Genomic DNA, 111,877 nt, shown 5'->3' with positions numbered 1-111,877 from the left:
ACGGCGTCCAGCTCGTCGTAGGTGAAGGTGTCCTGCTTGCTGTCGAACACGGCGGCGACCCGCGGCCGTTCGACGACGGCGACCATCCCGCCGTGCACCACCAGCAGCTGCCCGTTCACGTGCGCGGCGGCGGGCGAGGCCAGATAGCCGACGAGCGGGGCGACGTGCTCGGGGGCGAGCGGGTCGGGTCCGCCCGCGGCGGGCCGTTCGACGCCCGCGAAGACGTCCTCGGTCATCCGGGTGCGGGCGCGCGGGCAGATGGCGTTGGCGGTCACCCCGTACTTGGCGAGGGCGAGGGCCGTGGAGGTGGTGAGGCCGACGATCCCGCCCTTGGCCGCCGCGTAGTTGGGCTGCCCGGCGGAACCGGCGAGGAACGCCTCGGAGGAGGTGTTGACGATCCGCCCGAACACCGGCCGCCCGGCCCGCTTGGACCGCTCCCGCCAGTGGGCGGCGGCGAAGCGGGTGGTGTTGAAGTGCCCCTTGAGGTGCACGCGGACGACCGAGTCCCATTCCTCCTCGCTCATCGAGAAGACCATCCGGTCGCGCAGGATGCCCGCGTTGTTGACCAGGACGTCGAGTCGGCCGTACGCGGCGACGGCCAGGCCGATCAGCTCCCGGGCCTGCTCGAAGTCGGAGACGTCACCGGTGTGGGCGACGGCGGTGCCGCCCGCGGCCCGGATCTCGGCGGCGACCTCCTCGGCGGGCCCGGCCGATGCCTCGCCGCTGCCGTCGCGGCCGGGCCTGCCGAGGTCGTTGACGACGACCGCGGCGCCCAGCCGGGCGAGTTCCAGCGCCTCGGCCCGGCCGAGCCCGCGGCCCGCCCCCGTGACGATCGCGGACAGTCCCCTCAGCGGCAGCGGCACGGCGTCCGTCCTCACAGCTCGATGCAGGTGCGTAGGGCGGTCCCGGTCCGCATCTGGTCCAGGGCCTCGTTGATCTCGGTGAACGGGACCCGGTGGGTGATCAGGCCGGCCAGGTCGACCCGTCCGGCCCGCCACAGGGCGATGGTGCGCGCGTAGGAGCGCAGGACGTCCCCGCCGCCGTACAGGGACGGCAGGATCCGCTTCTCGTCGAAGAACAACTCGAACATGTTGAGTTGCAGGACGTCGTCCATGGCGCCGGCGCCGACCACGACGAGGGTGCCGCCGCGCCGGGTGGTGTCGTACGCGGTGCGGGCCGTGGCGGCCTTGCCGACGACCTCGAAGACGTGGTCGAAGCCCTCGCCGCCGGTGATCTGCTGCTTGGCCTCGGGCAGTTCCCCGGGCGCGACGGCCCGGGTGGCGCCGAAGCGGACGGCCGCCTCGCGCCGGGAGGCGACCGGGTCGACGGCGACGATCTCGGCGGCGCCCCGCAGCCGGGCGCCCTGGATCACCGAGATGCCGACGCCCCCGCAGCCGATCACCGCCACCGACGCACCGGCCTCCAGATCGGCGGTGTTGAGCGCGGCCCCCAGGCCGGTCGTCACACCGCAGCCGATGAGGGCGGCGATGTCGAAGGGCACGTCGTCGGGGATCGGCACCGCGCAGCCGGCGTCGACGACGACCTCCTCGGCGAAGGTGCCGGTGCCGGCGAAACCGAAGACGTCGCCGCCGGGACGCCTGAAGTTGGGGGTGCCCGCGTTCATGAACCCCGCCAGGCACAGCTCGGTCTGGCCGCGTTCGCAGGCGGGGCAGGAGCCGCAGGCGGGCAGCCAGCACACGACGACCCGGTCACCGGCCTTCAGATGGCCCACACCCTCGCCGACTTCGAGGATCTCGCCCGCCCCTTCGTGCCCGGGCACGAACGGCGCGGGCTGCGGCAGCACGCCGCTCATGGCGGACAGGTCCGAGTGGCACAGCCCCGTGGCGCGCACCCGGATCCGCACCTTGCCAGGTCCGAAGCCCACCGCCTCGACGTCGTCGAGGACCTCCAGCTTGTCCTGGCCGATCTCGTGCAGTACGGCTGCGCGCATGGTGCGGCTCCCCTCGTACGGCGGTGTGGACTCACGGGTGTTCGACGATCGTGCCGGCCAGGACGGGCGCGTCGTCGCGCTCGACGGCGGTGACGGCGACCCGGGTGGACTCCGGCGCGTGCCACATGCGGATCCGCAGCGTCTCCCCCGGGTACACGACCCCGGCGAAGCGGGTGCCGTACGACCGGATGCGGGTGACGTCCCCGCCGAGCAGCGTGTCGACGACGGCCTTGAGCGTCATGCCGTAGGTGCACAGGCCGTGCAGGATGGGCCGCTCGAACCCGGCACGCTTGGCGAACTCGGGGTCCGCGTGCAGGGGGTTCCAGTCGCCGGAGAGCCGGTAGAGCAGGGCCTGGTCCTCGCGGACGGGGCGTTCGACGGTCCGGTCCGGGTCGCCGGCGGGGGGCTCCGGGCGGGTGGAGGGGCCGCGGTCGCCGCCCCAGCCGCCCTCGCCGCGGACGAAGATCTGGGCGTCGTTGGTCCACAGCGGGCCCTCGGCGTCGCCGACGTCGGTGCGCAGCACCAGGACGGCCGCCTTGCCCTTGTCGCACACGGCGGCGATCCGGTGGGTCGCGGTCGCGGTGCCCGTCGTGGGCAGGGGCCGGTGGACCACCAGGCTCTGGCCGCCGTGCAGCACGCGGGCGAGGTCGACGTCGACTCCGGGCATGGACAGTCCGCTGGTCACGCCGGGTTTCCCGCCGCCCGCGACGGTGGCGAAGCTGGGCAGGACGTGCAGCCGGGACTCCAGGGTGTAGCGCAGCTCGTCGGGGTCGGTGGCGGGGGTGCCGGCGCCGATGCCGAGGTGGTAGAGCTGCACGTCCCTGGCGTCCCAGGAGAGCTCGCCGGTCCGGGGCTCGGCGGCGAGCGCCTTGGCTGCGTCGATGGGCATGGGGCTCCTGATCGCCGTGGGAAGGACCTCGGCACGGCCGTCCGCACCGTCGGCCGCACCGAGGCCGTCTGGGGGCCGAACTGGAACGCGTTCCAGTCCCGCGCCCTCTGTATAGCCGAGCCCCCCGCACTTGTGAAGCCTCCTGACGTTGCGTCAGATCCGAGTGGGGTGCCGCCGGGCCGGTTGCCCCGGCCACGGCACCGGCGTGTACGTTGACCGGAGGTCCGCGCCGCACCGCGCCGGCGCCGGCAACGGCTGGGCGACCGGCCGTGAACAGCCGCGACCACCAGGGGAAACGGAGCACATGGCACGCGTCGCCGTCATCACCGCGCCGAACATCGGGTACCGCAACACCGGCATGCTGAGCGTCGACTTGGCGTTCGAGTCCCTGCGGCGGCGGACGGGCGGTGCCTTCGACGCCACCTGGTACACGCTGCACACGCCCGGGACCGTGCCCCTGCGGGCGTGCGCGCGCGGCACCGACGTCCCCCTGGTCTTCCAGCCGCTGGCCGAGCACCTCGACGCGCTGCGCGACCACGACGCGGTCGTCTTCTGGGGCGACTTCCTGCACACCCGGCACTACCTGGCGCAGGACGCGACGAACCGGCTGCTCGACTTCGGCATCGCCGCCGACCGGGACGCCGCCCGGGTCCTGCTGAACCGGACCCTGCTCCTCGCGGACCAGCCCGACGAACTCCTCGCCCGGACCCTCAGCTACGGCGGCACCATCCTGCACAACTCCCAGTCCGACTACGAGGACAAGGAGTACGGGCCGCTCTTCACCCGCCTGGTGCGGCGCAGCCACCGCGTGTGGGTCCGCGACCCGCTGTCGGCGGCGAAGATCGCGCACCTGCGCGGGGACCGCACGACCGACCACTTCGGCGCGGACGCGGCGCTGCTGTCCCGCCCCGGCGACCTCGACCACCTGCCGACCACGTCCTGGTCGCGGTCGGTGCCGCGGGGCGGCGCCATCGGCGTCTTCCTCGGCGCCCGCACCCCGGTCCCCGACTGGCTGCCCGCCCACTGCCAGGCCCTGTCCGACCGGCTGGGCGCCCCGCTGGAGTGGCTGCCCTGGTTCGACCGGGACGTCCCCGCCCCGGTCGCCCACATCCCGGCCCGCCCGGGCGACCACACCATCGGCGACCTGTTCGCGGTGCTGTCGCGCTACCGGATGGTCATCACCGACACCTACCACCTGGCGGTCAACGCATGGGGGGCCGGCACCCCGGCGGTGTGCGTCGGGGCGCCCGAGCCGACGCCCAAGACGCACGACGACTACCTGACGCTGAGCGACGTGAAGAAGCACGTCTTCCACATGGCGTACGACGCGACGGACTTCTACCTGTCCACCCAGGAAGGCCGGGAAGGACAGCAGGGCCGCGACCGGGACCTGGACCGGCTCGTGCGGCTGCTCGAGGGCGGTGGGGCCGCGGCCGTCGCCGCGCGCATCCGCGCGCACGCCGACCACTCGGCAGCGGCCTTCACCGAGACCCTGACCGCCCTGCTCGCCACGGCTCGCCCGCCCCGGAGCGCCTGACCGGCTACCGGGCCGGGGCCGGCTCGCGCCGGAACAGGGCGGTCCACAGGAAGGACTCGCCGAAGCGGTCCGACTCCTCCGGCTCGTCGCGCATCCGCCGCAGTTCGAGCGTGCTCAGGCCGGAGAAGATCTCGCGCAGCGCCTCGGGCGTGTAGGCGAGGCCGCCGCGCAGTCCGGCTCCCTCACGGTAGAAGTCCGCGTCGGGCACCTCCGAGCCCATGCCGCCCGGCCCTGCGGCGAAGCACGTGAGGCCGAACAGGCCCCCGGGAGCGAGGAGTTGTTCCAGCAGGGCCAGGTAGCTGATCCGCCGGTGCGGGGGGAGGTGGTGGAAACAGCCGGAGTCGTAGACGAGGTCGTAGGGGCCGGTCAGTTCCGCTCCGGCGAGGGCGAAGGCGTCCCCGCGATGGAACCGCACGCTCTCCACCCCGGTCTCGCGCGCCCGGTCCCGGGCCCAGTCCAGGGCCGCCGGGGAGAGGTCGACCGCGTCGACCTCGAAGCCCCGGGCCGCCAGGTAGAGCGCGTTGCGGCCCGGACCGCAGCCGAGGTCGAGCGCGCGCCCCGGGACGGCCGGCCCGTCCTCCACATGACGCACCAGGTTCTCGTCCGGCTTCGCCACGAAGAACGGCACCGGCCGGGACCGCTCGGCGTAGAACCCGTCCCACCAGTCGGCCCCCCGCTGCGACCACCGGTCGGCCTCGGGCGCGAACAACCCGTCGAGCAGGGCGAGTACGTCGTCGACAGTGCGCATGTTCCGGTCCATCCGGCCCCCTTCCGCGACTGCCGACCCTAGGCGAGGGCCTGACGAAAGACCAGGTCAGCACCCGTTTCGGGGTCGAGCGGAAGGCGTGCGACGGCCCCACCGCGCACCCGGGGCCCGCCCCTGCGACGGGACACCCTGCCCCTGCCGCGAAAGGCGTGCGGCGCACCGCCCAGGGGCCGCCGTGGGGCTGTTCCGGACCACGCGACGGGCTCTTTCTTCCCGGGACGTCCCGAGCGGCGGCCTAGGACTCCTCCGGCTTCGCGTCCCGTGGCAGCCAGATCCACATCAGTGCCACGCCGGCCGCCAGGACCCCGGCGCCCACCCGGAAGGAGAGCGCGTAGCCCTCCGTCAGTGCCTGGGGTGACGTGCTGCCGGCGGTGCGGGCCGCCGCCAGGGTGGACAGGACGGCCAGGCCGAGGGAACCGCCCATCGTGCGGGAGGTGTTGACGAGGCCGGAGACCAGTCCGGCCTCCTCGGGGGGCGCGCCGGACGTGGCCAGGGAGGCGAGCGGGGTCGCCGCCAGGCCCGCGCCGAGCATCATCAGCACGCCGGGGAAGAGGATGGCGGTCGCGTACGCCCCGTCGGGGGTCATCGCGGACTGCCAGGCGAATCCCACGACCGCGATCAGCGTGCCGAGCACCGCCACGTTGCGCGGGCCGACCGGCCGCATCAGCCGGGGCGCCAGCTTGGAGCCGAGGATGACGGCGAGGGAGCTGGGGACCAGGGCGAGCCCGGTCTCCAGCGGAGAGTAGCCGAGGACGTTCTGCGCGTAGAGCGTCATGAAGAACCACATGCAGAACATCGCGGAACCGCACAGGAACATGGCGACGTTGGACGAGGAGACCGCGCGCAGGCGCAGCAGGCCGAGCGGCATCAGCGGACTCGCGGTGCGGGCCTCGACGACGAGGAACAGCCCGATCAGCACCAGTCCGGCGAGCAGCGGCAGCAGCGTGGCCCGTGCCGTCCAGCCCTCCGCCTCCGTCTGGGAGATGCCGTAGGCGAGGGTGGCGAGCCCGGCCGTGACGAACACGGCGCCGGGCAGGTCCAGGCGCCGCCCGTCCCCGGCCCGGCCCTCGGTGAGGAACCAGGCGGCGGCGCACAGCACCACGGCACCGACGGGCACGTTGATCAGCAGCACCCATCGCCAGGACAGCGTCTCGATCAGCAGCCCGCCGACCAGACCGCCGGCCGCGCCCCCGCCCGCCCCGACCGCCGTCCAGGTCCCTATGGCCCGGGCCCGCGCAGCGCCCTCGGGCACGGAGGCGGTGAGGATGGTCAGCGTCGAGGGCGCCAGCACGGCCGCCCCGAGCCCCTGCACGGCCCGTGCGAGGAGCAGTTGCCACTCGGCCTGGGCCAGCCCGCCGCCGAGCGAGGCCAGCGTGAACAGGCCGAGCCCGACGAGGAACATCCGCTTGCGGCCGTAGAGGTCCCCGGCGCGGCCGCCGAGCAGCATGAACCCGGCGAAGGCGATCGCGTAGGCGTTCACCACCCACTGCAGGCCCTGCTCGCTCAGTCCGAGCCCGCTGCGCATGGACGGCAGCGCCACGTTGACGACGGAGACGTCCAGGACGACGAGGAACTGCCCGGCGCAGGTGAGCGCCACGACGAGCCAGGTGGGGGGCGAGGTGCGGCGGGGCGTACGGGTCATCTCGGCGGCTTCGACCATGGGTGTCATGCTCTCAACCACCTCACGCTCCTGGCATCGGGATTTCGACCTAGGGCCACGGCGGATCCGGCCTCCTGTCCCAAGAAAAGGTCAAGATTTCGTTAGAGTGCCAAAGCAACGGAATAGTTGCCTGCGCATACAAGTTCACACCCCACGTAACCCCGTACGCACCGACCCCCCGCCCGGAGGCCCCCCTCAATGACGCAGACGACGGCAGCACGTCCCGCCGGCACCGCGAGCAGGGCCGTGGTCCCGGTGCTCGCCTTCGCGGGCATCGTTGTCGCGGTGATGCAGACGCTGCTCGTCCCGGTGATCAAGGACCTGCCGCAGCTGTTGGACGCCGCCCCCAGCGACGCCACCTGGGTCCTGACCTCGACCCTTCTCTCGGGTGCGGTGGCCACCCCGATCATGGGCCGCCTCGGCGACCTCTACGGCAAGCGCCGCCTGCTGATCATCAGCCTCGCGGTGATGGTCGTGGGCGCACTCGTCAGCGCGCTCACCAGCGACCTGCTGCTCATGATCACCGGCCGCACGCTCCAGGGCTTCGCGATGGGCGCCATCCCGCTCGGCATCGGCCTGATGCGCGACATGCTGCCCCGCGAGAAGCTCGGCTCGGCGATGGCCCTGATGAGCTCCTCCATAGGCGTCGGCGGCGGCCTCGCCCTGCCCGCCGCCGCCCTGGTCGCCCAGCACAGCGACTGGCACGCCCTGTTCTACGGCGCCGCCGGACTCGGCGTGCTCTCCATCGTCCTCACCCTCCTCGTCGTGCCGGAGTCCCCGACCCGCGCCGAGGGCTCCTTCGACCTGCCGGGCGCGTTCGGCCTGTCCGCCGGGCTCGTGCTGTTCCTGCTGCCGATCACCAAGGGCAGCGACTGGGGCTGGGCCTCCGGCACCACGCTCGGCCTGTTCGCCGCGTCGGCGGTCGTGCTCGTGCTGTGGGGCGTGATGGAACTGCGCGTCAAGGCCCCGCTGGTCGACCTGCGCACCACGGCCCGCCCGGCCGTGCTCTTCACCAACCTCGCCTCGATCATGGTCGGCGTCTCGTTCTACGTCGTCTCCCTGGTCCTGCCCCAGCTGCTCCAGCTGCCGACGTCCACCGGTTACGGCCTCGGCCAGTCGATGGTCGTCGCGGGCCTGCTCGTGGCACCGCTCGGCCTGACGATGATGTTCACGGCGCCCGTCTACGCCCGGCTGTCCGCGAAGTACGGTCCCAAGGTCACCCTGATCCTCGGCCTGCTGATCATCGCGATCGGCTACGGCGCCGGCCTCGGCCTGATGAGTGCCGCCTGGCAGAGCCTGGTCATCTCGGTCCTGCTCGGCGCGGGCATCGGCCTCGCCTACTCCTCGCTGCCCGCGCTGATCGTGGGCGCGGTCCCGGCGTCGGAGACCGGCGCGGCCAACGGCCTCAACACGCTGATGCGTTCCATCGGCACCTCGGTGTCGAGCGCCGTGATCGGCATGGTGCTGGCGAACACCGCGAACACCGTCGGCGGCGTCGAGATCCCGACCATGCACGGCTTCCGGGTCTCCTTCCTCATCGCGACCGGCGCCGTCGCCGTGGGCCTGCTGCTGGCGCTGTTCCTGCCGGGCCGCCGCCCCTCGGGCAGGCCGCAGCTGCGCGCCAGCAGCGAGGAGGACGCCGCGCTGGAGCGGGCCGAGCAGGTGCTGCGCGGCTTCCGGGGCCGGGTGCTGGCCGCCGACGGCTCCCCGGTCGCCCGCGCCAACGTCACCCTGATCGACCGCCGCGGCCGGCAGGCCGGGGCCACCCTGTCCGCCGCCGACGGCAGCTACGCGCTCGCCGTCCCCGCGCAGGGCTCCTACGTCGTGGCCGCACGCGCCACCGGCCACGGTCCCCTCGCCTCGTCCGCGACCCACGCCGGCGACCGGCCGGTCGACCTGGATCTGTCGCTGCCCGGGGAGACGGTCTCCGCCTGACCCGCCGCCCGCCGTACCCCCTGTCGTCCCGCGGCAGGGGGTACGGCAGCATGGGCGCCGGGAGTGTCGTACGACCGAGAGGAACCCCATGCCCGCGGCCCCGAAGCCCGAGATCCTGGCCGCGTTCGAGGCGGCGAAGGGATTCATGCCCGTGCACGAGGGGCTGGCCGTGCACGCGGCGGCCGTGGAGGCCGGGCGGCTGGGGCTGCCGCTGCTGGAGGTCGGCACGTACTGCGGGCGGTCCACGATCCTGCTGGCCGACGCGGCCCGCGAGGCCGGGGTGAGCGCGCTCACCGTGGACCATCACCGCGGCAGCGAGGAGCAGCAGCCCGGCTGGGAGTACCACGACCCGGAGACGGTCGACCCCGAGCTCGGCGTGATGGACACGCTGCCCGCGTTCCGCCGCACCTTGTACCGGGCGGGCCTGGAGGACCACGTGGTGGCCCTGGTCGGCCGCTCCCCGCAGATCGCCGCGTTCTGGCGCACGCCGCTCGGCTTCGTCTTCATCGACGGCGGTCACACCGACGAGCACGCCACCGCCGACTACGAGGGCTGGGCCCCGCACGTCGCCGAAGGCGGGCTGCTCCTCATCCACGACGTCTTCCCGGACCCGCAGGACGAGTTCACGGGCCAGGCCCCGTACCGCGTCTACCTCCGGGCGCTCGCCTCGGGCGCCTTCGCGGAGGTCTCGGCGACGGACTCGCTGCGGGTGCTGCGGCGCACGGGGCCGGGCGTCTGAGGGAACGGCTGGGCGGGTGAACTGCGCCCCGTCCGCCCCCGCCCGGTCGGCCCACGGGCGGCGTGGCGCGTCGGCGGGCGCGTGCCGCTGCCCAAGGATCCGGGCGCGTGGCACACACCTTCGCAGAGCTCGTGGAGAAGCAGCGCGCGGCGGACGAGGCGTACGCCCGCGTGCGTCATCTGCAGGACGCCTACGGGCCGCCCACCCAGACCAAGTGGAGCGACCAGCAGACCACCACGTGGGAGACCGCCTGGCGCGCCTGGCGCGACCTCGCCCGGGACGTCCAGGCGGCGGTGACGGCGTACGCCAAGCAGGAACAGACCCCGCGCCAGGAGGTGGAGGCCCGGGTGAAGGAGGCGGTACGGCACGGGGAGGCGGGCGGGGCCCCGTCCTGACCGGCGGGCGCGCGGCCCGCCCGGGCCCGTTCCACCGCGGCCGGCGCCCCGCCGGCCGTACCGTCCGTCAGGGCACCTCGCACGCCCCGCCGGCCGCACACCCGACGCGGCACCTCGGGCGCCCCGTCGACGCCACCCCCGTCGGGGCACCTCGGGCGCCCCGTCGACGCCACCCCCGTCGGGGCGCCTCGGGCCGCCGGCCCCGGTGACGGCCGCTAGGGTGGCAGACGTGTCGTACGCAGGCCCGGACTTCGAACCTCCCCAGCCCCGCCGCAGCCGTCGCGGCCTCATGACCGTGGCGCTCGCCGCGCTCGTGCCGGGGGCGCTGCTCGGCTGGCTGGTCTACGAGACGGCCGGCGGCTCGGGGGACGGCGGCGGTACCGGCGGGGCGAGCGCGCGGGCGTCCGCGAGCGCCGCGCCCGTCTCCCCCACCGAGGACGGCAAGCGCCCGGAAACCCCACCGGCACCCACGGACTCCCGCAGCTCCGCGCCCGCCGCCTCCGGCCCGCTCAAGGGCAAGGTCGTCGTCATCGACCCGGGGCACAACCCGGGCAACTTCCGGCACACCGGCGAGATCAACCGCCAGGTGGACATCGGCACGAACCGCAAGGAGTGCGACACCACCGGCACCTCCACCGACGACGGGTACACCGAGGCGAAGTTCACCCTGGACGTGGCGCACCGGATGCGCGCGCTCCTGGAGGAGCAGGGCGCCACGGTGAAGCTGACACAGGACGCCGACCGGCCGTTCGGCCCGTGCGTGGACGAGCGGGCCCGGATCGGCAACGAGGCGAAGGCCGACGCGGTGGTGTCGGTCCACGCGGACGGCTCGGGCGCCGGCAACCGCGGCTTCCACGTCATCCTGCCCGGCTCGGTCCGGGCGGGCGCCGCGGACACCCGGGCGATCGTCGCCCCGTCCCGGGACCTCGGCGAGCGCGTGGCGGGCCGCTTCGTGGCCGTGACGGGCAGCGCGCCCTCCAACTACATCGGCGACGGCACCGGCCTCGTCACGCGTAAGGACCTGGGCGGTCTCAATCTGTCAACGGTTCCCAAGGTGTTCATCGAGTGCGGCAACATGCGCGATAGCAAGGACGCGGCGTTGCTCACCAGCGGCGCCTGGCGACAGAAGGCGGCGCAAGGGATCTCTGAGGGAATCGTGAGTTTCCTGCGCGGGTAGGTGCGGACCGGCAGATCCCGGCGGACACCCTGATGGGGCGGACGATAGGGTCCTCCTACGATGAGGGGCCACCCCCGCGCTTCACACCGCGTCCGGACGGCGACATGGTGACAGCGACGCCTCTACCGACGACGAGACGACCTACGAAGGACCTGAAGTGAATATCCGCTCCCTCACTCGGGGCGACGGCGTGGTGATCGGAGCAGCGGTGTTGCTGTTGATCGCGTCGTTCCTCGACACGTACGACAGCTCCGGCAGCGACATCCCTAACGCCTGGGACAACCTCGGCTTGGTGATGAGCATGTACGTCGGCGGCATCATCGGCGCGGCCCTGATCGTCCTTTCCCGCGCTCTTCCGGAGCGCAAGGTCATCGGACTCGACCTCGGCCAGCTCGGCGTCGCCCTTGCGCTGTTCGCCGCGTGGACCTCACTCTGGACCATCATCGACCCACTGGGCGCATTCAGTGACAATCTGGCTGGCGCGGAAGTCGGCGCCGGTTCGGGTCTCATCCTCGGCCTGATCGCTGCCCTGCTACTCGCCGCAGCGGCCCTCGCCACCCCCCTGGTCCCCGCCCTCAAGGGCGCCCTCGTCCCGGCTCCGCGCCCCGCCGCTCCGCAGCCCTACGGCGGCCAGCCGCAGGGCGGTTACGGCTACCCGGGTGCCCAGCAGCCCGGTGGCTACGGCCAGCCGCAGCCCGGGCAGCCGTTCGGCGGCCAGCCCCAGCCGCAGCAGGCCCAGGCCCCGCAGGCGCCGGCCGGGGACTTCTCCCCGTTCTGGTTCGCGGTGCCGGTGCCGCGTCCGCTGTTCGCGGAGGACGGCTCCCCGACGCCCATCGCCGAACTGGCGCCGGGCACCTGGTACCTGGCCGTCGAGCAGCGCGGCGCGGCCCTGGTCGCCCAGACGCAGGACGGCCGCCGAGGTGTCCTGCAGGACACCTCGGGCATCCAGCGCGGCTGAGCCCACCATCTCGCGCACGGCCCCTCGCCCTTCCGGGCGGGGGGCCGTTGCCGTACAGTCGTCGCCCCGTCGGCTGACGCACCGTCAGGAGGCAGGCATGCGGCTCGGACTCGCGCTCGGCTACTGGGGCCGCGGCCCCTCCCCCGGACATGTGCCCCTCGCGCGGGAGGCGGAGCGGCTCGGCTACGACTCCGTCTGGACCGCGGAGTCCTGGGGCTCGGACGCCTTCACCCCGCTCGCCTGGATCGCCGCGCACACCTCCCGCATCCGCCTCGGCACGGCGGTCGCGCAGATGGCGGCCCGGCCGCCGACCACCACCGCGATGCACGCCCTGACCCTGGACCACCTCTCCGGCGGCCGCCTGCTGCTGGGCCTCGGACTGTCCGGCCCGCAGGTGGTGGAGGGCTGGTACGGCCGCCCGTTCCCCGCCTCGCCGCTCACCGCGACCCGCGAGTACGTCGCCGTCCTGCGGCAGGTGCTGCGGCGCGAGGCCCCCGTCGAACTGCCCGGCCGCTTCCACGCGCATCCCTACCGGGGCCCGGACGCCACCGGCCTCGGCAGGCCACTGAAACCCATCACGCACCCGCTCCGCGCCGGCCTGCCGATCCTGCTCGGGGCGGAGGGCCCGAAGAACGTCGCGCAGACCACCCGGATCGCCGATGGCTGGCTGCCGCTGTACTGGGCGCCGACCCGGCCCGAGGTGTACGGCCCGGCCGTGGCCGCACTCCCCGAGGGCTTCCTGGTCGCTCCGATGGCACAGGCCCGGGTCTGCTCCGACGTCGCCGAGGGGCTGCTGCCGGTCAAGGCGATGCTCGGCTTCTACATCGGCGGGATGGGGCACGCGTCCCGGAACTTCCACGCCGACCTGATGGCCCGCATGGGGTACGAGGAGGAGGCGCGCAGGATCCAGCGGCTGTTCGCCGAGGGCCGCCGCGAGGAGGCCGTCCGGGCGGTCCCGGACGCCTTCGCCGACGAGATCTCCCTGGTCGGCCCGCGCCAACGCATCGCGGAGCGGCTGGAGTCGTGGCGCGCGGGGCCGGTGACGGACCTGCTGGTGCTGTCACCGGACCGGGAGACACTGCGGGTGCTCGCCGAGTTGAACTCCTGAGCGAATGCCGTGGTTTCATCCAGAGTTCAAGGGCAATCCGGAAGGTATGTCCCCTCGATATCGCAACGGCGCGAATCAAGCCGGCACGATCATCGCGGTCGTAGCCGACATCATGGCCCTCATCCTGGGCCTGTGGATCGTGATGTACCTGCTCGACGCGAACCGGGCGAACGACTTCGTCCAGTTCATCCACGACGCGGCCCGCTGGCTGGCCGGCTGGTCGCACGACCTGTTCACGTTCGACGAGGCCTGGGCCAGGGTCGTCGCCGGGTACGGCCTGGCGGCGGTGGTGTACCTGTTCGTGGGCCACGCCATCGCCAACCGGGTGCACCGGCACTGATGCCCTGGGGCGTGTCCGGCCCAGGGGCGCGGGGAACTGCGCGACTGCGCACAACCCGCGCCCCGCGCATCGGGCGAACCCCGAGCCCCTAGGCGCAGCAGTCCGACTCGAGCCCGGAAGGCAACTCGGCACCGCCGAACACCCGGCACGTCGCCTCGTGGCCTCCCAGCGCGGCGACGGCCAGCAGCAGCGACCCGGCCGTCCAGGTCGTGAGTTCACGCGGCCAGATCGCGTCGTCGTCGAAGACGTACCCGGTCCAGTAGAGCCCGCTGTCCGCGTCGCGCAGGTGCTGGATCGACTGCAGCACCTCCAGCGCGCGGTCGGACTCCCCCATCGCCCAGAGCGCCAGGGCGAGTTCGGCGGACTCGCCGCCCGTCACCCACGGGTTGGGCACCACACAGCGCACACCCAGTCCCGGGACGACGAACCGCTCCCAGTCCCGCTCGATCCTGGCCTTGGCCTCCGCCCCGGTCAGCGCACCGCCCAGCACCGGGTAGTACCAGTCCATCGAGTACCGGTTCTTGTCCAGGAACCGCTCGGGGTGGTGCCGTATCGCGTGCCGCAGGGCGCCAGCCGCCAGTTCCCAGTCGGGCTGCGGCTCCTCGCGCTGCTCGGCGACGGCCAGGGCACAGCGCAGCGCGTGGTGGATCGAGGAGGAGCCGGTCAGCAGGGCGTCGGCGGTCTCCGTGCCGTCGTCGTCGCGCCGCCAGCCGATCTGCCCGCCGGGCTGCTGCAGGCGGAGCACGAACTCCACCGCCGCGTACACCGCCGGCCACAGCCGCTCCAGGAACGTGTCGTCGCCGGTGGACAGGTAGTGGTGCCAGACGCCGACGGCTATGTAGGCGACGAAGTTGGTCTCGCGGCCGCGGTCGGTGACGTCGGCGAAGTCCCCGTCGGCGTAGGCCGCGTACCAGGAGCCGTCCTCGTTCTGGTGCCGGGCCAGCCACAGGTAGGCCCGCTCGGCGGCCTCGTGCTCACCGGCCGCGTCCAGGGCCATCGCGGCCTCGACGTGGTCCCACGGGTCGAGATGGTGGCCGCGGAACCAGGGGATCGCGCCGTCCTCGCGCTGCACGGCAAGGATGCCGGCGACGGTCTCGGCGGCCTGCCCGGCGGTGAGGACCCCGGGCAGGACCAGGTGTTCCGTCCGGGGCGTCGTCACGTGGCGTCCGCCCCGGTGCCGGCCGGACGCGGCAGGTGCGGCTTGGTCGCGTACGCCACGAAGCTCTTGCCGATGAGCGGGTTGAGCGCCTGCTCGGCCACCCGGGTGGCCAGGGGCTTCTTCATGATGTCCCAGACCAGCAGCTTGTGGTACGCCCGCACCGGCAGCGCCTTGTCGTTGTCGACGCCGAACGCGCACTTCAGCCACCAGTAGGGCGAGTGCAGCGCGTGGGCGTGGTGGGTGCCGTAGGGCTTGAGGCCGGCCTCGCGGATCTTCTCGAGCAGCTCGTCCGCGCGGTAGATGCGGATGTGGCCGCCCTCGACCTCGTGGTAGGCGTCGGACAGGGCCCAGCAGACCTTCTCGGGGCCGTAGCGCGGCACGGTGACGGCGATGCGTCCGCCGGGCTTCAGCACCCGCACCATCTCGGCGAGGACGCCCTTGTCGTTTGGGATGTGCTCCATCACCTCGGAGATGATGACGACGTCGAAGGACTCGTCCGGGAAGGGCAGGGCGAGCGCGTCGCCCTCCATGGCGGTGGCCGTGGCGCCCTCGGGCGCCTCCCCCGCCTCCTTCATCGCCGCGAACCACTTCGCGACCTCGCGGATCTCGTCGGCGTTCCGGTCCAGCGCCACGACCTGCGCGCCGCGCCGGTAGCACTCGAACGCGTGCCGTCCGGCACCGCAGCCGAGATCCAGGACACGGTCGCCCGGGGCGAGCGGGAACCGGGAGAAGTCGACGGTCAGCACGTGGCCCTGCTTTCGGAGTTGACGCCTGTTACATCTGCGGGGGCCGGGGACACGGGCCCCGTCGCGGCCGTGGGAGCCGGGGAGCCGGCCCCGGCCGAGGACGCGGACAGCGGGGAGCCGGCGCCCGCCGACCCGACGCGAGCCGACGGTCCGGCCCCGGCCGGCGCCGCGGAGGCCGGAGCCCCGGCAGCCGCCGGAACAGAGCCCGGCGCGGCACCACCCGTCGCCGCCGCCGGGCCGCCTGGAGCCGGAGAAGCCGCACCCGTCGTCGCCGCGGGGCCGCCTGGAGCCACAGAAGCCGCACCCGTCGCCGCGGGGCCGCCTGGAGCCACAGAAGCCGCACCCGTCGCCGCCGGGCCGCCTGGAGCCACAGAAGCCGCACCCGTCGCCGCCGGGTCGCCCGGAGCCGGAGAAGCCGTGCCCGTCGTCGTCGCGGGGCCGCCGGAGGCCGGACGCGTGGTTCGGTGGTCCGCGGTGTCGCGTCCGCCTCCCGCCCGTTCGATCGCCTCGCGGTAGCGGGCGACCGTGCCCTCCGCCGCCCGGGCCCACGTGAAGTGCCGCAGGACCCGTTCGCGGCCGGCCGCGCCGAGCCGGGCGCGCAGGTCCGGGTCGCCCAGCAGGCGGCCCAGGCCCGCGGCGAGGGCCCCGGAGTCCCCCGGCGGCACCGCGAGGCAGGTCTCGCCGTCCCGCCCGGCGACCTCGGGAATCGCGCCCCCGGTCGTCGCGAGCAGCGGCGTCCCCGTCGCCATGGCCTCCGCGGCCGGCAGGGAGAAGCCCTCGTAGAGGGACGGCACGCACGCGACCTGCGCCGAGCGCACCAGGTCGACGAGTTCCGCGTCCGAGATGCCCTTGACGAACTCCACGGCGCCTTCCAGCCCGTAGCGTTCCATCGCCTGGGCGACCGGCCCCTCCGCCGGGCGCTTGCCGACCACGACGAGGTGCGCCCCGGGGTGTTCGGCGCGCACCTTCGCCAGCGCCTCGACCAGGTACACCAGGCCCTTCAGCGGTACGTCCGCGCTGGACGTCGTCACGATGCGCCCGGGCACCACCGGCACCGAGGGGTCGGGCGAGAACAGGTCGGTGTCGGCGCCGATGTGGACGACGTGGATCCGGTCCTGCCGGACGCCGAGGTGGTCGACGATCTCCTGGCGGGACGTGCCGGAGACGGTGAGCACGGACGGCAGCCGCCGCGCGACCCGCTTCTGCATGCGCGTGAAGGCGTACCAGCGCCGCACCGACCAGCGCCGCTGCCGGCTGTCCGCCGCGTCCAGCTCCAACTGCCGGTCCACGGTGATGGGGTGGTGGATGGTCGTCACCAACGGCGCGCCGACGTCGCCCAGCAGGCCGTAGCCGAGGGTCTGGTTGTCGTGGACGACGTCGAACGCGCCGCGCCGGGCGCGCAGATGGCGGCGGGCGCGCAGCGAGAACGTCAGGGGCTCGGGGAAGCCGCCGGTCCACATCGTCGCCACTTCCAGCGCGTCGATCCAGTCGCGGTACTCGCCGCGCCCGGGCGTGCGGAAGGGGTCCGGCTGGCGGTACAGGTCGAGGCTGGGCAGCTCGGTGAGGCTCAGGCCGTCGTAGCCCTCGTCCAGGACGGGGTACGGCTGGGCGCCGATGACCTCGACCCGGTGGCCGAGGCGGGCCAGTTCACGGGAGAGGTGCCGGACGTAGACACCCTGACCGCCGCAGAACGGGTTCCCTTTATAGGTGAGGAGCGCGATGTCGAGCGGTCGCAAGCCGTCGGCAGCGGGGTCCTCCGGGGCCCCGGCCTCCCTGGCCTCAGCGGTCACTCCGGGCCCCCTTCTTCCTGCACTGTCCCGCGAGATTACGCCGGGACGCTAATCTAGAACAAGTTTCAGACTTGATCGTCCGGAGGCTCCGAATCTACCGGCAGGTAAGGGCGCTGTGACCAGTGGATCAGGTGATTCACGCCACGGCCGGTGCCGTGCCATGCTGTCTGATCACTCGTCCTCACGGACGGTCACGGAACGGGACCGAACCATGCCCGCGGAAGCCCAGGTGAACGCCAAGGTGAACAAGGTGGCCAAGCCGGCCCAGGGGGGAGCCGGAGCCGCAGTCCCCGCCTCCCCTCCGCTGACCGAGCGGCAGGAGGCCCGCCGGCGCCGCATCCTGCACGCGAGCGCGCAACTGGCCAGCCGGGGCGGTTTCGACGCCGTGCAGATGCGCGAGGTCGCGGAGTCCTCGCAGGTGGCGCTCGGCACGCTGTACCGCTATTTCCCCTCCAAGATCCATCTGCTGGTCGCGACGATGCAGGACCAGTTGCAGCACATGCACGGCACGCTCCGCAAGAAGCCGCCGCAGGGCGCCACGGCGGCCGAGCGGGTCGCCGAGACGCTGATGCGGGCCTTCCGCGCCCTGCAGCGCGAGCCGCACCTGGCCGACGCGATGGTCCGCGCGCTCACCTTCGCCGACCGCAGCGTGAGCCCGGAGGTCGACCAGGTCTCCCGGCAGACGACGGCGATCATCCTGGACGCGATGGGCCAGGAGCACCCCACCCCGGAGCAGTTGTCGGCGGTCCGGGTCATCGAGCACACCTGGCACTCGGCCCTGATCACCTGGCTCTCGGGCCGCGCCTCCATCGCCCAGGTCAAGATCGACATCGAGACGGTCTGCCGGCTGATCGACCTGACGGATCCGGACGCCCACGCGTGACCTACTCCTCCGGCGGGAACACCGGCTCCCCGCTGTCCCGCAGCGTGATCGTGATCGCCTCCACCGGACAGCTCTCCGCCGCCCGGAGCACCTGTTCGTCGGCGTCCGTGTCCGGGGCGACCGGACGGGACTGGCGGGCGGCGTCCAGGCGGAAGCCGCCGGGCGCGTGATGGAGGCACTGGGCGGAGCCGATGCACAGGGAGCGGTCGACCTCGACGTGCCAGCGGTCGCTCGTCCTCACGCGTCCGCCGGCAGGTGGATCATCTTGTGCTCCAGGTACTCGCCGTACCCCTCGGGCCCGAACTCCCGCCCCAGCCCGGAGTTCTTGTAGCCGCCGAAGGGGCCGAGCATGTCCAGGCTGAAGGTGTTGACGGAGTAGGTGCCCGTGCGGACCTGCCGGGCGATGTCGACGCCGTGCTCGACGTCCGCCGTCCAGACGCTGCCGCTCAGTCCGTAGTCGGAGTCGTTGGCGATCTTCACGGCGTCGGCCTCGTCGTCGTAGGGCAGCAGGCAGATCACCGGGCCGAAGATCTCCTCGCGGGCGATGCGCATGGAGTTGTCGACGTCGCCGAAGAGGGTGGGTTCGACGTACCAGCCGCGGTCCAGGCCGGCCGGGCGGCCACCGCCGGTGAGGATCTTGGCGCCCTCCTCCTGGCCGATGCGGATGTAGTCGAGGTTGCGCCGCTGCTGCCGCTCGGCCACCAGCGGGCCCACCTGGGTCGCCGGGTCCAGCGGGTCGCCGACCGTGAGGGCGCCGGCCGCGGCGGCCAGGGCGTCGGCGAACTCGTCGTAGCGGGAGCGCGGCAGAAGGATGCGGGTCTGGGCGACGCAGGCCTGGCCGTTGTTCATCCAGGCCGCGGGGGCGATGCCCGCGACGGCCGTCTCGACGTCCGCGTCGGGCAGCACGACGGCCGCCGACTTGCCGCCGAGTTCGAGGGTCACCCGCGTGAGGTTGCGGGCCGCGACCTCCATCACGCGCCGGCCGGCCGCGACCGAGCCGGTGAAGGACACCTTGTCGACGTCCGGGTGCCCGACCAGGTACTCGCTCACCTCCCGGTCGGCGGGCAGGATCGACAGCACGCCCTCCGGCAGCCCGGCCTCGCGGGCGATCCCGCCCAGCAGGTACGCGTCGAGCGGCGATTCGGGCGAGGGCTTGAGGACGGCCGTGCAGCCGGCGAGCAGAGCGGGGGCCAGCTTGGCGGCGGCGGTGAACTGCGGGACGTTCCAGGGCACGACGGCCGCGACGACCCCGACCGGCTCGCGCCGCACCAGGATCCGGCCGAGGACGCCGTCGCGCCGCTCCTCGTGGGTGAAGCCGCGGGCGACGGTGATCGCCGCGTCCCACACCATGACCGCGCCGAGGGCCTGGGCCAGGACGCTCCAGGAGTACGGCGAGCCGTTCTGCGCCGAGATCACGCGGGCGATCTCGTCGTGCCGGGCGGCGACGCCGTCCTTGATCCTGCCGACGACCTCGATCCGCTCGTCGAGACTCATCCGCGGCCAGGGCCCCTCGTCGAACGCCCGCCGCGCCGCCGCGACGGCGCGGTCCACGTCCGCCGTCGAGGCGTGCGGGACGCGCCCGACGGGCTCTTCCGTGTGCGGCGAGATGACCTCGATGACGTCCCGGCCCAGCGGGTCGGTCCACTCCCCGCCGATGAACAGCTGTCCGTGTTCCACGAGCTCGGCCATGGCCACTGCCCTCGTTTCTGACGGTGTTTCAGAACTGATACCAGTTCCCGTTATAGTGGGCAATGGCCGGGGAGCGGAGGGCGGATGACCGAGGCGTTCGAGCACGGCGGAGGGGTCCGTTCCCTCCGGGTCCCGATCCCGGACAACCCGCTCGGCCACACGCTGGTGTACGTCGTCGACACCGACCGCGGCCCGGTGCTGATCGACACCGGCTGGGACGACCCGGAGTCCTGGGACACCCTCGCGGAGGGCCTCACGGCCTGCGGCACCTCGGCCGCCGAGATCCACGGCGTGGTCGTCACCCACCACCACCCGGACCACCACGGCCTGTCCGGCCGGGTCCGGGAGGCGTCGGGCGCGTGGATCGCGATGCACGCGGCGGACACCGCGGTCGTCCGGCGCACCCGCGAGGCGCCTCCCGAGCGCTGGCTCGCGTACATGGCGGCCAAGCTCGCGGCCGCCGGGGCGCCCGAGGAGCACCTCGCCCCGCTGCGCACGGCCCGGAGTCGCGCCCTGCCCGGCCTCTCCCCCGCCCTGCCCGACCGTGACATCGCGCCCGGCGAGCTCCTGGACCTCCCGGGCCGCCGCCTGCGCGCGATCTGGACCCCGGGCCACACCCCGGGTCATGTCTGCCTCCACCTGGAAGAGGACCACCCGGCGCGGCTGCCGGGCCACGGCCGCCTGTTCTCCGGCGATCACCTGCTCCCGGAGATCAGCCCGCACATCGGCCTCTACGAGGACCCGGACGACACGACTGTCACCGACCCCCTCGGGGACTACCTCGACTCCCTCGAACGCGTCGGCCGCCTGACCCCCGCCGAGGTCCTCCCGGCCCACCAGCACGCCTTCTCCCACGCCGCCGACCGGGTACGGGAGTTGCTCGCCCACCACGAGAGCCGCCTCACCGGCCTGCTGGCCCTGCTCCGCGAACCCCTCACGCCGTGGCAGCTCGCCGAGCGCATGGAGTGGAACCGTCCCTGGCACCGCATCCCCCACGGCTCCCGCACCATCGCCGTCTCGGAGGCCGAGGCCCATCTGCGCCGCCTGGTGAAGCTGGGCCGTGCGGAGGCGGTGCCGGGCAGCGAGCCGGCCCGGTACGTGGCGGTGTAGGTCGGATCCGGTGAACCCGCCGACCGGACAAGGCACTTGATGGTGTGCTGCGCCCCCTAGGATGGTCCGACGCAACGCCAGCACCGGGAGAGATGCCCATGGGCACCGAAGAGGCCGCATCCGTCACGACCGGCAGCGGGGCCCTGGACGCCCGGTCGGCCGGACCCATGGTGCCGCGGCTGGTACTGGGGGCCCGGCTGCGCCGGCTGCGCGAGGAGCGGGGCATCGGCCGCGCGGACGCGGGAGGCGTCATCCGCTCCTCCTCGTCCAAGATCAGCCGGATGGAGGCCGGGCGGCACGGCTTCAAACTGCGGGACGTCGCCGATCTGCTCACCCTCTACGGCGTCACCGAGGAGGCCGAGCGCGCCACCCTGCTGGCCCTGGCCGAGCAGGCCAACACCCCGGCCTGGTGGCGTTACTACAGCGATGTCGTGCCCCCCTGGATGCAGACGTACCTCGGGGCCGAGCAGGCGGCGAGCCTGGTCCGCTGCTACCAGGTCCAGCGCGTGCCCGGCCTGCTGCAGACCCCCGACTACGCCCGCGCCTCCCTGCGGGTCGCGCACCCCGACGCGGGCCCGGCGGAGATCGAGCGCCGGGTCGCGCTGCGGATGACCCGCCGGCGCATCCTGTACCGGCAGCCGCCCACGCGGTTGTGGGCCGTGCTGGACGAGGCGGCGCTGCGCCGCCCGGTGGGCGGGATCCGGGTGATGCGCGCCCAGCTCAGGCAGCTCATCGAGGCCTGCCGGCTGCCGCAGGTCACGCTGCAGATCCTGCCGTTCTCCTCCGGCGGGATCGCGGCGGAGGGCGGCCCGGTGACCATCCTGCGCCTGCCCGGCGGGCAGCTGCCGGACATCGTCTACCTGGAGAAGCTGACCACCGCCCTGTACCCGGACAAGCCCGCGGAGATCGAGCGGCACTGGGACGCGATGAACCGGCTGGTGGTCGAAGCCGAGTCACCGGACGAGACTCCGACCATCCTGCACCGCGTGCTGCAGGAGACCTGACTCAGGCCTTGCGGGCCACTCCGCCGTACTGGTGCACCTCGGCGGGCAGCCCCAGGGCCGCCGCGTCGGGACGCCAGCGGGAGCAGGACGTCACCCCGGGTTCGAGCAGCTCCAGCCCGTCGAAGTAGCGGGCGATCTGCTCGGGGCTGCGCAGGATGTAGGGGATCGAGCCGCCCTCGTTGTACTGGCCGATGGCCCGGACGTAGTCCTCGCTGGTGTCGGTGGAGTCGTAGCTCACGAGGAAGCTGCCGGAGGGCAGGGCGTCCACCAGCTGCCGCACGATGGAGCGGGCCTCGTCGTGGTCCTCGATGTGACCGAGGATGCCCATGAGCATGAGCGCGACGGGCCGGTCGAAGTCCAGGGTCTTGCCGGCCTCCCGGATGATCGTCTCCGGCCGGCGCAGGTCGGCGTCGACGTAGTTGGTGACGCCTTCCGGGGTGCTGGTGAGCAGCGCGCGGGCGTGGGCCAGGACCAGCGGGTCGTTGTCGACGTAGACGATCCGGCTCTCCGGGGCCACGCGCTGGGCGATCTGGTGGGTGTTGTCCACGTTGGGCAGTCCGGTGCCGATGTCCAGGAACTGCCGGATGCCCTCCTCGGCGGCGAGGTGGCGGACGGCGCGGGCGAGGAAGTAGCGGGCGGCGCGGGCCCCGGTCTCGATCCCGGGGAAGATCTCCCGGAACGCGTCACCGGCGACGCGGTCGACCTCGTAGTTGTCCTTGCCGCCGAGCCAGTAGTTCCAGATCCGGGCCGAGTGCGGCACCGAGGTGTCGATCTTGTCGAACGGCTCCTGCTCGGAGTTCTCCGCCTGGTCGGTCATGGCCGCTCCTGCGTGTGGTCGGGGAGCCCCACGTTAGCCGGTCCGCGCCTCTCTGCGGATCAACTCCGCTGCTGTTCACAGGAGTTCGCTGCCCGGCGGCCCTGCCGCGGACGCCGCCCTCGGGCGGTTCCCTACGGGCGGGTACAGTGAGCGGGTCGTCATCACACCGTACGGGGGGAAGCCGGTGCAATTCCGGCGCTGACCCGCAACCGTGAACCGCCACCACCACGGCGGTGAGCCGGATCGCCGCGTACGGTTCGTGACCGGCTCACGTGCCCGGCAGCCCGCCGGCGCACGGCACCGTCGAGGTATACGGAGCCGAGCCGCCGGGGTGTCCCGCGCTGCCCGGCTCCCCCACAGGGAGAGGCACCCGCCGATCATGAACGTCCGCCGCAGCGCCGCGGTCCTGGCCGCCGTCGCCGTGATCGGCGCCGCCGCCCCGGCCGCCGCCGATCCGTCCCCGTCGCCGTCCCAGGCCCTGCCCTCCGCCCTGTACGGCGACTCCGACCCGAAGTACGACGGTGTCTGGCGTCAGTCGCTCGCGCTGCTCGCGCAGGACACGGCCGGTGTGAAGCCGGCCGCGAAGCCCGTCGAGTGGCTGGTGCGCCAGCAGTGCGCGGACGGCGGCTTCGCCTCCTACCGCCCCGACCCCACCGCCGCCTGCGACACCGAGACCCCGCTGGACACCAACGCCACGTCCGCCGCCGTGCAGGCCCTGGCCGCGCTCGGCGGGCACGACGAGGTCACGGGCAAGGCCGTCGCCTGGCTGAAGTCGGTCCAGAACAAGGACGGCAGCTGGGGCTACGCGCCCGGCGGCGCCGGCGACACCAACTCCACGTCGGTCGTCATCGGCGCCCTCGCCGCCGCGGGCGAGAAGCCGGAGCAGGTGAAGAAGGGCGGCAAGTCGCCCTACGACGCGCTGCTGAAGCTCGCCCTGCCCTGTGACGGGGACGGCGCCGGGGCGTTCGCCTTCCAGCCGGACAAGAAGGGCGAACTGACCGCCAACGCGGACGCCACGGCGGCCGGTGTCCTCGGCGCCCTGGGCCAGGGCATGGTGGTGCAGCCCGGCGCGAAGAAGTCCGGCGCGAGCTGCGCCGAGCCGCGCACGCCGGAGCAGGCGGCGGCGAACGGGGCCGCGTACCTCACGTCCGCACTCGGCAAGGACGACGACCACCTGATGTCGGCCCTGGCCGGTGCCGAGCCCCAGCCCGACTTCGGCAACACCGCCGACGCGGTCGTCGCGCTGGCCGCGCGGGGCGAGACCGGCCAGGCGGAGAAGTCCGTGCGGTGGCTGGAGAAGAACTCAGCGGCCTGGGCGGCGCAGAGCGGCCCGGCCGCCTACGCCCAGCTCATCCTCGCCGCGCACGCGACGGGCACGGACCCGCGCGACTTCGGCGGCGCCGACCTGGTGAAGCAGCTGAACGAGACCGGCCCGGCCCCGCAGGCCGCCGCGACATCCGACGCGAACGAGAAGGACGCGAAGGACGAGAAGAAGGACTCCGACTCGGTCTTCGGCGTGTGGTGGTACGTCGGTGTCTGCCTCGTCGCGGGCATCGGCATCGGGTTCCTCTTCACCGGCCGCCGGAAGCAGCAGCCGTGATCCGCCGGGCCGTTCTCCTCCTCCTGGCCTCGCTCCTGCTGGTCGCGGGCGCGGGCCAGGCGGCGCAGGCCGCCGGTTACCGCTACTGGTCGTTCTGGGAGCGCGACGGCGACCGCTGGGTCTACGCCACCCAGGGCCCGTCCACGGCCCGCCCCTCGGACGGCGACGTCCAGGGCCTGCGTTTCGCGGTGAGCGAGGACTCCTCGGACGCGGCGCGGCCGCGCGGGCCGGCCGCGTTCGGGACGATCTGCGCGAAGACACCGGCGAAGGAGGGCACGAAGCGCGTCGCCCTGGTCCTGGACTTCGGCACCCCGGCGGACGCCCCCGCGGGCGAGACCCCGCCCGCGGCCCGTACGGCCTGCGCCCGGGTCTCCCCCGACGCGACGACCGCCGAGGCCCTGGCCGCGGTGGCGAAACCGCTGCGTTACGACACCAACGCCCTGCTGTGCGCGATCTCGGGTTACCCGGAGCAGGGCTGCGGCGAGCAGGTCTCCGAGAAGGAGCGGAAGCCGGCGGCGGAGCCGCGGGGCCGGCCGGACGACGGCCCGTCGCTGGGTCTGGTGGCGGGCATCGGTCTGGTCGTCCTCCTGGGCGGAGCGGCGATCTGGCAGGTACGCCGGCGTGGGTAGGTCGCTCCACCCCGGCGCCTGGTGGCTGTGGGCCCTCGCCCTCGGCACCGCGGCCACCCGCACCACCAACCCCCTCCTGCTCGCCCTGCTCGTCGCCGTCTCCGCGTACGTCGTGGCCACCCGCCGCCCGGACACCCCCTGGTCCCGCTCCTACGGCGCCTTCGTGAAACTCGGTCTGGCCGTGCTGCTGATCCGGCTGATCTTCGCGGTGCTCCTCGGCTCCCCCATCCCGGGCACGCACACCCTGTTCACCCTCCCCGAGGTCGCGCTGCCCGCCTGGGCGCAGGGCATCCGCCTCGGCGGCCGGGTCACCGCGGAGGCCGTGACCTTCGCCCTGTACGACGGCCTGAAACTGGCCACCCTGCTGATCTGCGTGGGCGCCGCGAACGCCCTCGCCAACCCTTCCCGCCTGCTCAAGTCCCTGCCCGGCGCGCTGTACGAGATGGGCGTGGCGGTCGTCGTGGCCCTCACCTTCGCGCCGCACCTGATCGCCGACGTCCAGCGCCTGCGCGCCGCCCGGCGTCTGCGCGGCCGGCCCGACAAGGGCGTGCGGGGCCTGCTGCAGGTGGGCCTGCCGGTGCTGGAGGGCGCCCTGGAGCGCTCGGTCTCGCTCGCCGCCGCGATGGACGCCCGCGGCTACGGCCGTACGGCCCGGGTGCCCGCCGCGGTACGCCGTACCACCGCCGCCCTCACCCTCGGCGGTCTGCTCGGCGTGTGCGCGGGAACGTACGGGCTGCTCACGGCCGAGGGCGGCACGTACGGCGTCCCCGTGCTGCTGGTCGGTGTCACCGCGGCCCTCGCGGGCCTCAGGCTCGGCGGCCGCCGCTCCCTGCGCACCCGCTACCGCCCGGACCGCTGGGACGTGCGCGCCTGGCTGGTCGTCGCCTCGGGCGTGGCGGTCGCGGCCCTGCTCACGCTCGCCTCCGTGCGCGACCCCGCCGCCCTGCACCCCGGCGTGGTCCCGCTCGTGGCGCCGGTCCTTCCCCTCTGGCCGGCGGCGGCCGTCCTCCTCGGCCTGCTGCCCGCGTTCGTCGCCCCCGATCCCAAGGAGCCGTCGTGATCCGCTTCGAGGACGTGTCCGTCACATACGACGGGGCCGCCGGACCGACCGTCCGGGGCATCGACTTCGAGGTCCCCGAGGGCGAACTCGTCCTGCTGGCGGGCCCGTCCGGGGTGGGCAAGTCGACCGTCCTGGGCGCGGTCAGCGGTCTCGTCCCGCACTTCACCGGCGGCACCCTGCGCGGCCGGGTCACGGTCGCCGGCCGCGACACCCGCACCCACAAGCCGCGCGAACTGGCCGACGTGGTGGGCACGGTCGGCCAGGACCCGCTCGCCCACTTCGTCACCGACACCGTCGAGGACGAACTCGCCTACGGCATGGAGTCGCTGGGCCTCGCCCCGGACGTGATGCGCCGCCGCGTGGAGGAGACGCTCGATCTGCTCGGCCTCGCGGACCTGCGCCACCGGCCGATCGCCACGCTCTCGGGCGGCCAGCGGCAACGGGTCGCGATCGGCTCGGTCCTCACCCCCCACCCGGAGGTCCTGGTCCTGGACGAACCGACCTCCGCCCTCGACCCGGCGGCGGCCGAGGAGGTCCTGGCGGTGCTCCAGCGGCTCGTGCACGACCTCGGCACGACGGTCCTCATGGCCGAGCACCGGCTGGAACGCGTCATCCAGTACGCCGACCAGGTCGTCCTGCTGCCGGGCCCGGGCGCCGCCCCGGTGCTGGGCCCCCCGGCCGAGGTGATGGCCGTCTCGCCGGTGTACCCACCGGTGGTGGCCCTGGGCCGCCTGGCGGGCTGGACCCCGCTGCCGATGACGGTCCGCGACGCCAGGCGCAGGGCGGCAGACCTCAGACGCCGGCTGGAGGACCATGCCTCCGAGGGGCGCCGGGAACTGCGCGACAAGCCACAGCCCACCCGCACCGGCGAACGCTCCACGCCGCCCACCCCGGTAGGCGCACTCAAGGCCCTCTCGGTGACCCGCACCCGCATCCGGGCCCTCCGCGACGTCGACCTCACCATCACCCCCGGCGAGACCATCGCCCTCATGGGCCGCAACGGCGCCGGAAAGTCCACCCTGCTCAACTCCCTGGTCGGTTTGGTCACCCCCAGCTCGGGATCCGTCCGCCTGGGCGAAGCCGTCCCGCACCGCACCGCCCCGAAGGACCTCGTCCGCAAGGTCGGCCTGGTCCCGCAGGAACCCCGTGACCTGCTCTACGCCGACACCGTCGCGGCCGAGTGCGCGGCGGCCGACCACGACGCGGGCGCGGCCCCCGGCACCTGCCGGGCCCTGGTCACCGAGCTGCTCCCGGGCGTCACCGACGACACCCACCCCCGGGACCTGTCGGAGGGGCAGCGGCTCGCACTGGCCCTGGCCGTCGTGCTGACCGCCCGGCCTCCGCTGCTCCTGCTGGACGAGCCGACCCGGGGCCTGGACTACGCGGCGAAGGCCCGCCTGGTCGGGGTGTTGCGGGGCCTGGCCGCCGAGGGTCACGCCATCGTGCTGGCCACGCACGACGTGGAGCTGGCGGCGGAGCTCGCGCACCGGGTCGTGCTGCTCGCCGAGGGCGAGGTGATCGCGGACGGGCCGACGGCGGACGTCGTGGTCTCGTCCCCGTCCTTCGCCCCGCAGGTCACCAAGATCCTGGCCCCGCAGCAGTGGCTCACGGTCTCCCAGGTGCGGGCGGCCCTCGGCCCCGGGGACGCCGCGTGAGCGCCCGGCGGCAGGCGCGGGCCGTCCGCCTCGGTCCCCGGTCCCTCGCCGCCCTGGTCCTGGTCAGTGCCGTCGGGGTGGCCGGCTTCGGCTGGCCGTTCCTCGCGCCGCCGGCCTCGCACCTCAGCGCGCACGCGCAGGACGCGCCCTGGCTCTTCGCGGGCCTGCTGGTGCTGCTGGTGGCGGTCGTGGCCGCGGCGATCTCGGAGTCGGGGCTGGGCCCGAAGGCGGTGGCGATGCTCGGCGTGCTGGCCGCGGCGGGCGCCGCCCTGCGGCCGATCGGCGCCGGGACCGCCGGGATCGAGCCGATGTTCTTCCTGATGGTGCTGAGCGGCCGGGTGCTCGGGCCGGGCTTCGGCTTCGTGCTCGGCTCGGTGACGATGTTCGCGTCCGCGCTGCTCACGGGCGGCGTGGGGCCCTGGCTGCCGTTCCAGATGCTGGCGATGGGCTGGTTCGCGATGGCCGCGGGCCTGCTGCCCGGACCGGACCGGCTGCGCGGCCGGGCGGAGCTCGCGCTGCTCGCGGTGTACGGCTTCCTCGCGGCCTTCGCCTACGGCACGGTGATGAACCTGGCGGGCTGGCCCTTCATGAGCGCCCTCGCGTCGAACGTCGCCTTCGACCCGCACGCCGGCGTGGCCACGAACCTGGCCCGCTTCCTCGCGTACTGCCTGGCCACGTCGCTCGGCTGGGACCTGGGCCGGGCGGTCGTCACGGTCGTCCTGACCGTCACCCTGGGTCCGGCGGTCCTGCGGGCGCTGCGCCGGGCCACCCGGCGGGCGGCCTTCGAGACGCCGGTCACGTTCGAGGCGCCCGGAGGGAAGCCGGGCAGTGAAGCCCCCCACATGACCCACGTCACGTACGAAGCGGGGCCGTAACCACACCGCCCGGTCAGGCGCACCGGGCACCCGAGCCGTGCGGCCATGTCTAGTAAAAGGGTTCATTGCGGGCACCGGAGGGGCCTGCTTCTCTGGACGACCGCCCCAACCCCGACGAAAGGTCGCCCGTGCCCGCCGCTTCCGTCCTCCGCCGCGCCGCCACCCCGAGGAAGGCCCTCGCCGCTGCCGCCCTGGCCGCCGCCACCTGCGGCACCCTGATCGCCGCCGGGCCCGCCCAGGCCGCGGCCACCGGAGCCTCCTCGGCGCGGGCGGTCGCGCAGAAGATGATCGGCGACGACGCGCAGTACCAGTGCTTCTCGAAGATCGTCGAGCAGGAGAGCCACTGGGACGTGAACGCGCAGAACGCCTCCAGCGGCGCCTACGGCCTGGTCCAGGCCCTGCCGGGTTCCAAGATGGCCTCGGCCGGGTCCGACTGGAAGACCAACGCGGCCACGCAGATCGAGTGGGGCCTGGACTACATGAAGGACCGCTACGGCAGCGCCTGCGGCGCCTGGGACTTCTGGCAGACCAACCACTGGTACTGAGCCGGACGTTCCCCCCGGACCGAAGGCGGCGGCCCCCTGATCCCCGGGGCCGTCGCCTTCGCCCATGCCGGTCCGGCGGTCAGCCCGTGCTGACCGGCAGCTCCTTGACCCCGTTGATCCACGCCGACCGCAGTCGCCGGGGGTCCCCGGCCAGGGTCAGCCCGGGCATCGCGTCGGCGATCGCGGTGAAGATGAGGTCGATCTCCAGCACGGCGAGGGACTTGCCGAGGCAGTAGTGGGGTCCGCCCCCGCCGAAGCCGAGGTGCGGGTTGGGGTCGCGGGTGATGTCGAAGCTGTCCGGTTCCTCGAAGACCTCGGGGTCGTGGTTGGCGGAGGCGTAGAACAGCCCCAGCCGGTCGCCCGCGCGGATCCGCTTGCCGCCCAGTTCCGTGTCCCGGGTGGCGGTGCGCTGGAAGGCGGCCACCGGGGTCGCCCAGCGGACGATCTCCTCGGCCGTGGTCGCCGGGCGTTCCCTCTTGTACAGCTCCCACTGGCCGGGGTGGGTGAGGAAGGCGTGCATGCCGTGCGTGATGGCGTTGCGGGTGGTCTCGTTGCCCGCGACGGCCAGCATCAGCACGAAGAAGCCGAACTCGTCGGAGCTGAGGTTGCCCTCGTCCTCGGCCGCGACCAGCTGCGTGACGATGTCGTGGGCGGGGCACTGCTTGCGGTCGGCGGCCATGTTCATCGCGTAGGCGATGATCTCCGTGGCCGACTCGGCGCCGACCTCCTCGGTGATGGCGTACTCGGGGTCGTCGTACGCGATCATCTTGTTGGACCAGTCGAAGATCTTGTCCCGGTCCTCCTGCGGTACGCCGATGAGCTCGGCGATGGCCTGCAGGGGCAGTTCGCAGGCGACCTGGGTGACGAAGTCGAACGGCCCGTCGTGCGCGCGGGCGTGCTCCACGATGGCCCGGGCCCGGGCCCGCAGGCGCTCCTCCAGGGCCCGGATCGCCCGGGGCGTGAAGCCGCGCTGCACGATCTGCCGGACCCGGGTGTGCTCCGGCGGGTCCATGTTGAGCAGGATCAGCCGTTGCGCGTCGATGGCCTCGCGCTGGATGTGCTCGTTGAACCGGATGATCGCCGTGTTGAGGGTGGACGAGAACAACTCGGGGTGCGTGGAGACGTACTTGACGTCGGCGTGCCGGGTGACCGCCCAGTAGCCCTCGTCCTGGAAGCCGGCGAGACCAGCGGGCTGCGGCACCCAGCAGACCGGTTCGGCCCGGCGCAGCTCGGCGAACTCCGGCAGGGGCACGCGGCGGTGCAGCAGATCCGGATCGGTGAAGTCGAACCCCTCGGGCAGCGCGGGACAGGGCATGGGCGGCTCCCACCACTCGTACCGACTGGACACGCCGACGGCGCTCTGACGGCCTGTCAGCTGTGCGGAGTTGCGGTGACGGTAGTAACGGGTTCTACAAGTAGCAAGAGCCGTGGACGTCCCAATTGCCCGCACAACCCTTGCGGTCACGCAGCGAACCTCAGCACACTTCACCCAGAACTAGAACGCGTACTAGTTCCGCTGAGCCTCCCGGAGAGGACCCGCACCCATGGCTGCCGAACCCGTGATCGTCGAAGCCGTCCGCACCCCCATCGGCAAGCGCGGCGGCGCGCTCGCCCACCTGCACCCGGCCTACCTCCTGGGCGAGACCTACCGCGAGCTGCTGGGCCGCACCGGCATCCCCGCCGACTGCGTGGAGCAGGTCGTCGGCGGCACGGTCACGCACGCGGGCGAGCAGTCCATGAACCCGGCGCGCACGGCCTGGCTCACCATGGGGCTTCCGTACGAGACGGCGGCGACGACCGTGGACGCGCAGTGCGGGTCCTCCCAGCAGGCCTCGCACATGGTGGCCAACATGGTCGCGGCGGGCGTGATCGACGTCGGCATCTCCTGCGGGGTGGAGTCCATGTCGCGGGTGCCGCTCGGCTCGGGCTCCAAGCACGGGCCCGGCAAGCCGTTCCCCGACGAGTGGAACGTGGACCTGCCCAACCAGTTCGAGGCGGCCGAGCGCATCGCCCGCCACCGCGGCCTGACCCGCGCGGACGTCGACGCGCTGGGACTGGCCTCCCAGCAACGGGCCGCGCACGCCTGGGCGGAGGAGCGCTTCAAACGAGAGACGTTCGCGGTCCAGGTCCCCACGACGGAGGAGGAGCAGCACGCGGGGCAGGGCATGTGGCGCCTGGTCGACAAGGACGAGGGCCTGCGCGACACGTCCGCGGAGGCCCTTGCCTCGCTGAAGCCGATCATGCCGACGGCGGTCCACACGGCCGGCAACTCGTCGCAGATCTCCGACGGGGCGGCGGCGATCATGTGGGCGTCGAAGCGGATGGCCAGGGCCCTGAAGCTGCGGCCCCGGGCCCGGATCGTGGCGCAGGCCCTGGTGGGTTCCGACCCCCACTTCCACCTCGACGGCCCGATCGACGCGACCAACGCGGTGCTGGGCAAGGCCGGGATGTCCCTGCGGGACATCGACCTCGTCGAGATCAACGAGGCGTTCGCGTCGGTGGTGCTGAGCTGGGCGCGGGTCTTCGACCAGGACCTGGAGAAGGTGAACGTCAACGGCGGAGCGATCGCGCTCGGGCACCCGGTGGGGGCCACCGGGGCCCGGCTCATCACGACGGCACTGCACGAACTGGAGCGCGCGGACAAGGAGTTCGCGCTGATCACGATGTGCGCGGGCGGCGGCCTGGCCACCGGCACGATCATTCAGCGGTTGTAGCCGTCCAGTCGACGAAGGTGGCGAACGCGGCGGGGCGGAGCGTGAGCATCGGCCCCGCCGGGTTCTTGGAGTCGCGTATCGCGACGGTGGTGTGGGGGGTTTCGGCGACCTCCACACAATCACCGCCCTGGTCCCCGCTGTAGCTGGACTTACGCCACAGGGTTGTCTCGCTGGCCATAGCGTTCCTCCGTTACGCGCCGGATCAACTCCGCCGAGTCCTTGAGGGAAAGCGCGGCGGCCTGCAGATGATCGTAACGGAGCGAGCAGTCGCTGACGGTGTCCGGATTTGCGGCTGGATGCCCGCTGCCGTACCCCTCGGTATAGACAATGTCGGGGTCGCGTCGGAACCGGTAGAGGTTGAATGCGCCTTGAAGCCCGGCGTGCGCTCCGGCGGAGAACGGGAGCACCTGGACATTGACGCGGGGGTTGCACTCGAAGGACAACAGGTGGGCCAGTTGCCCCCGCATGGTCTCGGCCCCTCCGGTTTCCTGGTACAGCGCCGCCTCACTGATGACCATCCACAGGATCGGCGGCTCCTCCTTCTCCAAGATGCGCTGGCGAGCCAGTCGAACGGCGGTGCGGTCCTCCACATCGGTCTGATCCAGCACCCCGAGTACGGCACGCGCATACGCCCGCGTCTGAAGGAGCCCATGGATCACGTGCGTCTGGAACGTGCAGATCTCCAGCGCCCGCCCCTCCAGCTCCGCCACCTGCTGGAACCACGCCGGAAGCCGACTCCGCAGCACCAGCTCGACGAGACGGGAGAACATACCGTCCGTGCCCAGCGCCGCATCCACCCGTTCACTGAACTCCGGCGTCGGGAGCTTCCTGGCCGTCTCGATCTGGCCCACCAGCGAGCCGGTGTAGTTGACGATGTCCCCCAGCTGCCGCTGCGTCAGCCCGGCGGCCTCCCTGTGGCGGCGCAGCTCGTAGCCGTAGTAGTCGAGCGGGGAGGCACCCGGGTCAAGGGCGTTGATGTGGGTCACGGCAGAAGCCCCTCTCACGCAACTCGGCCCACCACGGGACCGGTTGTATCCGTTCCGTAGCCGAGGGTAGTCACCGCACGTCAGCCTCGTCCCGTGAACGAATACATTCCCGCCCGGTACACGATGCGCCTCACTGTCGGCTCGCACGCCCCCCGGCACATCCGCCGTATCGCCCGCTCGTTCCTGGCCGAATGGGGCATGCCCGAGCTGTCCGACGCCGTGGAGCTGGGCGTGACCGAGCTGCTCGCCAACGTCGTACGGCACGTCCCGGACCGGCGCTGCGTGCTGCTGTTGCTGCGGCAGCGGACCGGCGTACGGGTGGAGGTCACCGACGGCAGTGACGAACCGCCGCGCACCCCGGCCTCCTTGGACGACGAGTCCGAGGGCGGCCGGGGTCTGCTCCTGCTGGACGCCGTGGCCGGCAAGTGGGGCGTGTCGCTGGAGTCCGGCGGCGGGAAGACCGTCTGGTTCGAATGCGGGGCCGACTCCGTCCCTCTAGAGTGAAGGACCTTCAGGACGCGGGGGACGGATGTGATGGCGCGGATCGTCGGTGTGCACGGGGTGGGGAAGCAGCGGCTGGGCAGCAGAACGCTGCTGAAGGACTGGGAGCCGGCGCTCGCGGACGGGCTGGACCGGGCGGGCGGCCCGGAACTGGCACCCGGAGATCTGCGCATGGCGTTCTACGGCGACCTGTTCCGCCCCGCCGGGCACACCCTGGCCGTCGGCGACCCGATGTTCACCGCGGCCGATGTGGACGAACTGGAGACGGAGTTGCTGCTGGAGTGGTGGGCGGCCGCCGCCCGGGTCGACCCGGCCGTGCCGCCGCCGGGCGGGGACACCCTGGCCCGCTCGCCGCGCGCCGCGCAGACTGCCCTGCGCGTCCTGCAGCATTCGCGCCACTTCGCCGGCCTCACCCTGCGGGCGCTGGTGTTCGACCTGAAGCAGGTCCGCCGCTATCTGACCGACGAGACCCTGCGGGCGGCGGCCCGGAGCAGGGTCGAGGAGGCGATCGGCCCCGACACCCGGGTCGTGGTCGCCCATTCCCTGGGCTCGGTCGTCGCGTACGAGGCGCTGTGCGCCCGGCAGGGGCACGGCGTGCGCGCGCTGGTGACGCTGGGGTCGCCGCTGGGAATGAGGATGGTCGTGGACCGGCTGCGGCCCGGACCGGAGACCTGGCCGGGGACGTCGTCGTGGACGAACGTCGTCGACGAGGGCGATGTCGTCGCCGCGGTGAAGGACCTGTCGCTGTTCTACGGAACGGGCGTCGTGGGCAGGGTCGTCCACAACGGCTCGCACGCGCACGACGCGGCCCTTTACCTGACCGCGAAGGAGACCGGTGAGGCGGTGGCGGAGGGTCTGGCATGAGCGGGACCGAGCCCCGGCGTTACCTCGTCGCGACCGCCGTCAGCCACTACCCGAACGCTCCCGCGGAGCTGGAGTGGGACCGGCCGGGCCTGGTGGAGGCCCGGCGCGCGATCGTGGACCTGTTCACGGACCGGCTCGGCTACACGCACGTGTCCGACCTGGGCCTGAATCCGACGAAGCAGCAACTGCTGCGCGAGTTGCGCGCGTTCTGCCGGTCCCCGGAGCGTCGTCCGGACGACGTCGTCGCCGTGTACGTCGCCGGGCACGGGGAGGTCCTCGACAACGGCGACTACGTCCTGCTGACCACGGACACCGAGCCGGACGATCTGTACGACGCGTTGCTGCCCGGCACGCTGGCGCGCAAGATCCTCGCCGGGACGAAGGTGCGCCGCCTGCTGCTGATGCTGGACACCTGCTTCTCCGGCCAGGGCGGCAACGAACTGCTCTCCACCATGGCCCGGTTGAAGAACGACTGGCACGAGGACCAGTCCGGCCTGGCGGTCATCACCTCTGCGCAGCCGCGGGAACTGGCGCAGACCGGCGCGTTCCCACAGCTGCTGACGGAGGCCGTGAGCAGCCTCGCCACGGCCGGTTACGCACCCCCGCTGCTGGCGCTGGACGCGGTCGTCAACGCCACCCGCACCAACCCCAAGCGCCCCGACTTCCAGCACATCGGACTGGAGATCATCGGACTGACCGGCGAGGTCCCGCCGTTCCTGCCCAACGCCAAGCACAGCAACCGGCTCTCCCACACCGACATGGCGCTGCAGCAGGCCGCCGAGTGGGACGAGCAGGACAGGCGCCGGGACGCGGAGTTCCGCACGCGGCTGCTGCGGAGGGCCATGGGGCACAGCGATCCGAGCCGGGTGGGTTGGTGGTTCTCGGGCCGGCACGCGGCTCTGCACGACATCACCGAGTGGCTCACCGACCCGGGTCCCGCCGGTGCCCGCCCTTCCCTGGTGGTCACGGGCGCGCCCGGCTCCGGCAAGACGGCCGTACTGGGACTGCTCGCGGCGGTCAGCGACCCGGAGTACCGGCGTACCGTGCCGTTGGCGTCGATCGGCCTGCACGGCAGGCGGCTGCCGCCTCCCGCGGCGATCGGGACGACGGTGTACGCGCAGGGCCTCACCGACCAGCAGATCGTGCGGGCGATCACGGCGGCGCTGCGGCTGCCGCCGGCGGAGGCGGTGGCGGACCTCCTCAACCACCTCGGCACCCGCCCGGTCCCCGACCGTCCCCATGTGATCCTCGTCGACGGCCTGGACGAGGCGGCGACCCCGGCGAGCCTGTGCGCCCAGGTACTCCGCCCCTTGAGAGAACTGGCCGCCCCGTACCTGCGCTTCCTCCTGGGCACCCGCCCCCACCTGTTCACCGCGCTCGGACTCGACCCGGACGACCACATCGACCTCGACTCGCCCCGGTACGCCGACCCGGAGGCCGTGCTCGTCTACACCCTGCGCAATCTCCTCGACGCCCACCCCGACTCCCTGTACCTGGACTGCCCCAACGACATCCGCATGGGTGTCGCGAGCGCCGTCGCCACCGCCGCCGGGACCTGCTTCCTGGTCGCCCGCATCACGGCGGGCACCCTCGCCGCGACCCCGGTGCTGCCCGACCCGGACGACCCGGCCTGGCGCCGCGCCCTGCCCAGCGCGGCGGCCGACGCCATGCACCGCGACCTGCACCAGCGCTTCGGCGACGAAGCGTCCCGCGTCCTCGCGCTGCTGCGACCTCTGGCGTACGCCGAGGGCCAGGGCCTGCCCTGGGAGGACATCTGGGCACCGCTCGCCTCGGAGATCGCCGGGCGCCCGTACACCAACGACGACCTGTACCGGCTCCGGCGCGAGGCGGGCGCGTACGTCGTCGAGGCGGCGGAGGACGGCCGTTCGGTGTACCGGCTGTACCACGAGTCGATGGCGGAGTACCTGCGGCAGGGGCAGGACGTGGCGCGGGTGCAGCGGGCGTTCACGGAGGTGCTGCGGCGGGCCGTGCCGTACGCCGTGGACGGCGGCCGCGACTGGGCCCGGTCACACCCGTACGCCCTTCGCCACCTGGTCACCCACGCGGCCGCGGCGGGTCTGGTGGACGCCCTGCTCGCGGACGTCGAGTACCTCGTCCACGCGGACTACGACACGCTGATGCCCCGCCTGCTGGAGGCCGAGTCCGACGAGGCGCGGCTGAACACGGCGGTCTTCCGTTCCTGTCTCCACGTCCTGCGCCCCCTGGGTGCACCGGCACGCCGCCAGGTACTGGCGGTGGAAGCGGCCCGCTTCAACATCCCGCACCTGGTCGAGACGCTCAACCGCCGGGCGGACAAGCGGGCGTGGCGGCCGTTGGCGGCGTCCGGGGGCCAGTTGTCGAGCGGTCTGCGCAACGCGCTGACCGGACACACGGGTCTGGTGCACGGCCTCGCCTGCACAGAGATGGACGGCCGGCCGGTCGTCGTCACCGGCTCGGAGGACCTGACCGTCCGGGTGTGGGACCTGACCACCGGCGACCCGGTGGGCAGCCCCATGACCGGGCACACCGAGGAGATCGAGGCGGTGGCGTGTGCGGAGGTGGCGGGCCGTCCCGTCGCCGTGTCCGTCTCACGCGACGAGACCGCCCGGGTGTGGGACCTCGGCACCGGCCGGGCGCTCGGTGAGCCGATCCGCGGACACGGCAACTGGGTCATGGCGGTGGCCTGTACGGAACTCGACGGCCGGCCGGTCGCCGTCACCGGTGGCTGGGACGACTACGTCCGGGTGTACGACCTGGCAAGCGGCCGTCAGCTCGGCGAGCCGGTGTCGACCGGTGTCTGGGCCTCGGACCTGGCCTGTGCGGTGGTGGACGGCCGCTCCGTCGTCGTCGTGGCCTCGTCGAAGTCCCTCCTCCTCCTCGACCTGACCACTCGTCAACGGATCGGGCGTCTCGACCGCCGGATCCGCCGTCACACCTCGTACAAAACGGTGACGTGCACCGAACTGGAGGGCCGCCCGGTTGCCGTCAGCACGGACAGACGGGGCCTGGTGCGGGTCTGGGACCTCGCGAGACGCCGTATGGTCACCGAGTTGCCGGAATCGGACGACCAGGCATCAGCGGTGGCCTGTGCCCTGCTGAACGGCCGTCGGGTCGCCGTCGTCGGCTATCACGACGGGACCGCGCGTATCTGGGACCTCGCGGATCGCCGCCCCGTGGGGGCGCCGCTCGCCGGCCACTCCTTCCCACTGCTGGCGGTCGGCCACGCCGAGTTGGCCGGGCAGCCGGTCGTCGTGACCAGCGCCTTCGACACCTTGCGTGTCTGGGACCTGCCTCGGGGGTCCTTCGGCCGGCCGACCGTCGGGCACACCCAGCGTGTCCTCGCGGTGGACCACGCGGTGGTGGACGGTCGCCCTGTGGTCGTCACCGGTTCCGAGGACGCCACCGTGCGCATCTGGGACGTGACGCCGGACTTCCGCAGTCGCGCGTGGTCTTCCGGATACGACAGCGGCGTGTGGTGGCTGAGGTGCAGGCTGGTGAACGGCCGGCCGGCCGTCGTCTCCAGCACTCGACACGGCCCGGTGTCCGTGTGGGACCCGGCGAGCGGCCGGCCTCTGTACCCGCCGTTCGAAGGCGACGGTGAGTTCCGGGCCTGTACCGCGTGTACGGAACTGGACGGCCGCGAGGCCGTGGTGACCGGCACGAAAACGGGTGCGGTGGAGGTACGGGATGTGGCGACAGGCGAGACGATTCGGCATTTCCGTGTGGGTGACGTCGAGATGTACGCCGACTACTGCGTCGTCGACGGGCGTCCGGCCGTCGTGTCGACCTCCCGGTTCCACGAGCTGAACGTCAAGGACCTCGCCACCGGCCGGATGCTCGGCAAGGCGGCGGACCAGCAGCCCCACAGGTCCCTGACGGCCGGTCGGCTGCACGACCGCCCCATCGCCGTCACCACGTCCGAGGACGCGAGCGTCCAGGTGTGGGAACTCCCCGGCTGCCGCCCCCTCGGCGCCCCCCTGTCCGGCCACACCAGATCCGTCTGGACCGTCCGCCTCGCCGAGTGCGATGGCCGGCCCGTCGCCCTCACCGGCTCCGCCGACAACACCGTGCGCATCTGGGACCTCGACCACCGCACCACGATCGACGTCATCCACCTGCCCGGCCCCTGCAGCGCCGTCTCGCTCAGCGCCGACGGTAACCTGCTGGCCTGTGCCTTCGGGAACGACATCGCCGTCTTCAGCAGGAACTGACCCCCCGCCGTACGTACACCACCACCTGCGCCCCGTGCACCCGAACCCGCTCGCACTCCGCGAAGTGCTCCCTCAGGACCCGGCGTTTGAACTTCTCACCCGGGAAGGGGTCCCGTGGCCGGCCCGCCGGGTCCTGCAGGGCGATGAGGCGGTCGGAGGCCAGGATGGTGCGGCGCAGGGCGGACGGCGTGAGTTCCGTGCCGTGCAGGGTGTTCGACCGCTCCGGGGGCCGCGCCAGGGCGAGGTCGTGCACGCGGTCGTAGACCCCGGGGTACGACAGGAGCCACTCGCGGCGCCGGGACGGCATGAACAGCACCCCGTCCCCCGGGCGCGCCAGTCGCTCCACCGTGCGCGCCACTGCCACCACATCGTCCTTGCGGCTCTCGGGGGAGCGCACCCGCGACGACCACGGCAGCAGCACCGCGACCGCCAGAGTCGCCGCCACGCACGCCGTGACGAGCCTCAGTGGCGGAACGAGCCGGTGGCGTCGCCCGATCGCCCACGCCAGCGCCGCCCCGGCCGGCAGCGCCAGGCCCGTCATGCCGTACAGCACGTACCGGTCGACGTACCAGGGCCGCACGAGTGAGAGCGTCATCAGCAGACCGGCCGGGGTGATCAGCAGCGGCAGTGCGAGGCGGGTCACGGCGGCCGCCCCGGGGTGGCGGACCCGTACGAGGAGGCGGCACAGCAGCACCGAAGCGACCGATAGCCCCGCGAAGTGCAGCCACGCGCTCGCCCTGGGACGGCCCAGCCAGCCCAGCTGGGCCTCGGCCTGGCCCGCACTGATCACCATCAGGGGCAGCAGGCTCAGGGCGACGGCGGCGACCGCGACCGCCCATCGGCGCACCTCCCGCCGTCCCGCACCGGACCACCACAGGGTCACCCCGTGCGCGACCGGCGCCAGCGCGGCGAACTCGTGCAACCAGGAGGCGAGGACCAGGGCGACGGCGTACGCCGTCCACCAGCGGCGGCCGGAGCCGGCCGTGGCGCGCAGGAAGAAGTCCGTGGCCCAGGTGACGCCCGCCGTGACCAGGGCGTAGGAGCGTCCTTCCTGGGCGTACTGCTGGACGGTCGGCAACACCGCGAAGACCAGTCCGGCCAGGGTGCCCGCGCGAGGGCCCGACAGGCGCGCGCCGATCGCCCCGACCCCGGCCGCGGCCAGGGCGGTGCCGAGCACCGAGGGCAGCCTCAGGGCGACGAGACCACCGTCCCACACTGCGAAGACGGCGTGCATGAGGAGGTAATAGAGGCCGTGCACGGCGTCGATCTCGCCGAGCAGGCCCCACAGTTCACCGAGAGACCGGTGCGCGACCTGGTACGTGACGGACTCGTCGCGCCACATGCTGTCCTGCCGCTCGATTCCCCACAGGCCGAGGGCCAGCGCGGCCAGGGCCGGTGACGCGATCGGGGCCGCCCGTCTCCAGAGAGCCGCCGCCGGGTCCGTCGGGGGTGACGAGGGGTGCGGGCGGCGGGGGCCGGGGATCGTGCCCGTGGTGTCCAGATGCTGGGTGATGGCTTCCTCCACAGGCGCGGGGGGTCCGTGATCCGCTCGGTGAGACGCGCTCCGCGCCCACGGGGATGCCTGGGGAGAACCAACTCCTCATCGCTGTACGGGTTTTCGCTCCGGTTCCCGATCGTTTCCGGCCGCTGCGGCGGTGCCGGCCCGCGGCCCCTGCAGCACGTACGTCAGCCCGAAGCCCGCGGCCACGACCACCGCTCCCCCCACCGCGTCCAGCACCCAGTGGTTGGCCGTGGCGACGATCGCCGACGCCGTGAACAGGGGGTGCAGCAGGCCCAGGGCCTTCAGCCACCACCGTGGCGCCAGCACCGCGATCACCACCCCGCACCACAGCGACCAGCCGAAGTGCAGGGACGGCATGGCCGCGTACTGGTTGGTGAGGGCCGTGAGCGTGCCGTAGTCCGGCTGGGAGAAGTCCTGGACGCCGTGGACGGTGTCGATGAAGCCGAGCGTCGGCATCAGGCGGGGCGGGGCCAGCGGGTAGAGCCAGAAGCCGACCAGGGCGAGCAGGGTGGTGATGCCGAGGGCGGAGCGGGCCCAGCGGTAGTCGGCGGGGCGGCGCCAGTAGAGGACGCCGAGGACGGTCAGCGGGACGACGAAGTGGAAGGACGTGTAGTAGTAGTCGAAGAACTCGCGCAGCCGGTCGATGCCGGCGACCGTGTGGTTGGCCCAGTGCTCGATGTCGATGCGCAGGGCCCGTTCCAGGGCGTGGATCTGCGCGCCGTGCTCCTCGGCCTCCGCCCGCCCGGCCGAGTTGCTGCCTCCCGTGGCGGCGAGACGGACCTGCGAGTAGGCGGCGTAGGTGACCCGCAGGAGGAGCAGTTCCAGCAGGAGGTTGGGCCGGGTGAGGACCCGGCGCAGGAACGGCAGCAGCGGCACGCGCCGGAAGCGGGACGGGGCGGTGGGCGCGTACCGCGCCGGCAGGGGCGTGCGGTAGTACGACGAGGTGCGGGACAGGAACGGCACGGCGGTGGCGGCGGCGAGGGCGGCCAGCAGCACGACGTTGTCCCGCAGCGGCGCGAGGACCGACATGTTCGGCAGGATCATCTTCGTCGGCAGGGTCATGACCAGGACGACGGTCACCGGCCACACGTACCGGTCGGAGGCGCGCCGGCCCGCCCTGCCGACGACGGCGAGCAGCACCCACAGCAACTGGTGCTGCCAGGCCGTGGGCGAGACGACGATCGCGGCGCAGCCGGTGACCGCGACGGCGAGCAGCGGCTGGCCGTCGCGGAAGTGGCCCACGGCCCGGCGCAGGGCCAGGACGGCGACGGCCGCGCCGAGCACGAGGAAGAGGGCGATCTCCGGCGGGCCGTTCAGGCCGAGCCGCAGCAGGGCGCCGTGCAGGGACTGGTTGGCGAGGTCGTCGGCCGGCCCGCCGAGGCCGGCGCCCGCCATGTGGTGGACCCAGTAGCGGTGGGAGTCGTGCGGCATCGCCGCCCAGGCGATGCCGGTGCCCGCGGCGAAGGTGGCACCGGCGGCGACGGCGGCACGTCTGCGCCCGGTGCACCACAGCAGGGGGGTGAAGAGCAGCAGGGTGGGCTGGAGCGCCGCCGCGACGCCGATGAGCAGGCCGCTGAGCCGTTGCCCGCGGGCGACGAAGCAGCCCAGCAGGACGAGCAGGACCGGCACGATGCTGGTCTGGCCGAGCCACAGGGTGTTGCGGACCGGCAGGGAGAGCATGAGCAGGCTGATGGCGACGGGGGCGGCCAGCAGCGCCGTGCGGCGGCCGACAGGCCGGGGCAGGGCGCGGGCGGCGATCAGGCCGAGGGCCACGACCAGCAGCAGCGTGCCGAAGGTCCAGCCCCAGCCGAGGGCCTGTTCGGCCGAGCGGGTGAGGGGCTTGAGGACGAGACCGCCGAAGGGCGTGCCGGTGAAGCGGGTCGAGTCGTAGAGCGAGCCGGTCACGTGCAGGACGCCGTCCGGTCCGAGCCAGGTCTCCAGGTCCGTGAGCCGTTCGCCGCGCGGGGTGGCGAGGACGACGGCGACCTGCCGGGCCGCGAGGACGGCGGCGATCAGCCACAGGCCCAGCCGGGCGGCTCTCAGGCGCGGGTGGGCCCCTCCGACGGCTGTCGCCCCGAAGGTTTCCGCCGGTCGTCCGCCGTGATCCGCGCTCATCACGTCTCGTCGGCCTCCCGCCCCGGTTCATCCCGCATGTCCGAGATGCGGGAATTCCTCCGCGAACCCTAAGGGGCGTACGGCGCCCCCGGGGGGAAGACGCGAGCCGCCCCGGGTTCACCTGACGTATGTCGTCCTTTTTCCGGACGACGATAGTCCGGGCGGCTCGCACCCGCCTCCGCCGGACGCGAGAAGGATCACATCAAGATCTCGCGGGAACCGCGCACGTCCGGGCAGACGTACCAGCGCAACCACGTTTTACGTGCACCCTGCAACGATGGGCACACCGCCCGTGACGGGCTCAAATCCGCCTATCGTCGCTTTTCGGCCCGTACGACAGCGCCGCCGCGCGGGACCGCGTCCCTGTCCCCGTCGAAAGGTAGGCGAGCGAGTCTTGTCGACTGCCTCAGTCGTCACCCCCGCGTCCGTCCTGCAGACCCGTGCCGCGAAGGCCCCCGACGCCACCGTCACCGACCCCGCGCTCGTCCGGCGCGCGGTGAAGGCGGCCGCGCTGGGCAACGCGATGGAATGGTTCGACTTCGGTGTCTACAGCTACATCGCGGTCACGCTGGGCAAGGTCTTCTTCCCCTCGGGCAACCCCACGGCCCAGCTGCTCTCCACGTTCGGCGCCTTCGCCGCGGCCTTCCTGGTCCGCCCCCTGGGCGGCATGGTCTTCGGCCCGCTCGGCGACCGCGTGGGCCGCCAGAAGGTCCTCGCCCTGACCATGATCATGATGGCCGCGGGCACCTTCGCGATCGGTCTGATCCCGTCGTACGCGACGATCGGTGCCGGCGCGCCGGTCCTGCTCCTCGCGGCCCGTCTCGTGCAGGGCTTCTCCACCGGCGGCGAGTACGCCGGTGCCTCGACCTTCATCGCGGAGTACGCCCCCGACAAGCGGCGCGGCTTCCTCGGCAGCTGGCTGGAGTTCGGCACGCTCGCCGGCTACATCGGCGGCGCGGGCCTGGTCACGCTGATGACCGCGCTGCTCTCCGCCGACGACCTCACGTCCTGGGGCTGGCGCATCCCGTTCCTGATCGCGGGCCCGATGGGCCTCATCGGCCTCTACCTGCGGATGCGCCTGGAGGAGACCCCGGCGTTCGCCGCCGAGGTCGAGAAGGCCGAGAAGGACCGGCCCAAGGTGCCGCTGCGCGAGATGGTCACCGGCCAGTGGCGCGCACTGCTGCTCTGCGTCGGCCTGGTGCTGGTCTTCAACGTCACCGACTACATGCTGCTCTCGTACATGCCGAGCTACCTGACCAGCGAGCTCCACTACGACGAGACGCACGGTCTGCTCGTCGTGCTCGGCGTGATGACGCTGATGATGATCGTCCAGCCGTTCGCGGGAGCGCTCACCGACCGCGTCGGCCGCCGCCCGGTGATCGCCGCCGGCTGCGCGGGCTTCCTGCTGCTGTCCGTCCCGGCCCTGCTGCTGATCCGCGAGGGCAGCCTGCTCGCGGTCGCCCTCGGGATGGGCGCCCTGGGCCTGCTGCTGGTCTGCTTCACGGCCGCGATGCCCTCGGCCCTGCCGGCGCTGTTCCCGACGAAGGTCCGCTACGGCTCGCTGTCCATCGGCTTCAACGTCTCGGTGTCGCTGTTCGGCGGCACGACCCCACTGGTGGTCACCGCTCTGATCGGCGCGACCGGGGACATGATGATGCCCGCGTACTACATGATGGCCGCGGCCGTGATCGGCGGTTTCGCGGTGTGGCGCATGGCGGAGTCGGCGGGACGCCCGCTGCCCGGCTCGGCGCCCTCGGTGGCCGGCCGACACGCGGAGTGAGAGGCCCCTGACAGCGAAGGCCGCACCAACTATCGTCGTCAGCGCCAGTAGTTAGGCACGCTAACCATGCGCTGACGGACGAAAGGCAGGGGTGCATGAGCGAGTCGCACGTCTGGGACGAGGTCGACACCTACTTCACCGACCGGCTCGCCCCGGACGACGAAGCCCTGGCGGCCGCCCTGCGCGACAGCGACGCCGCCGGGCTGCCGCACATCAACGTGGCGGGGAACCAGGGCAAGCTCCTGCAGCTCCTGGCCCAGATCCAGGGCGCCCGCCACATCCTGGAGATCGGCACGCTCGGCGGGTACAGCACCATCTGGCTGGCCCGCGCCCTGCCCGCCGACGGGCGGCTGGTCTCCCTGGAGTACGACCCCCGGCACGCCGAGGTCGCCGTCCGCAACATCGCCCGCGCCGGGCTGGACCGGCTCGTCGAGGTACGGGTCGGGCCGGCCCTGGAGTCGCTGCCCCAGCTCGCCGACGAGAACCCACCGCCGTTCGACCTGGTCTTCATCGACGCCGACAAGGTCAACAACCCGCACTACGTGGAGTGGGCGCTCAAGCTCACCAGCACGGGCAGCCTGATCGTCCTCGACAACGTGGTGCGCGGCGGCCGGGTCGTCGACGCCGGCAGCACCGCCGCGGACGTGACGGGCACCCGCGCCGCGATCGATCTGATCGCCGAGCACCCGAGGCTGAGCGGCACGGCGATCCAGACGGTCGGCACGAAGGGCTACGACGGTTTCGCGCTGGCCCGGGTGGTGTGAGCCCCGCGGTCGGGTGCCGTGAGCCCCGCCGGCGGGTGCGGTGAGCCCCGGCCGCCGGGTGCCGTGAGTCCGGCCGTCACACCTCGTGGTAGAAGCCCACGTTGACGCTGCGCGGGGCGGTGCGGTCCTGCACGACGAGTTCGCCGCTGCCGCCCCGGGGCAGCGGGACGGTGCCGCCGTAGGCGAGGGGCTGGGTGTACTCGCCGATCGTCAGGCGGACTTCGGAGGACGGGTCGGGCTGGGAGCCGCGCAGCCAGGTGACCTGCCAGGTGCCCTCGGGCCCGCACAGGAACTCCAGGTGGACGCGGGAGACGAACAGCCAGTCGTCCGGGGTGCTGAGCCGGCACACCGACTTGTCGCGGCCCACCCGGAGCACGGCACCCGGCTCGCTGGGCGCGTCGGCCATGAGCATGCCGGCCGTGGCACCCTCCTCCGCCGCGGACACGGCGGCCATGGTGAGTTCGAGCACGTGCGCTCCTCCTGAGACGTCCCGGTGGGTCTGCAAGCCCGCCGAATGATAGAACGCCCAGTTGCGCCGTGTCCGGCACAATGGCCTCATGACCGAGCGAAAGCCACCCGGCGTGGACTTCGGGTCCTGGGTCGACAAGCAGATCCGCGACGCGGAGGCGCGTGGGGAGTTCGACCGGTTGCCGGGAGCGGGCCGCCCGCTCCCGCCCGACGTGGAGAGCACCTACGACGAACTGTGGTGGGTGAAGCGGAAGATGGCCCGCGAAGGGCTTTCCGTGCTCCCTCCGGCGCTGGCGCTGCGCAAGGAGGCGGAGGACGCGCTGGAGGCCGCGTACGCGGCGCCCTCCGAGCCGATGGTCCGGAGGATCATCGGCGAGATCAACGACAAGATCCGCGAGATGATGTTCAAGCCGCCGCCCGGCCCCCCGCTGGGAAAGAAGCCGTACGACGTCGAGGACGTCGTACGGCAGTGGCGGGAGCGCCGGGCGGGTCGTTAGCCGGGCCGTTCACCCGGGTCACACGTGCAACAGCCGTTCCGCGAGCTCCCGGTAGTCCTTCAGGGCCAGCCGGAGCTGCTCGGTGTCGGCGGAGGACACGGACCGGCCCTCGCCGCCGCCCTCCACCGACTGCCAGGAGTGGCGCAGGGTGCGGCGGCGCTCGGCCACGGCCTCGGTGAACCGGGCCGCGATCTCCTCCAGCACGTGATCGGCCTCCTCGACAGAGGCCCGGGGCCCGTCGACGAACCCCGCGACGGCGTGCTGCAACCGCGCGCCGAGCTTGTCGGAGTCGTCGTGCGGGAAGAGCCGGTCACGGGCGTCGGCACCGGTCCGGTGCCCGGGGGTGCCGGTGCCGCCGGTGCGGTCGGCGCCGGTGTGGTCGGCACCTATGTGGCCGGCGCCCGTGTGCTCTGCGCCCGTGTGGCCGGCGCCCGTGTGGCCGGTGCCCGTTGCGCCGGCGCCGTGCGCCTCGCCGCGGGTCGTGGCGGTGCCGGGCGCGGCGGTGCCGAGGGTGTCCCCGCGGGGCGCTTCGGTGCCGGGCGCGGTGGTGCCGTCGCCGGCGCCGTGCGGTGCCGCCGGGCCGGGCGTGCCCGTGCCGGGGGCCGTCGCGCGGTCCGCGTCGGTGCCCTGGTGCGTGCCGTGGCCCGTGCCCAGGGCGCTCTCGCCGCGGGCGTCGGGCGCGGTCGGCGTGTGGTCGCCGGGCGGTCGGGTCATGTCGGTCATCGCCTCAGCTCTCCTTCGCCTGACGTCGGTTCATCGCCCACGGCATGTGGCCACCGCGGGTCTCGGCCTTGCGGCCGCCGTTCCGTCCGGCACGGTGATGCCCCTCGTGCCGGTTTTCCTCGTGGCGGCCACCGTCGTGGCGGCCGGGCCGCACCAGTTCCTCGAACAGCGCGCGGGCCGCCACCATGGCCTCACGCATGTCTTCCGTACCCTGGCCGCCGTCGCGGGCGTCCTCCGCGCGCAGGTGCGCCGCGCGGTGCACGCGCCGGTAGCCGTCCACGTGGTGGGCATGGTGCACGGACAGCGCGGCGAGCTGCTCCTCGTACTGCCCGCCGTCCGGGAAGCCCCGGACACCGGCCAGCTCGGCGATCAGCCGGTCCGCCTCGGCGACCGCGTCCCGCGGCGAGTCGACGAACCGCTCCTGGGCGGCCGTCCAGCGCGCCTCGTACTGTTCGCGCTGGGCCGGCTCCAGCGGCCGTTCGCGCAGGTCACCGTGGCGTTGCACGCGCTCGGTCAGCTCGCGCTCGGCGGCCTTGGTGTCACCGTCGTGCCGGGCGACGACCCGCTCGTACTCGGGTCCGAAGCGCCGCTTCAGGCTCGGGCCACGCCGAGGCCCGCGGGCGCGCAGGGTCATGACGGCCGCGATGATGACGACGACCGCCGCGATCACGATCAGAGCAATGATCAGGCCAGTGGACATGAATGCCTTCCGGGTTCTCGGCCCAACCGGCCGTCCTCGCGAGCCGGTTCGCTGTTCGGGTTGCCCCAAAGCCCGCCGCCAAACGGCGCCCGGGCCGGCCGGGGACGCCCGGGCGTCCGCCCGTTAACCGGTTGCGTGACGGGTGGGACACATGTCGAGAATGCGGGTCATGACCTGGACCGTGCTGCCGGAACCGTACGACTCCGCGGTCGCCACCGCGCTCTGGCGGGCGTACTACACCGAGGTGAGCGACCGCTGGTACCTGCTGCACGAAGGGCGGCGCACCGACCCGGACGAGCTGGAGCGGGAGATCGCGAAGCAGCCGGGCGCGGACCTCGTGCCGCCGCGCGGGCAGCTGCTGGTCGCCCGGTACGGCGGAGAGCCGGCCGGCACCGCGGGCGTACGGCTTCTGGACGCCACGACGGCCGAACTCACGCGGGTCTTCGTGCACGGGCCGATGCGCGGCCAGGGCGGCGCGCCGCTGCTGGTCCGGGCCGCCGAGGACGCCGCCCGGGCGCTCGGCGCCGCGCGGATGGTCCTCGACACCCGCGGCGATCTCGTGGAGGCCCGCGCCCTGTACGCCCGGCTCGGCTACCGCGAGACCGCGCCGTACAACGACGCCCCGTACGCGGAGCACTGGTTCAGCAGACGGCTCGCCTGAGGTCAGACGGGCCGTTGCGCCGCCCGCGGGGCGTCCGGCCGCTCGCGCCGCGCCCCGCACAGCTCGCCGTTCAGCTCCCGCACGAGCCGCTCCAGGTCGGTCGGCCGGTCCGGCCCCCACCAGTCGCCGAGCAGCTCGGCGAGGGAGTCCTCACGCGCCTGGGCCAGCCGCTCGGCGACCTCGCGCCCCTGGTCGGTCAGTACGAGGTCGAGGCCCTGCCGCAGGGCGAGCCGCCGTTCCTCGACCTGCCGGGAGGCCTCCATGATCACGGGCAGGTCCACGGGCCCGCGCTCGGCCAGCACGCCCGGCTCCACCGAGCCGTACCGGCGGATGCGGAGCAGCAGCCAGCTCGCGGCGGGCAGCAGGTCGTAGCCCGCCCGGGCGGTGATCGTCCGGTAGATCTCGCGCCGGCCCTCCCGGGTGCCGAGCACCGACAGGGCGCGGCACACCTCGTCGTACGAGGACCGCTCGACGGGGTTGCTGGCCAGGGTCTGGGTGGCGTCGGGCGCGGTGACCGAGCCGCGCAGGCGGTCCTCCTTGAGGAACCAGGCCAGGACGAAGCCGAGGAGGGCGACGGGGGCGGCGTAGAGGAAGACGTCGGTGATGGCCGTGGCGTAGGCGTGCAGGGCCGGTGGGCGCAGGTCGGGCGGCAGGGCGGCGATGCCGCGCGGGTCGGCCTCCAGCGTGTCCACCGAGGCTCCGGGCGGCAGGGGGGCTCCCCGGAAGGCGTCCGTGAGCTGGTCGCCGAGCCGGCCCGCGAAGACCGTGCCGAAGACGGCGACGCCGAACGAGGCGCCGATGGAGCGGAAGAAGGTCGCGCCGGAGGTGGCCACGCCCAGGTCGGCGTACGGGACGGCGTTCTGCACGATGAGCACGAGGACCTGCATCACGAGCCCGAGCCCGAGCCCGAAGACGAAGAAGAAGCCGCTGAGTTCGGCGGTGGAGCTGTTCTCGTCGAGCTGGTGCAGCAGGAGCAGCCCGAGGGTGGTGATCCCGGTGCCGGCGATCGGGAACACCTTCCAGCGGCCGGTGCGGCTGACGATCTGCCCGGACGTGGTCGAGGCCAGCAGCAGCCCCAGCACCATCGGGAGCATGTGCACACCGGACATGGTGGGGCTCACGCCCTGCACGACCTGGAGGAACGTCGGCAGGTAGGTCATCGCGCCGAACATCGCGAAGCCGACGACGAAGCTGATCACGGCGGACAGCGTGAAGGTCCGCACGCGGAACAGCCGCAGCGGCAGCACCGGTTCGGCGGCCCGCCGCTCGACGGCCACGAAGGCGACGGCGAGGACGACGCCCAGGACCGCCAGACCGACGACCTGCGCGGACCCCCAGCCCCAGGTCGTGCCGCCGAGGGAGGCGACCAGCACCAGGCAGGTGGCGACGGCCGCGATGAGGAAGGTGCCCAGGTAGTCGATGACGTGCCGCCGCGCGGTGCGCGGGATGCGCAGGACCGCGGCGATCACGGCCAGCGCGACGACGCCGACGGGCAGATTGACGTAGAACACCCAGCGCCAGCTCGCGTGCTGGGTGAGCAGCCCGCCGAGCAGCGGCCCGAGCACACTGGTCGCGCCGAATACGGCCCCGAACAGCCCTTGGTAGCGGCCGCGTTCGCGCGGGGGCACGAGGTCGCCGACGATCGCCATCGACAGCACGATCAGCCCGCCGCCGCCGAGTCCCTGCACGGCCCGGAAGGCGATCAGCTGCGCCATGTCCTGCGCCGCGCCGCACAGCGCGGACCCGACCAGGAAGATCACGATCGCGGTCTGGAACAGCCGCTTGCGCCCGTACTGGTCGCCGAGCTTTCCCCACAGCGGGGTCGCGGCGGTGGCGGCCAGCAGGTATGCCGTGACCACCCAGGACAGGTGATCCAGCCCGCCGAGATCGCTGACGATCGTCGGCAGCGCGGTCGAGACGATGGTCTGGTCGAGGGCGGCGAGCAGCATCCCGAGCAGCAGGGCTCCGATGGAGACCAGCACGTTCCCGGGCACCTGCTCCGGGGCCGCGGCGCCCGCGGCCGACGGCTTCGTGGCGTGGGTGTCCCCGGCCATGAGACCTCCCGAGGTCCTGTGACTTTTTCCATCGTGACCGGTGTGCGGGGGTATGGCCCGCCGAGCCCTTTTGGAAGCCGTCCTTCCGGGGGCTCGCCCGCCGCGCTGTGGAGAAGATCTGGATAATCTCTGGAGTTCGCGAGGGGAGGGAGGAACGCGTGGAGCAGCCTGACGGCCACCCGTGCCCGGAGTGCGGCGCGCCCAGACAGCGGGACAACACCCCTTCCTGCGCCTGCACCCACCGCGCCGCCGAGGCCCTGCGCGACGCCCGCACGGCTCAGGCAGCGGCGGCGGAGGACTTCGATCCCCTGCGGATCCGCCCGTACGTGGAGATCACCGGCGCCACCGGGCCGGGCCGTGGCGCCCCGGCCGGGGAGAACGCCGCGCCGGAGAGGGCCGTGGGGCAGGAGAGGGCGGCAGAAGCGGTCGTCGCCCCGCCGGTGCCGTCCCCGGCGGGGCGTGCGACGGCCTCGGACGCGGCCGGTGGCGAGAAAGCGGGGACCACCCCCGCCACCCCCGCCTCCCACGCCCCACCGGCCTCCTCGGCGCCACCGGTCTCCCCCACCGAGGCCACCACCCGGCTCCACCCGGTCGACCCCGCCGGACCGGTCGACCCCGCAGGACCGGCCGGACCCGTCGACCCGGACGCGACCGCTCCGCTTCCCACGGCCGCGGACACCACGGCACTGCCCGCTCCCCTCGTACCGGGCGCGAGCGAGCCCAGCGTCACCGACCTGCGCCTCTTCGACGGCTCGGGAACGGAGCCCGGCGCTCCGGAAGCGGACGGCTCCGAAGCGGACCGGCCCCGGCGCCGGCGCCGTACGGTCCTGGTCGCCGCTGCCGCCGCGTGCGTGGGCGCCGTCGCCGCGGCCGGGTACGCGACCGGGCTGTTCACCTACGAGAGCCCCACCCGGAACACGGCCCTGCCGGACGACATCCGGGCTAGCGTGCCGGACGCCCCGGCGAGCAGCGCGGCGTCCGTGTCCCCGGAGGGCACGCCGTCGGCCGGCCCGTCGTCGCCCTCCCCGTCGCCCGCCTCACCGTCCCCCAGCGCGAGCGCGTCGCCCTCCCCGTCGCCGTCCGCGACCAGCGCCTCGCCGAGCCCCTCGCGGACGCCCGGACCGTCGGCCTCGGCGACGTCCGCCGCGCCGACGGGTCCGGGCGCACCGGAGAACGCGGGCCAGAACGGCGGTGCCACCGTCCTGCGCCGCGGCGACAGCGGCCCGGAGGTCACCGAACTCCAACTGCGACTGCGGCAGTTGCTCCTCTACAACGACGACGCCGACGGCTCCTACGGCCAGCGACTGGAGGACGCGGTCCGCACCTACCAGTGGTCCCGCGGCGTCCGGACCGACGACCTAGGCGTCTACGACCGGCAGACCCGGGAGAAGCTGGAGGCGGAAACCCGGGAGCCCTGACCGAACCGTCCGCCGTACGGTGACGCCGTGACCATGCGAGTGATCGTTCTCAACGGCGGTTCCAGCTCGGGCAAGTCCGGCATCGTCCGGTGCCTCCAGGAAGTGCTGCCCGACCCCTGGCTGGCCTTCTCGGTCGACGACTTCGTCGACGCGATGCCGGCGCGGCTGCGGGACTCGGAGGCCGGCATCACCTTCGCGCCGGACGGCGGTGTCAGCGTGGGCGCGGAGTTCCGCGCCCTGGACACGGCCTGGTCGCAGGGCATCGCGGCGATGGCCAGGGCGGGTGCCCGGGTGCTGGTCGACGACGTCTTCCTCGGCGGACCGGCGTCCCGGCAGCGGTGGGAGCGGGCCCTGGCCGGCCTGGACGTGCTGTGGGTCGGCGTCCGGTGCGACGGGGAGGTCGCGGCCGGGCGCGAGATCGCGCGCGGGGACCGGGTGCGGGGCATGGCGGCGGCCCAGGCCCGGATCGTGCACGAGGGCATGACGTACGACGTGGAGGTCGACACCACCCACGCGGAGTCCCTGGCGTGTGCACGCACCATCGCCGCGCATGTGCACTGAGCCGGGCCCGGTGCGCGGCACGATCGACCGAGGCGCGGCATCGACGGTGGCTCGGCACGATCGGCCGACGCACGGCATCCGCGGTGACTCGGCGCGATCGACCGACGCACGGCATCCGCGGTGACTCGGCACGATCGACCGACGCGCCGCGCCATCGTCGGACGCCCCGTGATCAACCGATGTGCAGCCGGACCGTCCCGTCCTCCGCGGCGCGCACCCGTACCTGCCTGAGGTCCTCGACCACCACGTCCGGCTCGTGGAACGCGGCCCGGGGTCCGACTCCGACGACCGTCATCCCGGCGGCGCGCCCGGCCGCGATCCCGGCTCCGGAGTCCTCGAAGACGACACAGTCCGCGGGATCGACGCCCAGCTCGGCGGCGCCCTTGAGAAAGCCCTCCGGGTCCGGCTTGCTGGCCCCGACGGACTCCGCGGTGACCCGTACCTCGGGCAGGCCGAGGCCGGCCGCGGCCATCCGCGCCGTGGACAGCGGCACGTCGGCGGAGGTCACCAGCGCGTGCGGCAGCCCCCGCAGGGAGGCCAGGAACTCCGGCGCCCCGGGAACCGGCACGACACCGTCCGTATCGGCCGTCTCCTCGGCGAGCATCCGGGCGTTGTCGGCGTGGTTCTGCTCCATCGGCCGGCCGGGCAGCAGCAGCGCCATGGAGGCGTAGCCCTGCCGCCCGTGGACGACCTTCATGACCTCGTCCCCGTCGAGCCCGTGCCGCTCGGCCCAGCGCCGCCAGACGCGTTCGACGGCGGCGTCGGAGTTGACCAGGGTGCCGTCCATGTCCAGCAGGAGGGCGCGGGCGGTGAGCACGGCGGTGGCCGTCATCGGCAGCTCCAAGGCTCGGGGCGCGTTCCAGCGCGGGAGGGGGGCGGACGGCGGGTCGCGTCCGTCGCACCCCGGAGGGACAAGGCGGCCCCGCCCGCCGGTCAGGGAAAACGGGCGGAGGCCACTTTGTTTCTCCACGGTACAAAACAATCCCGTGTTCGCGCCAGGGGCCCCTGCGGACGTTCACCCACTGTTCAGCTCAGCCGGTCACGGCCTCCCACAGGCTCCACACCCCGAGACCCAGCATCAGCAGCGCCGCGATCTGCGTGATGAGCCGCAGCGGCACCTTCTTCATCAGCGCCTTTCCGCCGACGATGCCGAGCCCGGCCACCGCCCACAGCGCCAGCACCGCGCCCAGGCCGACCGAGAGCGGGTCGTCGTAACGGGCGGCCAGGTTCGCGGTCATGATCTGCGTCAGGTCGCCGAACTCGGCGACCAGGATGAGCATGAAGCCCGCGCCCGAGACCTTCCAGAACGACTGGTTCTCCGGCTTGCGGACCTCCTCCTCGTCCTCGCCCTTCTTCAGCAGCAGCACCGCGGCGCCACCGAGGAAGAGCACGCCGGTCAGCGCGTGCACGATCTGCTGCGGCAGCAGGGTCAGCACACTGCCGGCCGCGACCGCGAGCGCGACGTGCAGCGCGAAGGCGGCGGCGACCCCGGCGAAGACGTAGGAGGCGCGATACCGGGTGCCGAGGACGAGACCGGCGAGGGCGGTCTTGTCCGGCAGTTCGGCGAGGAAGACGACGCCGAAGACGACGGCCGTCACGGTCAGGCTGATCAAGGGTTCCTCAATCGGTCGGGGCTGCCCCACCGAGAGCGCTGATCCTGTCGGGAACTCCCGACGCGACACCTCGGCACGGCAGCGCACTGGGCGCCCGTGCCGTACGGCACGGGCGTGCACTGCTTGCCGAAGGTCTCGCTGGCCGGTCCGGAAAAGGACCTGCCTCCGGGCGCCGGCTCAGGCGAGCTGAGCAGTATGTCGACGGTCCGGCGAAGAGCTACTCCCCTTCTGCGCCGTCCATGGTACGCGACGGCCCTGGAGTGAAAAGTTCCGTCTTGAATCTTGTCATGTCATGCACGCGTCACTAACTTCTCACCGGACGCACACCTGTGCGCAACACGGCACCGCGAGCATTCCCTCGCTCGCCCGCCAACACCCCCTCTCTCCCCAGGGAGTTCGCATGCCCAGGTTCTACGCGCGTCGACGGCTCGGCGTGGCCGCGGCGTTCACCGCTGTCATATCCTCCGCGGCCCTCTTCAGCGCCCCCACGGCCTCCGCCGCCCTCCCCACCCCGGTCAGCGGCGCCACCGCCCGCTCCTACCTCGCCACGCTCACCGTGACCACCGAGGACCGCACCGGCTACAACCGCGACCTCTTCCCGCACTGGATCACCCAGTCCGGCGCCTGCAACACCCGCGAGGTCGTCCTCAAGCGCGACGGCACCAACGTCGTCCAGGACTCCGCCTGCGCCGCCACCAGCGGCAGCTGGTACTCCCCCTACGACGGGGCCACCTGGTCCGCCGCCTCCGACGTCGACATCGACCACCTGGTCCCGCTGGCCGAGGCGTGGGACTCGGGGGCCGACTCCTGGACGACCTCCCGCCGCCAGGCCTTCGCCAACGACCTGACCCGCCCGCAGCTCATCGCGGTCACCGACAACGTCAACCAGGCCAAGGGCGACCAGGACCCCGCCACCTGGATGCCCTCCCGGACGGCGTACCGCTGCACCTACGTCCGCGCCTGGGTCCAGGTGAAGTACTACTACGGCCTCTCGGTCGACTCCGCCGAGACGTCCGCCCTGACGAACCACCTCGCGAGCTGCTGACACGCGCGGGGAATTCGTGTCGGAACCTCCCCGCTGACCTCCGTCGTTCCGTACCGTACGGGGCGACGGAGAGGGGAACACCATGGCCGGACTGCGCCTCGGACCGCTGCTGAGGTACACCGACGGCTCGTCCGCGACCGTATGGGTCGAGACGAGCCGCCCGTGCACGGCCGAGGTGCGCTGCGCCGACGGCGCCGGCGGCACGGCCCGCACCTTCCAGATCGCGGGCCACCACTACGCGCTCGTGCCGGTCAGCGGCCTCACGGCCGGGACGACCACGACGTACGAGGTCCTCCTCGACGACACCCGGGTGTGGCCGCTGCCCGGCTCGCCCTTCCCGCCCTCCGCGATCCACGCGCCGGGCCCGGGCGGCGCCCTGCGGGTCGCCTTCGGCTCCTGCCGCTGGGCCTCCCCGCCGGCGGGCGGGGACGACCCGGTCGGCCCGGACGCCCTGGACGCGCTCGCCACCCGCCTCGCGGCGGACCCGGAAGGCGAGCGGCCGCACGTGCTGCTGCTGCTCGGCGACCAGGTGTACGCCGACGAGACCTCCGACGCCACGCAGCGCTGGCTGGCCGCCCGCCGCGACCTGAAGGAGCCGCCGGGCAGCGGGGTCGCGGACTACGAGGAGTACACGCACCTCTACTACGAGTCCTGGCTCGACCCGCGCATCCGCTGGCTGCTGTCCACGGTCCCGAGTTTCATGATCTTCGACGACCACGACGTCATCGACGACTGGAACACCTCCGCCTCCTGGCTCGCCGACATGCGCTCCACCGGCTGGTGGCGGGAGCGGTTGCTGAGCGGCCTGATGTCGTACTGGGTCCACCAGCACCTGGGGAACCTCTCCCCGCAGGAGCTGGCCGCCGACCCGGTCTACGAGCAGGTCCGCTCCCTGCCCGACGGCACGGACGTGCTGCGCACCTTCACCGCCCGGGCCGACGCCGACCCGGCCACGGCCCGCTGGAGCTACCGGCGCGACTTCGGCCGCGTACGGCTGGTGATGGTGGACAGCCGGGCGGCACGCGTCCTCGGCGAGGAGGAGCGCTCGATGCTCGACCCGGGCGAGGAGGAGTGGCTGCGCGAGCAGGTCCTGGACTCCCCCGGCGCCTACGACCACCTGCTGATCGGCACCTCGCTGCCCTGGCTGCTGCCGCACCTGGTGCACGACGCGGAGGGGTGGAACGCGGCGCTCTGCGGGGGCGAGCGGGGCGCCCGCTGGGCCGGGCTGAGCGAGAAGGTGCGACGGGCCGCCGACCTGGAGCACTGGTCGGCGTTCCCGGAGTCCTTCGCCCGGCTGGCGGAGCTGATCGCCGAGGCCGGGTCGGGGACCGACGCGCCGGCGACGGTGTGCGTGCTGTCCGGGGACGTCCACCACGCCTACATCGCCGAGCCCTCGTGGCACTCCCGGCGGGAACCGGCGGCCCGGGTGGTGCAGCTGGTCTGCTCCCCCGTCCACAACTCGGTGCCGCTGTCGATGCGGCTGGCCTTCCGGGCCGGCTGGAGCGCGGCGGCGCGCGGCTTCGGCCGCCTCCTGGCCCGGCACGGCCGGCTGTCCCGTCCGCCGGTGGACTGGCGCAAGACGGGCGGACCCTGGTTCGGCAACCAGCTCATGACCCTGACCCTGCGCGGCCGTTCGGCCCGGCTCCGGCTGGAGCACGCCAAGGCGCGGCAGGGGACGGGCCCGCGGCTGACGACCCTGCTGGACTCCGAGCTTGCCCCGTAACCGGGGCCTATCGCCCGGTTGTTGACGCTGTGACCCATGCTGCTGGTGACGCATGTCACAGCACGCGCCCTTCCTCCCCCACGGCCTCCATCACCGCTCCCGGCGACGGCATGATGAGGCGGACCGTCCGCTTCCCCTCCGGCGGACCTCCGCCCACGCACCCCCACGCCCTGGAGCCCCACCCTTGTCTGCGTCGCCCGAGGAACCCGCACCGGCAGAGGCATCCGTACCGCTCGGGACGACGGGGTCGCTCTCCGTCGCCCTCGTCGGGGCCGGGCCCCGCGGGACCAGCGTCCTGGAACGCCTGTGCGCCTCCGCCCCGGAACTCCTCCCGTCCGGTGTCCGGCTGACGGTCCATGTGATCGACCCCGACCCGCCCGGCCCCGGCCGCGTCTGGCGCACCGCCCAGTCGCCCGAGCTGCTGATGAACACCGTGGCCTGCCAGGTCACCCTGTTCACCGACGACAGCGTGGACTGCTCGGGCCCGATCCGCCCGGGCCCGAGCCTGTACGAGTGGGCGGACGGCGCGCTGGGCCCGGACGCGTACCCGGCCCGGGCCGACTACGGGCGTTATCTGGAGTGGGTGTTCGCCGAGGTCGTGCGGCTGGCACCGCCCGCCGTCCGCATCGAGACGCACCGGGCCCGCGCCACCCGCCTCGACGACGCACCCGACGGCCGGCAGACCCTCACCCTCGACGACGGCCGCACCCTGACCGGCCTGTCCGCGGTGGTCCTGACCCAGGGCCACCTGCCGACGACCCCCGGCCCGGACGAGGAACGCCTCGCGGCCCACGCCGCCCGTCACGGACTGCGCCACGTCCCGCCCGCGAATCCGGCCGACGTCGACCTGTCCGGCCTCCTCCCGGGCGAACCCGTCCTGCTGCGCGGCCTCGGCCTGAACTTCTTCGACCACATGGCCCTGCTGACGACCGGCCGGGGCGGCCGCTTCGTACCCGGCGACCGGGGCCTGCGCTATCTCCCCTCCGGGCGGGAACCGCGGCTGTACGCCGGTTCGCGGCGCGGTGTGCCGTACCAGGCGCGCGGCGACAACGCCAAGGGCCCCTACGGCCGGCACGTGCCGCTCGTCCTCACGCCCGAGGTGATCGCGGGTTTCCGCAAGCGCGCCGACTCCGGGGAGGCGCCCGACTTCCTGGCGGAGATATGGCCGCTGGTGGCGAAGGAGGTGGAGACGGTCTACTACCGGGCCCTGCTGCGCGGAACGGGGAGCGCGGAGCGGGACTTCGCCGACCGCTTCCTCGCCGTCGCGCACGGGGACCCCCACGAGGCCCTGGTGCTCGCCGACTTCGGCGTGGCGGAGGCCGACCGGTGGTCCTGGGAGCGGATGGCCCGGCCGTACGCCGGGCGGGAGTTCACCGGTCCGGGCGCCTGGCGCGACTGGCTGCTGGCGCACCTGCGCGAGGACGCCGCGCAGGCCGCCCTGGGCAATGTGCGCGGCCCGCTGAAGGCGGCCCTCGACGTCCTGCGCGATCTGCGCAACGAACTCCGGCTGATCGTCGACCACGGCGGGCTCGCCGGCGCCTCCCGCCGGGACCACCTCGACCGCTGGTACACGCCGTTGAACGCCTTCCTCTCCATCGGCCCGCCCCGGCGCCGCATCGAGGAGCTCGCCGCCCTGGTGGAGGCGGGGGTGGTGGAGGTGCTCGGACCGCGCCTGCGGGTGACGGAGGCGGCCGGGGGCTGGACGGCGGAGTCACCCGACGTGCCGGGTTCGGCCGTCTCTGTGAGAACGCTCATAGAGGCCCGGCTGCCGGAACCCGACCTGCGCCGCACGGCCGACGCACTCCTCGCCGGGCTGCTCCGGGCGGGGCAGTGCCGCCCGCACACCGTGGACGGTTACGAGACAGGGGGGTTGGATGTGACGCCGCGCCCCTATCATCTGATAGATCGTCAAAATCGGGTGCACGGGCGGAGGTTCGCGTTCGGTGTACCGACGGAGGGTGTGCACTGGGTGACGGCGGCGGGTGCCCGCCCGGGGGTGGATTCGGTCACTCTTTCGGACGCGGACGCGGTGGCGAGAGGGGCCCTACGTGCGGCTGGGGCCGACACTGAGCCGCGGCCAGAGGTAAAGCAGTGGCCAAATGTTGAACTTGCAAGCATCTGTTAGGCAGACCTAACGTGGGGCGATCGGTTCTGTCCCCCGACCGGCCCTCCCCAGGCCGGCCGACCGAAGGAGACCCCCACATGACCGCTCGCCTCAACGGCGCCCAGCCCTACGCCCTGGCGCTGTTCAGGATCGTCATCGGCCTGTTGTTCGCCTGCCACGGCGCCGTCGCTCTCTTCGGCGTCCTCGGCGGCGCGGACGGCAAGGGCGGCACGGCCGCGACCGGCGCCTGGCCGAACTGGTACGCCGCCGTCATCGAACTCGTCGGCGGCACCCTGGTCCTGCTGGGCCTCGGCACGCGGATCGCGGCGTTCGTCTCCTCCGGCGCGATGGCCTACGCGTACTTCAAGGTCCACCAGCCGGAGGCGCTGTGGCCGATCCAGAACAACGGTGAGGGCGCGGCCATGTACTGCTGGGCCATGTTCCTGCTGATCTTCACGGGCTCCGGCGCGTTCGGCCTGGACCGGCTGCTGAAGCGGCGCACCGCCGAGCCGGGCCGGCGCACCGCGGAGCAGACGCCGGTGGCCGTCTGACCCCTCCGCGGCCGACGGACCCGACGGCGTCTTCCCGTACGCGGGGAGGCGCCGTTCTCCTTGTCCGGGTCCGGATGCGGCCCTCACCGGGTGCCCGTTCCCTTCGCCCCCTTACGCGCCCCGGGCCACCCGTCCGAAGGGCACCGTGAAGCAGGCCACCCGCGCACCCGCGCCGCCCGGCACGTCGTGGATCACCACCGAGGACGCCTCCCCCCGCCGGAAGCCCCACCGGTGCCGGGCGGTCGCCGCGCCCCTGCCGTACCGGTCGGCCGTGAAGTCCAGCCAGACCTCGTTGTGCGGTCCGACGTGGTGCGGATCGCCCGAGGGCCGGTGCTGGTAGTGCCCGCCGGCGGCCTGCGGGTCGGCACCGCAGGGCTCGGCGTGCACGTGGACGCCGTAGGCGTGCCCGGGCTTCATCCCGGTCACCCTCATCCGGACGGTCGTGGCACCGCCGCGAACCGTGCGCTGGCCGACCTCGATCCACGCGCCCACGGGTACGAGGGCGCGGTCGAAGGTGAGCGCCGCCGGCCGCTCGGCGGTGCCCGGCGGGGCGAACCGGGCGTCCGTCCGCATCACGTAGGCCCCGGTACCGCCCGGGCCGCTCACGAACACAGCGGCGGCGACGGCGCCCGCGCACATCCCAGCCAGCATCGTCTCCACCGTTCCTCACCCGGGGCGGGCCCCGGGGCACCGCGCGTCTTCTCCGTTGCTACGGGACGCCCGGACCCACCGCCCGCCGGGGCGCGGCAGCCGGGTGACAACGTGACGACCCGGGACGAGGTGAACACTCCGTACCGAACGTCCGAGCCCCCCGTGAACCACCCGTCACACCCCCGCGTACGCTGTATGGCTGTCATCGGCCACCCCTGCCGCTCCCCCCGCGCCATCGCGGCACGGTCTGGCCCACGGGGGATCACGGGGAGTCGCGGTGCTGGAGCAGGTGGGGTCGCTGATCGGCGGCCCATGGATCTACGCGGTCGTCACCCTGTCCGTGCTGCTGGACGTGTTCCTGCCGGTGCTGCCCAGCGGGGTGCTGGTGATCACGGCGGCCACGGCGGCGGCAGCGGGCACGGCGACCGACGTGCCCGACGTCCTGGTGCTGATCCTGTGTGCGGCCACCGCCTCCGTCCTCGGTGACCTGGTCGCCTACCGGCTCGCCTGGCGCGGCGGCGCCCGGCTGGAGCGGGCCATCTCGCGTTCCCGGCGGCTGACCACCGCGCAGGAACGTCTCGGCGCCGCCCTCGCCCGGGGCGGTGGTGCGCTCGTCGTCCTGGCCCGCTTCGCTCCCGCCGGCCGCTCGGTCGTCTCCCTCGGCGCGGGTGCCGCGCACCGCCGCGCCCGCGACTTCCTGCCCTGGTCCGCCCTGGCCGGCCTGACCTGGGCCTGCTACAGCGTCGCCCTCGGCTGGTTCGGCGCCCACTGGCTGGGCGCGAGCTGGCTGGGGACGGCGGTGTCGGTCGGGGCGCTGTTCGCGGCCGGGGCCGGGGCGGCGTATCTGATGCGGCGCGAGCCGAGGCCGTCGTAGCGCGGCGCGCACTCCTCACCACGATCGAACCAAGACCTGGAAGAGGCTGGGACATTGACGACAACGGCGTCGCGGGAAGCCTCGGAGAGCACACCCACGGAACGGGGGGCGCTCGCCGCGCCACAGCGCCGGCGCGCGGTGCTGTGGGCCACGGCGGGCGTGATCACCCTGGGCTTCCTTCTCGCGCTCCAGCTCGTCGCGCACCACCTGGGGATACCCGGGCCGATCACCCAGCAGGCGCGCGAGGTGATCCACGCCCCCAAGTCCGGCTTCCTGCTCTACGCCGCCATGGCGCTGACCATGGTGGTGCTCACCTGGCGGCAGCGGCTGATCGCCCTCGGGGCGGCGATCGGCATCGACCTGGTCTTCCTGGCGGTGCGGTGGGCGACCGGCTCCGGCCTGGCGGAGGACGGCCACCCCTTCGGCAACGGCGCCCTGTGGGTCGTCCTGGGCCTCGCCGTCATCGCCCTCACCCGCCGTACCGGAGCCGAACGCCTCCTGCTGCTGAAGGGCGTCGGGCTCGGTCTGCTGCTGGTCACCGGCCGCAAGACCGGCGACACCTGGCTGCTGATCACGTCGCAGACCCTGCCGGTCACCCTCGACCCGTACATCGCCATGGCCGACCACGCCCTGGGCAACCCGTCGTGGCTGGCGGGCCGGCTCCTGGAGGCCAGTGGCCCGGTCGGGGAGCACGCCCTCGACTACGTCTACGCGCAGCTCGCGGTGGCCGCGGTCGTCGTCGCGCTGTACCAGCTGCGCCACGTGGCGGCCGAGCGGCGCTTCCCGCGCCACCACCTGGTGCGCACCTTCCTGGTGATCGGCCTCGTCGGGCCGGCGATCTACATGATCTACCCCGTGGTCGGGCCGATGTTCGCCTACGGCCCCGACGGCGGGACGTGGGCGGCGGCCGACCTGTGGCCGCACACGCTGCCGCCGGTCACCGCGCCCTACCACCTGCCCTTCGACGAGATCACCCCGCGCAACTGCATGCCCAGTCTGCACACGGCGTGGGCCACCGCGATCTTCATCCACTCCCGCCAGGGGCCGCGCGCGCTGCGTGTGGCGGGCGCGTTCTGGCTGGTCGCCACCCTCGCCGCGACGCTGGGCTTCGGCTGGCACTACGGAGTGGACCTCGTCGCCGGTGTGGTGTTCGCCTACACCATCGAGGCGGGGCTGCGCACGTTCGACCGCGGCTGGGACCGGGCGGGGATCCTGCTCGTCGCCTACGGGACCGTGGTCTTCGCCGCGCTCCTGACGGCGTACCGCTTCGCGGCGCTGGAGATGGCCGCGTACCCGTGGCTCGCCGGGCCGCTCGTGCTGCTGGTGATGGCCTCGGTGGTCTACGGCTACCGGCGCCTGACCGGGCTGTGGGAGGGCGCCACCGTCCCGGCCCCGCGGGCGGAGCCCCAGCCGGAACCGGCGTGAGGGGTACCGGCCCGCGAGCGGGCCTGAAACGCCGGGCGGCCCCTGGCGCGCCCGGCGGCAGGCCGTAGCCCGCCCGGCGGCAAGTCCTCGCCCGCCCGGCGACAGGTCCTGGCCCGCCCGGCGGTCAGCCGTCGCGCGCCCGGGGAAAGGCCTCAGCCCGCCCGGCAGCCTCAGCCCGCCCGGCAGACCTCAGCCGGCCCTGCGGCCGGCGCCGGCGCCGCGGACCTCCAGGCCGTCGAGCAGTTCGGCCGTGGCCTGCGCGACGGCCTCCACGGCGCGGTCGAACACCTCCTGGTTGTGAGCGGCGGGGGCGCGGAAGCCCGAGACCTTCCGCACGTACTGCAACGCGGCAGCGCGAATGTCCGCCTCCGTGGCCTCTTCGGGCAGCGCGGGGGGACGAAGCGTCTTGATACTCCGGCACATGCCCCCAGTCTCACCTCTTCGCCCCTCCCGCGACAGCGTTTCCTGCCATGATCACGTCGAGGCGGCCACCGTCCCGGGGCCGACCGACGAGAGGAACCCCGTGGCAGATTCCACGAACGAACGCAACGAACTCACTGTGGCCGTCCTGGGCCCGGGTGGTGTGGGCGGCCTGCTCGCCGCCCTGCTCTCCCGCGCCGGCCACCGCGTGATCTGCCTGTCCGGCGAGGAGACGGCGAAGACCCTGCGCGCCGACGGCATCCGGGTCCGCAGCGCCCGGTTCGGCGACTTCACGGCCCGCGTCGAGGCCGTCAGCGAGCTGCGCGAACCGGTCGACGCCTGCCTGGTGACCGTCAAGCACACCGCCCTGGACACGGCCCTGCGGCGCGTGCCCGTCCCCGCCGTGGGCGACGGCCTGATCGTGCCGTTCCTCAACGGCGTCGAACATCCGGCGGCCCTGCGCGCCCGCTACCGGCCCGACCGGGTCGCCCCCGCCGTCATCCGCGTCGAGTCGACCCGTCTCGCCCCGGGCGTCATCGAGCACACCAGCCCCTTCGCGGAGATCGACCTGGCCGGTACGGACGTGCCGCGCGCCCGCCTGGACGCCCTGGCCGAGGCCCTCACCGCCGCCGGCTCCGCGACCGGTGTCCAGGACGACGAGACGGCGACCCTGTGGGCGAAGATGTCGTTCCTGGCACCCTTCGCCCTGCTGACCACCCGCTACGGCCTCCCCCTCGGGGAGGTGCGCACCCGGCACCGCGACGAACTGACGGCCCTGGTGGAGGAGACGGCGGCGATCAGCCGGGCGTGCGGCGGCCCGTCGGACCCGGCCCGGGCCCTGGCCCGCTACGAGGCGTTCCCGCCCGCGATGAAGTCGTCGATGCAGCGCGACGCGGAGGCCGGGCGGCCGCTCGAAGTGGACGCCATCGGCGGTGCGTTGCTCCGCGCGGCCGAGCGCCACGGGATCGCGGCCCCGGTGACGGACCGGGTGGTGGGCGACCTGCGGCTGGTACACCCGTTCGCATGAACCACAGGAAGGAACTCGCTCCACTAAATCGAACAGGCGTATCATTGGGTCGTGGCTACGACCTATGACTTTCCGGGTGACCTCCTCGCCGGTCAGGAGGAACTCCATCAGGTCCGGGCCGAGCTGTCGGCCCTTCTGAAGCGGCTTCCCTGGTCGGTGGAGCCGTTGGACGGCTTCAGCGACGACAACGGCTGGCGCAAGGTGGAACGCCCCGCCTCCCCCGGCTGGACCGCCGACGAACAGGCCGAGGTGGAGAAACTCCGGCAGCGGGAGCACGAACTCGCGGTGTTCGTCAGCACGCACCGCTACTGGTCCGAACTCACGGGCCCCGACCGGGTGTCGGCCCGCTCGGAGCTAAAACACGCCCACGAGCCCCCACCGGAGAACCCGGACGGGACACAGTGACGGGAGAGGCCCCCGGGGGATTCCCCCGGGGGCCTCTCGACTGCTCGGTGTCTGTGGGCGCGGACGGTTTCGAACCGCCGACATCCTGCTTGTAAGGCAGGCGCTCTACCCCTGAGCTACGCACCCGGCTCCCGGGTCACGTGCCCAGGACGAGTCGACAGCCTACATTGCCCGGGGCGCGGTCCCGCAAACCCGTATCGCCGGTGGCGGCGGGGGTTATCCCCACCCCGGATCCGGGAGGCGCCCGGATCCCCCGGCGAGCCCCTGATCCGTACGGTCGTAGAGCGCCCGAGAGCGCCCGTCGTCCGCCAGGGGGAGACCATCATGGCCCGCACCGCACGCACCACCGGCACTGTCGCCGGCACCAGCAACGGCACCGCCGCCCGCAGTACCCGCACGCCCCGCAGCACTCTCACCCGCACGGCCGCCGTCGCCGGTGCCGTCGTGGTGCTCGTCGCCGGGCTCGGCGCCTGCGGGGCCTCCGCCGGGGACGACAAGGAGCCCGAGCGCCGGTCCTTCGACCTCCAGGGCCGCACACTCACCGTCGACTCCGACGACTCGGCCCTGGAGATCGTCGCCGCGGACGGCCATCCGCGGGGGAGGATCGAGGTCACCCGCTGGTTCCGGGGCTCCGTCGTCCTCGGAAAGGACCCCGAGGTCAGCTGGACCATGAAGGACGACCGGCTGGTCCTGCGGCTGGAGTGCGCGGGCTTCGTAGCCGACTGCTCCGCCAAGCACCGCATCGAGGTGCCCCGCGGCATCACCGTGAACGTCCGGGACGGCGACGGCAGCGTCCGCGCCCGGGGCTTCCGCGACCCGCTGGACATCCGCACGGGCGACGGCTCCGTCCGCGTCACCGACACCACCGGCCCCGTGGAGCTGCGCACCGGCGACGGATCGATCCGCGTCTCCGACACCACCGGCCCGCTGCGGATGCGCACCGGCGACGGTTCCATCCGCGCGGACGTCTCCTCCCGTGACGTGCGCACCCACACCGGCGACGGCTCCGTCCGCCTCGAACTCGGCGTCGTGCCCGACCGCGTGGACTCCCGCAGCGGAGACGGCTCCGTGACCATCGCCCTGCCCCGGGCCGGCTACCGCGTGAGCACCGAGACCGGGGACGGCGGCGTCGACGTGACCGTGCCCCGCGACGAGAACAGCGCCCACGTGGTGTCCGCCCGCACCGGTGACGGCAAAGTGACGGTCCGAACGGCGAACTAACCGGCCCGTGTGTTCGTCCTTAACCGGTGGGAGAATGACACCGGGCAGGGTGGACCACAGCACGGGAGAGGGATGTGACGGCGACACCAGCGCAGCCGTACTCGCCGTCGGTGCCGCGCGCACGCCGTCCGCGCCGCCGCCTCACCCGCGGACCCGGCCCCCTCCGCGACACGCTCGCCCTGGTCACCCTGCCGCTGCTGGCCGCGCTGGCCCTGCCCGCCGCCTTCGCGGGCGGCGGCACCCGCCGCTGGTTCGGCGGCCGGGCCGAGAACCAGCGGGCCGAGGCCCAGGCCGCGAAGGACGCCGCCGCCGCGGCCTTCTACGAACTCGACACCGCCCAGCGCGACCTGCGCATCTCCATCGAGACGATCACCGCCGTCGACGACTCCCCGGCCGCCCGGCGCGCCGTCGGCGACTTCGACGCCCTCGGGCGGCGCATCGACGAGGCCAGCCACCGCTACATCGACGCCGTCGACGCCCACGACCTCGACCGCGACGACCTGGAGGCCTCGGCCGCCTCCCGCGCCCGCGGCGAGCTGACGGCGGCGAAGGAGGAGCTCGGCCGCGTCAAGCAGGAGCTGGACCGGTTCGCCGACGGCCTCGGCCCGCTGCTCGGCAAGGCCGAGACGCAGCTGGCCCGCCTCGCCCCCGCGGTGGAGCGGGCCCGCCAGGCCCTGCTCGCCGCCTCCAACGCCCTCGACTCCGTACGCGCCACGGGCCTGAAGGCGGACGACCTCGCCGCCCGGCTGGCCGCCCTCTCCCCCGAGCTCACCAAGCTCAACCAGGGCGCCGGCCAGCACGGCGTACCGCAGACCCTGGAGCGGGCCGAGCGCGTCACCCGCGAGGCGGAGGCGGTCCGGGTCGAGGCCGAGCGGCTGCCGGACCGCGCGGCCGAGATCGACCACCGGCTCGTCTCCCTGCGCACCCGCGCCCAGGCCCTCACCACCCGCTCCGAGCAGGTCGACCCGATCCTCAGCGAGCTGCGCCGCCGCTTCACCGTCGCCTGCTGGCAGGACCTGCAGAGCGTTCCCGACACGGCCGCCGAGAACGTCCGCCGGGCGGAGACGAAACTCGCCGAGGCCCGCGCCGCCCGCGACGAACAGCGCTGGGCCGACGCGACCGCCCTGCTGTCGACCGTCCGGGCCCTGCTGAACACCACCGACGAGGCCGTCTCGGCCGCCGGTGACCGCCTGCACCGGCTGAACGCCGTGCAGAAGGACCCGCAGCAGGAGATCGAGCGCACCCGTTTCGCCATCCGCGACGCCCAGCGCCTCGCCATGGCCGGCCGCAACACCCCCGATCCGCGCCACGCCCGCCCCCTGGACGAGGCGGTGGCCCGCCTGGAGCGTGCCGTCGCCACGCTGGAGGGCCGCCACCCCGACTACTGGCACTTCCTCACGGAGACGGAAGCGGTCCGCCGGTCCGTGGCGCACGTGGTCGCCCTGATCCGCGAGGAACGGGGCGCGGCGGGCCACTGACCGCGCCGGTTAACCTGTGCGCATGCCTCGCTACGAGTACCGCTGCCGTACCTGCGGCGACACCTTCGAACTCAGCCGTCCCATGGCCCAGTCCTCGGCCCCCGCGGCCTGCCCCGCGGGGCACGACGACACGGTGAAGCTCCTGTCCACGGTCTCCGTGGCCGGCTCGGCCGCCGCGCCCGCCCCGGCGCCCCGCGCGGGCGGTGGCGGAGGCGGCTGCTGCGGCGGCGGCTGCTGCGGCTGACGCCTTCCGCGGAGCGCCGAACACGGCTCCGCAGGCCCGGGTCCGGTGCCCCGAGAACCCGTTTCCCAGGCCCCGGGACCGGTTCCTCAGGATCCCTTCAGGTCCGTTTCCCTAGCGTGGCGGCATGACAGCCATCGCCGCGGACGCCGGACCGCAGTGGGTCAACGACCTCATGGACGCGCTGGGCGCGCCGGGTGCCGGTCTCGCCATCGCCCTGGAGAACCTGTTCCCGCCGCTGCCCAGCGAGGTGATCCTGCCCATGGCCGGGTTCGCCGCGAGCAGCGGACGGATGAGCCTGCTCGCCGTCCTGCTGTGGACGACGGCGGGCTCCGTGCTCGGCGCGCTCGCCCTGTACGGGGTCGGGGCGCTGCTCGGCCGTGACCGGACGGTGGCCGTCGCGGGCCGGCTCCCGCTGGTGAAGGTCTCGGACATCGAGAAGACCGAGGCGTGGTTCCTCAAGCACGGCACCAAGGCCGTGTTCTTCGGCCGGATGATCCCGATCTTCCGCAGCCTGATCTCGGTGCCGGCCGGTGTCGAGCGCATGCGTCTGCCGGTGTTCCTGGGCCTGACCACCCTGGGCAGCGCGATCTGGAACACCGTGTTCGTGCTGGCGGGCTACTTCCTCGGCGCGAACTGGCACACGGTGTCCGACATCGTCTCCACCTACTCCAAGGTGGTCCTGGCCGTGGCGGCCCTGGCCGTGGTGGCGTTCATCGTCATACGGCTGCTGCGACGGCGCCCTGAAGGGGCGCGGGACGGTTCTGACGAGCGCCTCCGCCGCGGGGCGCGGCAAGCCACCGCGCGGCCGCAGCCGCACGACGACCAGGACACCCGGGTTCTCAGGCGCCCCGCACTGCCCCCAGAAACTCCCGCAGGATCCGCTCCCCGGCGAGAACCCCCCGGTCGGGAAGCACCCTGATCGAGGGAGCCGTGAAGCCCGTGTCGGCCAGCTCCCCGTGGCCGGGCCGCCAGCCCTGGTCCGCCGCGAGGAGCAGGTCGGTGTCGAGCAGGGAGTCCCCCGCGGCGAGCGTGAGGCCGGCGCCGGTCCGCCGCGCGACCTCGCGCATCGCCGCGCTCTTGGTGAGCGGCTTCGGCACCGCGTAGATCTTGCGGCCCTGCAGAGACACCGTCCAGCCTCGGTTCTCCGCCCACACCCCGAGCTCCTTCACCCAGTCCTCGTGCAGCAGTTCCCGCTCGACGACGAGGTAGGCGAAGAGGTCGTCGGCGACGCGGTGCTTGCGCACCCACACCGGGTCCGCGGCCCTGAGCAGGTGTTCCTGCACCTCGGCCAGGGGCGCGCACTGGTCGGCCAGCCGCGCGGTCACCTGCGCGTGCCAGTCGGGGTCGGTGACACCGTCGACCAGGAGGTGGCCGCCGTTCGCGCAGATCGCGTACGTGGGCGCGGGGCCGGGCAGGTTGATGCGCTGGTACTGCTTGCGCGTCCGGGTCGTGGTCGGCACGAACACGGCCTCGTCGCCCAGTTCCCCCAGCAGCCGCGCCGCCGTCTCGGTCATGTACGACAGCGGCTTGCTCTCGTGCACCTCCACGCACAGCAGCCGGGGCGCCCGCGCGTCCGGCATGGTCAGCGCCAGCGCGGCGGCGGAGTAGATCAGGGTGCGGTCGAGGTCGCTCGCGACGATCACCGGCATCAGACCGTCACCGCCTTGCCGTCGGCACCGGTCGCGCCGCGGGTGTACTGGGGGTGGATCAGGCCGACGCAGGTGTAGGGCAGGTCGGCCACCTCCTCGACGGGCACGCCGCGTTGCTCGGCGAGCAGGCGCACGTGGTCGAGGTCGCTGCCCGCCCCGGCGCGTGCCAGGACCTTCCACGGCACGCGGCGCAGCATCACGCGGGTCGTCTCGCCGACGCCGGGCTTGACGAGGTTGACGTCGCGGATGCCGTACTCCTCACTGATGCGTTCGACGGCGGCCCAGCCCGCCCAGGTGGGCGAGCGGTCGGCGGCGAGCAGTTCCCCGGCCTGGGCGCGGGCGGCGTCCGCGACCTCGGGGAAGCGGGCCGAGACGGCGTCCAGGAACGCCACCGAGACGTCCGTGGCGGCGAGTTCGCGGTAGAACTTGGCGCCGTGGAAGTCGTGCGGTCCGACCAGGTCCGCGCGCAGCACGGTCCGCGAGATCAGGCCGGAGACGGTGGAGTTGAGGCAGGCGGAGGGGATGAGGAAGTCCTCACGGGTGCCGTAGGTGCGGACGCAGGAGCCGGGGTCGGCGAGGACGGCGATCTCCGGGTCGAAGCCGCTGACGCCGTCGGACTTCTCGAACTCCGTGAGCGCCTGGGCGAGTTCTCGGGTGATGGCGCCCTTGCCGGTCCAGCCGTCGACGAAGACGACGTCCCGGGGGTCGTGGTGCTCGGCGAGCCAGCGCAGCGCGTTGGCGTCGAGGCCGCGGCCCCGGACGATCGACACGGCGTAGTGCGGCAGGTCCAGGCCGTGCCGGTGCTGTGCCCAGCGGCGCATGAGGATGCCCACCGGGGTGCCGGCCCGGGCCAGGGAGACCAGGACCGGACGCGGCGACCGCTCGGCGAGGACGATCTCGGTGACGACGCCGACCGCCTGCGCGATCCGGGCCGCCGAGTCCTCCAGCGCGGCGTGGAAGAGGGCCTGGTACCGCTCGCTCGGCTGGTACTCCACCGGCAGCGACTCCGCGTAGTGGGCGCCGCCGCTCTGGATCGCCTCCTCGCGCTCCTCGGTCGGCGCCTCCAGCGTCACGTCCGAGAGGTCCTGGAGCAGCCAGCCGACCTCCTCGGGCGCGTACGAGGAGAAGGCGGGGCCGCGGAGGGGCTCGGGCAGCATGGAGGGCCTTTCGGGCGCGTGCGGGGTCTCGGGGACGTACGACGGTACGACGGCGAGGAGGACCTGCGGGGTGTGTGCCGCGAGGCAGGCCAGCAGCCCGTCGGGGGCGTGCAGCGCGGGGGTGTCCGCGGTGGAGTCGACGACGGCGACGACGGCGTCGAAGCCGGCACCGGCGACGTTGTAGGCGTACCGCTCCCCCGGGCCGTCGGCGGGGTCGTCGTGGGCGGGGAAGGCGAGGCGGGTGCGTATCGCGTAGCCCGGGTCGTCCACGGCGAGGACGGGCGAGCGGGTGGTGGTCGAGTAGCGCACCTCGGCGTCCGTGGCCCGCTCCAGGGCCTCGGCGAGCCGCAGCGGGGCGTACATGAGCTCCTCGAAGCCGAGCACGTGCACGCGCCGGGCCCCGGCGGGCAGTGCCTCGGCGATCCGGGCGGCCATACCGGGCAGGGCCGCCTCCAGGCGTTCCCGGTGGGCGGGGGTGAACCCGTGCCGGCCGCCGTCGGGGAGACCGGCGGGCCACTGCAGGTCGATGCGGGTGGCGTAGGGGGCGGCGCCCTCGTCGTCCGAGTGCGGGCCGCTGGGGGCTGGTCGCGCAGTTCCCCGCGCCCCTGAAAGGGGCGTGTCGGCAACGCCCTCAAGGGGCGCTGGGGACTGCGCGAGCGACCACGGCGGGGCCGCACCCGCCGGCGAACTCTCCGCCGCACTCCCGGACGCGTACCGCGCCACCAGCTCCTGCCCCTTCTCCAGCACCCCCTCCGGCAGCCGCACGGTCCCCGAGGCCGCTGCCACGAGATCCACCCGCGCGCCGATCTCCCGCGCGAACTCCTCCAGCCGGCCCGCATCGGCAGCGGACCGCATGTCCACCAACGCCACCACGACATACCTCCGCCGCGGATACCGCGCATGAAGATCGCGCACGGTGTTCAGCACCGTGTTCCCCGTGGAGAACTCGTCGTCGACCAGGACCAGCGGCCCGTCACCGGCGAGCAGCGCGGGGTCCTCCGGCAGCAGCAGGTGGGAGGTGGCGTGGGAGTGGGACTCCTCGAAGCCGCCCGCCGGGGTGAGCCCGGCGACCGGGCGGCGGGTGGAGTGCAGGCAGGGGGCGAGGCCGAGGCCGTCGGCGACGCTGTGGCCGAGGCCGGTCGCGGTCTCCGCGTAGCCCAGGACAACGGCCCTGCGGGCCTCGTCGTCGCCCAGCAGGTCCCGCACGCGGCGACCGAGCGCGACTCCGTGGCCGTGGACGACGGACGGCGACTGCGGCACGTGCTTGCCCAGCACGTTCGACACCAGCAGGTGGGCCCGCTTGGGGTTGCGGCGCAGCGCCAGCCCCAGCAGGTCGGTCAGCCCGTCGTCACCGGCCAGCTCGACGCCGAGCCGCTCGGCGACCCAGCTGCCCGACCAGACGCCGTCGCGCACCTCGTGGTGCGGCCCCTCGTTCACTGCCTTCTCCATGGATTCCCTGCGTCGTGTGCACCGGTGTGCCTGGTTCGGAAAGTCAGCTCGGCAAGCCCGCCGCGAGCAGTTCCACGAAGCCGATGTCCTCGTTGGCCACGCCGAACACCTCGGCGCGCAGCAGCGTCCGCTCCGCCCAGGCCCGGTGCGGCTTCACCTCGTTCATCTTGTTCGTGTACGCCGATCTCAGCACACCGCCGCCGCCGCGCTCGGGGCGCAGGATGTCCTGGGCGTCCGAGAACTCCTCGTGGCTGACGACCGACAGGGCGTGCACCGGCAGCACGTGGGAGGGGTGGATGCAGGTCTTGCCCAGCAGGCCGTTGGCCTGGTCCAGGGAGATCTCCCGCAGCAGCCCGTCCATGGCGTGCTCGATCAGCTTCTCGCGCAGCTCGGCGGCCTGCACCTCCAGGAAGGGGCTCTGCCGCAGCAACGGCTTGAACATGCGCTCCTGGACCCGGAAGTACTCCCACACCGGCCCCGTCACGGTGAAGCCCGTGCCGTCGGCGCGGCCCAGCATGTTCACCACGTCGGCGATCACGGAGGCGACGATCTGCACGTCGTAGGCGGTCATGTCGGGGCCCCGGCGCAGCCCGTAGGAGGAGCAGAAGTCCGTCACGCCGAGGCGCAGGGCGAGGACGCGGTCGCGGTACTTGTCGACCGCGCGGAAGATGCCCTCCAGGGTCTCGACCCGCGATTCGCGGTAGAGCAGCTCGGGAGACTCCAGGACCGGCATGGCGAAAAGGCGACGCCCGCTTTCGGCCTCGGCGGTCGCCAGGGCCTCCAGGAACGGCATGCCGCGCTCCGCGGTGAACTTCGGCAGGACGAACCCGGACAGCAGGCGGACGGCGGGGCCGAGGCGCCGTACGAGGTCGGGTATCTGCTCGGGGACGCGGACCCGGATGAACAGCAGCGGCAGGTCCGCGTCCGGCAGTTCGGCCAGGGCCGTGAACTGGCGGACGAGATTCTCCTCGCCGGGGCCCACGTCTGCGTCGTCGATGGAGTCCTCCAGGCAGAGCACCATCGAGACCACGCCGCGGCCGCCCTGCTTGAGGACGTCGTCGGCGAGGCGGGGCCGCGTGGCCGGGCTGTAGAGCGTGGCGCCCAGGGCCGCCGCAAGCAGCCGGGCCGGGGAGTCCGGCGTGAACACGCACGGCTCCCGGTGGAAGAGACGCTTCCGCACCTCAGGGGCGATGTGCCCGAAATGACGCATGGAACTCCCCCGTGGTGGTGGTGCGGCCTGCGATTCGACGAAAGGTGGCCGGTAATAGTACGTAGAAGTCCATGTCGGAGGTTCCCGTCAGGCATGAATTTCAGGTAACGCGGGCAATCACAGCCAGTACCCGGCCATGACGACGGTAGTCCCCGGCGGCCGTGCGCGCCGCTCGTGGCACCCGGCCCCCCGCGTTGTCGTGAGCAGGACCGAGAAGGCAGGATGACCGCATGACGCACGCCATGCTGAAGGGGTCGAACGTCCCGCTGGAGGCCACCACGGTGCGCGCCGTGCTGCGCTGGACACCCGGACAGGGGGTTCCGGACGTCGACGCCTCCGCGCTGCTCCTCGGCCCCGACGGCCGCGTGCGCTCCGACGAGGACTTCGTCTTCTACAACCAGCCCCGGCACCCCTCCGGGAAGGTGTGGCGGCTCGGCAAGAAGCGGGTCGCCGAGGGCCTGACCGACACGATCCAGACGGAGCTCACCGGTGTCGAGCCGGAGGTGAGCCGGATCCTGCTGGTCGCCTCGGCGGACGGGGTGACGTTCGACCGCGTACGGGAGCTGCGCATCCTGCTGTACGACGCGGCCGACGCCGGCACGGAGGCGCTGGCGCACTTCGACGTCAAGCCGGAGACGGGCGAGGAGACCGCGCTGATCTGCGGCGAGCTGTACCGGCGCGGGGAGGGCTGGAAGTTCCGGGCCCTGGGCGAGGGCTACTCGAACGGGCTGAAGGGCCTCGCGACCGACTTCGGCATCTCCGTGGACGAGTCGGAGGCGGCGCAGGAGCCGACCACGACCGTGCCCGCCCCTCCCACGACGGCCGGTTCCGCCCAGGCCACGGCCCCCGGGCCCGGGCAGCAGCCCGCAGCCGCGTCGCAGTCCTCCGCCGAGACGTCCCGGCCGCTGCCGCCGGAGCAGCCGACCGCGGTGCCCGCGCAGTCCGGGTACGGCTACCCGCCCCAGCAGCCCCCGGCGACGCAGCCGGCGTACGGCTACCCGCAGCCCGCGGGCCGGCCCGCGTACGGCTACCCGCAGGCACCGGCGGCGGGCGCCGCGGGCGCGCAGTCCGGCTACGGCTACCCGCAGCCGGTCACCGCGGCCCCCGACCCGGACTTCCGGCTGCCCCCGCAGGGCCCGCAGTTCATCGGACGCTGAGCCCACCGGGACCGCCGAGGCCACCGGCGGCACCGCGGAGGCCGCCGCAGCCGCCGGACCCGGGCCCACGGCGATCCCGCGGGCTCAGCGGTCGACCTTCGTCTTGTAGCCCCGGCCCCACTGCAGCCCCCACCCGTACAGCCGGTCCAGTTCCGCCTGGAAGCCGTAGACGAACCTGGCCTCGCGGCGGACGACGATCTCGTTCTTGACCTTCTCGATCATGACGACGGCGCAGGAGCGGGCCTGCGGCTGGCGTTCGTCGAGGTGGATCTCGATGCGGGGGCCGTTGCTCGGGTAGAGCGTGACGATGGCCTGGGCACGGTCGAAGGCGGGTGTCTGGTCGTAGATGTAGACGAAGACCAGAAGCCGCTTGATGCTGTCGCGGTGGTCCAGGTTGATGTACATCGTCTCGCCGGACCCGGAGCCGAAGCGGTCGTCGCCGCTGAGCTTGACGTACGGCGGGGCGTTGACGTCGCCGAAGTAGCCGCCGAGCGGCTGCACGACGCCCTTGGTGCCGTCCTGGAGCTCGTAGAGGCAGCCCAGGTCGAGGTCGACGTTGACCATGCTCTGGCTGTGGCCGACGACCTCCGGTGGCTTCAGAGCCCGGAAGGGGTGCCGCAGCAGGCTCTCGCGCTGGGAGCCGCCGATGTCGGAGGTGCGCATCCGCCAGCTGAGGTTGACCCGCAGATGGCCGGTGGCCGCGTCCTGCTTGGTGAGTGATATCTGCGCGCGCCGCTTGGTCAGCTCGATCGCGTTGGTCGACGCGTCGCCCGAGTCGAACTGCACAGTGCCGCGCCGGAGTCCGTCGAACAGGCCCATTCCGCCCCCACGTTCACTTGGAGACCGCGGGTCGTCGCCCTGCCCGCGGCCTTGACGACCGACGGGGCGGCCGCCGAGGACTCGCCTCGGTGGCCGCCCCGTCGAGAGCGTTCCTCACCCGGAGGGGTGTCACACCCCGGACGAGACCTCAGTCTTGTCGTCCGAGCCGGCCTTTCCCTCGGCCGCCGCGATGGCGCGGTTGCGGCGGACGGAGGACCAGAAGGAGGCGCCGATCAGGACGACTCCGATGAGACCGGTGATGATCTCGTTGATCTCGTACTGGATGGTGACCAGCAGGATCATGGCGAGCGCGCCGATGGCGTAGTGCGCGCCGTGCTCCAGGTAGACGTAGTCGTCGAGCGTGCCCTGGCGGACCAGGTAGACCGTGAGCGACCGGACGTACATGGCGCCGATGCCCAGGCCGAGGGCCATCAGGACGATGTCGTTGGTGATGGCGAAGGCGCCGATCACGCCGTCGAAGGAGAAGGACGCGTCGAGGACCTCCAGGTAGAGGAACATGAAGAACGCGGCCTTGCCGGCCAGCTTGACCGCCGACTTGGGCTTGCCCTCACGGACGGCCTGTTCCTCGGCCTCGTGCTCGCGCTCCTCCTCCTCTTCGAGCTTGTCCTCGAAGTAGCCGGAGAGCCCGCCGACGATCATGTACGTGATCAGACCGGCGATGCCGGAGAGCAGGACCGTCTCCGCCTTGTCGGCGTGGGTGCCGCCGTGCTGGTGGGCGTGGGCGCCGAAGGTGATCGAGGAGATCAGCAGCACGATCAGGGCGATGCAGACCGACAGCATGTCGACCTTGCCGAGCTTGGCCAGCGGCCGCTCCAGCCAGCCGAGCCACTTGATGTCCCGGTCCTCGAAGATGAAGTCCAGGAAGATCATCAGCAGGAACATGCCGCCGAAGGCCGCGATCGACGGGTGCGCGTCGGTGACGAGCTCCTGGTAGCGGTCCTTGTCGGTGAGTGCGAGGTCGACGGCCTCGATCGGCCCCAGCTGCGCGCTGACGGCGACGATGACGACGGGGAAGACCAGTCGCATGCCGAAGACGGCGATCAGGATGCCGATGGTGAGGAAGATCTTCTGCCAGAAGGCATTCATCTTCTTCAGGATCCCGGCGTTGACCACCGCGTTGTCGAAGGACAGCGAGATCTCGAGGATGGACAGGATCGCTACGACACCGAACGCGGTCCACCCTCCGTAGAAGACCGCTGCGACCAGGCCGAGCGCGGTGACCGCGAACGACCACCCGAAGGTTTTCAGAACCACTGGCTACCCAATCGTGTGTTGGGGGTCCCCCCCAGACGGAATCTGGGGGAGGGACTCCCCCGCGCCGTACCCGGCTTTACGAACTTTTGAAGCCGAAGTCTAGTCGGGCCCCTCCCGCCCCCCAGGGGGCCCCGCGTTTTGCTCATAACGCGTTATGAGACGTTGACCCCGAAGTCCAGGGCGATCCCCCGCAGACCGGACGCGTACCCCTGCCCCACGGCCCTGAACTTCCACTCGCCCTGGTAGCGGTAGACCTCGCCGAAGATCATCGCGGTCTCCGTGGAGGCGTCCTCGCTGAGGTCGTAACGGGCGAGTTCCTGGCCGTCGGCCTGGTTGACGACGCGGATGAATGCGTTGCTGACCTGGCCGAAGGTCTGGCCGCGCTCGTCGGCCATGTGGATGGAGACCGGGAACACGATCTTGTCGCACTGCGGCGGCACCTTGGAGAGGTCGATCAGCAGCGACTCGTCGTCGCCGTCGCCCTCGCCGGTGAGGTTGTCACCCGTGTGCTCGACCGAACCGTCCGGACTCTTGAGCTGGTTGTAGAAGACGAACCACTCGTCCCCGAGCACCCGGCCGCCGCTGCACATCAGCGCGCTGGCGTCGAGGTCGAACGGGGCTCCGGTGGTGGAGCGCGCGTCCCAGCCGAGCCCGATCATCACCTGAGTGAGGTTCGGTGCGGCCTTGGACAGGGAGACATTGCCCCCTTTGGCAAGCGTGACGCCCATGCTGATGTCCCTCCCCGGGTGGTGTTACTGAGGTGGTCCTGCACGTCCGGCGCCGCACGTAAACCGTGCGGCGCCGGACAGAAAGAACCGGAGCCCCGTCGCCGGGGTCCGACGAGTGGCTCAGACGTTCACGCCGAAGTCCTGCGCGATGCCGCGCAGGCCCGAGGCGTAGCCCTGGCCGATGGCGCGGAACTTCCACTCCGCGCCGTGCCGGTAGAGCTCGCCGAAGACCATGGCGGTCTCCGTGGAGGCGTCCTCCGACAGGTCGTAGCGGGCGATCTCGGCGCCGCCGGCCTGGTTGACGACGCGGATGAACGCGTTGCGCACCTGGCCGAAGGACTGCTGGCGGGTCTCGGCGTCGTAGATCGAGACCGGGAAGACGATCTTCTCGACGTCGGCCGGGACGCCGGCCAGGTCGACCTTGATCTGCTCGTCGTCGCCCTCGCCCTCACCGGTGAGGTTGTCACCGGTGTGCTCGACGGAGCCGTCCGGGCTCTTGAGGTTGTTGAAGAAGATGAAGTGCGCGTCGCTGGCGACCTTGCCGGAGCTGTTCAGCAGCAGCGCGCTGGCGTCCAGGTCGAAGTCGGTGCCGGTCGTGGTGCGGACGTCCCACCCCAGACCGATGATGACCGCGGTCAGGCCCGGCGCCTCCTTGGTCAGCGATACGTTGCCGCCCTTGCTGAGGCTGACTCCCACGAGTCCTCCATTGGTGTCCAGGGGCGGGATGCCCCGTTGTGCTCGGATGTCGGATCAACGAGTCGATCCTAGTGACGGGTTCCCGCCCCTCGCAGGCCCTGAAGCCGACAATTCAGCGGGTGTCGAGCGCTCGCCGCCCGACCGGCGTCACAGGAGTCGAGCGCCTTCACGTAGTCGTTCAGGTCGCGCGCGTCCGGCAGGCCGTTGACGACGGTCCACCGCACGACGCCCTCCTTGTCGATGACGAAGGTGCCGCGCACCGCGCAGCCCTTGTCCTCGTCGAAGACGCCGTAGGCGCGCGAGACGTTGCCGTGCGGCCAGAAGTCGGACAGCAGCGGGTACTCCAGGCCCTCCTGCTCGGCGAAGACGCGCAGGGTGTGGATGGAGTCGTTGGAGACGGCGAGGAGCTGGGTGTCGCGGTCGGCGAGCAAGGGCAGGTTGTCGCGCAGCTCGCGGAGCTCGCCGGTGCACACGCCGGTGAAGGCGAAGGGGTAGAAGAGCAGCACCACGTTCCGCCGGCCGCGGAGGTCGGACAGCCGCACGGTCCTGCCGTGGTTGTCCTTGAGCTCGAAGTCGGGGGCCTTCTCGCCGACCTGGATCGCCATCGTCGCGGTTGTCCCTTCGTGCGGCGTCTGCGGTGCGACGACCACCCTACGCAGGGATCCGCGCAGGCCTGCGGGCGGGCCGACGGTGCCGGCCCGCCCGGTCCGTACGCCTAGCGCTTGGACTTGGCTGCTTTGGGCGTCGCCAGGCGGCTCCCGCTCCAGTCCTTGCCGACGCTGACGCTCTTGGACGCCGTCAGGCCGGCGGTCGTGGCGGCTTCCGAGATGTCACTCGGCTCCACGTAACCCGAACGGCCGGTCTTCGGCGTGAGGAGCAGAATCGCGCCGCCCTCTTCGATGTACGTGGTGGCATCGACCAGCGCATCCGTCAGGTCGCCGTCGTCGTCACGGAACCACAGCACAACGGCGTCGGCCACGTCGTCGTAGTCCTCGTCCACCAGGTCGCTCTCGACGATGCCCTCGATGGCCTCGCGGAGTTCCTGGTCCACGTCGTCGTCGTAGCCGATCTCCTGGACCACCTGCCCGGGCTGGAACCCCAGCCTGGCGGCAGGGTTCGTCCGCTCCTCCGCGTGGTCCGCGGTCGCGCTCACGGGTTGCCTCCTGATCATGTCTTGGGAAATGTCTCAGCCACGCGCGTGCGCGAAGCATTGGCCGTAGTCCACACGGGCGGGACCGATCGCGCAAGTACCCGGCCGTTCAGACCGCCGAAACGGTGACGATCCTGGCCGTGTCACCGCAACTCCAGGCACACCATCATGGCCCCAGGTGACGCACACCACACCTTTCTGCCCCGTTTGGGCGTTTGGGAATCGTCTGTGGGTACGAGACTCGCAAGTATTCGCCCCATACGTCACGGAGTCGATCTCACGCACGGGTTACCGCTCGGTAGAGATGACGTTTCACGGCCCCGAGGTGGACCATGGGGAACGGCGCAGCCCCCCAGCGACGACGCCCAGCGACGACAGCGAAACAGCGGCCCTCGCACGGCCCTCTGACAGGTAAGGAACAGCGTGGCTTCCGCATCCGATCGCAACCCGATCATCATTGGCGGCCTTCCGAGTCAGGTTCCTGACTTCGATCCCGAAGAGACGCAGGAGTGGCTCGACTCCCTCGACGCCGCCGTCGACGAGCGAGGCCGGGAACGCGCCCGCTACCTGATGCTGCGGCTGATCGAGAGGGCCCGCGAGAAGCGCGTGGCCGTGCCGGAGATGCGCAGCACGGACTACGTCAACACCATCCCCACCAAGAGCGAGCCGTTCTTCCCGGGCAACGAGGAGATCGAGCGCAGGATCCTCAACGCCACCCGCTGGAACGCCGCCGTGATGGTCTCCCGCGCCCAGCGCCCCGGCATCGGCGTCGGCGGCCACATCGCCACGTTCGCCTCCTCCGCCTCCCTCTACGACGTCGGCTTCAACCACTTCTTCCGCGGCAAGGACGAGGGCGACGGCGGCGACCAGGTCTTCTTCCAGGGCCACGCCTCCCCCGGCATCTACGCCCGCGCCTTCCTGCTGGACCGGCTCAGCGAGCAGCACCTGGACGGCTTCCGCCAGGAGAAGTCCAAGGCGCCGTACGCGCTGTCGTCGTACCCGCACCCGCGGTCGATGCCGGACTTCTGGGAGTTCCCGACGGTGTCGATGGGCCTCGGCCCGATCGGTGCGATCTACCAGGCGCGCATGAACCGCTACATGGAGGCGCGCGGGATCGCCGACACCTCCAAGTCGCACGTCTGGGCGTTCCTCGGTGACGGCGAGATGGACGAGCCGGAGTCGCTGGGCCAGCTGTCCATCGCCGCCCGCGAGGGCCTGGACAACCTCACGTTCGTCGTCAACTGCAACCTGCAGCGCCTGGACGGCCCGGTGCGCGGCAACGGCAAGATCATCCAGGAGCTGGAGTCGATCTTCCGCGGTGCCGGCTGGAACGTGATCAAGCTGGTCTGGGACCGCACCTGGGACCCGCTGCTCGCCCAGGACCGCGACGGCGTGCTGGTCAACAAGATGAACACCACGCCGGACGGGCAGTTCCAGACGTACGCCACGGAGACCGGCGCGTACATCCGCGACCACTTCTTCGGCGACGACCACCGGCTGCGCGCGATGGTCGAGAACATGACCGACGACCAGATCCTGCACCTGGGCCGCGGCGGTCACGACCACCGCAAGATCTTCGCGGCGTACAAGGCGGCCGTGGAGCACAAGGGGCAGCCGACGGTCATCCTGGCCAAGACGATCAAGGGCTGGACGCTCGGCCCGAACTTCGAGGGCCGCAACGCCACGCACCAGATGAAGAAGCTGACGGTCGACGACCTCAAGCGCTTCCGCGACCGTCTGCACCTGCCGATCCCGGACAAGGAGCTGGAGTCCGGCGTGCCGCCGTACTACCACCCGGGCCGGGACTCGGAGGAGATCCAGTACATGCACGACCGCCGCAGGAGCCTCGGCGGTTACGTCCCGACCCGCGTCGTCCGCTCCGAGCCGCTGCCGCTGCCGGAGGACAAGACGTACGCGACCGTGAAGAAGGGCTCGGGCCACCAGTCCATCGCGACGACCATGGCCTTCGTCCGGCTCCTGAAGGACCTCATGCGGGACAAGGAGATCGGCAAGCGGTTCGTGCTGATCGCGCCGGACGAGTACCGCACCTTCGGCATGGACTCGTTCTTCCCGAGCGCGAAGATCTACAACCCGCTCGGGCAGCAGTACGAGTCGGTCGACCGCGAGCTGCTGCTGGCCTACAAGGAGTCGCCGAACGGCCAGATGCTGCACGACGGCATCTCGGAGGCGGGCTGCACGGCCTCGCTCATCGCCGCCGGCTCGGCCTACGCCACCCACGGCGAGCCGCTCATCCCGGTCTACGTCTTCTACTCGATGTTCGGCTTCCAGCGCACCGGCGACCAGTTCTGGCAGATGGCCGACCAGCTGGCGCGCGGTTTCGTCCTGGGCGCGACCGCCGGCCGCACGACCCTGACCGGTGAGGGCCTGCAGCACGCGGACGGCCACTCGCAGCTGCTGGCCTCGACGAACCCGGGCTGCGTGGCGTACGACCCGGCGTTCGGCTTCGAGATCGCGCACATCGTCAAGGACGGGCTGCGCAGGATGTACGGCAGCTCGCCCGAGCACCCGCACGGCGAGGACGTCTTCTACTACCTGACCGTCTACAACGAGCCCATCCAGCACCCGGCCGAGCCCGAGAACGTGGACGTCGAGGGCATCCTCAAGGGCCTGTACCGCTTCAGCGAGGGCACGGCCGGCCAGACCCCGGCGCAGATCCTGGCCTCCGGTGTCGCGCTGCCCTGGGCGATCGAGGCCCAGAGGCTCCTGGCCGACGACTGGAACGTCAAGGCCGACGTCTGGTCGGCGACCTCCTGGAACGAGCTGCGGCGCGACGCCGTGGCCTGCGAGGAGCACAACCTGCTGCACCCCGAGGAGGAGCAGCGGGTGCCGTACGTGACCCGCAAGCTGGCGGACGCGCAGGGGCCGGTCGTGGCGGTCTCCGACTGGATGCGGTCGGTTCCGGACCAGATCGCGCGCTGGGTGCCGCAGCCGTACCAGTCGCTCGGCGCGGACGGTTTCGGCTTCGCCGACACCCGGGGTGCGGCGCGCCGCTTCTTCCACATCGACGCGCAGTCGATCGTGGTCGCGGTCCTCACCGAGCTGGCCCGTGAGGGCAAGGTCGACCGGTCGGTGCTCAAGCAGGCGATCGACCGGTACCAGCTGCTGGACGTGTCGGCGGCGGACCCGGGGGCCGCGGGCGGCGACGCATAACACGTCAGACCCTGTCAAGGGGTGGTGAGGCTCACGGGTACACCGTGGGCACACCACCCCTTCACGTTTCCTACGATGCGCCCATGCAGCAGCAGCCGGCCCGACTCCGTTGGGAACAGCGCACCCAGCGCCCCCTCTTCGCCCTGGCCCTGGCCTTCGCCGTGGCCTACGCCGTGCCGATCGTCCGGCCGGACGCGGGCCGGGAGGTGGTCGAGGTCTGCACGGCCGTGGAGTGGGTGGTGTGGGGGGCGTTCGCCCTCGACTACCTCGTCCGCCTCGCCCTGGCCGAGCGGCGGCTGCCGTTCGTCCGTGCGCACTGGCTCGACCTCGCCGCGGTGCTGCTGCCGCTGCTGCAGCCGCTGCGCCTGCTGCGTCTGGTGTCCACGTTGCTGCTCGTCGGGCAGCGGGCGCGGATGGCCTCGCAGATACGGCTCACGACGTACGTCGCCGGCTCGGTGGTCGGGCTGCTGATGTTCGGCTCGCTGGCCGTGCTGAGCGTGGAGCGGGACTCGCCGGACGGGAACATCCGGACGCTGGGTGACGCGGTGTGGTGGTCCTTCACGACGATGACGACCGTGGGCTACGGGGACCACGCGCCGACGACCGGGCTGGGCCGGATGCTCGCGGTCGGGCTGATGCTGTCCGGGATCGCGCTGCTGGGTGTGGTGACGGCGAACATCGCCGCCTGGTTCATCGCCCGGTTCGAGAAGGACGACGTGGAGGAGCGGCGGCAGACCCAGGCGATACAGGAGCTGACGGAGGAGGTCCGGGCGCTGCGCGACGAACTGGCGGCACTGAAGGGGACGTCGGTGAAATGACAGGAAGGAGGCCCCCGGCGCGGTTGCCGGAGGCCTTCCCTCACGTCCCCGGGGCTGACGGCACGTCAGAAGAGCATGCCGTTGCCCGGAGTCGCCGCTCCCGCCAGCCAGACCAGGGCCAGAAGCGTGTCGATGGCGCCCAGGACGAGGGCGACCACGGCCGTGACGGGCCGGGAGCCCGCCCAGGAACGGCCCATGGCGAGCCAGCCGCAGACGATCGCCACGGGGCCGAGAACGATCCCCAGCACGAAGAAACCGGCGACCGCGCAGATGACTCCGACGAGTCCGAGCGTCGCGCGATCCGGCCCGGTACGTGACCACGTCCGGCCACGTGAGCGGGGGTGCCTGCGCGTGCCGTGCCCGAAGCTCGCCATCATCAACTCCCGTCGACCCTCGATAGGTTGGGCTCGATGCGGTACGACATGGCGAGTACCCCGGATGCGGCCGTCAATCCCGCTGCCTGCGCGCCACCCCCCTCCGGCAGCGCGCCGCAGCGTCCGTCCCCCCATGCCCTGCGGAGGACTTGACCCACTGTGACCTGGAGTGAGGGCGGGAGGGGAGGGATCACCGGCCTCGTTCACCCTGATGGGCGAACTCGGCCGGGATCCGCGGCACTCCGTCAGATGTGCCCGACGCCCGCGCCCGCCTCGGCGTTCTCCCCGCGCTTGGTGAGGAACGCGACGAACACGGCGACGGCGGCCACGCCTGCGGCGGTCAGCGAGGCCAGGCTCATGCCGTCGATGAACGTGGTGTGCGCGACCTCGGTGATCTTCGCGGCGATCTGCTCGGGCGTGCCCGGAGGCACCGGGGCGATGCCCTGCTGGACGGTCAGCGCGGCCTGCTCGGTCTGGGCCGGCGTGAGCGGGGGCAGTCCCGCCTCCGCCCAGTTGCCGGCCAAGTCGTTGTCGACCTTGGAGGCCATGACCGCGCCCAGCACGGCCGTGCCCAGGCTGCCGCCGATCTGCATGGCGGCCTGCTGGAGGCCGCCGGCGACACCGGAGAGCTCCATCGGGGCGTTGCCCACGATGACCTCCGTGGCGCCGACCATGACGGGCGCGAGGCCGAGGCCGAGCAGGGCGAACCAGACGGACATGACGCCGCTGCCGGTCCCCGCGTCCAGCGTGGACATGCCGTACATGGCGACAGCGGTGCAGGCCATGCCGCCGGCCAGCGGGATGCGCGGGCCGAACTTGGTGATCATCACGCCGGCGAGCGGCGAGCCGACGATCATCATGCCGGTGAGCGGCAACAGGTGCAGACCCGCGTCGATCGGGCTCATGCCGTGCACGTTCTGCAGGTAGAACGTCACGAAGAACAGGCCGCCCATGAACGCGATGGCCATGAGGACCATGAGGACGACACCCGCCGACAGCGGGACAGAACGGAACAGCGCCAGCGGGATCAGCGGCTCCTTGACCTTCGTCTCCCAGAGGGCGAAGAGCCCGAAGCCGACGACCGACGCGACGATGAACGACCAGGTCTTCAGATCGCCCCAGCCCCACTCCGGGGCTTTGATCAGAGCCCAGACGAGGCAGAACATCGCGGCCGACAGCAAGGCGATGCCGAGCAGGTCGAAGGAGCGCGGGGCGTTCTCGGCGCGGTGGTCCAGCAGGATCCACACACCCAGGACGACGGCGAGGACGCCGACCGGCACGTTGATGAAGAACACCGACTGCCAGTTGACGTGCTCGACGAGCACGCCGCCGAGGATCGGGCCGCCGGCGGTGGAGGCACCGATGACCATGCCCCAGATGCCGATGGCCATGTTCAGCTTCTCCGCCGGGAAGGTGGCCCGCAGCAGGCCGAGCGCGGCCGGCATCAGCAGGGCGCCGAAGAGCCCCTGGAAGACGCGGAAGACGATGACCGCGGTGATGCCCTTGGACAGTCCGATGGCGGCCGAGGAGGCGGCGAAGCCCGCCACGCCTATGAGGAACGTCTGCCGGTGGCCGAACCGGTCACCGAGCTTGCCCGCGGTGATCAGGGAGACCGCGAGGGCGAGGAAGTAGGCGTTGGTGATCCATTGCAGATCCGACCAGGAGGCTCCCAGGTCCTTGCCGATCGCCGGGTTGGCAATGGCCACGATGGTGCCGTCGAGGGCCACCATCATGACCCCCACTGCGACGGTGATGAGGGTGAGCCAGGGGTGCCCCCGCAGCCCCTTGCCCGGCGTCGCGCCCGACGGCGTCGCCGGTGTCTTGCCGCCCGGCCCCGTCGTGTCGATGGTGGTCTGACTAGTCATACGTTCGAGGCTAATGACAGCCACTGACAATTGACAAACCAATTCACTAGTCGGTAACTGACACGACATGCCCGTATAGCCTGAGCTGGGGAAACCCTTCAGACGAGAGGAACGCCTTGAACCTGCGCGAACGCAAGAAGCAGCGCACCCGGGACGCCCTGCTGCGGGCCGCCCTGGAGCTGTTCGCCACGCGCGGGTACGAGGAGACGACCGTCGACGACATCGCCGCCGCCGTCGACGTCTCGCAGCGCACCTTCTTCCGCTACTTCGCCGGCAAGGAGGAGACGGCGTTCTTCGTGCCGCGGCTCGCGGAGGCCCTCGTCGTGGACGCCGTCCGGGCCCGCCCGCCGGACGAGGTGCCGCTGGAGGCGCTGCGCCGGGCCGTCGTGGAGAGCTGGGACACGATCCACGAGGCCGTCGAGGAGATCGTGCCGCTCGATCTCCACATGCGCGTCTACCGGGTGATCGAGTCGACGCCCGCGCTGCTCGCCGCGCATCTGCGCCGGGCGGCGGAGCTGGAGGAGCAGCTCGCCGGCATCATCGCCGAGCGCGAAGGACTCGACGTGGACGCCGATCCGCGTCCGAGAATCGTCGTCGCGCTGTTCGGCGGGGTGATCCGTGTCACCGAGCGGCTGTGGTCCGCGGGGGACGACCTCACCATGGAGGGTCTGCGCGCACTCACCACGGCCTACCTCGATCAGGTGGGGCCCGCGCTGGCCGGGAACTGGCGTACGGAGCCGTCCCCTTAACGCACACACCGAAACGTGATCCCGGTCACTTGGTTAACGCGAGACCCTCTCGTTCTCCTAGTGTGTCCTTTCAGTGACTTCCTTCGACACCTCCCCGCAACTGAACGTCTGGCGCGCACTGCTCGCTCTGGCCGTCGTCTTCGTGATGCTGGCGACCACCGGCTGGACGGCGCTGCGCAACCAGCGGGGTGACACGCCGCTGCAGGCCTCCCTCTCCGCGTGGGAGGAGGGGCGGATCGCCGGTCACCGTCTTCCGGACCCCCGGTCCGAGCCGGCGAAGCTGGCCCGCTTCTTCGCCTCGCTCGGGGAGCGGGACCGCGCGAGCCTGGTCCGCAAGTACTCCCTCGCGGTCGGCAACATGAACGGCGCCCCGGTCGAGCTGCGCTACCGGGCCAACCGCCTGGCCCTGGCCGAGGCGCGCAAGGTCGAGCGGGAACGCATGCACGACAAGCGCCTCACCCCGGCCGGACAGCACGAGGCCGGGCGCCGGATGCACCGCTTCGAGGACCTCCTGGAGAAGGGCCGCCGCATCCTGGCCTTCGACCCGGAGGGCTCGGGCCGCGTCGCGGAGGTCTTCGGCGATCTGCGCACGGCGGAGCGGGTCTCGGTCGTCGTGCCCGGCGTCGACACCGATTTGCTCACCTTCCAGCGCACCCACCGCCCGTACGCGGCGCCCGTCGGCATGGCCAGGGCCCTGTACGCGGCGGAGAAGCAGGCGAGCCCCTCGACCCGTACGGCCGTGATCGCCTGGGCCGACTACACGGCGCCGAGCGGACTCGGCATCGACTCCGCGACCGCGATGCGCGCCGAGGACGGCGCCGTACGGCTGCAGGCGCTGGTGCGCGCGCTGCCCGGGCACTCGCCGGTGTCGTTGTTCTGCCACAGCTACGGTTCCGTGGTCTGCGGGGTCGCGGCGGACGGCCTGCCGGGCCGGGTGTCCGACATCGCGGTGGCCGGCAGTCCCGGCATGCGCGTCGAGAAGGCCGCCCACCTGCGCACCGATGCCCGGGTGTGGGCCATGCGGGACGCCGACGACTGGATCCAGGACGTTCCGTACCTGGAGCTCGGCGGGCTGGGGCACGGTGCCGACCCGGTGTCCGCCGGGTTCGGGGCGCGGGTGCTGTCGGCGGCGGGCGCGAAGGGTCACGCCGGGTACTTCGTGCCGGGCACGGCAAGTCTGTTCAATTTCGCAGAGATCGGCGTTGGCGCATACCGCTCGGTGCACTGCGCGCACGAAGACGGCGTCTGCCGGACCGGTTTGTCCGGTACGGCGGCGGCCTGACGCGCGTAGAGGCGAAGGAATTGCGGTCTGCTCGGGAGGGGGACGGAGGAGCGCGTGCCGCATACGATGAGCCGCATGGGTGACGTACTGGCCGGATTTCATGCCGCCTGGGAGTTCGAGTCCGACTCCGTGCTCATCCGTTACGAACGAGGGATTCGAACACCCAAGCTCTTCCAGGCGCTCGGGGAACGGCGCGTCCCCCTCGACGCCCTCGCCGGCGTGACACTGACGCGGGGCCGGCGCGGCACCGTCGTGCTGCGGGTCGAGCCGCGCCCCGGGGCCGACCCGCTGATGGAGGCGGCCGCCGGGCAGCTGAAGGAGAGCGGCGACCCCTACCGGCTGGTGCTGCCCGCGGAGCGGGAGGTGCTCGCGGAGTACTACGCCGACGAGTTGCGGGGGCTGCTGACGGAGACCGGACCGGCGGACCGGTTCCTCGTGGAGCCGCCGAAGGGGCCGCTGTCGTTCAAGGCGTACGACGGGAAGGCCTCCTTCGACGGACGGACCGTGAACTTCCGCTGGTTCTGGACGGGTGCGTCGTCGGCGAAGTGGAAGGCCGGCGACCAGAGCTTCTCCGTCGAGGAGCTCAACGGGGTGGAGTGGCGCTCGCCGGAGGTCTTCGAGGGGCATCTGCGGTTGCTGCGGCGGGACGCCGGGGAGTCGGCGGCGCAGGCCGACCAGGACCCGGCCGCGGTGGTGTTCGGGCTGGGGTACGGGCCGGTGCACGAGTCGTTGCCGTTCGCGGCGGCGGTGCTGGCCGCGGTGCGGACGTCCAGTCCGGTGGCCGCCGTGCCCGCGCCGCGCCGTGATCCCGCGGACATCGCCGAGCGGATCCGGCATCTCGGGGAGCTGCACCAGGCCGGGCTGGTGACGGACGAGGAGTTCTCGGTCAAGAAGGCGCAGTTGCTGGCGGAGCTCTAGCGTCCGCCCCGGTCTCGCCGTGGAGGGGCGCGGGTTCGTGCGTGGCCGGTCGCGCACCAGCGCAAGGTGCCGCACATCGGCACAGCCCCGCGCCCCTTCAGGGCGCTTCGCTACTCCCGGCCCGCCGACGTGAAGGTCATGTCCGCGTAGCGGTTGCCCGCCACCTGGGCCGCGATGCCGTCCAGCAGGTCCAGTTGCTCGTCCGTCAGGACGATCCTGGTCGCCGCCGTGTTCTCCTCGACCCGGGAGGGCTTGCGGGTGCCCGGGATCGGGATGACCGGGAGGTCGCGCAGCGTCGCCTGCTGGTGCACCCAGGCCAGGGCGATCTGGCCCGGGGAGGCGTCGTGGGCCCGGGCGACCGAGCGGATCAGCTCCAGCAGGGGCGCGTTGGCCGTGGCGTTGTCGCCGGTGAAGCGGGGCTGCTGACGGCGGAAGTCGTCCGACGACAGCTCCTCCGCCCTGGTGAACGAGCCCGTGAGGAAGCCCCGCCCGAGCGGGGAGTACGGGACGAGGGCCACGCCCAGCTCGCGGGCCGCGGGCACGACGTGCGTCTCGATGTCACGGCTGAACAGCGACCACTCCGACTGCACGGCGGCGATGGGGTGCACGGCGTGCGCGGCGCGCAGTTCGCCGGCCGTGACCTCGCTCAGGCCGAGGTGCTTGACCTTGCCCTCGCGGACCAGGTCGGCCATCGTGCCGACGCTCTCCTCGATCGGCACGTTCACATCGCGCCGGTGCATGTAGTAGAGGTCGATGGCCTCGACGTCCAGGCGCTTCAGGCTGGCCTCGACGGCCTGGCGGATGTAGGGCGGGTCGTTGCGGATGACGCGGCGCGTCGGCTCGTCCGCGGGGATGGACAGGGCGAACTTGGTCGCGATGACGACCTCGTCGCGGTGGGCCTTGAAGAACGGCGACAGGAACCGCTCGTTCTCGCCGGCACCGTACGCGTCGGCCGTGTCGTAGAGGGTGACGCCCAGTTCGAGGGCCCGCTCCAGGGTGGCCCGGGACGCGTCCGCGTCCGCGGGGCCGTAGGCGAAGCTCATGCCCATGCAGCCGAGGCCCTGGACACCCACCTCGGGGCCGTGGTCGCCGAGCTTCGCCGTCGTGATCGTGCCGTCCGTCATCGGGACCTCTCCGACGCCAGGGCACGCCCGGCGTCCGCGTAGAAACTGATCTTCCGGTCGAGCACGGCGAGCGTGCCGCGGAGTTCCTCGATCCGCGCGAGGACGTCCTCACGGGTCGTCTGCAGCAGCTCGAAGCGCTCGGTGTAGGTGTGGTCGCCCTCGCGCACCAGTTCCGCGTACCTGACCATGTCGGCGACCGGCATGCCCGTCAGGCGGAGTTTGCCGACCAGGTCCAGCCAGTCGAGGTCGCGGTTGGTGTAGCGGCGCTGACCTGTGTGGGAGCGGTCGATGTGCGGCATCAGGCCGATGCGCTCGTACCAGCGCAGGGTGTGGGCCGTCAGGCCGGTGAAGGCGACGACCTCGCTGATCGTGTAGCGGTCCTGGCCGTCCGGGCGCCGGTTCTGCTGCGGCGGGCCGGCGCACGTGTCGGTCCTGGTCCCCGTGGTCTCCATCACCGTCATGCCCCCAACGCTAGAACCTTGGAGTGCGCTCCAAGCAAGCGCCGACGGCAAGAAATCGGCAGGACGCCTCCCGATCCGGTGGCTCAGCGTACGGGTCGGGGCCCGGTGGGGACCCGCCCCCTTGCCGGAGCCGGTGCCGTGAGCGCATAGGCTCGAACGCATGTCGCTGAAGAGCCTCGCGCTGATCGAGAACTGGCCGGTTCCCACCGCCGCGGCGGGTGTCGTCCGGGCGGACGGCACGGTCCTGGGCACCCACGGCCCGGCCGGGCGGCGGTTCCCGCTCGCCTCGGTGACCAAGCCGCTGGCCGCCTACGCGGTGCTGGTCGCCTACGAGGAGGGCGCGATCGAGTTCGACGAGCCCGCCGGCCCGGCCGGGTCGACCGTCCGGCACCTGCTCGCCCACACCTCGGGCCTCGCCTTCGACGAGCACAAGGTCACGGCCCCGCCCGGGGAGCGGCGGCTGTACTCCAACGCCGGGTTCGAGCAGCTCGGCGACCATGTCGCGAAGGCGACCGACATCCCGTTCGCCGAGTATCTGCGGCAGGCCGTGCTGGAGCCGCTGGGCATGACCTCGACGACCCTGGAGGGCTCCCCGGCCAAGGACGGCGTCTCCACGGTGGAGGACCTGCTGCGCTTCGCCGCCGAGGTGCAGGCCCCCCGGCTGCTGGACCCGCGTACGGTCGCCGGGGCGATGAGCGTGCACTACCCGGGCACCAAGGGCGTCCTGCCGGGGTACGGCCACCAGAACCCCAACGACTGGGGGCTCGGCTTCGAGATCCGCGACTCCAAGTCGCCGCACTGGACGGGCGCTTCGTCCTCGCCCCGCACGTTCGGGCACTTCGGGCAGTCCGGGACGTTCCTGTGGATCGACCCGGATGCGCGGGCGGCGTGCGTGGCGCTGACGGACCGGGCGTTCGGGCCCTGGGCGATCGAGGCGTGGCCGCCGTTCACGGACGCGGTGCTGGCCGAGGTCTAGCAGCGGCCCCGCGTTCCGGAAGCGGCGCCGAGCTCTAGGCCATCTCCCAGACGAGGAGCTCGGCGGGCGTCACGGCTTCGGCCTCCAGGCCCTTGGCGCCGGTGATCCGGGCCGCGTCGCCGGCGCCCAGCCGCTCGCCGTCCAGACGCACCTCACCGCGCACGACGTGCACGTACGCGTACGCCGCGTCCGGCACCGCCGTCCGCTCCCCCGCGCCCAGCCGCCGTACGTGCAGCATCGCGCCGGCCTCGGGCAGGGCGTAGGGCGTGGAGTCGGCGATGCCGTGGACGACCTCGTAGAACGGGTCGCCGCCGGGACTCAGCGGGGCGAGCCACATCTGCAGGAAGGTCAGGGGCTGCGTTCCGTCGTTGCGCTCCACGTGCCGCACCCCGCCCGCCGAGCTGAGCCGCTGCACGTCGCCGTGGCGGACGACCGACTCGTGCCCGGCGGAGTCACGGTGCGTCAGTTCGCCCTCCACCACCCAGGTCACGATCTCGGTGTGGCTGTGGGGGTGCTCGTCGAATCCGGCGCCCGGGGCCAGCCGCTCCTCGTTGCAGGCGAGCACCGCGCCGAAGCGGAGGTTGTCCGGGTCGTAGTGGGCCCCGAAGGAGAAGGCGTGCCGGGTCTCGATTCCGGCCGCCGGGTCGCCGCCCCGGTAGCGCTCGTCAGCGCGCCGAATGTCCATCACGGTGACCACCGTAGACCCGGCGGCGCACCTTCCCGTCCGGATAAGGCAGTCTTGTCCCCGTGCCCGAACCCGAAACCAGCAAGAACGCAGCCGCAGCCCCCGACGTCCACGCCCACGCGGCGACGCTGAAGCGCCTGGAGAAGTCGTCCGGATCGCTCGCCGCGCAGGCCATCGCGCGGATGGACGAGACGCTGCCCTGGTACCGGGCCATGCCCCCGGAGAACCGTTCCTGGATCGGTCTGGTCGCGCAGGCGGGCATCGCCGCGTTCACCGAGTGGTTCCGGCATCCGGACGCCCCGCAGGCCATCTCCACCGACGTGTTCGGCACCGCGCCGCGCGAGCTGACCCGGGCGATCACGCTGCGGCAGACCGTGGAGATGGTGCGCACCACCATCGAGGTCATGGAGTCCGCGATCGACGAGGTCGCGGCCCCCGGCGACGAGAGCGTCCTGCGCGAGGCGCTGCTGGTGTACGCCCGCGAGATCGCCTTCGCCACCGCCCAGGTGTACGCCCAGGCCGCCGAGGCACGCGGTGCCTGGGACGCCCGGCTGGAGTCCCTGGTCGTGAACGCCGTGCTGAGCGGCGAGGCCGACGAGGGCGCCGTGTCGCGGGCCGCCGCCCTGGGCTGGAACTCGCCCGAGCACGTGTGCGTGGTGCTCGGCACGGCACCCGACGGGGACAGCGAACTGACCGTCGAGGCGATACGGCGGGCGTCCCGGCACGCCAAGCTCCAGGTGCTGACCGGGGTGCTCGGCGACCGGCTGGTCGTCATCGCGGGCGGCAGCGACAACCCGCTGGCCGTGGCCAAGTCGCTCATCGGCCCGTTCGCCGCCGGGCCGGTCGTGGCCGGGCCGGTGGTGCCCGATCTGCAGGCCGCGACCCGGTCCGCGCAGGCCGCCGCCGCGGGCCTCAAGGCGTGTTCCGCCTGGCAGGACGCCCCGCGCCCGGTCCTCGCCGACGACCTGCTCCCGGAGCGGGCGATCGCCGGTGACCCCTCGGCCCGTGAGCAGCTGGTGGAGGAGATCTACAGACCGCTGGAGGAGGCCGGGGCGGCGCTCCTGGAAACCCTCAGCGTCTATCTCGAACAGGCGAGCAGTCTGGAAGGCGCGGCCCGGATGCTGTTCGTGCATCCCAACACCGTCCGCTACCGGCTTCGACGTGTGACTGACGTCACCGGCTGGTCACCCTCCGATGTACGCTCTGCGTTCACGCTGCGGATCGCGCTGATCCTGGGGCGTCTGGTCGATGGAGATCTCCAGCCCTAAGGTTTTGTGGAAGCTCGACAAAACCCCCTCGTGTTCTTCGTCCCTGTCCCCACGGGCGGCCGTGCCCGTACCCAAGAGAGAGTGTGAGAGTGCTCGTACTCGTCGCTCCCGGCCAGGGCGCCCAGACGCCCGGCTTCCTGACTGAATGGCTCGACCTCCCCGGTGTCCGCGGTGCCCTGGAGGCATGGTCCGACGCCGCGGGGATCGACCTGATCCGTTACGGCACCGAGGCCGACGCGGAGGAGATCCGCGACACCGCGGTGGCGCAGCCGCTGCTCGTCGCGGCCGGCATGGTGTCCGCGTCCCTGCTGTTCGAGGACCCGGCCGACCTCCCGCGCACGGTCGGCGCCCTCGCCGGTCACAGCGTCGGCGAGTTCACCGCCGCCTCGCTCGCCGGGGTGCTCCCGCACGAGGAGGCGCTGCGCCTGGTCCGCACCCGGGGCCTCGCCATGGCCCAGGCCGCGGCCGTCACCGAGACGGGCATGGCCGCGCTGCTGGGCGGCGACCCCGCCGTGACGGTTCCGCACCTGGAGAAGCTGGGCCTGACCCCGGCGAACATCAACGGCGCGGGCCAGATCGTCGCGGCCGGCACCAAGGAGCAGCTCGCCGCGCTGGAGGCGGACAAGCCCGAGGGTGTGCGCAAGGTCGTCGCGCTGAAGGTCGCCGGCGCGTTCCACACGCACCACATGGCTCCCGCGGTCGAGACGCTGGCGAAGGCCGCCGCCGACGCCCGGGGCACCGGCGATCCGAAGGTCACCTACGTCTCCAACAGGGACGGGCAGGCCGTCGCCGCCGGCAGCGAGGTGCTGGAGCGGCTGGTCGGCCAGGTCGCCAACCCGGTCCGCTGGGACCTGTGCATGGAGACCTTCAAGGAGCTCGGGGTCACGGCCCTGATCGAGGTCTGCCCGGGCGGCACCCTCACCGGCCTGGCCAAGCGGGCCCTGCCGGGTGTGCGGACGCTGGCCCTGAAGTCCCCCGCCGACCTCGACGCCGCTCGCGAGCTCATCGCCGAGCAGAGTGCCTGACAAGGAGCCCGAGAGCATGGCGAAGATCAAGCCCAGCAAGGGCGCCCCGTACGCGCGGATCCTCGGCGTCGGCGGTTACCGCCCGACCCGGGTCGTGCCGAACGAGGTGATCCTGGAGACGATCGAGTCGTCCGACGAGTGGATCCGCTCGCGCTCCGGCATCGAGACGCGGCACTGGGCCTCCGACGAGGAGACCGTCGCGCAGATGTCGATCGAGGCGTCCGGCAAGGCCATCGCGGACGCGGGCATCTCCGTGGAGCAGATCGGCGGCGTGATCGTCTCGACCGTCTCGCACTTCAAGCAGACGCCGGCCGTCGCCACCGAGATCGCCGACAAGCTGGGCACGGACAGGGCCGCCGCCTTCGACATCTCCGCGGGCTGCGCGGGCTTCGGCTACGGCCTGACCCTCGCCAAGGGCATGATCGTCGAGGGTTCCGCGGAGTACGTCCTGGTGATCGGCGTCGAGCGGCTGAGCGACCTGACCGACCTGGAGGACCGGGCGACGGCCTTCCTGTTCGGCGACGGTGCCGGCGCGGTCGTGGTCGGCCCGTCCCAGGAGCCGGCGATCGGCCCGACCGTGTGGGGCTCCGAGGGCGACAAGTCCGACACCATCAAGCAGACCGTGCCGTGGACGGACTACCGCGACGGGACGGTCGAGAAGTTCCCCGCGATCACCCAGGAAGGCCAGGCGGTCTTCCGCTGGGCCGTGTTCGAGATGGCGAAGGTCGCCCAGCAGGCGCTGGACGCGGCCGGGATCACCGCGGACGACCTGGACGTCTTCATCCCGCACCAGGCCAACGTGCGGATCATCGACTCGATGGTGAAGACCCTGAAACTGCCGGAGCACGTCACGGTCGCGCGTGACATCCGCACCACCGGCAACACCTCGGCCGCCTCGATCCCGCTCGCGATGGAGCGGCTCCTGGCGACCGGCGAGGCGAAGAGCGGCGACACCGCGCTCGTCATCGGCTTCGGGGCGGGTCTCGTCTACGCCGCGACTGTCGTTACCCTCCCCTAGGCACTCCGTGCCGGATCATGCGGTCCGGGACGGGAAGAACCACCTGCCACACCCTCTGGATATCTACGAAGGAGCGCCAACATGGCCGCCACTCAGGAAGAGATCGTCGCCGGTCTCGCCGAGATCGTGAACGAGATCGCCGGCATCCCGGTTGAGGACGTCCAGCTGGACAAGTCCTTCACCGACGACCTGGACGTCGACTCGCTGTCCATGGTCGAGGTCGTCGTCGCCGCCGAAGAGCGCTTCGACGTCAAGATCCCGGACGAGGACGTCAAGAACCTCAAGACGGTCGGCGACGCGACCGACTACATCCTCAAGCACCAGGGCTGATCGACCGATCAGGCCCTCGGGCTGACTGCCCCGCCACCCGGCGGTGGCGCCGCTTAATCCTCGGATCCGTTGGAGAAAGAATTCCCGTGAGCTCGACCAATCGCACCGTGGTCGTCACCGGTATCGGCGCAACCACACCGCTGGGTGGCGACGCAGCCTCTACCTGGGAGGGCCTGGTCGCCGGACGTTCCGGCGTCAAGCCCCTGGAGCAGGACTGGGCGGCCGACCAGGCCGTCAAGATCGCGGCCCCGGTCGCCGTGGAGCCGACCGAGGTCATCCCCCGGCCGCAGGCCCGCCGCCTGGACCGCTCGGCGCAGTTCGCGCTGGTCGCCGCCAAGGAGGCCTGGGCCGACGCCGGTTTCGAGGCGAAGGCCGGCGAGGACCCGAACGTCGACCCCGACCGGCTGGGCGCGGTCATCGCCTCCGGCATCGGCGGCGTGACGACGCTGCTCGACCAGTACGACGTGCTGAAGGAGAAGGGCGTCCGCCGCGTCTCCCCGCACACCGTTCCCATGCTGATGCCCAACAGCCCGTCGGCCAACGTCGGTCTGGCCGTCGGCGCCCGGGCGGGCGTGCACACGCCGGTCTCCGCCTGCGCGTCCGGCGCCGAGGCCATCGGCTACGCCATCGAGATGATCCGCACCGGCCGCGCCGACGTCGTCGTCGCGGGTGGCACGGAGGCGGCGATCCACCCGCTGCCCATCGCCGCGTTCGGCAACATGATGGCGATGTCCAAGAACAACGACGACCCGCAGGGCGCCTCGCGTCCCTACGACGTCGCCCGCGACGGCTTCGTCCTCGGTGAGGGCGCCGGTGTCGTGGTCCTGGAGTCCGCCGAGCACGCCGCGAAGCGCGGGGCCCGGGTGTACGCCGAGGCGGTCGGGCAGGGCATCTCCGCCGACGCGCACGACATCGTGCAGCCGGAGCCTGAGGGGCGGGGCATCTCGCACGCCCTGCAGAACCTGCTGGAGCGCACCGACCTGGACCCGTCGGAGATCGTGCACGTGAACGCGCACGCGACGTCGACGCCGGCCGGTGACATCGCCGAGCTGAAGGCGCTGCGCAAGGTGTTCGGTGACGATACCGACCACATCGCGGTGTCGGCGACGAAGTCGATGACCGGGCATCTGCTCGGTGGCGCGGGTGGTGTCGAGACGGTGGCGACGGTGCTCGCGCTGTACCACCGGGTGGCTCCGCCGACGATCAACGTGGAGAACCTGGACCCGGAGGCCGAGGCGAACGCCGACGTCGTCCGGGGTGAGGCCCGGAAGCTGCCCGTCGAGGGCCGTATCGCGGCGCTGAACGACTCGTTCGGGTTCGGTGGGCACAACGTGGTGCTGGCGTTCCGGACGGTTTGATCCTGAGCGTTGAACGGCCCGGACTTCTTGGGTGGAGTTCGGGCCGTTCGCCGTTTCTGTGACGTTGTGTGCCGGGTGCCGGCCGGTGGGGGTTGTGCGCACCTACACGGCGGAGCCGCACATCGACACGGCCCCCCGCCCCTGATCACACCACCTGGTGGAGCCAGCGGACCGGGGCGCCCTCTCCCGCGTAGCGGAAGGGTTCGAGCTCGTCGTCCCAGGGCTTGCCGAGCAGCTTGTTGAGCTCGGCTTCCAGGTCGGTCTCGCCCTGACGGCTGCGCTGGAGGGCCGCGCGCAGGCGGTCCTCGGGGATGAGGATGTCGCCGTGCATGCCGGTGACGGCGTGGTAGATGCCCAGGTCGGGGGTGCAGCTGTAGCGCTCGCCCTCGGCGGTGGGGCAGGGTTCCGCGGTGACCTCGAAGCGCAGCAGGTGCCAGCCGCGCAGCGCGGAGGCCAGCTTGGACGCCGTGCCCACCTGGCCCTGCCAGGAGAACTCCGAGCGCCAGGTGCCGGGCGCGGCGGGCTGGCGGATCCAGTCCAGGCTGACGCGTGTGCCGAGCACCCCGGCGACGGCCCACTCGACGTGCGGGCACAGCGCGCGCGGCGCGGAGTGCACGTACAGAACTCCACGTGTCGTCACCGGAACCTCCGGGCAGAGCGGACCATCTTGGAACAGGCGGAACGGCGGTGACCGGGCGGGTCACGTTGATGGCGAGGCTACCGTGCGGGGGCGCGAGGAGTGTGACGTACGGTCGGTCCAGGTGCCGGGAAACTCCCGCCATTCACCCAGGGGGACGCTTGTGCGGGTGTGAGCCGTTGCACCTGATCGGCCGGGAACCCTCGTGCGGTGTCATGGGTTGGGGAGACAGGGACTCCACGGCGAGGGGACGGACCAGACATGCGGACGCGGAGCCATCGCGCACGGAGTGTTCTCGCCGTGGTCGCCGCGGCCATGCTGGGCGTGGCCGGGTGCGATGCCGTGGGCGGGGACTCCGCCGCCCCGTCCGAGCGGGCGAAACCTTCCCCGAAGCCCACGCCCCTGTGGGACCGCAGCCCGCGTTCGATCGCGGCCGTCGGTGACTCGATCACGCGGGCCTTCGACGCGTGTGACGTGCTGTCGGACTGCCCGGAGGCGTCCTGGGCGACCGGCACCAGCCCCGAGGTGGACTCGCTGGCGGTGCGGCTGCTGGGCAGGACCGAAGCCCCCCGGCGGAGCTGGAACTTCGCCGTGACGGGCGCGCGGATGGCCGATCTGCCCGGGCAGATGGCCCGGGCCGTACGGCGGGGACCGCAGCTGGTGACGGTGATGGTCGGGGCGAACGACGCCTGCCGGGCCACGCCCTCGGCGATGACCCCGGTCTCCGCCTTCCGCGCGGACTTCGAGGACGCGCTGCGTTCCCTGCGCAAGGCCCTGCCCAAGACCCAGGTGTTCGTGGCGAGCGTGCCCGACCTGAAGCGGCTGTGGTCCGAGGGCCGTTCCAGTGCCATGGCCAAGCAGGTCTGGCAGCTGGGCATCTGCCCGTCGATGCTGGGTGACGCGGACGCCCTGGACGCGTCGGCGGCCCAGCGGCGCGACGCGGTGAGCGAGCGCGTGGCGGACTACAACAAGGTCCTGAAGGAGGTCTGCGCCGAGGACGAGCGGTGCCGCCATGACGGCGGGGCGGTCCACGACTACCGCTTCGGCACGGCCCAGTTGAGCCGCTGGGACTACTTCCACCCGAGCGTGAACGGACAGGCCCGGTTGGCGGAGATCGCGTACCGCGCCGTCACGGCGGCCAAGCCCCTGACCTAGAGTTCCGCACATGAACGAACTCTTCGGCACACTTCCCGACGGGACCCCGGTGCACCGCTGGACGCTGGAGCGGGCGGACGTACGGGTGCGGGTGCTGTCGTACGGCGGGATCGTGCAGTCGGTCGAGGTGCCGGACCGGACGGGGCGGGCCGCCGACGTGGTGCTGGGGTTCCCGGATCTCGCCGGGTACCTGGCCCATCCGGAGCCGTATCTCGGGGCCCTGATCGGGCGGTACGCCAACCGCATCGCCGGGGCCCGCTTCCCGCTGGAGGGGCGGACGTACGCCCTGGAGGCGAACAACGGGCCGAACTCGCTGCACGGCGGGGCGCGTGGCTTCGACCGGCGGGTGTGGGACGTCACCCCGGTCGAGTACGGGGTGCGGCTGGCGCGGGTCAGCCCGCACGGCGAGGAGGGGTTCCCCGGCCGGCTGGAGGTCTCGGTGACGTACTCGCTCCTGGCGGGCGGGGCGCTGCGGATCGCGTACGAGGCGGCGACGGACGCGCCGACCGTGGTGAACCTGACGAACCACAGCTACTTCAACCTGGCCGGCTCCGGGGACGCGGGCGGTCACGAACTGCGGCTGGCGGCCGCCCGGTACACGCCGGTCGACGCGCACCTGATCCCGGCCGGCGGCCCTCAGGACGTGGCGGGCACGCGCTTCGACTTCCGTGCGGCCCGCAAGGTGGGCAGCGGCTACGACCACAACTTCGTGCTCGACAAGGGCGTGACGGAGTCCGCGGTGGAGGTCGCCGAACTGCACGACCCGGCGTCGGGGCGGGTGCTGACGGTGGCGACCACCGAACCCGGGCTTCAGCTCTACACCGGCGACCACCTGGGCGAGCCGTTCGCCCCCGGTGACGGCATCGCGCTGGAGACCCAGCACTTCCCCGACTCTCCGAACCGGCCCGACTTCCCCACGACCGTGCTGCGGCCGGGCGAGGTGTTCCGCTCGGAGACGGTGTACGGCTTCGGCGTGCGGTAGTCCCGGGCGGAGCCTTTCCCGCGCTCACGGCCCCGGTCCGGAGGTCAGGTCCCGGACCGGGGCTGCTGAGGGGGGACCTTGTCCCGGATCAGACGTTAATCGCCGCGGTGATCCTGCGGTCGGCGATCGAGCGTCCGACCTGGATCTCGTACGAACCCTTCACAAACGACCACGAGCCGGTCGCTTCGTCCCAGATCTCGAAAGCCCGGCGCGGCAGTTCGACCGTCGCCTCGACCGTCTCGCCGGGGCCCGCCTCGACGCCCGCGAAGCCGGCCAGCCAGCGCGCCGGGCGGGTGGGGTCCGCCTCGGCGGGCGCGAGGTAGAGCTGGACGACCTCGCGGCCGGAGCGGTCTCCGGTGTTGCGGAGGCGGACCGTCGCGGTGGTCGCGTGCGGTGTTCCGGTGACCTCGACCGACTCGTAGGTCCAGTCGGTGTAGCCGAGGCCGTGGCCGAAGGGGTAGGCGGGGGTGCGGCCGTGCTTCTCCCAGGCGCGGTAACCGATGAACACGCCCTCTTCGTAGACGAGTTCGCCGTTCTCGGGGACGACCCGGGTGACCGGCGCGTCGGCCAGGGAGCCCCAGGTGGTGGGCAGGCGGCCGCCGGGCTCCCGGGCGCCGGTGAGGACGTCCGCGAGGGCCGCGCCGCCCTCCTGGCCGGGGAACCAGGACAGCAGCACGGCGGCGACCTCGTCGCGCCAGGGCAGCTCCACCGGGGAGCCGGAGTTGACGACCACGACGGTGCGGGGGTTGGCGGCGGCGACGGCGCGCACGAGGTCGTCCTGGTGGCCGGGCAGGCGCAGGTCCGTGCGGTCGAAGCCCTCGGACTCGACGCGTTCGGTGGTGGCGACCACGACGACGGCCGTGTCGGCGGCCCGGGCGGCCTCGGCCGCCTCGGCGACGAGTTCCTCGGGAGTGCGCTGCGGGTCCTGGTGGGCGAGGGTGAAGCCGATGACCCGCATGGGCCGGCCGTCCGGCGGCGGGACCGTGTGAGCGAGGGAGACCTCGACCGGTTCCCCGGCGGTGAGGTCGACGCGGGCGTGCGGTACGGGCGGCCCGAAGAAGGTGAGGAACGGGTCGTCACCGTCGGGGCGTTGGACGTCGTCGTAGTAGACGGTGCCCGCGACGGCCAGCCGGAAGGGGCCGAGGCCCTTGATGCCGAAGGTGTGCGTGCCGCTCTCGCGCGGGGTGAAGGTGCCGGTCAGTTCGACGCTGTGCAGCTTCTCGTGGGTGACGCCCTCGGGGAGGTCGGCGCCCATCCATTGGATGTGGCCGCTGGGGGCTGAGCGGGTGCCGAGGACCTGACCGGCCGCGTCCCGGCAGACGGCACGCAGCTCGAAGCCCCGGTCGGCGATGGGGAGTTCGGTGTTGGGGTCGGCGCCGAGGGCGTAGGTGAGGGTGCCTTCGGGGAGGGCGGCGGTGAGGCCGTCAAGCGGGGAGACGGTGCGGGCTGGGAAGACGGTGGCCGAGCCGCCGCCGAGGACGCGGGCGTCGCGGGCGGCGGCGCCGATGAGCGCGACACGGCCGGGCCTCAGCGGCAGGGCGCCGCCTTCGTTGCGGACCAGGACGAAGGAGCGGCGGGCGATCTCGCGGGCGAGGGCCGCGCCGTCGGTGTCCGGGGGCGGTGCGGTGACGACGGGTTCGGCGCCCTCCAGGAGGCCGACCCGGGCGGCGAGGCGCAGTACGCGGCGGACGGCCGCGTCGACGAGGGCCTCGTCGGCCTCGCCGTCGCGCACGGCCCGGGCGAGGTTCTCGCCGTAGACGGTGCCGGGGCCGGGCATGGCGATGTCGAGGCCGCCGGTGAGGGCACCGGTGGTGGAGCGGGCGGCGGTCCAGTCGGAGACGTTGACGCCGTCGAAGCCCCAGGCGCCGCGCAGGACCTCGTTGACCAGGTGGTGGTGCTCGGTCATGGTCGGGCCGTTGACCGAGTTGTAGGCGGTCATGACGCCCCAGGGGCGGGCGTTCGCCACGATCGCCTCGAAGGGGGCCAGGTACAGCTCGCGCAGGGCGCGTTCGCTCACGAGGTTGTTCACGGTGAGGCGGTCGGTCTCGGCGTCGTTGGCGACGAAGTGCTTGACGGTGGTGCCGACGCCGCCGGACTGGACGCCCCGGACGTACGCGGTGCCGATCCGGCCGGTGAGGTACGGGTCCTCGCTGTAGGCCTCGAAGTGGCGGCCGCCCAGCGGGGAGCGGTGCAGGTTGACCGTGGGGGCGAGCAGGACGTGGACGCCCTTGCGGCGGGCCTCCTGGGCGAGCAGGACGCCGGCCCGGTGGGCGAGGTCCGGGTCCCAGGTGGCGGCGAGGGCGGTCGGGGAGGGCAGGGCGACGGACGGGTCGTCGGCGCTCCAGTGCACGCCGCGGACGCCGATCGGGCCGTCGGACATGACCAGCGACGCGAGGCCGGCCTCCGGCAGGGCGGGCAGGCTCCACATGTCCTGGCCGGCCAGGAGCCGTGTCTTGGCGTCCAGGTCGAGCCTGCCGAGGGCCGCCTCGACGGCCGCCTCGCGTCGTTCCTCCGCTGTCTCCGTCACGCCGGCACCTCCACGTCGAACGCCGCTGGATGTCACCATCGTGCACCCATAGCCTGTGGGACGGTAGGTTTCGTTATATTCCCGTGACATTCGGTGGGGTGGCATGTCGTACGGTGACGCCATGACGGCCAGGACGAGGAGCGAGGAGCGGCGTGCGGAGATCGTGCGGGCCGCGCTGGAGGTGATCGCCGAGCGCGGTTACCGGGGAGCGAGCCTGGCGGCGGTCGCCGAGCGGGTCGGGCTCACCCAGCAAGGGCTGCTGCACCACTTCCCCACCAAGGAGGCGCTGCTCGTCGCGGTCCTTCAGGAGCGGGACCGCTGGGACGCGATGCCCGCCGGCCGGCTGCGCCTGGACCTGCTGGCCTCGCTCGTCGAGTACAACGCGATGCGGCCCGCCATCATCCAGACCTTCTCGGCGCTGCTCGGCGAGAGCGTCACCGAAGGGCATCCGGCCCGCGCCTACTTCACCGAGCGCTACGTCGGAGTGCGCGCGGGCATGGCGGAGGTGCTGCGCGCCGAGTACGGCGACCGCCTGCCGAGCGGCCTCACGCCCGAGCGGGCCGCCCCGCTCCTGGTGGCGATCCTCGACGGCCTGCAGTACCAGTGGCTGCTGGATCCGGAGTCGGTGGACATGGCGTCGGCGTTCCGGGACTTCCTGACGCTGCTGGGCGAGGGCGACGGCTGAGCCGAGCGGGCCGGTTCCCGGAGCGCCGCGGCAGACGGCGGCGCGGATCACCGGCCGAGCCCCATGGCGTGGACCACTGTCGTCACGCGATACTTCCGCCGTCCGGCACCACGCTTCCCCCACCGTGACGGAAGGGCTCAACCCCCTTGAACTCCATACGCGTTCGCCTCGGCGTCCTCGGCCTCGCCCTGCTGACCGGCCTCACCGTTCCCCCTTCCGCGAGCGCCGCCGAGGCGGCCCCCGCCCCCACCGTCGAGGAGCAGCGGCTCGACCGGGCCGCCCCGCAGGAGATCCTGCGCCGCTCCGGCTTCGACGCCGTGGCCCCGCGCCTGGCCCGGGCGCTCGACACGGCCCGCACCTACGGGGAGGCGCGCCGGGCCGTCTCCCGCGAGGGGGCACAGCTGTGGCGGCGGGCCGTGGACCGGGCGCAGGGGCGCGGCCCCGCGGGCGGCGACCTGAGCCGGGACGACGACCGGCCGCTGTACTGGGCGCGGCTCGGCATGACCCGCGAAGTGCGCACCTGGCAGCCCGAGTTCGCGCTGATCGACGCGCAGCGGAGCGCGCTGCTGGACGAACTGGAGCGCACCTCGCGCGGTCAGACGGCCATCGCCTATCCGCACGGCAAGGGCCTGAAGCGGATCCTGCTCACCGGCTTCGACCCGTTCACCCTGGACCGGGACATCCGTATCTCCAACCCGTCCGGCGCCACCGCGCTCGCCCTCGACGGCACGGTCGTCGAGACCGCGGACGGGCCGGCCCGGATCGAGACGGCCGTGTTCCCGGTGCGCTGGCGGGACTTCACGGAGGGCACCGTGGAGCGGGCCCTGCGGCCCCACCTGAAGAAGGTCGACCTGTTCACGACCGTGAGCCAGGGCCGCGTCGGGCGGTTCGACATCGAGCGGACGAACGGGGCCTGGCGGGGCGGCTTCGGGGACAACGAGAACGTCGGCCGCACCGAGACCGTCCCGGTCACGGACCCGGCCTCGCAGCCCCAGTGGACCACGACCACGCTGCCGTACGCGGCGATCGTCGCCGCCTCCACCGGCCGCTTCCCCGTGTACGACAACACGAGCGTGACCGAGATCCCGGCGGGCGGCACCCAGCCCGTCGTGCGCCCCGAGGGGCCGACCCCCGGCTCGACCGCGCGCGCGGGCGGCGGCGGGGACTACCTGTCCAACGAGATCGCCTACCGGGCGACGCTGCTGCGCGACCGGCTGGGCCTGCACGATGTCCTGCCGGGCGGGCACGTGCACACGCCGGTACTGCAGTTCGGCGCCGGGAACACCACCGAGGTCACCGACCCGGAGTTCGTGCGCAACCGGCTGGACATCATCGCGCAGGTGAGGACCATCCTGAAGGTGGCCACGGAAGCGGCTACCGAAGCGCCTTGACCGCCTGGCCGCCACCCTCGTCGCTCTCCCGGATCTCCTCGCCCAGCAGCTCCCGCGCCATGAGGGTGGCGCCGGCCACCGCGCCCGGCATCAGGAACACCGCGACGAACGGCACCAGGAAGGACACGGCCAGGGGCGTGCCGAAGCCCCAGACCAGGGTCCTGCGGGAGCGCAGCAGCCTGAGGCGGGTGCGCAGTTCGACCCCACGGCGCTGGAGGGCGACGGAGGTCAGTTCCTCGGTGAGGAAGAACCCGGTGACGAAGAACCCGATCACCGGCACGGCCGTCTGCCCGACGACCGGGATGAAGCCGCAGGCGAACAGCAGCACACCCCACAGCGCGGCCCGCACGACGATCCGCAGGCTGTCACGGGCGGAGATCCACAGCTCCCGCCAGAGCGGCAGCCCCGACTCGGGGGCGTGCCCGTCCGGGGACACGTCCCGGTCGACCTTCTCGGAGAGGTTCTCGTAGAAGGGCTGCCCGATCAGCAGCGTCACCGCGGTGAACGTCACGACGGCGAGGAGCACGGCGAGGGCGAACAGCACGGCGGTCAGGAAACCGCGGAAGAGCCCGGGCCACGGGCCCGGCCAGTCGTCGGCGAAGGGCGTCGACCAGGCGACGGCGTCCTCGCCCCACACGCCCAGCGCGACGAGCACCCCCGCGTACAGCACCAGGGTGATCAGGCCCGGGAGCAGCCCGAAGCCGTACTGCCTGCCGTGCCGGGCCACCCATCGCTGGCCCTTGAGCAAGTACCGGAATCCCGTCCCCAGATCGCGCATGGGACGACCCTATCCGGGACCGTGTCGCGCCCTTGACGCGCTCCGGTCACACCGCTGTCACAGGCCGCCCGGGCCGGCACGGCCCACGCCGGCGAGGCCGTCCGGGGCGCGGGGGACACCAACGCGCCCTTGTTGCCGTTGAGTCGAACCGGTACACCTCGCCGTACCGATCTCAGGAAGCCCCACAGGAGGTACGCGTGCGCACCACGAGAACCGTTCCTGCGAGACCTGCGCTGATCGTCACACTCGCCCTCGCCACGGCGGGTTCGCTGCTGCTCGCCCCCGGCACCGCGGGCGCCGCCCCCGAGCCCGTCACCCGCGAGGGCGCCCCCGTCGACGACCGGGCGGCCCGGGCTCCCGAGAGCGCGACGCTGCGGGCCCTGACCGCGCCCGAGAGGCCATCGACCGAGACCTCCGCTGCGAAGGACGCCCGGGGCTACCCCCGCCGCCAGGTGCTCTCCCCGGACCCGGAGAACCCCGGCGACAAGTCCCTGAGGCTGGGGCTCGTCCCGTACCACGGGATCGCCCCGAGGCTGAACGCCCTGCAGCGCCTCGGCGACCGGGTGAGCGTGGAGGTGGCGGGCCGCTCGGCCGGGGGCCACCGTCTCTACCTGGTCACCGTCACCGCCCCGGAGACCGCCCGCGAGGCCCGCGCCCAGGAGCGGATGCGCGAACTCATCGAGCACGCGCCCGCCACGGCCGCCAGGTCCCCCGAGATCAAGCGCTCCTACAAGACGCCGGTCTTCGTCAACAGCAACATCCACGGCAACGAGTGGGAGGGCACGGACGCCTCGCTGAAGGTCATCGAGGAGCTCGCGACCGCGCGGGACGCCAGCACGAGGGACCTGCTCGCGCACAGCCGCCTGTACTTCAACATCACGGCCAACCCGGACGGCCGCGTGGCCGGCACCCGCGCCAACGCGGGCGGCTTCGACCTCAACCGCGACTTCGTCACCGCCTCCCAGCCCGAGACCCGCGCCATGCGGCGGATCCAGCTCGACACCCAGCCGGCCGTCCTGCTCGACCTGCACGGTTACGTCAACGGCACCCTCATCGAGCCGACCACTCCCCCGCACGGCGAGAACTACGAGTACGACCTCTTCCTGAAGAACACCTACGCCAACGCCCTCGGCATGGAGTCCGCCGTCAACGCGCTCGGCTACACGCCCGCGAAGGACGGCGTGGAACCGGCCCAGATCCCCTTCCGCGACCAGGAGGAGGGCTGGGACGACTGGCCGCCGATCTTCACCCCGCAGTACGCGGCCTTCCACGGCACGGTCGCCGCCCACACCGTGGAGATCCCGCTGGCGGTGAACAACGAGGAGTACGACGAACTGCCCGTGGCGGAGCTGCGCCGCCGCGCGGCGGTCAACACGGCCGTGGCGGGCGCGGCCGTCCGCGCGACCCTGGACCACGTCCGTCAGCGGCGCGCGACGCTGATCGCCGACCAGATCGAGGTGTTCCGCCGCGGTGCGGCCGGCGCCCCACAGGTGCCGGTGTCCCCGCGGTCGGTCCCCGGCGTGCCCGGCATCGGCCCGGAGGACGTCTACACGACCGCCTTCCCGCGCGCGTACGTCATCCCGCCCGGCGCCTCCCGTGCCCAGCGCTCCGCCCCGGCCGCCGCGCGGCTGGTCGACCACCTCCTCGCCAACGACGTCCGCGTCACCCGGGCCACCCGCGCCTTCCGCCTCGCCGGACGCACGTACCCGGCCGGCTCGTACGTCGTCGACATGCACCAGCCCAAGCGCGGCATGGCGAACGCGCTGCTGGCCGACGGCCGGGACATCAGCGACAAGGTGTCGGTGATGTACGACATCTCCGGCTGGAGCCTGGGCCGGCTGTGGGGCGCCACGGTCGAGCCGGTGACCTCGGGCAGCCTGCGGGGCGCGCCCCTGCGCCCGGTCACCGAGGCGGCCCCGGTCGCCCGGGTGCCCGCGCACGGCAACCTCCGCCTGCGTCTGGGCGACCCGCGCGAGATCGCGGCTCTCAACTCCCTCCTCGGCAGCGGCGTCACCGTGCGCGAGGCTCCGGACGGCAGCGCGATCGTCCCCGCCTCGGCCCGCCGCGCGGCGCTCACCGCCGCGCGGACGCACGACGTCTCCTTCGTGGCCACCCGGCTCACCGGCACCACCCCGGTGCACCGCCCGCGTGTCGCCGCCGCCGTCACGCCGGGTGAGCTGTTCGCCCTGCGGGAGATGGGCTTCGACGTCACACCGGTGTCGACGGCCGTGCTGAACGCGGGCTTCGACTGGTCCGGCACGGACGTGCTGTTCGTCTCCGCGGGCCTGGACCGCGCCCGGCTGACGGAGACCGCACGCGGCGCCCTGGACGCCTTCCTGGACGGTCACGGTCTGGTCGGCCGGGGCGCGACGGGTGCGGCCCTGAACGCGGCGGCGGGCCGGCTGAACGTCACGCCGGTGGCGGGCAACGGAGACGCGAACGGCGTGGTGCGGGTGACCAACCCGGGCCCGCTGACCCGGGGCGCACCGGACCACACCTTCGTCTACGCCCCGCTGTGGTTCACCGGCCTGGGCGCCGGGGTGCGCGTCGAGCAGGCGTACGCGTCCGGGAACCCGCTGGTCTCCGGCCACTGGCGGCCGCTGCGTGACGGCTCCGGCGGCCCGGCCGTGGCGGCCGGACGGGCCGCGGTCGTCAGCGGTGACCGGACGGTCCTGTTCGGCACGGAACCACTCTTCCGGGGGCACCCCAAGGGGGAATTCGCCCAGGTGGCGAGGGCATTGATCACAGTGGCACACAGCGGTTCGGTTGAGGAGAGCGGATGACGCAGGAGATCCACGGCACCGTGGCGGACGGCTTCGAGGACGTACGCGAGGAGTTCGCCGCGTTCGTGGCCGGGGAACGGCCCGACTACGAGGGCCAGCTGTGCGCCTACGTCCACGGGCGCAAGGTCGTCGACCTGTGGGCGGGTACCGAAGCGGACGCCCTCTACGGCGTCTTCTCCTCGACCAAGGGCGCCGCGTACCTGGTCGTGGCGCTCCTCGTCCAGGACGGCACGCTCGAACTGGACCGCAAGGTGACGTACTACTGGCCGGAGTTCGCGGCCGAGGGCAAGGGGGCGCTGACCCTGCGCGATCTGCTCGCGCACCGGGCGGGCGTGGTCGGCACGGACACCGGCTTCACGCTCGCGGAGCTGGCGGACGACCGCCAGCTCGCCGAACGCCTCGCGGACCAGCGGCCGTTCTGGCGTCCCGGCACGGCGTTCGGCTACCACGCGCTGGTCAGCGGCGCCCTGGTCGGCGAGGTGGTGCGCCGGGCCACGGGCCGCACGCTCCAGGAGGTCTACCAGGAGCGGATCCGGACGCCCTACGCCCTGGACTTCCACCTGGGCCTGCCCGCTCCGCTGGAGCCCCGCTTCCGCACCACGCAGCCGATGGCCCCGACACCGCGGCAGCAGGCCCTGCTGGACGCCGTGCCGACGGGCCCGCACACGCTCGCCTCGATCGCCTTCAACGGCAACGCGGCGGAGCCGGCCGACCTGGCCTCGCTGCCCAACATGCCGCTGGTGCGCGCCAAGGGCCCGGCGTCGGTGGGCGGAGTGGCGTCCGCGCGCGGCCTGGCCGGGATGTACGCGGCGGCGATCAGCGAGGTGGGCGACCGGGCGCCGCTGCTCAAGCCGGACACGGTGGCGGAGTTCGGCCAGTTCCACTCGGTCGGCTACGACCTGGTGGCCCGGGCCCACAAGTCGTTCGGACTGGGTTTCCAGACGACCGCTGACACGTGGCACCCGTTTCTCGGCGCCGGGACGATCGGGCACAGCGGCGCGAGCGGTTCCCAGGCCTTCGCGGACCCCTGGAGCGGCCTGGCGTACGGCTACACGCGCCGCCGGTTCGCCTTCCCGGGCGGGGCGGCACCGGAGAACGACCGGCTGGCGCGGGCGGTCCACCGGGCCGCTCTCGCCGCCTGAGCCGGGCACGGGCGGAGGCCGCACCCCACGTCCGGGGGTGCGGCCTCCGCACGGGCAACGAGGTCGTCAGACCAGCGTCACGGTGATGTTCCCGCGCGTCGCCTTCGAGTACGGGCAGACCTCGTGCGCCTTCTCGATCAGCGAGCGGGCGGTGCCCCGGTCGACCCCGGGGAGGTCGGCCGCTATCTCGACGATGATCCCGAACCCCTCCCCGTTCCTGCCGAGGCCGACCTTCGCGGTCACGGTCGAACCGGTGAGGTCGGCACCCTCCTGACGGGCGACGACACCGAGCGCGCCCTGGAAGCAGGCGCTGTACCCGGCGGCGAAGAGCTGCTCCGGGTTGGTGCCGGCGCCGCTCCCGCCCATCTCCTTCGGCGGGTTGACGACGACGTCGAGCTTGCCGTCGTCGGTGGCCACCCGCCCGTCGCGCCCGTTCTCGGCGGTGGCCACGGCGGTGTACAGGACGTCGGACTGCTGGATCGGCATGCGGTTGTGTTCCTTCGGTCGTCCGCCGCGGCTCGCGCCCGGGCCGGACGGATTCGGAAAGAAGTTACCGCATGCCGGAAGTGCAGCAAAGGGCGGCGGGAGCCGTCAGAGCTTGACGATCATCTTCCCGGTGTTGTCGCCGCGCAGGACCCCGAGGAACGCCTCCAGGTTGTTCTCGATGCCCTCGACGACCGTCTCGCGGTACTTCAGCTCACCCGAGGCGACCCAGGGGGCGACCTCCTGCACGAACTGCGGCTGCAGGTCGTAGTGGTCGCCGACCAGGAAGCCCTCGATGCGGCCGCGGGTCTGGATGAGGCGGGCGAGGTTCCTCGGGCCCGGGGCGGGCTCGGTGTTGTTGTAGACGGAGATCATGCCGCAGACCGCGATCCGGCCGCCCTGGTTGAGGGAGCCGATGGCGGCCTCCAGGTGATCGCCGCCCACGTTGTCGAAGTAGACGTCGATGCCGTCGGGGGCGGCGGCGCGCAGCTGCTCGCTCACGGGGCCGTCCTTGTAGTTGAAGGCGGCGTCGAAGCCGTACTCCTCCACGAGGAGCTTCACCTTCTCGTCCGAGCCGGCGGATCCGACGACCCGCGAGGCGCCCTTGAGCCTGGCGATCTGCCCGACCTGGCCGCCCACGGCACCGGCGGCGCCGGAGACGAAGACGGAGTCGCCCTCCTTGAAGGAGGCGGTGCGCAGCAGGCCCGCGTAGGCGGTGAGGCCGGTCATGCCCAGCACACCCAGGTACGCCGAGAGCGGCGCGGCCTGCGGGTCCACCTTCACGGCGTTCTTCGCGGCCACGACGGCGTACTCGCGCCAGCCGAGGAAGTGCAGCACGTGGTCGCCGACGGAGATCCCCTCGGCGTTGGAGGCGACCACCTCGCCGACGGCACCGCCCTGCATGACCTTGCCCAGCTCGAACGGGGCGACGTAGGACTTCGCCGCGCTCATCCGGCCGCGCATGTACGGGTCCACGGAGAGGTACGCGTTCCGGACGAGGACCTGGCCCTCACCGGGCTGCGGGACCTCCGCCTCGACCAGGGCGAAGTCCTCGGGCTTCGGCCAGCCGACGGGGCGGCTGAGCAGGTGCCACTCGCGGCTGACGGCGGGGAGGGTGGGCGTGTCGGTCATGGTGCGCCTTTCCTTCGGACTCGGGCGGTTGCTTCCGGCAGATGTTTCACCACCTGAAACAACCATGCTCCTGAATATTTCAGGTTGTCAAACAACCGGGTACCCTCGATGGCATGGCCTCCACCACACCGACCTCCCAGGGCATGACGAACCGCCGTCCCGATCCGCTGACGCTCGAAGTCGTGGAGCTCATCGGCGAGGTCGTGGCGCGGTTCCACGAGGACTACGAGTCGGCGGCGGCGGAGCACGCGCTGACGGGGGCGCAGGCCCGGCTGCTGAGCCTGCTGTGCCTGGAGCCGCTGCCGATGCGGAGGCTGGCGCAGCGGCTGAAGTGCGAGCCGTCGAACGTGACCGGGATCGTCGACCGGCTGGAGGCTCGGGGGCTGGTGGAGCGGCAGCCGGATCCCGGGGACCGGCGGGTGAAGGTGGCCGCGGCGACGGAGGAGGGGCGGCGGGTGGCGCGGAGCCTGCGGGAGTCACTGCGGTTCGCGCGGGAGCCGTTGGCGGGGTTGTCGGAGGAGGAGCGGCTCGCTCTGCGGGACGCACTGCGGGGGATGCTGGGCTGAGACTGGCCCGGTGCGCCACCCGGCATCCCGAGGTGCTCGGCGTCGGCACCGGGGGCGGGTGGGTGCGCAACCCGGCACGGCGGGATACCGCTGCGACCACCCGTGCCGCCCCTGGCGGCACGCATGCCCGCAGCTGAGCGGACCCCTCCTCGCCGACGCGCGGAAGGGGCCGTGTCGGGGGGGCCGCCCGCAGCGGTCGGCGTGCCGACGCCCGTCAGTCGGTGAAGAGGTCCATCGCGCCGTTCCGAGGACGGACACGCCCCTGCGCGGCCCCGGCCCCTCGCCCACCGTCAGGTGCTACGTGCACCACCACAGGAACCGGTCGCACGTCTCCGACGGGGACGGTTCCGGGTCCGGTGGGCGGGTCGTCGGGCCCGAGGTCGGGGTCGGCGCCGGGGCCGGTGCCGTGGCCGTCGGGGCCGTGGGCGGGCGGCTGGGGGACGTGCCCGCCGGGGCCGATGCCGGGTCCTTCGACGTCTCGTCCCCGTCCGGCGTCTTCGACTTCTCGTCCGTCGGGGAAGCGGAGGGCGACGAGGAGTCGGATGCCGTGGGAGAGGGGCTCGCTGACGAGTCCTCAGGTACGCCGTCCCCACCGGGACCGGCCCCCGGCTCCCCCGCCTCGACCTCCACCGCCTCGCCGTCCGCCGACTCCCCGCCGGCTGCCGCGGGCTTCGGCGCCGGCTTCTGCGCGTCCATGCCCAGTTCGGCCAGGCTCAGCCCGCCCGCCGCCAGCACGAATCCGGCCGCGATGAACAGGGTCCGGCGCCGCCGCCGGCGGTGCGCCGCGGCCTTGCGGTCGCGTCGGCTCGACCCGCCCGGGCCGTCACCGGCCGGACCCTGTCCGCGCCCTCGCCCGCGTCGGCGCGCGGCACGCCCCGAGAGCTCACCGTCGCCCTCGTCGTCGGCATGGACGCCGGGATCGGCCCCGTCGGCGGTGTCGTCCGCAGGGCCGTCGGCGCCGGGGCCGGCGCCGTCGTCGTACACGCCGTGCCCCGGCTCGCGCCGACGCAGCGATTCCGCTGAAGTGCCGCATCCGGGGCAGGCCAGCGCGCCGTTGAGGTGCCGTCGGCACGGGTCGCAGTAGTCCATGACGCGGGAAGATTAAGTTCCGCGCCGGTCACGTTCCTAGATCCAGCTGTGAAGGTTCTGTAGGGACACACCCCGCTCGTGGTTTCGAAACTGTCGAAACCGTTATGCGCGCGACCCATTGACACCCCCGCCGCCCGGTCCTTACTGTCACGCCAGCATTTCGAACGTGTGCCGAAATATCGAACGTGACGTTACGGCGCACAGACGGAACACTGACGTGAAACCGAGCCGACGAACCTGCGAGGGACAACCGCCGTGCGCATCACCGGAATCAGCACACACGTGGTCGGGACGCCGTGGCGCAACCTGACGTACGTCCAGGTGCACACCGACGAGGGCATCACCGGAGTCGGCGAGACCCGGATGCTGGGACACACCGACGCCCTGCTCGGTTACCTGAGAGAGGCTGAGGCCAACCACATTCTCGGCTCCGACCCGTTCGCTGTCGAGGACCTCGTCAAGCGCATGAAGTACGGCGACTACGGCCGTGCGGGCGAGATCGTGATGTCCGGTATCGCCGTGATCGAGATGGCCTGCTGGGACATCAAGGGCAAGGCCCTGGGCGTCCCCGTCTGGCAGCTGCTGGGCGGCAAGGTCACCGACAAGGTCAAGGCGTACGCCAACGGCTGGTACACCACCGAGCGGACGCCGGAGGCCTACCACAAGGCCGCTCAGGGCGTCATGGAGCGCGGCTACCGTGCACTGAAGATCGACCCCTTCGGCACCGGCCACTTCGAGCTGGACCACAAGGACACCCTGTACGCGGTCTCCCTGATCGAGGCGGTCCGGGACGCCATCGGCCCCGAGGCCGAGCTGATGCTGGAGATGCACGGCCGCTTCTCCCCGGCCACGGCCGTGCGCCTGGCCAGGGAGCTGGCGCCGTTCAACCCGGCGTGGCTGGAGGAGCCGGTCCCGCCGGAGAACCTCAAGGCGCTGGAGAAGGTCGCCGCGAAGGTCGACATGCCGGTCGCCACCGGCGAGCGCATCCACGACCGGATCGAGTTCCGGGAGCTGTTCGAGAACCAGGCCGTCGACATCATCCAGCCGGACGTCGGCCACATCGGTGGAATCTGGGAGACCCGGAAGCTCGCCGCGACCGCCGAGACCCACTACATGCTGGTCGCCCCGCACAACGTGGGCGGCTCGGTGCTGACCGCCGCCTCCCTCCAGGTCGGGTTCACCTCCCCGAACTTCAAGATCCTGGAGCACTTCAACGACTTCGCGGACGCGGAGATCAAGAAGGTGGTCAAGGGCGCCCCGCAGGTGAACCCGGAGGACGGCTGCTTCCACCTCTCCGACGCCCCGGGCCTCGGTGTGGAGCTGGACGTGGACGCCGCCGCCGAGTTCCCGCAGCAGCAGGCCCGCTTCGACCTCTGGGCGGAGGGCTGGGAGCAGCGCAAGCCCAAGGGCACCCAGTGACCGTGCGACCCCCGGAAACCCGGAACCGGCCACCGAAACCTTCGAAAACCGGAGGAGCCA

General features: G+C 72.6%; 102 protein-coding genes, 1 tRNA gene, 1 pseudogene and 1 riboswitch (1 of these 105 only partly in view). Of the genes and pseudogenes, 59 read left to right on the top strand and 45 right to left on the bottom strand.

Annotated elements, in window-relative coordinates; genetic code table 11:
- The 3 genes in view from ACIGAQ_RS13005 to ACIGAQ_RS12995 are tightly spaced (at most 31 nt apart) and all read right to left on the bottom strand, a layout consistent with a single transcriptional unit that may run on beyond the window.
- On the bottom strand, window positions 1–863 hold the 5' portion of the coding sequence (locus ACIGAQ_RS13005) for a 3-oxoacyl-ACP reductase (RefSeq protein WP_399783151.1). It extends 79 nt beyond the left edge of the window; only the first 863 of its 942 coding nucleotides appear in the window; the start codon lies at window positions 861–863; its stop codon lies off the left edge, out of view.
- A gap of 11 nt (window positions 864–874) precedes the next feature.
- On the bottom strand, window positions 875–1,951 hold the full coding sequence (locus ACIGAQ_RS13000) for a Zn-dependent alcohol dehydrogenase (protein ID WP_399782078.1): 1,077 nt from the start codon (window positions 1,949–1,951) through the stop codon (window positions 875–877).
- Between the two features lie 31 nt (window positions 1,952–1,982).
- Window positions 1,983–2,840 carry a MaoC/PaaZ C-terminal domain-containing protein gene (locus ACIGAQ_RS12995; RefSeq protein WP_399782075.1) on the bottom strand — a complete coding sequence of 286 codons (858 nt, stop codon included), beginning with the start codon at window positions 2,838–2,840 and terminating at the stop codon, window positions 1,983–1,985.
- Between the two features lie 304 nt (window positions 2,841–3,144).
- On the opposite strand from ACIGAQ_RS12995, the gene ACIGAQ_RS12990 reads away from it, so the two are divergent.
- A complete protein-coding gene (locus ACIGAQ_RS12990) occupies window positions 3,145–4,377 on the top strand; it encodes a polysaccharide pyruvyl transferase family protein (RefSeq protein ID WP_399782072.1) in 1,233 nt (410 codons plus the stop codon).
- Window positions 4,378–4,381: 4 nt separating this feature from the next.
- Here ACIGAQ_RS12990 and ACIGAQ_RS12985 read toward each other — a convergent pair whose 3' ends face one another.
- Complete coding sequence (locus tag ACIGAQ_RS12985; protein ID WP_399782069.1) at window positions 4,382–5,137, bottom strand: class I SAM-dependent methyltransferase; 756 nt, start codon at window positions 5,135–5,137, stop codon at window positions 4,382–4,384.
- Window positions 5,138–5,378: 241 nt separating this feature from the next.
- A complete protein-coding gene (locus ACIGAQ_RS12980; protein WP_399782066.1) occupies window positions 5,379–6,812 on the bottom strand; it encodes an MFS transporter in 1,434 nt (477 codons plus the stop codon).
- Between the two features lie 189 nt (window positions 6,813–7,001).
- Here ACIGAQ_RS12980 and ACIGAQ_RS12975 point away from each other — a divergent pair, with 189 nt between their 5' ends.
- The 7 genes from ACIGAQ_RS12975 (at window position 7,002) to ACIGAQ_RS12945 (ending at window position 13,455) form a co-directional block, all read left to right on the top strand.
- Complete coding sequence (locus ACIGAQ_RS12975; RefSeq protein ID WP_311684920.1) at window positions 7,002–8,738, top strand: MFS transporter; 1,737 nt, start codon at window positions 7,002–7,004, stop codon at window positions 8,736–8,738.
- Window positions 8,739–8,826: 88 nt separating this feature from the next.
- Window positions 8,827–9,477 (top strand): class I SAM-dependent methyltransferase, encoded by a 651-nt coding sequence (locus ACIGAQ_RS12970; RefSeq protein WP_362274189.1) that lies wholly within the window; start codon window positions 8,827–8,829, stop codon window positions 9,475–9,477.
- A gap of 107 nt (window positions 9,478–9,584) precedes the next feature.
- Complete coding sequence (locus ACIGAQ_RS12965) at window positions 9,585–9,872, top strand: hypothetical protein (RefSeq protein ID WP_399782061.1); 288 nt, start codon at window positions 9,585–9,587, stop codon at window positions 9,870–9,872.
- Window positions 9,873–10,101: 229 nt separating this feature from the next.
- Window positions 10,102–11,049, top strand: a complete 948-nt coding sequence (locus ACIGAQ_RS12960) for an N-acetylmuramoyl-L-alanine amidase (RefSeq protein ID WP_399782059.1) — start codon at window positions 10,102–10,104, stop codon at window positions 11,047–11,049.
- Between the two features lie 157 nt (window positions 11,050–11,206).
- On the top strand, window positions 11,207–12,007 hold the full coding sequence (locus tag ACIGAQ_RS12955; protein ID WP_399782057.1) for a hypothetical protein: 801 nt from the start codon (window positions 11,207–11,209) through the stop codon (window positions 12,005–12,007).
- Window positions 12,008–12,104: 97 nt separating this feature from the next.
- Window positions 12,105–13,115 carry an LLM class F420-dependent oxidoreductase gene (locus ACIGAQ_RS12950; protein ID WP_399782054.1) on the top strand — a complete coding sequence of 337 codons (1,011 nt, stop codon included), beginning with the start codon at window positions 12,105–12,107 and terminating at the stop codon, window positions 13,113–13,115.
- A 46-nt stretch (window positions 13,116–13,161) separates the two neighbouring features.
- Entirely contained in the window at window positions 13,162–13,455 is a 294-nt protein-coding gene (locus tag ACIGAQ_RS12945) for a hypothetical protein (RefSeq protein ID WP_311684932.1), read from the top strand.
- Window positions 13,456–13,543: 88 nt separating this feature from the next.
- Here the strand turns inward: ACIGAQ_RS12945 and ACIGAQ_RS12940 are convergent, their stop codons facing one another.
- From ACIGAQ_RS12940 to ACIGAQ_RS12930, 3 genes are read right to left on the bottom strand one after another with little or no spacing between them, the layout of a single operon-like run.
- Window positions 13,544–14,614 (bottom strand): prenyltransferase, encoded by a 1,071-nt coding sequence (locus ACIGAQ_RS12940; RefSeq protein ID WP_399782051.1) that lies wholly within the window; start codon window positions 14,612–14,614, stop codon window positions 13,544–13,546.
- Window positions 14,611–15,360: a class I SAM-dependent methyltransferase gene (locus tag ACIGAQ_RS12935; protein WP_399782048.1), complete on the bottom strand. Its 750-nt coding sequence runs from the start codon at window positions 15,358–15,360 to the stop codon at window positions 14,611–14,613. The genes ACIGAQ_RS12940 and ACIGAQ_RS12935 overlap by 4 nt, the downstream gene beginning before the upstream one ends.
- Window positions 15,354–17,150: a glycosyltransferase gene (locus ACIGAQ_RS12930; protein WP_399782045.1), complete on the bottom strand. Its 1,797-nt coding sequence runs from the start codon at window positions 17,148–17,150 to the stop codon at window positions 15,354–15,356. Before ACIGAQ_RS12930 ends, ACIGAQ_RS12935 begins: the two co-directional genes overlap by 7 nt.
- 211 nt (window positions 17,151–17,361) lie before the next feature.
- Between ACIGAQ_RS12930 and ACIGAQ_RS12925 the strand changes: the two genes are divergently transcribed.
- Window positions 17,362–18,033, top strand: coding sequence for a TetR family transcriptional regulator (locus tag ACIGAQ_RS12925; protein WP_362274211.1), 672 nt, complete (start codon window positions 17,362–17,364; stop codon window positions 18,031–18,033).
- Between the two features lies 1 nt (window position 18,034).
- Here the strand turns inward: ACIGAQ_RS12925 and ACIGAQ_RS12920 are convergent, their stop codons facing one another.
- Both ACIGAQ_RS12920 and ACIGAQ_RS12915 read right to left on the bottom strand, forming a co-directional pair.
- On the bottom strand, window positions 18,035–18,274 hold the full coding sequence (locus ACIGAQ_RS12920; protein WP_399782042.1) for a ferredoxin: 240 nt from the start codon (window positions 18,272–18,274) through the stop codon (window positions 18,035–18,037).
- A complete protein-coding gene (locus tag ACIGAQ_RS12915) occupies window positions 18,271–19,722 on the bottom strand; it encodes an aldehyde dehydrogenase (protein WP_399782039.1) in 1,452 nt (483 codons plus the stop codon). The genes ACIGAQ_RS12920 and ACIGAQ_RS12915 overlap by 4 nt, the downstream gene beginning before the upstream one ends.
- Window positions 19,723–19,806: 84 nt before the next feature.
- On the opposite strand from ACIGAQ_RS12915, the gene ACIGAQ_RS12910 reads away from it, so the two are divergent.
- Complete coding sequence (locus tag ACIGAQ_RS12910) at window positions 19,807–20,832, top strand: MBL fold metallo-hydrolase (protein ID WP_399782036.1); 1,026 nt, start codon at window positions 19,807–19,809, stop codon at window positions 20,830–20,832.
- Window positions 20,833–20,930: 98 nt separating this feature from the next.
- Window positions 20,931–21,836 (top strand): DUF5753 domain-containing protein, encoded by a 906-nt coding sequence (locus tag ACIGAQ_RS12905; protein WP_362274222.1) that lies wholly within the window; start codon window positions 20,931–20,933, stop codon window positions 21,834–21,836.
- A gap of 1 nt (window position 21,837) precedes the next feature.
- Here ACIGAQ_RS12905 and ACIGAQ_RS12900 read toward each other — a convergent pair whose 3' ends face one another.
- Window positions 21,838–22,653 (bottom strand): SAM-dependent methyltransferase, encoded by an 816-nt coding sequence (locus tag ACIGAQ_RS12900; RefSeq protein ID WP_399782032.1) that lies wholly within the window; start codon window positions 22,651–22,653, stop codon window positions 21,838–21,840.
- Window positions 22,654–22,828: 175 nt separating this feature from the next.
- A riboswitch (cobalamin riboswitch) is annotated at window positions 22,829–22,901 on the top strand.
- A gap of 131 nt (window positions 22,902–23,032) precedes the next feature.
- On the opposite strand from ACIGAQ_RS12900, the gene ACIGAQ_RS12895 reads away from it, so the two are divergent.
- The 6 genes from ACIGAQ_RS12895 (at window position 23,033) to ACIGAQ_RS12870 (ending at window position 29,017) form a co-directional block, all read left to right on the top strand.
- On the top strand, window positions 23,033–24,253 hold the full coding sequence (locus ACIGAQ_RS12895; protein WP_399782029.1) for a prenyltransferase/squalene oxidase repeat-containing protein: 1,221 nt from the start codon (window positions 23,033–23,035) through the stop codon (window positions 24,251–24,253).
- Window positions 24,250–24,882, top strand: a complete 633-nt coding sequence (locus ACIGAQ_RS12890) for an SCO2322 family protein (protein WP_399782026.1) — start codon at window positions 24,250–24,252, stop codon at window positions 24,880–24,882. The genes ACIGAQ_RS12895 and ACIGAQ_RS12890 overlap by 4 nt, the downstream gene beginning before the upstream one ends.
- A complete protein-coding gene (locus ACIGAQ_RS12885) occupies window positions 24,875–25,942 on the top strand; it encodes a CbiQ family ECF transporter T component (protein ID WP_399782024.1) in 1,068 nt (355 codons plus the stop codon). Before ACIGAQ_RS12890 ends, ACIGAQ_RS12885 begins: the two co-directional genes overlap by 8 nt.
- Window positions 25,939–27,597 (top strand): ABC transporter ATP-binding protein, encoded by a 1,659-nt coding sequence (locus ACIGAQ_RS12880; protein WP_399782021.1) that lies wholly within the window; start codon window positions 25,939–25,941, stop codon window positions 27,595–27,597. Before ACIGAQ_RS12885 ends, ACIGAQ_RS12880 begins: the two co-directional genes overlap by 4 nt.
- Window positions 27,594–28,472: an ECF transporter S component gene (locus ACIGAQ_RS12875; RefSeq protein WP_399782018.1), complete on the top strand. Its 879-nt coding sequence runs from the start codon at window positions 27,594–27,596 to the stop codon at window positions 28,470–28,472. The genes ACIGAQ_RS12880 and ACIGAQ_RS12875 overlap by 4 nt, the downstream gene beginning before the upstream one ends.
- Window positions 28,473–28,600: 128 nt before the next feature.
- Entirely contained in the window at window positions 28,601–29,017 is a 417-nt protein-coding gene (locus ACIGAQ_RS12870; protein ID WP_399782015.1) for a transglycosylase SLT domain-containing protein, read from the top strand.
- A 79-nt stretch (window positions 29,018–29,096) separates the two neighbouring features.
- Here the strand turns inward: ACIGAQ_RS12870 and ACIGAQ_RS12865 are convergent, their stop codons facing one another.
- Window positions 29,097–30,332, bottom strand: coding sequence for a cytochrome P450 (locus ACIGAQ_RS12865; RefSeq protein WP_311684965.1), 1,236 nt, complete (start codon window positions 30,330–30,332; stop codon window positions 29,097–29,099).
- A gap of 229 nt (window positions 30,333–30,561) precedes the next feature.
- Here ACIGAQ_RS12865 and ACIGAQ_RS12860 point away from each other — a divergent pair, with 229 nt between their 5' ends.
- Window positions 30,562–31,731: a steroid 3-ketoacyl-CoA thiolase gene (locus ACIGAQ_RS12860; RefSeq protein WP_399782013.1), complete on the top strand. Its 1,170-nt coding sequence runs from the start codon at window positions 30,562–30,564 to the stop codon at window positions 31,729–31,731.
- On the opposite strand, the gene ACIGAQ_RS12855 is transcribed toward ACIGAQ_RS12860, so the two are convergent.
- Window positions 31,715–31,909, bottom strand: a complete 195-nt coding sequence (locus ACIGAQ_RS12855; protein WP_399782011.1) for a DUF397 domain-containing protein — start codon at window positions 31,907–31,909, stop codon at window positions 31,715–31,717. The two genes, ACIGAQ_RS12860 and ACIGAQ_RS12855, sit on opposite strands and share 17 nt — an antisense overlap.
- A complete protein-coding gene (locus tag ACIGAQ_RS12850) occupies window positions 31,881–32,717 on the bottom strand; it encodes a helix-turn-helix domain-containing protein (protein WP_399782009.1) in 837 nt (278 codons plus the stop codon). Before ACIGAQ_RS12850 ends, ACIGAQ_RS12855 begins: the two co-directional genes overlap by 29 nt.
- A gap of 93 nt (window positions 32,718–32,810) precedes the next feature.
- Here ACIGAQ_RS12850 and ACIGAQ_RS12845 point away from each other — a divergent pair, with 93 nt between their 5' ends.
- Genes ACIGAQ_RS12845 through ACIGAQ_RS12835 form a run of 3 tightly spaced genes read left to right on the top strand, consistent with a single transcriptional unit; the run spans window position 32,811 to window position 38,293 of the window.
- The gene (locus ACIGAQ_RS12845; protein WP_399782007.1) at window positions 32,811–33,221 is read left to right on the top strand and encodes an ATP-binding protein; all 411 of its coding nucleotides are present in this window, start codon (window positions 32,811–32,813) and stop codon (window positions 33,219–33,221) included.
- A 30-nt stretch (window positions 33,222–33,251) separates the two neighbouring features.
- Window positions 33,252–34,082, top strand: a complete 831-nt coding sequence (locus ACIGAQ_RS12840) for a hypothetical protein (protein ID WP_399782005.1) — start codon at window positions 33,252–33,254, stop codon at window positions 34,080–34,082.
- Complete coding sequence (locus tag ACIGAQ_RS12835) at window positions 34,079–38,293, top strand: caspase family protein (RefSeq protein ID WP_399782003.1); 4,215 nt, start codon at window positions 34,079–34,081, stop codon at window positions 38,291–38,293. The genes ACIGAQ_RS12840 and ACIGAQ_RS12835 overlap by 4 nt, the downstream gene beginning before the upstream one ends.
- Here the strand turns inward: ACIGAQ_RS12835 and ACIGAQ_RS12830 are convergent.
- Together ACIGAQ_RS12830 and ACIGAQ_RS12825 are read right to left on the bottom strand one after the other, a co-directional pair.
- Window positions 38,280–39,818: a glycosyltransferase family 39 protein gene (locus ACIGAQ_RS12830; RefSeq protein WP_399782001.1), complete on the bottom strand. Its 1,539-nt coding sequence runs from the start codon at window positions 39,816–39,818 to the stop codon at window positions 38,280–38,282. The genes ACIGAQ_RS12835 and ACIGAQ_RS12830 overlap by 14 nt on opposite strands.
- 75 nt (window positions 39,819–39,893) lie before the next feature.
- Complete coding sequence (locus ACIGAQ_RS12825) at window positions 39,894–41,930, bottom strand: phosphatase PAP2 family protein (protein ID WP_399781998.1); 2,037 nt, start codon at window positions 41,928–41,930, stop codon at window positions 39,894–39,896.
- A 394-nt stretch (window positions 41,931–42,324) separates the two neighbouring features.
- On the opposite strand from ACIGAQ_RS12825, the gene proP reads away from it, so the two are divergent.
- Both proP and ACIGAQ_RS12815 read left to right on the top strand, forming a co-directional pair.
- The gene (proP, locus tag ACIGAQ_RS12820) at window positions 42,325–43,710 is read left to right on the top strand and encodes a glycine betaine/L-proline transporter ProP (protein ID WP_399781995.1); all 1,386 of its coding nucleotides are present in this window, start codon (window positions 42,325–42,327) and stop codon (window positions 43,708–43,710) included.
- A 95-nt stretch (window positions 43,711–43,805) separates the two neighbouring features.
- Window positions 43,806–44,474, top strand: coding sequence for an O-methyltransferase (locus tag ACIGAQ_RS12815; RefSeq protein WP_399781992.1), 669 nt, complete (start codon window positions 43,806–43,808; stop codon window positions 44,472–44,474).
- A gap of 76 nt (window positions 44,475–44,550) precedes the next feature.
- Here the strand turns inward: ACIGAQ_RS12815 and ACIGAQ_RS12810 are convergent, their stop codons facing one another.
- Window positions 44,551–44,943 (bottom strand): hypothetical protein, encoded by a 393-nt coding sequence (locus tag ACIGAQ_RS12810; protein WP_311684985.1) that lies wholly within the window; start codon window positions 44,941–44,943, stop codon window positions 44,551–44,553.
- A gap of 88 nt (window positions 44,944–45,031) precedes the next feature.
- On the opposite strand from ACIGAQ_RS12810, the gene ACIGAQ_RS12805 reads away from it, so the two are divergent.
- Window positions 45,032–45,439, top strand: coding sequence for a DUF1992 domain-containing protein (locus ACIGAQ_RS12805; protein WP_399781989.1), 408 nt, complete (start codon window positions 45,032–45,034; stop codon window positions 45,437–45,439).
- 18 nt (window positions 45,440–45,457) lie between these two features.
- Here the strand turns inward: ACIGAQ_RS12805 and ACIGAQ_RS12800 are convergent, their stop codons facing one another.
- Window positions 45,458–46,162: a hypothetical protein gene (locus ACIGAQ_RS12800; RefSeq protein WP_399781986.1), complete on the bottom strand. Its 705-nt coding sequence runs from the start codon at window positions 46,160–46,162 to the stop codon at window positions 45,458–45,460.
- A gap of 4 nt (window positions 46,163–46,166) precedes the next feature.
- Window positions 46,167–46,862, bottom strand: a complete 696-nt coding sequence (locus ACIGAQ_RS12795) for a hypothetical protein (RefSeq protein ID WP_399781983.1) — start codon at window positions 46,860–46,862, stop codon at window positions 46,167–46,169.
- A gap of 169 nt (window positions 46,863–47,031) precedes the next feature.
- Between ACIGAQ_RS12795 and ACIGAQ_RS12790 the strand changes: the two genes are divergently transcribed.
- Window positions 47,032–47,523, top strand: a complete 492-nt coding sequence (locus tag ACIGAQ_RS12790; protein WP_399781980.1) for a GNAT family N-acetyltransferase — start codon at window positions 47,032–47,034, stop codon at window positions 47,521–47,523.
- Between the two features lie 2 nt (window positions 47,524–47,525).
- Here ACIGAQ_RS12790 and ACIGAQ_RS12785 read toward each other — a convergent pair whose 3' ends face one another.
- Window positions 47,526–49,577, bottom strand: coding sequence for a DHA2 family efflux MFS transporter permease subunit (locus tag ACIGAQ_RS12785; protein WP_399781977.1), 2,052 nt, complete (start codon window positions 49,575–49,577; stop codon window positions 47,526–47,528).
- A 158-nt stretch (window positions 49,578–49,735) separates the two neighbouring features.
- Here ACIGAQ_RS12785 and ACIGAQ_RS12780 point away from each other — a divergent pair, with 158 nt between their 5' ends.
- Window positions 49,736–50,995 (top strand): peptidoglycan-binding protein, encoded by a 1,260-nt coding sequence (locus ACIGAQ_RS12780; protein WP_399781974.1) that lies wholly within the window; start codon window positions 49,736–49,738, stop codon window positions 50,993–50,995.
- 33 nt (window positions 50,996–51,028) lie between these two features.
- Window positions 51,029–51,556, top strand: coding sequence for a chloramphenicol phosphotransferase CPT (gene cpt, locus ACIGAQ_RS12775; RefSeq protein ID WP_399783148.1), 528 nt, complete (start codon window positions 51,029–51,031; stop codon window positions 51,554–51,556).
- Between the two features lie 172 nt (window positions 51,557–51,728).
- Here the strand turns inward: cpt and ACIGAQ_RS12770 are convergent, their stop codons facing one another.
- Together ACIGAQ_RS12770 and ACIGAQ_RS12765 are read right to left on the bottom strand one after the other, a co-directional pair.
- The gene (locus tag ACIGAQ_RS12770) at window positions 51,729–52,388 is read right to left on the bottom strand and encodes an HAD-IA family hydrolase (RefSeq protein WP_399781971.1); all 660 of its coding nucleotides are present in this window, start codon (window positions 52,386–52,388) and stop codon (window positions 51,729–51,731) included.
- A 199-nt stretch (window positions 52,389–52,587) separates the two neighbouring features.
- Window positions 52,588–53,169: a TMEM165/GDT1 family protein gene (locus ACIGAQ_RS12765; RefSeq protein WP_094057267.1), complete on the bottom strand. Its 582-nt coding sequence runs from the start codon at window positions 53,167–53,169 to the stop codon at window positions 52,588–52,590.
- A 400-nt stretch (window positions 53,170–53,569) separates the two neighbouring features.
- On the opposite strand from ACIGAQ_RS12765, the gene ACIGAQ_RS12760 reads away from it, so the two are divergent.
- The 4 genes from ACIGAQ_RS12760 to ACIGAQ_RS12745 all read left to right on the top strand — a co-directional run bounded on the left by ACIGAQ_RS12760 (window position 53,570) and on the right by ACIGAQ_RS12745 (window position 58,592).
- On the top strand, window positions 53,570–54,214 hold the full coding sequence (locus ACIGAQ_RS12760; protein WP_399781968.1) for an HNH endonuclease family protein: 645 nt from the start codon (window positions 53,570–53,572) through the stop codon (window positions 54,212–54,214).
- An 82-nt stretch (window positions 54,215–54,296) separates the two neighbouring features.
- A complete protein-coding gene (locus tag ACIGAQ_RS12755) occupies window positions 54,297–55,937 on the top strand; it encodes an alkaline phosphatase D family protein (protein WP_399781965.1) in 1,641 nt (546 codons plus the stop codon).
- 184 nt (window positions 55,938–56,121) lie between these two features.
- Window positions 56,122–58,062: an FAD/NAD(P)-binding protein gene (locus tag ACIGAQ_RS12750; protein WP_399781962.1), complete on the top strand. Its 1,941-nt coding sequence runs from the start codon at window positions 56,122–56,124 to the stop codon at window positions 58,060–58,062.
- Between the two features lie 77 nt (window positions 58,063–58,139).
- Window positions 58,140–58,592: a DoxX family protein gene (locus ACIGAQ_RS12745; RefSeq protein WP_311685005.1), complete on the top strand. Its 453-nt coding sequence runs from the start codon at window positions 58,140–58,142 to the stop codon at window positions 58,590–58,592.
- Window positions 58,593–58,703: 111 nt separating this feature from the next.
- On the opposite strand, the gene ACIGAQ_RS12740 is transcribed toward ACIGAQ_RS12745, so the two are convergent.
- Entirely contained in the window at window positions 58,704–59,243 is a 540-nt protein-coding gene (locus tag ACIGAQ_RS12740; protein ID WP_399781958.1) for a superoxide dismutase family protein, read from the bottom strand.
- Window positions 59,244–59,520: 277 nt separating this feature from the next.
- Between ACIGAQ_RS12740 and ACIGAQ_RS12735 the strand changes: the two genes are divergently transcribed.
- The gene (locus tag ACIGAQ_RS12735; RefSeq protein WP_311685007.1) at window positions 59,521–60,117 is read left to right on the top strand and encodes a VTT domain-containing protein; all 597 of its coding nucleotides are present in this window, start codon (window positions 59,521–59,523) and stop codon (window positions 60,115–60,117) included.
- A gap of 138 nt (window positions 60,118–60,255) precedes the next feature.
- Window positions 60,256–61,542 (top strand): phosphatase PAP2 family protein, encoded by a 1,287-nt coding sequence (locus ACIGAQ_RS12730; protein WP_399783145.1) that lies wholly within the window; start codon window positions 60,256–60,258, stop codon window positions 61,540–61,542.
- Window positions 61,543–61,731: 189 nt separating this feature from the next.
- Here the strand turns inward: ACIGAQ_RS12730 and ACIGAQ_RS12725 are convergent, their stop codons facing one another.
- Window positions 61,732–61,965, bottom strand: coding sequence for a DUF2277 domain-containing protein (locus ACIGAQ_RS12725; RefSeq protein WP_309094093.1), 234 nt, complete (start codon window positions 61,963–61,965; stop codon window positions 61,732–61,734).
- 100 nt (window positions 61,966–62,065) lie between these two features.
- Here ACIGAQ_RS12725 and ACIGAQ_RS12720 point away from each other — a divergent pair, with 100 nt between their 5' ends.
- Together ACIGAQ_RS12720 and ACIGAQ_RS12715 are read left to right on the top strand one after the other, a co-directional pair.
- On the top strand, window positions 62,066–62,989 hold the full coding sequence (locus tag ACIGAQ_RS12720) for a ketopantoate reductase family protein (protein WP_399781955.1): 924 nt from the start codon (window positions 62,066–62,068) through the stop codon (window positions 62,987–62,989).
- A 51-nt stretch (window positions 62,990–63,040) separates the two neighbouring features.
- The gene (locus tag ACIGAQ_RS12715) at window positions 63,041–63,394 is read left to right on the top strand and encodes a hypothetical protein (protein ID WP_399781952.1); all 354 of its coding nucleotides are present in this window, start codon (window positions 63,041–63,043) and stop codon (window positions 63,392–63,394) included.
- Between the two features lie 54 nt (window positions 63,395–63,448).
- On the opposite strand, the gene ACIGAQ_RS12710 is transcribed toward ACIGAQ_RS12715, so the two are convergent.
- Window positions 63,449–63,520, bottom strand: a tRNA-Val gene (locus ACIGAQ_RS12710).
- A 198-nt stretch (window positions 63,521–63,718) separates the two neighbouring features.
- Between ACIGAQ_RS12710 and ACIGAQ_RS12705 the strand changes: the two genes are divergently transcribed.
- From ACIGAQ_RS12705 to ACIGAQ_RS12690, 4 genes are all read left to right on the top strand, one after another.
- Window positions 63,719–64,615 carry a DUF4097 family beta strand repeat-containing protein gene (locus ACIGAQ_RS12705; RefSeq protein WP_399781949.1) on the top strand — a complete coding sequence of 299 codons (897 nt, stop codon included), beginning with the start codon at window positions 63,719–63,721 and terminating at the stop codon, window positions 64,613–64,615.
- A gap of 74 nt (window positions 64,616–64,689) precedes the next feature.
- On the top strand, window positions 64,690–66,093 hold the full coding sequence (locus tag ACIGAQ_RS12700; RefSeq protein WP_311685013.1) for a hypothetical protein: 1,404 nt from the start codon (window positions 64,690–64,692) through the stop codon (window positions 66,091–66,093).
- Window positions 66,094–66,115: 22 nt separating this feature from the next.
- Window positions 66,116–66,337, top strand: coding sequence for a zinc ribbon domain-containing protein (locus ACIGAQ_RS12695; protein WP_311685014.1), 222 nt, complete (start codon window positions 66,116–66,118; stop codon window positions 66,335–66,337).
- Window positions 66,338–66,461: 124 nt separating this feature from the next.
- Entirely contained in the window at window positions 66,462–67,256 is a 795-nt protein-coding gene (locus ACIGAQ_RS12690; protein WP_399781945.1) for a DedA family protein, read from the top strand.
- On the opposite strand, the gene ACIGAQ_RS12685 is transcribed toward ACIGAQ_RS12690, so the two are convergent.
- From ACIGAQ_RS12685 to ACIGAQ_RS12675, 3 genes are read right to left on the bottom strand one after another with little or no spacing between them, the layout of a single operon-like run.
- Window positions 67,177–67,986, bottom strand: coding sequence for an HAD family hydrolase (locus ACIGAQ_RS12685; RefSeq protein ID WP_399781942.1), 810 nt, complete (start codon window positions 67,984–67,986; stop codon window positions 67,177–67,179). The genes ACIGAQ_RS12690 and ACIGAQ_RS12685 overlap by 80 nt on opposite strands.
- On the bottom strand, window positions 67,986–70,592 hold the full coding sequence (locus ACIGAQ_RS12680; RefSeq protein WP_399781939.1) for a phosphoribosyltransferase: 2,607 nt from the start codon (window positions 70,590–70,592) through the stop codon (window positions 67,986–67,988). Before ACIGAQ_RS12680 ends, ACIGAQ_RS12685 begins: the two co-directional genes overlap by 1 nt.
- A gap of 43 nt (window positions 70,593–70,635) precedes the next feature.
- Complete coding sequence (locus ACIGAQ_RS12675; protein WP_311685020.1) at window positions 70,636–71,802, bottom strand: HpcH/HpaI aldolase/citrate lyase family protein; 1,167 nt, start codon at window positions 71,800–71,802, stop codon at window positions 70,636–70,638.
- A gap of 230 nt (window positions 71,803–72,032) precedes the next feature.
- On the opposite strand from ACIGAQ_RS12675, the gene ACIGAQ_RS12670 reads away from it, so the two are divergent.
- On the top strand, window positions 72,033–72,959 hold the full coding sequence (locus tag ACIGAQ_RS12670) for a TerD family protein (protein ID WP_311685022.1): 927 nt from the start codon (window positions 72,033–72,035) through the stop codon (window positions 72,957–72,959).
- A gap of 84 nt (window positions 72,960–73,043) precedes the next feature.
- On the opposite strand, the gene ACIGAQ_RS12665 is transcribed toward ACIGAQ_RS12670, so the two are convergent.
- From ACIGAQ_RS12665 to ACIGAQ_RS12640, 6 genes and pseudogenes are all read right to left on the bottom strand, one after another.
- Complete coding sequence (locus tag ACIGAQ_RS12665; protein ID WP_311685023.1) at window positions 73,044–73,778, bottom strand: Tellurium resistance; 735 nt, start codon at window positions 73,776–73,778, stop codon at window positions 73,044–73,046.
- 129 nt (window positions 73,779–73,907) lie between these two features.
- Window positions 73,908–75,053: a DUF475 domain-containing protein gene (locus tag ACIGAQ_RS12660; protein ID WP_311685025.1), complete on the bottom strand. Its 1,146-nt coding sequence runs from the start codon at window positions 75,051–75,053 to the stop codon at window positions 73,908–73,910.
- Between the two features lie 152 nt (window positions 75,054–75,205).
- Window positions 75,206–75,781 (bottom strand): TerD family protein, encoded by a 576-nt coding sequence (locus ACIGAQ_RS12655; RefSeq protein ID WP_094058093.1) that lies wholly within the window; start codon window positions 75,779–75,781, stop codon window positions 75,206–75,208.
- A 120-nt stretch (window positions 75,782–75,901) separates the two neighbouring features.
- Entirely contained in the window at window positions 75,902–76,477 is a 576-nt protein-coding gene (locus ACIGAQ_RS12650; protein WP_094058092.1) for a calcium homeostasis/redox stress adaptation protein, read from the bottom strand.
- Window positions 76,478–76,629: 152 nt separating this feature from the next.
- Window positions 76,630–77,082 (bottom strand): annotated as a pseudogene (locus ACIGAQ_RS12645) (peroxiredoxin); the annotation flags it as partial.
- 110 nt (window positions 77,083–77,192) lie between these two features.
- The gene (locus tag ACIGAQ_RS12640) at window positions 77,193–77,630 is read right to left on the bottom strand and encodes a DUF3052 domain-containing protein (RefSeq protein WP_179272703.1); all 438 of its coding nucleotides are present in this window, start codon (window positions 77,628–77,630) and stop codon (window positions 77,193–77,195) included.
- Window positions 77,631–78,050: 420 nt separating this feature from the next.
- Between ACIGAQ_RS12640 and aceE the strand changes: the two genes are divergently transcribed.
- Together aceE and ACIGAQ_RS12630 are read left to right on the top strand one after the other, a co-directional pair.
- Entirely contained in the window at window positions 78,051–80,798 is a 2,748-nt protein-coding gene (gene aceE / locus ACIGAQ_RS12635) for a pyruvate dehydrogenase (acetyl-transferring), homodimeric type (RefSeq protein WP_311685030.1), read from the top strand.
- Between the two features lie 83 nt (window positions 80,799–80,881).
- Window positions 80,882–81,616 carry a potassium channel family protein gene (locus ACIGAQ_RS12630; RefSeq protein ID WP_399781932.1) on the top strand — a complete coding sequence of 245 codons (735 nt, stop codon included), beginning with the start codon at window positions 80,882–80,884 and terminating at the stop codon, window positions 81,614–81,616.
- A gap of 65 nt (window positions 81,617–81,681) precedes the next feature.
- On the opposite strand, the gene ACIGAQ_RS12625 is transcribed toward ACIGAQ_RS12630, so the two are convergent.
- Window positions 81,682–81,993: a small hydrophobic protein gene (locus ACIGAQ_RS12625; protein WP_399781929.1), complete on the bottom strand. Its 312-nt coding sequence runs from the start codon at window positions 81,991–81,993 to the stop codon at window positions 81,682–81,684.
- A gap of 242 nt (window positions 81,994–82,235) precedes the next feature.
- Window positions 82,236–83,855: an MFS transporter gene (locus tag ACIGAQ_RS12620; RefSeq protein ID WP_311685035.1), complete on the bottom strand. Its 1,620-nt coding sequence runs from the start codon at window positions 83,853–83,855 to the stop codon at window positions 82,236–82,238.
- Window positions 83,856–83,971: 116 nt separating this feature from the next.
- On the opposite strand from ACIGAQ_RS12620, the gene ACIGAQ_RS12615 reads away from it, so the two are divergent.
- The 3 genes from ACIGAQ_RS12615 to ACIGAQ_RS12605 all read left to right on the top strand — a co-directional run bounded on the left by ACIGAQ_RS12615 (window position 83,972) and on the right by ACIGAQ_RS12605 (window position 86,804).
- Window positions 83,972–84,604, top strand: a complete 633-nt coding sequence (locus ACIGAQ_RS12615; RefSeq protein WP_311685036.1) for a TetR family transcriptional regulator — start codon at window positions 83,972–83,974, stop codon at window positions 84,602–84,604.
- 73 nt (window positions 84,605–84,677) lie between these two features.
- On the top strand, window positions 84,678–85,886 hold the full coding sequence (locus ACIGAQ_RS12610) for an alpha/beta hydrolase (protein ID WP_399781925.1): 1,209 nt from the start codon (window positions 84,678–84,680) through the stop codon (window positions 85,884–85,886).
- Between the two features lie 66 nt (window positions 85,887–85,952).
- Complete coding sequence (locus ACIGAQ_RS12605) at window positions 85,953–86,804, top strand: DUF4429 domain-containing protein (protein WP_399783142.1); 852 nt, start codon at window positions 85,953–85,955, stop codon at window positions 86,802–86,804.
- A gap of 110 nt (window positions 86,805–86,914) precedes the next feature.
- On the opposite strand, the gene ACIGAQ_RS12600 is transcribed toward ACIGAQ_RS12605, so the two are convergent.
- Window positions 86,915–87,928: an aldo/keto reductase gene (locus ACIGAQ_RS12600; protein WP_311685039.1), complete on the bottom strand. Its 1,014-nt coding sequence runs from the start codon at window positions 87,926–87,928 to the stop codon at window positions 86,915–86,917.
- Entirely contained in the window at window positions 87,925–88,389 is a 465-nt protein-coding gene (locus ACIGAQ_RS12595) for a MerR family transcriptional regulator (RefSeq protein ID WP_094058082.1), read from the bottom strand. Before ACIGAQ_RS12595 ends, ACIGAQ_RS12600 begins: the two co-directional genes overlap by 4 nt.
- Window positions 88,390–88,549: 160 nt before the next feature.
- Between ACIGAQ_RS12595 and ACIGAQ_RS12590 the strand changes: the two genes are divergently transcribed.
- Window positions 88,550–89,365 (top strand): serine hydrolase domain-containing protein, encoded by an 816-nt coding sequence (locus ACIGAQ_RS12590; protein ID WP_311685041.1) that lies wholly within the window; start codon window positions 88,550–88,552, stop codon window positions 89,363–89,365.
- A gap of 34 nt (window positions 89,366–89,399) precedes the next feature.
- Here the strand turns inward: ACIGAQ_RS12590 and ACIGAQ_RS12585 are convergent, their stop codons facing one another.
- The gene (locus ACIGAQ_RS12585) at window positions 89,400–90,050 is read right to left on the bottom strand and encodes a pirin family protein (RefSeq protein ID WP_311685255.1); all 651 of its coding nucleotides are present in this window, start codon (window positions 90,048–90,050) and stop codon (window positions 89,400–89,402) included.
- Window positions 90,051–90,112: 62 nt separating this feature from the next.
- Here ACIGAQ_RS12585 and fasR point away from each other — a divergent pair, with 62 nt between their 5' ends.
- From fasR to fabF, 5 genes are all read left to right on the top strand, one after another.
- Window positions 90,113–91,318, top strand: a complete 1,206-nt coding sequence (gene fasR, locus ACIGAQ_RS12580; protein ID WP_094057321.1) for a fatty acid biosynthesis transcriptional regulator FasR — start codon at window positions 90,113–90,115, stop codon at window positions 91,316–91,318.
- 89 nt (window positions 91,319–91,407) lie between these two features.
- Window positions 91,408–92,343 carry an ACP S-malonyltransferase gene (locus ACIGAQ_RS12575; RefSeq protein WP_399781919.1) on the top strand — a complete coding sequence of 312 codons (936 nt, stop codon included), beginning with the start codon at window positions 91,408–91,410 and terminating at the stop codon, window positions 92,341–92,343.
- Between the two features lie 16 nt (window positions 92,344–92,359).
- The gene (locus ACIGAQ_RS12570) at window positions 92,360–93,361 is read left to right on the top strand and encodes a ketoacyl-ACP synthase III (RefSeq protein ID WP_311685045.1); all 1,002 of its coding nucleotides are present in this window, start codon (window positions 92,360–92,362) and stop codon (window positions 93,359–93,361) included.
- A gap of 81 nt (window positions 93,362–93,442) precedes the next feature.
- Window positions 93,443–93,691 carry an acyl carrier protein gene (locus ACIGAQ_RS12565; protein WP_003989952.1) on the top strand — a complete coding sequence of 83 codons (249 nt, stop codon included), beginning with the start codon at window positions 93,443–93,445 and terminating at the stop codon, window positions 93,689–93,691.
- 86 nt (window positions 93,692–93,777) lie between these two features.
- Window positions 93,778–95,049: a beta-ketoacyl-ACP synthase II gene (fabF, locus tag ACIGAQ_RS12560; protein WP_311685053.1), complete on the top strand. Its 1,272-nt coding sequence runs from the start codon at window positions 93,778–93,780 to the stop codon at window positions 95,047–95,049.
- Between the two features lie 145 nt (window positions 95,050–95,194).
- Here fabF and ACIGAQ_RS12555 read toward each other — a convergent pair whose 3' ends face one another.
- Window positions 95,195–95,689 (bottom strand): DUF3145 domain-containing protein, encoded by a 495-nt coding sequence (locus ACIGAQ_RS12555; RefSeq protein WP_311685055.1) that lies wholly within the window; start codon window positions 95,687–95,689, stop codon window positions 95,195–95,197.
- Window positions 95,690–95,947: 258 nt separating this feature from the next.
- Here ACIGAQ_RS12555 and ACIGAQ_RS12550 point away from each other — a divergent pair, with 258 nt between their 5' ends.
- Both ACIGAQ_RS12550 and ACIGAQ_RS12545 read left to right on the top strand, forming a co-directional pair.
- On the top strand, window positions 95,948–96,841 hold the full coding sequence (locus ACIGAQ_RS12550; RefSeq protein ID WP_362274348.1) for an SGNH/GDSL hydrolase family protein: 894 nt from the start codon (window positions 95,948–95,950) through the stop codon (window positions 96,839–96,841).
- Window positions 96,842–96,851: 10 nt separating this feature from the next.
- A complete protein-coding gene (locus ACIGAQ_RS12545) occupies window positions 96,852–97,823 on the top strand; it encodes an aldose epimerase family protein (protein ID WP_399781913.1) in 972 nt (323 codons plus the stop codon).
- A gap of 88 nt (window positions 97,824–97,911) precedes the next feature.
- On the opposite strand, the gene ACIGAQ_RS12540 is transcribed toward ACIGAQ_RS12545, so the two are convergent.
- Entirely contained in the window at window positions 97,912–100,389 is a 2,478-nt protein-coding gene (locus ACIGAQ_RS12540; protein WP_399781910.1) for a glycoside hydrolase family 3 protein, read from the bottom strand.
- A gap of 64 nt (window positions 100,390–100,453) precedes the next feature.
- On the opposite strand from ACIGAQ_RS12540, the gene ACIGAQ_RS12535 reads away from it, so the two are divergent.
- Together ACIGAQ_RS12535 and ACIGAQ_RS12530 are read left to right on the top strand one after the other, a co-directional pair.
- Window positions 100,454–101,035, top strand: coding sequence for a TetR family transcriptional regulator (locus ACIGAQ_RS12535; protein WP_311685062.1), 582 nt, complete (start codon window positions 100,454–100,456; stop codon window positions 101,033–101,035).
- A 146-nt stretch (window positions 101,036–101,181) separates the two neighbouring features.
- Window positions 101,182–102,426: a pyroglutamyl peptidase gene (locus ACIGAQ_RS12530; protein ID WP_399781907.1), complete on the top strand. Its 1,245-nt coding sequence runs from the start codon at window positions 101,182–101,184 to the stop codon at window positions 102,424–102,426.
- Here ACIGAQ_RS12530 and ACIGAQ_RS12525 read toward each other — a convergent pair.
- Window positions 102,410–103,204 (bottom strand): EI24 domain-containing protein, encoded by a 795-nt coding sequence (locus ACIGAQ_RS12525; protein WP_399781904.1) that lies wholly within the window; start codon window positions 103,202–103,204, stop codon window positions 102,410–102,412. The two genes, ACIGAQ_RS12530 and ACIGAQ_RS12525, sit on opposite strands and share 17 nt — an antisense overlap.
- A gap of 197 nt (window positions 103,205–103,401) precedes the next feature.
- On the opposite strand from ACIGAQ_RS12525, the gene ACIGAQ_RS12520 reads away from it, so the two are divergent.
- Window positions 103,402–105,987: a M14 family zinc carboxypeptidase gene (locus ACIGAQ_RS12520; protein ID WP_399781901.1), complete on the top strand. Its 2,586-nt coding sequence runs from the start codon at window positions 103,402–103,404 to the stop codon at window positions 105,985–105,987.
- The gene (locus tag ACIGAQ_RS12515) at window positions 105,984–107,129 is read left to right on the top strand and encodes a serine hydrolase domain-containing protein (RefSeq protein WP_311685066.1); all 1,146 of its coding nucleotides are present in this window, start codon (window positions 105,984–105,986) and stop codon (window positions 107,127–107,129) included. The genes ACIGAQ_RS12520 and ACIGAQ_RS12515 overlap by 4 nt, the downstream gene beginning before the upstream one ends.
- Window positions 107,130–107,195: 66 nt before the next feature.
- Here the strand turns inward: ACIGAQ_RS12515 and ACIGAQ_RS12510 are convergent, their stop codons facing one another.
- Window positions 107,196–107,615, bottom strand: a complete 420-nt coding sequence (locus ACIGAQ_RS12510; RefSeq protein WP_311685068.1) for an organic hydroperoxide resistance protein — start codon at window positions 107,613–107,615, stop codon at window positions 107,196–107,198.
- A 105-nt stretch (window positions 107,616–107,720) separates the two neighbouring features.
- Window positions 107,721–108,743: an NADP-dependent oxidoreductase gene (locus ACIGAQ_RS12505; RefSeq protein WP_362274360.1), complete on the bottom strand. Its 1,023-nt coding sequence runs from the start codon at window positions 108,741–108,743 to the stop codon at window positions 107,721–107,723.
- Window positions 108,744–108,856: 113 nt separating this feature from the next.
- On the opposite strand from ACIGAQ_RS12505, the gene ACIGAQ_RS12500 reads away from it, so the two are divergent.
- Window positions 108,857–109,309: a MarR family transcriptional regulator gene (locus ACIGAQ_RS12500; protein WP_311685070.1), complete on the top strand. Its 453-nt coding sequence runs from the start codon at window positions 108,857–108,859 to the stop codon at window positions 109,307–109,309.
- 297 nt (window positions 109,310–109,606) lie between these two features.
- Here the strand turns inward: ACIGAQ_RS12500 and ACIGAQ_RS12495 are convergent, their stop codons facing one another.
- Window positions 109,607–110,398, bottom strand: a complete 792-nt coding sequence (locus ACIGAQ_RS12495) for a hypothetical protein (protein WP_399781895.1) — start codon at window positions 110,396–110,398, stop codon at window positions 109,607–109,609.
- Between the two features lie 255 nt (window positions 110,399–110,653).
- On the opposite strand from ACIGAQ_RS12495, the gene ACIGAQ_RS12490 reads away from it, so the two are divergent.
- A complete protein-coding gene (locus tag ACIGAQ_RS12490) occupies window positions 110,654–111,817 on the top strand; it encodes a mandelate racemase/muconate lactonizing enzyme family protein (RefSeq protein ID WP_311685072.1) in 1,164 nt (387 codons plus the stop codon).
- Window positions 111,818–111,877 lie beyond the last annotated feature (60 nt).

The sequence above is a fragment of the Streptomyces sp. NPDC085932 genome (assembly GCF_044540525.1).
In the GTDB taxonomy this organism is placed as follows: Bacteria; Actinomycetota; Actinomycetes; order Streptomycetales; family Streptomycetaceae; genus Streptomyces; species Streptomyces levis.
Note: the sequence above shows the minus strand (reverse complement) of the source record. Positions and strands in the feature narration are given on the sequence as shown.

What these genes read in the sequence shown, in the direction of transcription:
- ACIGAQ_RS12980 (WP_399782066.1), bottom strand. Translation starts at nt 6,812, where the DNA reads ATGACACCCATGGTCGAAGCCGCCGAGATGACCCGTACGCCCCGCCGC.
- ACIGAQ_RS12795 (WP_399781983.1), bottom strand. Translation starts at nt 46,862, where the DNA reads ATGTCCACTGGCCTGATCATTGCTCTGATCGTGATCGCGGCGGTCGTC.
- ACIGAQ_RS12915 (WP_399782039.1), bottom strand. Translation starts at nt 19,722, where the DNA reads ATGGCCGAGCTCGTGGAACACGGACAGCTGTTCATCGGCGGGGAGTGG.
- ACIGAQ_RS12655 (WP_094058093.1), bottom strand. Translation starts at nt 75,781, where the DNA reads ATGGGCGTCACGCTTGCCAAAGGGGGCAATGTCTCCCTGTCCAAGGCC.
- cpt (WP_399783148.1), top strand. Translation starts at nt 51,029, where the DNA reads ATGCGAGTGATCGTTCTCAACGGCGGTTCCAGCTCGGGCAAGTCCGGC.
- ACIGAQ_RS12905 (WP_362274222.1), top strand. Translation starts at nt 20,931, where the DNA reads ATGGGCACCGAAGAGGCCGCATCCGTCACGACCGGCAGCGGGGCCCTG.
- ACIGAQ_RS12825 (WP_399781998.1), bottom strand. Translation starts at nt 41,930, where the DNA reads ATGAGCGCGGATCACGGCGGACGACCGGCGGAAACCTTCGGGGCGACA.
- ACIGAQ_RS12535 (WP_311685062.1), top strand. Translation starts at nt 100,454, where the DNA reads ATGTCGTACGGTGACGCCATGACGGCCAGGACGAGGAGCGAGGAGCGG.
- ACIGAQ_RS12595 (WP_094058082.1), bottom strand. Translation starts at nt 88,389, where the DNA reads ATGACGGTGATGGAGACCACGGGGACCAGGACCGACACGTGCGCCGGC.
- ACIGAQ_RS12805 (WP_399781989.1), top strand. Translation starts at nt 45,032, where the DNA reads ATGACCGAGCGAAAGCCACCCGGCGTGGACTTCGGGTCCTGGGTCGAC.
- ACIGAQ_RS12685 (WP_399781942.1), bottom strand. Translation starts at nt 67,986, where the DNA reads ATGCCGGTGATCGTCGCGAGCGACCTCGACCGCACCCTGATCTACTCC.
- ACIGAQ_RS12895 (WP_399782029.1), top strand. Translation starts at nt 23,033, where the DNA reads ATGAACGTCCGCCGCAGCGCCGCGGTCCTGGCCGCCGTCGCCGTGATC.
- ACIGAQ_RS12860 (WP_399782013.1), top strand. Translation starts at nt 30,562, where the DNA reads ATGGCTGCCGAACCCGTGATCGTCGAAGCCGTCCGCACCCCCATCGGC.
- ACIGAQ_RS12620 (WP_311685035.1), bottom strand. Translation starts at nt 83,855, where the DNA reads ATGACTAGTCAGACCACCATCGACACGACGGGGCCGGGCGGCAAGACA.
- ACIGAQ_RS12590 (WP_311685041.1), top strand. Translation starts at nt 88,550, where the DNA reads ATGTCGCTGAAGAGCCTCGCGCTGATCGAGAACTGGCCGGTTCCCACC.
- ACIGAQ_RS12725 (WP_309094093.1), bottom strand. Translation starts at nt 61,965, where the DNA reads ATGTGCCGGAGTATCAAGACGCTTCGTCCCCCCGCGCTGCCCGAAGAG.
- ACIGAQ_RS12800 (WP_399781986.1), bottom strand. Translation starts at nt 46,162, where the DNA reads ATGACCGACATGACCCGACCGCCCGGCGACCACACGCCGACCGCGCCC.
- ACIGAQ_RS12990 (WP_399782072.1), top strand. Translation starts at nt 3,145, where the DNA reads ATGGCACGCGTCGCCGTCATCACCGCGCCGAACATCGGGTACCGCAAC.
- ACIGAQ_RS12945 (WP_311684932.1), top strand. Translation starts at nt 13,162, where the DNA reads ATGTCCCCTCGATATCGCAACGGCGCGAATCAAGCCGGCACGATCATC.
- ACIGAQ_RS12925 (WP_362274211.1), top strand. Translation starts at nt 17,362, where the DNA reads ATGCCCGCGGAAGCCCAGGTGAACGCCAAGGTGAACAAGGTGGCCAAG.
- ACIGAQ_RS12855 (WP_399782011.1), bottom strand. Translation starts at nt 31,909, where the DNA reads ATGGCCAGCGAGACAACCCTGTGGCGTAAGTCCAGCTACAGCGGGGAC.
- ACIGAQ_RS12680 (WP_399781939.1), bottom strand. Translation starts at nt 70,592, where the DNA reads ATGGAGAAGGCAGTGAACGAGGGGCCGCACCACGAGGTGCGCGACGGC.
- ACIGAQ_RS12585 (WP_311685255.1), bottom strand. Translation starts at nt 90,050, where the DNA reads ATGGACATTCGGCGCGCTGACGAGCGCTACCGGGGCGGCGACCCGGCG.
- ACIGAQ_RS12790 (WP_399781980.1), top strand. Translation starts at nt 47,032, where the DNA reads ATGACCTGGACCGTGCTGCCGGAACCGTACGACTCCGCGGTCGCCACC.
- ACIGAQ_RS12565 (WP_003989952.1), top strand. Translation starts at nt 93,443, where the DNA reads ATGGCCGCCACTCAGGAAGAGATCGTCGCCGGTCTCGCCGAGATCGTG.
- ACIGAQ_RS12600 (WP_311685039.1), bottom strand. Translation starts at nt 87,928, where the DNA reads ATGACGGACGGCACGATCACGACGGCGAAGCTCGGCGACCACGGCCCC.
- ACIGAQ_RS12950 (WP_399782054.1), top strand. Translation starts at nt 12,105, where the DNA reads ATGCGGCTCGGACTCGCGCTCGGCTACTGGGGCCGCGGCCCCTCCCCC.
- ACIGAQ_RS12630 (WP_399781932.1), top strand. Translation starts at nt 80,882, where the DNA reads ATGCAGCAGCAGCCGGCCCGACTCCGTTGGGAACAGCGCACCCAGCGC.
- ACIGAQ_RS12550 (WP_362274348.1), top strand. Translation starts at nt 95,948, where the DNA reads ATGCGGACGCGGAGCCATCGCGCACGGAGTGTTCTCGCCGTGGTCGCC.
- ACIGAQ_RS12495 (WP_399781895.1), bottom strand. Translation starts at nt 110,398, where the DNA reads ATGGACTACTGCGACCCGTGCCGACGGCACCTCAACGGCGCGCTGGCC.
- ACIGAQ_RS12740 (WP_399781958.1), bottom strand. Translation starts at nt 59,243, where the DNA reads ATGCTGGCTGGGATGTGCGCGGGCGCCGTCGCCGCCGCTGTGTTCGTG.
- ACIGAQ_RS12815 (WP_399781992.1), top strand. Translation starts at nt 43,806, where the DNA reads ATGAGCGAGTCGCACGTCTGGGACGAGGTCGACACCTACTTCACCGAC.
- ACIGAQ_RS12995 (WP_399782075.1), bottom strand. Translation starts at nt 2,840, where the DNA reads ATGCCCATCGACGCAGCCAAGGCGCTCGCCGCCGAGCCCCGGACCGGC.
- ACIGAQ_RS12510 (WP_311685068.1), bottom strand. Translation starts at nt 107,615, where the DNA reads ATGCCGATCCAGCAGTCCGACGTCCTGTACACCGCCGTGGCCACCGCC.
- ACIGAQ_RS12570 (WP_311685045.1), top strand. Translation starts at nt 92,360, where the DNA reads ATGGCGAAGATCAAGCCCAGCAAGGGCGCCCCGTACGCGCGGATCCTC.
- ACIGAQ_RS12500 (WP_311685070.1), top strand. Translation starts at nt 108,857, where the DNA reads ATGGCCTCCACCACACCGACCTCCCAGGGCATGACGAACCGCCGTCCC.
- ACIGAQ_RS12545 (WP_399781913.1), top strand. Translation starts at nt 96,852, where the DNA reads ATGAACGAACTCTTCGGCACACTTCCCGACGGGACCCCGGTGCACCGC.
- ACIGAQ_RS12690 (WP_399781945.1), top strand. Translation starts at nt 66,462, where the DNA reads ATGACAGCCATCGCCGCGGACGCCGGACCGCAGTGGGTCAACGACCTC.
- ACIGAQ_RS12745 (WP_311685005.1), top strand. Translation starts at nt 58,140, where the DNA reads ATGACCGCTCGCCTCAACGGCGCCCAGCCCTACGCCCTGGCGCTGTTC.
- ACIGAQ_RS12695 (WP_311685014.1), top strand. Translation starts at nt 66,116, where the DNA reads ATGCCTCGCTACGAGTACCGCTGCCGTACCTGCGGCGACACCTTCGAA.
- ACIGAQ_RS12975 (WP_311684920.1), top strand. Translation starts at nt 7,002, where the DNA reads ATGACGCAGACGACGGCAGCACGTCCCGCCGGCACCGCGAGCAGGGCC.
- ACIGAQ_RS12760 (WP_399781968.1), top strand. Translation starts at nt 53,570, where the DNA reads ATGCCCAGGTTCTACGCGCGTCGACGGCTCGGCGTGGCCGCGGCGTTC.
- ACIGAQ_RS12515 (WP_311685066.1), top strand. Translation starts at nt 105,984, where the DNA reads ATGACGCAGGAGATCCACGGCACCGTGGCGGACGGCTTCGAGGACGTA.
- ACIGAQ_RS12865 (WP_311684965.1), bottom strand. Translation starts at nt 30,332, where the DNA reads ATGCCCTGTCCCGCGCTGCCCGAGGGGTTCGACTTCACCGATCCGGAT.
- ACIGAQ_RS12525 (WP_399781904.1), bottom strand. Translation starts at nt 103,204, where the DNA reads ATGCGCGATCTGGGGACGGGATTCCGGTACTTGCTCAAGGGCCAGCGA.
- ACIGAQ_RS12900 (WP_399782032.1), bottom strand. Translation starts at nt 22,653, where the DNA reads ATGACCGACCAGGCGGAGAACTCCGAGCAGGAGCCGTTCGACAAGATC.
- ACIGAQ_RS12540 (WP_399781910.1), bottom strand. Translation starts at nt 100,389, where the DNA reads ATGGTGACATCCAGCGGCGTTCGACGTGGAGGTGCCGGCGTGACGGAG.
- ACIGAQ_RS12910 (WP_399782036.1), top strand. Translation starts at nt 19,807, where the DNA reads ATGACCGAGGCGTTCGAGCACGGCGGAGGGGTCCGTTCCCTCCGGGTC.
- ACIGAQ_RS12970 (WP_362274189.1), top strand. Translation starts at nt 8,827, where the DNA reads ATGCCCGCGGCCCCGAAGCCCGAGATCCTGGCCGCGTTCGAGGCGGCG.
- ACIGAQ_RS12605 (WP_399783142.1), top strand. Translation starts at nt 85,953, where the DNA reads ATGAGCCGCATGGGTGACGTACTGGCCGGATTTCATGCCGCCTGGGAG.
- ACIGAQ_RS12670 (WP_311685022.1), top strand. Translation starts at nt 72,033, where the DNA reads ATGACGCACGCCATGCTGAAGGGGTCGAACGTCCCGCTGGAGGCCACC.
- ACIGAQ_RS12840 (WP_399782005.1), top strand. Translation starts at nt 33,252, where the DNA reads ATGGCGCGGATCGTCGGTGTGCACGGGGTGGGGAAGCAGCGGCTGGGC.
- ACIGAQ_RS12755 (WP_399781965.1), top strand. Translation starts at nt 54,297, where the DNA reads ATGGCCGGACTGCGCCTCGGACCGCTGCTGAGGTACACCGACGGCTCG.
- ACIGAQ_RS12675 (WP_311685020.1), bottom strand. Translation starts at nt 71,802, where the DNA reads ATGCGTCATTTCGGGCACATCGCCCCTGAGGTGCGGAAGCGTCTCTTC.
- ACIGAQ_RS12770 (WP_399781971.1), bottom strand. Translation starts at nt 52,388, where the DNA reads ATGACGGCCACCGCCGTGCTCACCGCCCGCGCCCTCCTGCTGGACATG.
- ACIGAQ_RS12785 (WP_399781977.1), bottom strand. Translation starts at nt 49,577, where the DNA reads ATGGCCGGGGACACCCACGCCACGAAGCCGTCGGCCGCGGGCGCCGCG.
- ACIGAQ_RS12665 (WP_311685023.1), bottom strand. Translation starts at nt 73,778, where the DNA reads ATGGGCCTGTTCGACGGACTCCGGCGCGGCACTGTGCAGTTCGACTCG.
- ACIGAQ_RS12705 (WP_399781949.1), top strand. Translation starts at nt 63,719, where the DNA reads ATGGCCCGCACCGCACGCACCACCGGCACTGTCGCCGGCACCAGCAAC.
- ACIGAQ_RS13000 (WP_399782078.1), bottom strand. Translation starts at nt 1,951, where the DNA reads ATGCGCGCAGCCGTACTGCACGAGATCGGCCAGGACAAGCTGGAGGTC.
- ACIGAQ_RS12625 (WP_399781929.1), bottom strand. Translation starts at nt 81,993, where the DNA reads ATGATGGCGAGCTTCGGGCACGGCACGCGCAGGCACCCCCGCTCACGT.
- ACIGAQ_RS12505 (WP_362274360.1), bottom strand. Translation starts at nt 108,743, where the DNA reads ATGACCGACACGCCCACCCTCCCCGCCGTCAGCCGCGAGTGGCACCTG.
- ACIGAQ_RS12835 (WP_399782003.1), top strand. Translation starts at nt 34,079, where the DNA reads ATGAGCGGGACCGAGCCCCGGCGTTACCTCGTCGCGACCGCCGTCAGC.
- ACIGAQ_RS12985 (WP_399782069.1), bottom strand. Translation starts at nt 5,137, where the DNA reads ATGGACCGGAACATGCGCACTGTCGACGACGTACTCGCCCTGCTCGAC.